The 115,343-nt window shown below is 44.9% G+C and carries 95 protein-coding genes, 5 tRNA genes, 3 rRNA genes, 1 other RNA gene, 2 pseudogenes and 1 other annotated feature (2 of these 107 running past the window's edge); of the genes and pseudogenes, 86 read left to right on the forward strand and 20 right to left on the reverse strand.

The features are described 5' to 3' along the window. Window positions 1–25, forward strand: a binding site (T-box leader); it begins 226 nt to the left of the window's first position. Between the two features lie 92 nt (window positions 26–117). From metG to VIG27_RS00890, 5 genes are all read left to right on the forward strand, one after another. Then, complete coding sequence (gene metG / locus VIG27_RS00870) at window positions 118–2,094, forward strand: methionine--tRNA ligase (RefSeq protein ID WP_394524441.1); 1,977 nt, start codon at window positions 118–120, stop codon at window positions 2,092–2,094. A gap of 89 nt (window positions 2,095–2,183) precedes the next feature. Beyond that, on the forward strand, window positions 2,184–2,912 hold the full coding sequence (locus VIG27_RS00875) for a TraX family protein (protein ID WP_394524444.1): 729 nt from the start codon (window positions 2,184–2,186) through the stop codon (window positions 2,910–2,912). 18 nt (window positions 2,913–2,930) lie between these two features. Further along, on the forward strand, window positions 2,931–3,698 hold the full coding sequence (locus VIG27_RS00880; protein ID WP_394524447.1) for a TatD family hydrolase: 768 nt from the start codon (window positions 2,931–2,933) through the stop codon (window positions 3,696–3,698). A 26-nt stretch (window positions 3,699–3,724) separates the two neighbouring features. Then, window positions 3,725–4,597: a 16S rRNA (adenine(1518)-N(6)/adenine(1519)-N(6))-dimethyltransferase RsmA gene (rsmA, locus tag VIG27_RS00885; protein ID WP_394524450.1), complete on the forward strand. Its 873-nt coding sequence runs from the start codon at window positions 3,725–3,727 to the stop codon at window positions 4,595–4,597. Between the two features lie 204 nt (window positions 4,598–4,801). Next, entirely contained in the window at window positions 4,802–6,472 is a 1,671-nt protein-coding gene (locus tag VIG27_RS00890; protein ID WP_394524452.1) for a peptide ABC transporter substrate-binding protein, read from the forward strand. Between the two features lie 127 nt (window positions 6,473–6,599). Here VIG27_RS00890 and VIG27_RS00895 read toward each other — a convergent pair whose 3' ends face one another. The 7 genes and pseudogenes from VIG27_RS00895 to VIG27_RS00925 all read right to left on the reverse strand — a co-directional run bounded on the left by VIG27_RS00895 (window position 6,600) and on the right by VIG27_RS00925 (window position 11,662). Next, the gene (locus tag VIG27_RS00895; protein ID WP_394524455.1) at window positions 6,600–7,151 is read right to left on the reverse strand and encodes a TIGR01440 family protein; all 552 of its coding nucleotides are present in this window, start codon (window positions 7,149–7,151) and stop codon (window positions 6,600–6,602) included. A gap of 12 nt (window positions 7,152–7,163) precedes the next feature. After that, window positions 7,164–7,583: an HIT family protein gene (locus VIG27_RS00900; protein ID WP_394524458.1), complete on the reverse strand. Its 420-nt coding sequence runs from the start codon at window positions 7,581–7,583 to the stop codon at window positions 7,164–7,166. Window positions 7,584–7,685: 102 nt separating this feature from the next. After that, complete coding sequence (locus VIG27_RS00905) at window positions 7,686–8,090, reverse strand: bacteriohemerythrin (RefSeq protein ID WP_394524462.1); 405 nt, start codon at window positions 8,088–8,090, stop codon at window positions 7,686–7,688. A 64-nt stretch (window positions 8,091–8,154) separates the two neighbouring features. Continuing rightward, window positions 8,155–9,165: an ABC transporter ATP-binding protein gene (locus VIG27_RS00910; protein WP_394524464.1), complete on the reverse strand. Its 1,011-nt coding sequence runs from the start codon at window positions 9,163–9,165 to the stop codon at window positions 8,155–8,157. Continuing rightward, window positions 9,119–9,976, reverse strand: coding sequence for an ABC-2 family transporter protein (locus VIG27_RS00915; RefSeq protein ID WP_394524467.1), 858 nt, complete (start codon window positions 9,974–9,976; stop codon window positions 9,119–9,121). Before VIG27_RS00915 ends, VIG27_RS00910 begins: the two co-directional genes overlap by 47 nt. Beyond that, window positions 9,969–10,745: a hypothetical protein gene (locus VIG27_RS00920; protein ID WP_394524469.1), complete on the reverse strand. Its 777-nt coding sequence runs from the start codon at window positions 10,743–10,745 to the stop codon at window positions 9,969–9,971. The genes VIG27_RS00915 and VIG27_RS00920 overlap by 8 nt, the downstream gene beginning before the upstream one ends. Window positions 10,746–11,133: 388 nt before the next feature. Continuing rightward, a pseudogene (locus VIG27_RS00925) lies at window positions 11,134–11,662 on the reverse strand (glucosamine-6-phosphate deaminase). A gap of 119 nt (window positions 11,663–11,781) precedes the next feature. Here VIG27_RS00925 and VIG27_RS00930 point away from each other — a divergent pair. Then, complete coding sequence (locus VIG27_RS00930) at window positions 11,782–13,863, forward strand: DUF6128 domain-containing protein (RefSeq protein WP_394524471.1); 2,082 nt, start codon at window positions 11,782–11,784, stop codon at window positions 13,861–13,863. Window positions 13,864–13,897: 34 nt separating this feature from the next. Here VIG27_RS00930 and VIG27_RS00935 read toward each other — a convergent pair whose 3' ends face one another. Beyond that, on the reverse strand, window positions 13,898–14,593 hold the full coding sequence (locus VIG27_RS00935) for an anaerobic ribonucleoside-triphosphate reductase activating protein (protein ID WP_394524474.1): 696 nt from the start codon (window positions 14,591–14,593) through the stop codon (window positions 13,898–13,900). 69 nt (window positions 14,594–14,662) lie between these two features. Between VIG27_RS00935 and tadA the strand changes: the two genes are divergently transcribed. From tadA to VIG27_RS01020, 17 genes are all read left to right on the forward strand, one after another. After that, entirely contained in the window at window positions 14,663–15,151 is a 489-nt protein-coding gene (gene tadA, locus VIG27_RS00940) for a tRNA adenosine(34) deaminase TadA (RefSeq protein ID WP_394524476.1), read from the forward strand. 68 nt (window positions 15,152–15,219) lie between these two features. Beyond that, window positions 15,220–15,481: signal recognition particle sRNA large type (gene ffs / locus VIG27_RS00945), an RNA gene on the forward strand. 218 nt (window positions 15,482–15,699) lie between these two features. Continuing rightward, window positions 15,700–16,779, forward strand: coding sequence for a 6-phosphofructokinase (locus VIG27_RS00950; protein WP_394524478.1), 1,080 nt, complete (start codon window positions 15,700–15,702; stop codon window positions 16,777–16,779). A gap of 13 nt (window positions 16,780–16,792) precedes the next feature. Further along, window positions 16,793–18,364: a DNA polymerase III subunit gamma/tau gene (dnaX, locus tag VIG27_RS00955; protein ID WP_394524480.1), complete on the forward strand. Its 1,572-nt coding sequence runs from the start codon at window positions 16,793–16,795 to the stop codon at window positions 18,362–18,364. A 31-nt stretch (window positions 18,365–18,395) separates the two neighbouring features. After that, a complete protein-coding gene (locus VIG27_RS00960; protein WP_394524481.1) occupies window positions 18,396–18,749 on the forward strand; it encodes a YbaB/EbfC family nucleoid-associated protein in 354 nt (117 codons plus the stop codon). A 2-nt stretch (window positions 18,750–18,751) separates the two neighbouring features. After that, window positions 18,752–19,348 carry a recombination mediator RecR gene (recR, locus tag VIG27_RS00965; protein WP_394524482.1) on the forward strand — a complete coding sequence of 199 codons (597 nt, stop codon included), beginning with the start codon at window positions 18,752–18,754 and terminating at the stop codon, window positions 19,346–19,348. 30 nt (window positions 19,349–19,378) lie between these two features. Continuing rightward, window positions 19,379–21,802, forward strand: a complete 2,424-nt coding sequence (locus VIG27_RS00970; protein ID WP_394524483.1) for a tetratricopeptide repeat protein — start codon at window positions 19,379–19,381, stop codon at window positions 21,800–21,802. A 12-nt stretch (window positions 21,803–21,814) separates the two neighbouring features. Continuing rightward, window positions 21,815–22,648 carry a Cof-type HAD-IIB family hydrolase gene (locus VIG27_RS00975; protein WP_394524484.1) on the forward strand — a complete coding sequence of 278 codons (834 nt, stop codon included), beginning with the start codon at window positions 21,815–21,817 and terminating at the stop codon, window positions 22,646–22,648. 11 nt (window positions 22,649–22,659) lie between these two features. Further along, entirely contained in the window at window positions 22,660–23,379 is a 720-nt protein-coding gene (locus VIG27_RS00980) for a CvpA family protein (RefSeq protein WP_394524486.1), read from the forward strand. Between the two features lie 677 nt (window positions 23,380–24,056). Then, window positions 24,057–25,587, forward strand: a 16S ribosomal RNA gene (locus VIG27_RS00985). 192 nt (window positions 25,588–25,779) lie between these two features. Next, window positions 25,780–25,897 (forward strand): 5S ribosomal RNA (gene rrf, locus VIG27_RS00990). Window positions 25,898–25,904: 7 nt separating this feature from the next. Beyond that, window positions 25,905–25,978, forward strand: a tRNA-Ile gene (locus VIG27_RS00995). Window positions 25,979–26,048: 70 nt separating this feature from the next. Beyond that, a tRNA-Ala gene (locus VIG27_RS01000) sits at window positions 26,049–26,121 on the forward strand. 328 nt (window positions 26,122–26,449) lie between these two features. After that, window positions 26,450–29,341 (forward strand): 23S ribosomal RNA (locus VIG27_RS01005). Together the 16S, 23S and 5S rRNA genes with 5 tRNA genes alongside form the textbook arrangement of a ribosomal RNA operon. 92 nt (window positions 29,342–29,433) lie before the next feature. Beyond that, window positions 29,434–29,506 (forward strand) — tRNA-Asn (locus VIG27_RS01010). A 47-nt stretch (window positions 29,507–29,553) separates the two neighbouring features. Then, window positions 29,554–29,625 (forward strand) — tRNA-Glu (locus VIG27_RS01015). A 31-nt stretch (window positions 29,626–29,656) separates the two neighbouring features. Next, window positions 29,657–29,727, forward strand: a tRNA-Cys gene (locus VIG27_RS01020). A gap of 112 nt (window positions 29,728–29,839) precedes the next feature. On the opposite strand, the gene VIG27_RS01025 is transcribed toward VIG27_RS01020, so the two are convergent. Then, window positions 29,840–30,916 (reverse strand): tyrosine-type recombinase/integrase, encoded by a 1,077-nt coding sequence (locus VIG27_RS01025; RefSeq protein WP_394524488.1) that lies wholly within the window; start codon window positions 30,914–30,916, stop codon window positions 29,840–29,842. Between the two features lie 654 nt (window positions 30,917–31,570). On the opposite strand from VIG27_RS01025, the gene VIG27_RS01030 reads away from it, so the two are divergent. After that, a complete protein-coding gene (locus VIG27_RS01030) occupies window positions 31,571–34,135 on the forward strand; it encodes a peptidoglycan-binding protein (protein ID WP_394524489.1) in 2,565 nt (854 codons plus the stop codon). 51 nt (window positions 34,136–34,186) lie between these two features. Here VIG27_RS01030 and VIG27_RS01035 read toward each other — a convergent pair whose 3' ends face one another. The 3 genes from VIG27_RS01035 to VIG27_RS01045 form a co-directional block, all read right to left on the reverse strand. Continuing rightward, a complete protein-coding gene (locus VIG27_RS01035) occupies window positions 34,187–34,714 on the reverse strand; it encodes a YcxB family protein (RefSeq protein ID WP_394524490.1) in 528 nt (175 codons plus the stop codon). Between the two features lie 13 nt (window positions 34,715–34,727). Next, entirely contained in the window at window positions 34,728–35,246 is a 519-nt protein-coding gene (locus tag VIG27_RS01040) for a hypothetical protein (protein WP_394524492.1), read from the reverse strand. Between the two features lie 445 nt (window positions 35,247–35,691). Next, the gene (locus VIG27_RS01045) at window positions 35,692–37,482 is read right to left on the reverse strand and encodes a sigma-54-dependent Fis family transcriptional regulator (RefSeq protein WP_394524494.1); all 1,791 of its coding nucleotides are present in this window, start codon (window positions 37,480–37,482) and stop codon (window positions 35,692–35,694) included. A 218-nt stretch (window positions 37,483–37,700) separates the two neighbouring features. Between VIG27_RS01045 and VIG27_RS01050 the strand changes: the two genes are divergently transcribed. From VIG27_RS01050 to VIG27_RS01090, 9 genes are all read left to right on the forward strand, one after another. Beyond that, window positions 37,701–38,855 (forward strand): iron-containing alcohol dehydrogenase, encoded by a 1,155-nt coding sequence (locus VIG27_RS01050; protein WP_394524495.1) that lies wholly within the window; start codon window positions 37,701–37,703, stop codon window positions 38,853–38,855. A gap of 13 nt (window positions 38,856–38,868) precedes the next feature. Continuing rightward, window positions 38,869–39,909, forward strand: a complete 1,041-nt coding sequence (gene pdxA / locus VIG27_RS01055) for a 4-hydroxythreonine-4-phosphate dehydrogenase PdxA (RefSeq protein ID WP_394524496.1) — start codon at window positions 38,869–38,871, stop codon at window positions 39,907–39,909. An 18-nt stretch (window positions 39,910–39,927) separates the two neighbouring features. Beyond that, the gene (locus tag VIG27_RS01060; RefSeq protein ID WP_394524497.1) at window positions 39,928–41,181 is read left to right on the forward strand and encodes a four-carbon acid sugar kinase family protein; all 1,254 of its coding nucleotides are present in this window, start codon (window positions 39,928–39,930) and stop codon (window positions 41,179–41,181) included. A gap of 19 nt (window positions 41,182–41,200) precedes the next feature. Next, the gene (gene dapA, locus VIG27_RS01065) at window positions 41,201–42,109 is read left to right on the forward strand and encodes a 4-hydroxy-tetrahydrodipicolinate synthase (RefSeq protein ID WP_394524498.1); all 909 of its coding nucleotides are present in this window, start codon (window positions 41,201–41,203) and stop codon (window positions 42,107–42,109) included. Window positions 42,110–42,303: 194 nt separating this feature from the next. After that, window positions 42,304–44,958 (forward strand): cation-translocating P-type ATPase, encoded by a 2,655-nt coding sequence (locus VIG27_RS01070; RefSeq protein WP_394524499.1) that lies wholly within the window; start codon window positions 42,304–42,306, stop codon window positions 44,956–44,958. Between the two features lie 410 nt (window positions 44,959–45,368). Beyond that, entirely contained in the window at window positions 45,369–46,529 is a 1,161-nt protein-coding gene (locus VIG27_RS01075) for a sialidase family protein (protein WP_394524501.1), read from the forward strand. Between the two features lie 128 nt (window positions 46,530–46,657). Beyond that, window positions 46,658–47,935: an SLC13 family permease gene (locus VIG27_RS01080; RefSeq protein WP_394524502.1), complete on the forward strand. Its 1,278-nt coding sequence runs from the start codon at window positions 46,658–46,660 to the stop codon at window positions 47,933–47,935. Between the two features lie 50 nt (window positions 47,936–47,985). Beyond that, entirely contained in the window at window positions 47,986–48,333 is a 348-nt protein-coding gene (locus VIG27_RS01085) for a VOC family protein (protein ID WP_394524503.1), read from the forward strand. 156 nt (window positions 48,334–48,489) lie between these two features. Beyond that, entirely contained in the window at window positions 48,490–49,023 is a 534-nt protein-coding gene (locus VIG27_RS01090; RefSeq protein WP_394524504.1) for a hypothetical protein, read from the forward strand. 63 nt (window positions 49,024–49,086) lie between these two features. Here the strand turns inward: VIG27_RS01090 and VIG27_RS01095 are convergent, their stop codons facing one another. Further along, window positions 49,087–49,665 (reverse strand): dipicolinate synthase subunit B, encoded by a 579-nt coding sequence (locus tag VIG27_RS01095; protein ID WP_394524506.1) that lies wholly within the window; start codon window positions 49,663–49,665, stop codon window positions 49,087–49,089. Between the two features lie 11 nt (window positions 49,666–49,676). After that, window positions 49,677–50,510 (reverse strand): dipicolinate synthase subunit DpsA, encoded by an 834-nt coding sequence (gene dpsA, locus VIG27_RS01100; protein ID WP_394524507.1) that lies wholly within the window; start codon window positions 50,508–50,510, stop codon window positions 49,677–49,679. Between the two features lie 120 nt (window positions 50,511–50,630). Between dpsA and dapA (VIG27_RS01105) the strand changes: the two genes are divergently transcribed. Then, complete coding sequence (gene dapA, locus VIG27_RS01105) at window positions 50,631–51,524, forward strand: 4-hydroxy-tetrahydrodipicolinate synthase (protein ID WP_394524508.1); 894 nt, start codon at window positions 50,631–50,633, stop codon at window positions 51,522–51,524. A 205-nt stretch (window positions 51,525–51,729) separates the two neighbouring features. Continuing rightward, a complete protein-coding gene (locus VIG27_RS01110; protein ID WP_394524509.1) occupies window positions 51,730–53,742 on the forward strand; it encodes a methyl-accepting chemotaxis protein in 2,013 nt (670 codons plus the stop codon). A 61-nt stretch (window positions 53,743–53,803) separates the two neighbouring features. On the opposite strand, the gene VIG27_RS01115 is transcribed toward VIG27_RS01110, so the two are convergent. Next, a complete protein-coding gene (locus tag VIG27_RS01115; protein WP_394524511.1) occupies window positions 53,804–54,046 on the reverse strand; it encodes an HPr family phosphocarrier protein in 243 nt (80 codons plus the stop codon). A gap of 185 nt (window positions 54,047–54,231) precedes the next feature. Between VIG27_RS01115 and VIG27_RS01120 the strand changes: the two genes are divergently transcribed. The 11 genes from VIG27_RS01120 (at window position 54,232) to VIG27_RS01170 (ending at window position 61,890) form a co-directional block, all read left to right on the forward strand. Continuing rightward, window positions 54,232–55,182 (forward strand): AraC family transcriptional regulator, encoded by a 951-nt coding sequence (locus tag VIG27_RS01120; RefSeq protein ID WP_394524512.1) that lies wholly within the window; start codon window positions 54,232–54,234, stop codon window positions 55,180–55,182. 91 nt (window positions 55,183–55,273) lie between these two features. Further along, on the forward strand, window positions 55,274–55,678 hold the full coding sequence (locus VIG27_RS01125; protein WP_394524513.1) for a hypothetical protein: 405 nt from the start codon (window positions 55,274–55,276) through the stop codon (window positions 55,676–55,678). A gap of 24 nt (window positions 55,679–55,702) precedes the next feature. Continuing rightward, entirely contained in the window at window positions 55,703–56,623 is a 921-nt protein-coding gene (locus VIG27_RS01130) for a DUF2156 domain-containing protein (RefSeq protein WP_394524514.1), read from the forward strand. Window positions 56,624–56,625: 2 nt separating this feature from the next. After that, entirely contained in the window at window positions 56,626–57,672 is a 1,047-nt protein-coding gene (locus VIG27_RS01135) for a GNAT family N-acetyltransferase (RefSeq protein ID WP_394524515.1), read from the forward strand. 104 nt (window positions 57,673–57,776) lie between these two features. After that, the gene (locus VIG27_RS01140) at window positions 57,777–58,502 is read left to right on the forward strand and encodes an NAD-dependent protein deacylase (RefSeq protein ID WP_394524516.1); all 726 of its coding nucleotides are present in this window, start codon (window positions 57,777–57,779) and stop codon (window positions 58,500–58,502) included. Window positions 58,503–58,530: 28 nt separating this feature from the next. Next, window positions 58,531–59,520 (forward strand): aldo/keto reductase, encoded by a 990-nt coding sequence (locus tag VIG27_RS01145; RefSeq protein ID WP_394524518.1) that lies wholly within the window; start codon window positions 58,531–58,533, stop codon window positions 59,518–59,520. 42 nt (window positions 59,521–59,562) lie between these two features. Next, the gene (locus tag VIG27_RS01150) at window positions 59,563–59,760 is read left to right on the forward strand and encodes a DUF951 domain-containing protein (RefSeq protein WP_394524519.1); all 198 of its coding nucleotides are present in this window, start codon (window positions 59,563–59,565) and stop codon (window positions 59,758–59,760) included. 150 nt (window positions 59,761–59,910) lie between these two features. Further along, window positions 59,911–60,198, forward strand: a complete 288-nt coding sequence (gene rpsF / locus VIG27_RS01155; protein WP_394524521.1) for a 30S ribosomal protein S6 — start codon at window positions 59,911–59,913, stop codon at window positions 60,196–60,198. A gap of 22 nt (window positions 60,199–60,220) precedes the next feature. Beyond that, window positions 60,221–60,673, forward strand: coding sequence for a single-stranded DNA-binding protein (locus tag VIG27_RS01160; protein WP_394524523.1), 453 nt, complete (start codon window positions 60,221–60,223; stop codon window positions 60,671–60,673). A 21-nt stretch (window positions 60,674–60,694) separates the two neighbouring features. Next, the gene (rpsR, locus tag VIG27_RS01165; RefSeq protein ID WP_143322008.1) at window positions 60,695–60,961 is read left to right on the forward strand and encodes a 30S ribosomal protein S18; all 267 of its coding nucleotides are present in this window, start codon (window positions 60,695–60,697) and stop codon (window positions 60,959–60,961) included. A gap of 593 nt (window positions 60,962–61,554) precedes the next feature. Then, complete coding sequence (locus tag VIG27_RS01170; RefSeq protein ID WP_394524524.1) at window positions 61,555–61,890, forward strand: hypothetical protein; 336 nt, start codon at window positions 61,555–61,557, stop codon at window positions 61,888–61,890. A gap of 580 nt (window positions 61,891–62,470) precedes the next feature. Here the strand turns inward: VIG27_RS01170 and VIG27_RS01175 are convergent. Then, window positions 62,471–63,079, reverse strand: a complete 609-nt coding sequence (locus VIG27_RS01175; protein WP_394524525.1) for a YHYH domain-containing protein — start codon at window positions 63,077–63,079, stop codon at window positions 62,471–62,473. A gap of 458 nt (window positions 63,080–63,537) precedes the next feature. On the opposite strand from VIG27_RS01175, the gene VIG27_RS01180 reads away from it, so the two are divergent. The 17 genes and pseudogenes from VIG27_RS01180 (at window position 63,538) to VIG27_RS01260 (ending at window position 82,277) form a co-directional block, all read left to right on the forward strand. Then, on the forward strand, window positions 63,538–63,888 hold the full coding sequence (locus VIG27_RS01180) for a hypothetical protein (RefSeq protein ID WP_394527638.1): 351 nt from the start codon (window positions 63,538–63,540) through the stop codon (window positions 63,886–63,888). After that, window positions 63,822–64,049, forward strand: a complete 228-nt coding sequence (locus VIG27_RS01185) for a GNAT family N-acetyltransferase (RefSeq protein WP_394524526.1) — start codon at window positions 63,822–63,824, stop codon at window positions 64,047–64,049. The genes VIG27_RS01180 and VIG27_RS01185 overlap by 67 nt, the downstream gene beginning before the upstream one ends. A 259-nt stretch (window positions 64,050–64,308) precedes the next feature. Beyond that, the gene (locus tag VIG27_RS01190; RefSeq protein ID WP_394524528.1) at window positions 64,309–64,737 is read left to right on the forward strand and encodes a PTS sugar transporter subunit IIA; all 429 of its coding nucleotides are present in this window, start codon (window positions 64,309–64,311) and stop codon (window positions 64,735–64,737) included. 393 nt (window positions 64,738–65,130) lie between these two features. After that, a pseudogene (locus tag VIG27_RS01195) lies at window positions 65,131–66,063 on the forward strand (type I phosphomannose isomerase catalytic subunit); the annotation flags it as partial. A gap of 45 nt (window positions 66,064–66,108) precedes the next feature. Then, a complete protein-coding gene (locus VIG27_RS01200; RefSeq protein WP_394527359.1) occupies window positions 66,109–66,897 on the forward strand; it encodes a carbohydrate-binding protein in 789 nt (262 codons plus the stop codon). Between the two features lie 27 nt (window positions 66,898–66,924). Continuing rightward, the gene (locus VIG27_RS01205; protein WP_394524529.1) at window positions 66,925–68,517 is read left to right on the forward strand and encodes a response regulator transcription factor; all 1,593 of its coding nucleotides are present in this window, start codon (window positions 66,925–66,927) and stop codon (window positions 68,515–68,517) included. Beyond that, window positions 68,477–69,769: an ABC transporter substrate-binding protein gene (locus VIG27_RS01210; protein WP_394524530.1), complete on the forward strand. Its 1,293-nt coding sequence runs from the start codon at window positions 68,477–68,479 to the stop codon at window positions 69,767–69,769. The genes VIG27_RS01205 and VIG27_RS01210 overlap by 41 nt, the downstream gene beginning before the upstream one ends. Next, window positions 69,766–71,556, forward strand: a complete 1,791-nt coding sequence (locus VIG27_RS01215) for a sensor histidine kinase (RefSeq protein WP_394524532.1) — start codon at window positions 69,766–69,768, stop codon at window positions 71,554–71,556. Before VIG27_RS01210 ends, VIG27_RS01215 begins: the two co-directional genes overlap by 4 nt. Window positions 71,557–71,707: 151 nt before the next feature. Next, the gene (locus VIG27_RS01220; RefSeq protein ID WP_394524534.1) at window positions 71,708–72,202 is read left to right on the forward strand and encodes a PTS system mannose/fructose/N-acetylgalactosamine-transporter subunit IIB; all 495 of its coding nucleotides are present in this window, start codon (window positions 71,708–71,710) and stop codon (window positions 72,200–72,202) included. 3 nt (window positions 72,203–72,205) lie between these two features. Beyond that, on the forward strand, window positions 72,206–73,075 hold the full coding sequence (locus tag VIG27_RS01225; protein WP_394524536.1) for a PTS mannose/fructose/sorbose/N-acetylgalactosamine transporter subunit IIC: 870 nt from the start codon (window positions 72,206–72,208) through the stop codon (window positions 73,073–73,075). After that, on the forward strand, window positions 73,068–73,937 hold the full coding sequence (locus VIG27_RS01230) for a PTS system mannose/fructose/sorbose family transporter subunit IID (RefSeq protein ID WP_394524538.1): 870 nt from the start codon (window positions 73,068–73,070) through the stop codon (window positions 73,935–73,937). The genes VIG27_RS01225 and VIG27_RS01230 overlap by 8 nt, the downstream gene beginning before the upstream one ends. A 74-nt stretch (window positions 73,938–74,011) precedes the next feature. Further along, window positions 74,012–74,644: a hypothetical protein gene (locus tag VIG27_RS01235; RefSeq protein ID WP_394524542.1), complete on the forward strand. Its 633-nt coding sequence runs from the start codon at window positions 74,012–74,014 to the stop codon at window positions 74,642–74,644. Then, window positions 74,628–76,424, forward strand: coding sequence for a DUF2264 domain-containing protein (locus VIG27_RS01240; protein ID WP_394524544.1), 1,797 nt, complete (start codon window positions 74,628–74,630; stop codon window positions 76,422–76,424). Before VIG27_RS01235 ends, VIG27_RS01240 begins: the two co-directional genes overlap by 17 nt. Before the next feature lie 21 nt (window positions 76,425–76,445). Continuing rightward, complete coding sequence (locus VIG27_RS01245; RefSeq protein WP_394524547.1) at window positions 76,446–77,582, forward strand: glycoside hydrolase family 88 protein; 1,137 nt, start codon at window positions 76,446–76,448, stop codon at window positions 77,580–77,582. Next, window positions 77,576–78,394, forward strand: coding sequence for a Cof-type HAD-IIB family hydrolase (locus VIG27_RS01250; protein WP_394524549.1), 819 nt, complete (start codon window positions 77,576–77,578; stop codon window positions 78,392–78,394). Before VIG27_RS01245 ends, VIG27_RS01250 begins: the two co-directional genes overlap by 7 nt. A gap of 53 nt (window positions 78,395–78,447) precedes the next feature. Next, window positions 78,448–80,061 (forward strand): glycoside hydrolase family 43 protein, encoded by a 1,614-nt coding sequence (locus VIG27_RS01255; protein ID WP_394524550.1) that lies wholly within the window; start codon window positions 78,448–78,450, stop codon window positions 80,059–80,061. Next, complete coding sequence (locus tag VIG27_RS01260) at window positions 80,058–82,277, forward strand: alpha-galactosidase (RefSeq protein ID WP_394524551.1); 2,220 nt, start codon at window positions 80,058–80,060, stop codon at window positions 82,275–82,277. The genes VIG27_RS01255 and VIG27_RS01260 overlap by 4 nt, the downstream gene beginning before the upstream one ends. Before the next feature lie 411 nt (window positions 82,278–82,688). Here the strand turns inward: VIG27_RS01260 and VIG27_RS01265 are convergent, their stop codons facing one another. Both VIG27_RS01265 and VIG27_RS01270 read right to left on the reverse strand, forming a co-directional pair. Then, window positions 82,689–84,029, reverse strand: a complete 1,341-nt coding sequence (locus VIG27_RS01265; protein ID WP_394524552.1) for an MATE family efflux transporter — start codon at window positions 84,027–84,029, stop codon at window positions 82,689–82,691. A gap of 9 nt (window positions 84,030–84,038) precedes the next feature. Next, window positions 84,039–84,380 carry an ArsR/SmtB family transcription factor gene (locus tag VIG27_RS01270; RefSeq protein ID WP_394524555.1) on the reverse strand — a complete coding sequence of 114 codons (342 nt, stop codon included), beginning with the start codon at window positions 84,378–84,380 and terminating at the stop codon, window positions 84,039–84,041. 432 nt (window positions 84,381–84,812) lie between these two features. Here VIG27_RS01270 and licT point away from each other — a divergent pair, with 432 nt between their 5' ends. The 5 genes from licT to VIG27_RS01295 all read left to right on the forward strand — a co-directional run bounded on the left by licT (window position 84,813) and on the right by VIG27_RS01295 (window position 92,675). Further along, window positions 84,813–85,652, forward strand: a complete 840-nt coding sequence (gene licT, locus VIG27_RS01275) for a BglG family transcription antiterminator LicT (protein ID WP_394524556.1) — start codon at window positions 84,813–84,815, stop codon at window positions 85,650–85,652. A 202-nt stretch (window positions 85,653–85,854) separates the two neighbouring features. Then, window positions 85,855–87,729, forward strand: coding sequence for a beta-glucoside-specific PTS transporter subunit IIABC (locus VIG27_RS01280; protein ID WP_394524557.1), 1,875 nt, complete (start codon window positions 85,855–85,857; stop codon window positions 87,727–87,729). A 20-nt stretch (window positions 87,730–87,749) separates the two neighbouring features. Beyond that, on the forward strand, window positions 87,750–89,189 hold the full coding sequence (locus VIG27_RS01285) for a glycoside hydrolase family 1 protein (protein WP_394524560.1): 1,440 nt from the start codon (window positions 87,750–87,752) through the stop codon (window positions 89,187–89,189). Window positions 89,190–89,237: 48 nt separating this feature from the next. Next, window positions 89,238–90,845: a DUF1593 domain-containing protein gene (locus VIG27_RS01290; protein ID WP_394524561.1), complete on the forward strand. Its 1,608-nt coding sequence runs from the start codon at window positions 89,238–89,240 to the stop codon at window positions 90,843–90,845. Window positions 90,846–90,932: 87 nt separating this feature from the next. Then, window positions 90,933–92,675, forward strand: a complete 1,743-nt coding sequence (locus VIG27_RS01295; RefSeq protein WP_394524562.1) for a carboxylesterase family protein — start codon at window positions 90,933–90,935, stop codon at window positions 92,673–92,675. Window positions 92,676–92,746: 71 nt separating this feature from the next. Here the strand turns inward: VIG27_RS01295 and VIG27_RS01300 are convergent, their stop codons facing one another. Beyond that, a complete protein-coding gene (locus VIG27_RS01300; RefSeq protein ID WP_394524563.1) occupies window positions 92,747–93,457 on the reverse strand; it encodes a response regulator in 711 nt (236 codons plus the stop codon). Then, window positions 93,432–95,027: an ATP-binding protein gene (locus VIG27_RS01305; protein ID WP_394524565.1), complete on the reverse strand. Its 1,596-nt coding sequence runs from the start codon at window positions 95,025–95,027 to the stop codon at window positions 93,432–93,434. Before VIG27_RS01305 ends, VIG27_RS01300 begins: the two co-directional genes overlap by 26 nt. A 182-nt stretch (window positions 95,028–95,209) precedes the next feature. Here VIG27_RS01305 and VIG27_RS01310 point away from each other — a divergent pair, with 182 nt between their 5' ends. The 18 genes from VIG27_RS01310 to VIG27_RS01395 all read left to right on the forward strand — a co-directional run. Then, entirely contained in the window at window positions 95,210–96,382 is a 1,173-nt protein-coding gene (locus VIG27_RS01310; protein WP_394527361.1) for an NAD(P)-dependent malic enzyme, read from the forward strand. A gap of 33 nt (window positions 96,383–96,415) precedes the next feature. Next, window positions 96,416–97,732 carry a 2-hydroxycarboxylate transporter family protein gene (locus VIG27_RS01315; RefSeq protein WP_394524567.1) on the forward strand — a complete coding sequence of 439 codons (1,317 nt, stop codon included), beginning with the start codon at window positions 96,416–96,418 and terminating at the stop codon, window positions 97,730–97,732. 421 nt (window positions 97,733–98,153) lie between these two features. Then, window positions 98,154–98,954 carry an alpha/beta hydrolase gene (locus tag VIG27_RS01320; RefSeq protein ID WP_394524568.1) on the forward strand — a complete coding sequence of 267 codons (801 nt, stop codon included), beginning with the start codon at window positions 98,154–98,156 and terminating at the stop codon, window positions 98,952–98,954. 253 nt (window positions 98,955–99,207) lie between these two features. Then, window positions 99,208–100,134 (forward strand): LysR family transcriptional regulator, encoded by a 927-nt coding sequence (locus VIG27_RS01325; protein ID WP_394524569.1) that lies wholly within the window; start codon window positions 99,208–99,210, stop codon window positions 100,132–100,134. Window positions 100,135–100,216: 82 nt separating this feature from the next. Next, the gene (gene nikA, locus VIG27_RS01330; RefSeq protein ID WP_394524570.1) at window positions 100,217–101,854 is read left to right on the forward strand and encodes a nickel ABC transporter substrate-binding protein; all 1,638 of its coding nucleotides are present in this window, start codon (window positions 100,217–100,219) and stop codon (window positions 101,852–101,854) included. Between the two features lie 113 nt (window positions 101,855–101,967). Beyond that, window positions 101,968–102,909, forward strand: coding sequence for a nickel/cobalt ABC transporter permease (opp1B, locus tag VIG27_RS01335; RefSeq protein ID WP_394524573.1), 942 nt, complete (start codon window positions 101,968–101,970; stop codon window positions 102,907–102,909). 1 nt (window position 102,910) lies between these two features. Next, window positions 102,911–103,735: a nickel/cobalt ABC transporter permease gene (gene opp1C / locus VIG27_RS01340; RefSeq protein WP_394524576.1), complete on the forward strand. Its 825-nt coding sequence runs from the start codon at window positions 102,911–102,913 to the stop codon at window positions 103,733–103,735. Next, window positions 103,735–104,565, forward strand: a complete 831-nt coding sequence (locus tag VIG27_RS01345; protein ID WP_394524578.1) for an ABC transporter ATP-binding protein — start codon at window positions 103,735–103,737, stop codon at window positions 104,563–104,565. The genes opp1C and VIG27_RS01345 overlap by 1 nt, the downstream gene beginning before the upstream one ends. Beyond that, the gene (locus tag VIG27_RS01350; protein WP_394524581.1) at window positions 104,562–105,359 is read left to right on the forward strand and encodes an ABC transporter ATP-binding protein; all 798 of its coding nucleotides are present in this window, start codon (window positions 104,562–104,564) and stop codon (window positions 105,357–105,359) included. Before VIG27_RS01345 ends, VIG27_RS01350 begins: the two co-directional genes overlap by 4 nt. 19 nt (window positions 105,360–105,378) lie before the next feature. Then, window positions 105,379–106,323: a M14 family metallopeptidase gene (locus tag VIG27_RS01355; RefSeq protein ID WP_394524585.1), complete on the forward strand. Its 945-nt coding sequence runs from the start codon at window positions 105,379–105,381 to the stop codon at window positions 106,321–106,323. A gap of 92 nt (window positions 106,324–106,415) precedes the next feature. Next, window positions 106,416–108,620 (forward strand): DNA topoisomerase III, encoded by a 2,205-nt coding sequence (locus VIG27_RS01360; protein WP_394524587.1) that lies wholly within the window; start codon window positions 106,416–106,418, stop codon window positions 108,618–108,620. 163 nt (window positions 108,621–108,783) lie between these two features. Next, window positions 108,784–109,758, forward strand: coding sequence for a LacI family DNA-binding transcriptional regulator (locus VIG27_RS01365; RefSeq protein WP_394524592.1), 975 nt, complete (start codon window positions 108,784–108,786; stop codon window positions 109,756–109,758). 49 nt (window positions 109,759–109,807) lie between these two features. Then, entirely contained in the window at window positions 109,808–110,917 is a 1,110-nt protein-coding gene (locus VIG27_RS01370; protein ID WP_394524595.1) for a phosphate/phosphite/phosphonate ABC transporter substrate-binding protein, read from the forward strand. Between the two features lie 82 nt (window positions 110,918–110,999). Next, window positions 111,000–111,755, forward strand: a complete 756-nt coding sequence (phnC, locus tag VIG27_RS01375) for a phosphonate ABC transporter ATP-binding protein (protein ID WP_394524597.1) — start codon at window positions 111,000–111,002, stop codon at window positions 111,753–111,755. Continuing rightward, complete coding sequence (gene phnE, locus VIG27_RS01380) at window positions 111,752–112,573, forward strand: phosphonate ABC transporter, permease protein PhnE (RefSeq protein WP_394524599.1); 822 nt, start codon at window positions 111,752–111,754, stop codon at window positions 112,571–112,573. The genes phnC and phnE (VIG27_RS01380) overlap by 4 nt, the downstream gene beginning before the upstream one ends. A gap of 12 nt (window positions 112,574–112,585) precedes the next feature. After that, window positions 112,586–113,395 (forward strand): phosphonate ABC transporter, permease protein PhnE, encoded by an 810-nt coding sequence (gene phnE / locus VIG27_RS01385; protein WP_394524601.1) that lies wholly within the window; start codon window positions 112,586–112,588, stop codon window positions 113,393–113,395. Between the two features lie 4 nt (window positions 113,396–113,399). Beyond that, window positions 113,400–114,920 (forward strand): bifunctional metallophosphatase/5'-nucleotidase, encoded by a 1,521-nt coding sequence (locus VIG27_RS01390; RefSeq protein WP_394524603.1) that lies wholly within the window; start codon window positions 113,400–113,402, stop codon window positions 114,918–114,920. Between the two features lie 212 nt (window positions 114,921–115,132). Continuing rightward, a protein-coding gene (locus VIG27_RS01395) for an ammonium transporter (RefSeq protein WP_394524605.1) crosses the window boundary here: on the forward strand, window positions 115,133–115,343 show its start. Its footprint extends 1,025 nt past the window's final position; the window shows 211 of its 1,236 coding nt (coding positions 1–211); its start codon is at window positions 115,133–115,135; the stop codon falls past the right edge of the window.

A 115,343-nucleotide genomic window follows, 5' to 3' on the forward strand; every position in this document is an offset into this window, starting at 1 on the left:
CACGGGATATTTCCCCGTCTTTAAATTTCCGAAAGGATCTTTTAAGACGGGTTTTTCTTTTTCGGGGAGAAGGAATGCTTCCAGTCACATCTCATTTTAGAAACAGGAGGAATTAACATGAGCAAAGATTCAAACAAAAAACCTTATTATATTACCACCGCCATCGCCTATGCCTCAGGAAAGCCCCATATCGGCAATACCTATGAGGCAGTTCTGGCTGATGCCATTGCCCGTTACAAAAGGGCAGAGGGCTATGACGTATTTTTCCAGACCGGAACCGATGAACATGGTCAGAAAATTGAAGAAAAAGCAGAAGCAGCAGGTGTGACTCCAAAAGCGTTTGTGGATCAGGCGGCCGGTGAAATTCGTAATATCTGGGATTTGATGCATACCTCTTACGATAAATTTATGCGTACCACCGATCAGGACCATGAAAAACAGGTTCAGAAGATCTTTAAAAAGCTTTACGATCAGGGAGATATTTATAAAGGATACTATGAAGGCTTATACTGCACTCCATGTGAATCCTTTTTCACCGAATCCCAGCTGGTGGATGGGAAATGCCCGGACTGCGGCCGTGAAGTAAAACCGGCCAGGGAGGAGGCATATTTCTTCCGTATGAGCAAATATGCGGACCGTCTCATCAAGCATATCAACGAGAATCCGGAATTTATCCAGCCGGTTTCCAGGAAAAATGAGATGATGAACAATTTTCTTCTTCCGGGTCTTCAGGATCTTTGTGTATCCAGAACCACCTTTACCTGGGGAATTCCCGTGGACTTTGATCCAAAGCATGTGGTCTATGTATGGCTTGACGCTTTGACAAACTATATTACCGGAATCGGCTATGACTGCGACGGCAACAGTACGGACCAGTTTAAAAAATACTGGCCGGCAGACTTACATCTGATCGGGAAAGATATCATCCGCTTCCATACCATTTACTGGCCTATTTTCCTTATGGCATTGGATGTGCCCCTTCCAAAGCAGGTGTTCGGTCATCCCTGGCTGTTACAGGGAGACGGAAAGATGAGCAAGTCCAAGGGAAATGTTCTCTACGCAGATACCCTGGTAGATTTCTTTGGTGTAGATGCGGTCCGTTACTTTGTGCTTCATGAGATGCCCTTTGAAAATGACGGCGTGATTTCATGGGAGTTAATGGTAGAGCGCATGAATTCCGATCTCGCCAACATCCTTGGTAATCTTGTAAACCGTACCATTTCCATGTCCAATAAATACTTTGGAGGCGTGGTCACCGATGGAAAGGATACCGATTCCTTTGATGATGATTTAAAGACCGTAGTTCTGGAAGAAGTGAAAAAGGTTCAGGAGAAGATGGAGAAACTCCGGGTCGCAGATGCCATGACCGCCATCTTTAACATATTCAGAAGAAGCAACAAGTATATTGATGAGACCGCTCCCTGGACGCTTGCAAAGGATGAGACGAAAAAAGCCCGTTTGGAGACGGTTCTTTATAACTTAACGGAAGCCATTACCATCGGAGCTTCCCTGCTTGAATCCTTTATGCCGGACACTTCAAAGAAGATCCTTGCACAGCTTTGCACCACAAAGAGAGAATTGTCTGAGATGGATACTTTTGGCCTTTATCCGTCCGGATGCAAGGTAACAGACAAGCCTGAGATTTTATTTGCACGTATGGATATAAAAGAAGTGATGGAAAAAGTGGAGGCCATGAATGCGGAAGCTTCCGCCGAAACCGGAGAAGCGGAGGAAGAAGCCGCTGAAGTTATCGACATCGAACCAAAGCCGGAGATCGAGTATGAGGATTTTGCAAAGCTGCAGTTCCAGGTAGGAGAGATCATTGCCTGTGAAGCGGTGCCCAAATCCAAAAAACTTCTCTGTTCCCAGGTGCGGATCGGCAGTCAGGTGAAGCAGATCGTCAGCGGAATCAAGGCTCACTACTCACCGGAAGAAATGGTTGGCAAAAAGGTGATGGTTGTGGTAAACTTAAAACCAGCAAAACTGGCTGGTGTCATGTCTGAAGGCATGCTTTTGTGTGCAGAAGATGCGCAAGGCGGCTTATCCCTTATGATTCCGGAAAAACCAATGCCGGCAGGAGCAGAGATCTGCTGATGTAAGGGAGTATCAGAAGATAAGAGATAGATAATCATGGTAGGCCGGATTTATCAAATCCGGTCTATCATTTTGAAAAGGAGAATTCCATGGAGGAAACAATCAGCGCCCGTAGAGAAGGGATCACCGGCAATACCTTAAAGATCATTGCCATGGGAACCATGTTCATTGATCATATCGGTGTGGTTTTTATTGAAAATGGAATATTGAAACATCAGGCAATGGATCAGACCAACCTATGGATGATCATGGATCTGATCCTTCGCACCATAGGACGGATTTCATTTCCCATTTTTTGTTTTCTGCTGGTAGAAGGATTTCTTCATACGAGAGATGTAAAACGATACGGTGCCAGACTTTTTCTCTTTGCACTGATTTCTGAAATTCCATTTGATCTGGCCATGTTCGGAGAATGGTTTCATCCGGAATACCAGAATGTATTTTTCACCCTGTCCCTGGGGCTTTGGGTCTTATCTGCCTATAGAAATGCTTATGGTGACCCGCTCAAGCAGTCCTTTGCCATTGTTGCCGGGTGCGGCGCGTCTGTTTTTCTGAAATGTGATTATAATATTATTGGGATCGTAATGATCCTCATGTTTTACATTTTCCGGGAAAATAAAAAGATGCAGAGCCTTTTTGTGGGAGCCATAGCCATTTTTGAAAGTCTTACCTGTTTTGGTGCGGCAGTTCTGGCCCTGTTTCCCATACGGATGTACAATGGAAAACGAGGAGACAAGAGCTTAAAATACTTTTTCTACGCATTTTACCCCGCACACCTTATTTTGTTCTATTTGCTCTATCAACTGTTTGGAAAATGAAATGAATAGGAGATACCCATGATATTTGATACACACGCCCATTATGATGATGAGGCATTTGAGGAAGACAGAGAGGAATTGCTTACGTCCCTGTCTACGCAGGGAATCGAGGCGGTCACCAATGTAGGTGCCAGCATAAAGACCTCTGAAAATACTTTGAAACTGGTGGATCAGTATTCCAATGTTTACGGTGCCATTGGCGTCCACCCCAATGAAACCGGAGAACTGAATGAAGAAAAATTAAACTGGCTGAGAACCCAGTCAGCCCATAAAAAAATTGTTGCAATCGGAGAGATCGGACTTGATTATCACTGGGATGAGCCGGAGCGTGAGATCCAGAAGACCTGGTTTATCCGTCAGTTATCCCTGGCAAGAGAGGTAAAACTTCCGGTGATTATTCACAGCCGTGATGCGGCAAAGGATACGCTGGATATCATGAAAGCAGAAAAGTCCGAAGAGATCGGTGGAGTCATCCACTGCTTCTCCTATGGAATAGAAATGGCCAGAGAATATCTAAATATGGGGTTCTATCTGGGAATCGGCGGAGTGCTCACTTTTAAGAATGCCAAAAAGCTGAAGGAAGTAGTGGAGTATATGCCCATAGAACAGCTGGTTTTAGAAACCGACTGCCCTTACCTTGCGCCGGTACCCAACCGGGGAACGAGAAATTCCTCTTTAAATCTTCCTTATGTAATAAAGGAAATCAGTGCCATTAAGGGAATCCCCGAGGAAGAAGTCATTGAAAGAACCAATCATAATGCCAAAAAATTGTACCGGCTTAAATAACAGGAACGAGAAAATGGAGGACAAGCATGCCGACACTGGGAAATCCCCAAAAAACGATAGAGATCATTCAAAAATATGAATTCGCATTCCAAAAAAAGTTCGGTCAGAATTTTTTAATAGATCCCCATGTATTGGATAAAATCATTGCAGCAGCAGGGGTGGCAAAGGACGACTGCGTCCTGGAGATCGGTCCGGGAATCGGAACCATGACCCAGTACCTGGCTGAGAGCGCCCGTCATGTGGTTGCCGTGGAAATTGATTCTAACTTGATTCCCATTCTGAATGAAACTCTTTCCGATTATAATAATGTAACGGTGATTCACGGTGATATTTTAAAGGTTGATGTCAATCAGATCATCGAACAGTACAATGAAGGACGCCCCATTAAGGTAGTCGCCAACCTTCCTTATTATATTACCACCCCCATTATCATGGGTCTCTTTGAAAATAAGGTTCCGATTGATAACATTACTGTTATGGTCCAGAAGGAAGTGGCAGACCGTATGCAGGTAGGGCCTGGTTCCAAGGATTACGGTGCTCTGTCTCTGGCGGTTCAGTATTATGCAGAGCCTTACATCGTGGCAAACGTCCCGCCCAACTGCTTTATGCCTCGTCCGGGAGTGGGGTCCGCAGTCATCCGCCTCACAAGGCATAAGACATCGCCGGTAGAAGTAAAAGAACCGGAGCTTATGTTCCGGCTGATCAGGGCTTCCTTTAACCAGAGAAGGAAAACCCTGCAAAATGGACTGAACAACTCCCAGGAAGTAAATTATTCCAAAGAACAGATCATAGAAGCCATTGAAAGCCTTGGTCTTTCTCCCTCTGTGCGGGGAGAAACTTTGACACTGGAACAATTTGCGGCCTTAAGCAACGCTTTTACAAGCCTGAAAAATCGTTAAATAAACATCAGAGTGTCCTTTAGGGCCAGACGTTTTCCACAATGGAACCGTCTGGCTCTTTCACGCGTTATCACGCTAATACTGTACAAAACAAAGGAAAAGAGCGGAAAAACCACGTTGCAAGAACCTATTTTCTGTGGTATGCTAAATCTTGCGTTGTCTGTGAAAGACGGACGAAGAAAAAGAAAATTGGAGGAAGATAATATGAAGAAAATGGCACTCGTATTGGCGGCTGTCCTTGCTTCTGGTGTTGTTTTGACTGCATGCGGCGGTTCCGGAAAATCAGGCACAGAAAATGGCACAGCCCAGAAGACAGAGGCAGCAGGCAGCACATCAGCCGGAGGTCTTGATTTGGCGGTCCAGATCGGACCTGATCCGGAAACCATTGATCCGGCTCTCAACTCTGCAATTGATGCATCTAATATCATTCTGCATGCGTTTGAAACCCTGCTGACTGTTGATGAAAAGAACAGCATTGTTCCCGGACAAGCAGAGAGCTATGATGTCAGTGACGACGGACTTACTTATACCTTTCATTTAAGAGATGGTTTAAAGTGGAGCGATGGTTCTGACTTTACAGCAGATGATTTTGTATATTCCTGGAAGCGTCTGGCAGACCCGATGACCGCGGCTCCTTACTCTGCCGATATGCTTTCCATGATCAAGGGCTATGAAGAAGCAGCAAAAGGAAATCTTGACGCACTGGGAGTGTCAGCACCAGACCCTAAGACATTGGTGGTAGAGCTGGCCTCTCCCTGCGTTTATTTTGATAAAATCGTTACACATGCGAGTATGGCACCTGTAAAAAAAGATGTGATCGAGTCAAACGGTGACCAGTGGACCTTAACTCCTGAGACCTACATTTCCAACGGTCCCTTAAAGATGACCGAATGGGTACCAGGTTCTCATATTACATTTGCAAAGAATGAAAATTACTGGAATGCAGATAAAGTTACTTTAAACTCATTGAAGTTTGTTCTCATGGAAGATTCTAACGCTGCCTACAGCGCATATCAGACCGGAGAAGTCCAGATGATCCGTGACGTACCTACAGAGGAGATTCCAGGACTCAAGGATTCCCCTGATTTCCATTTAGAACCTCGTATGGCAACATCCTATACCATCTTTAACACACAGAAGGCACCATTTGATAATGTTAAGGTCCGCAAAGCATTAAGCCTTGCAGTTGACCGTGATTACATTGCCAACACACTGATGATGCAAACGGCCGTACCGGCTTCCAACTTTGTAGGACCTGGCATCTCTGATTTAGAGGAAGGCTCTTCCTTTGAAGACGTGACCCGCAAAAACAACGGCGGAGATTATTTCAACACCTCCAATTATGAGGAAGATTTAAAGAAAGCCAAAGATCTTCTGGCAGAAGCCGGATATCCCAACGGGGAAGGATTCCCGGTGATTGAATATATGACCAACGACTCAGGCTATAATAAGCCCGTAGCAGAGTATTTACAGAATGCCTGGAGTAAACTTGGCGTGAAGATGGACATTAAGATTGTTGAATGGTCCACCTTTACCCCAACCCGCCGTGCAGGCGATTTCCAGATCTGCCGGGGCGGCTGGGTATACGATTACGATGATCCTATCAATATGCTGACCTTGTTTACTTCAGACAGCGGCAACAACGACGGAAAGTATTCCAATCCGGAAGTAGATGCTTTAATCAATCAGGCCCGCGATACTGCAGATAAGGCAGATCACTATGAGAAACTGCATCAGGCAGAAAAGCTGATTATGGAAGATGCAGCCGTGGCTCCTCTTGTATACTCCAGTGATTATTATATGCAGAATCCGGATATCAAAGGTACCTGGCATTCACCATATGGCTACTGGTTCTTCATGTATGCCACAAAATAATTCTGAACCAAAAGAATAAGTAAAAAAATAATCCTTGCAATGACAGCAACTTCATTGCAAGGATTATTTTTTACCTAAACTTTCATACTTCAATCATTCTTACCTTAGATCATGTCTTTTCAAACAATCACACAATTGAATCATCATAACAGGCACGCGTACCGCCGATGAATTTGGCTCTGGTACGTGCAGCCACTACGTGAGCTGAGCCGATATACTGGGTCTTAATGCGGACAGGAACGGCCACTGCACGCAAATGCATACCGATGAGCGTATCGCCGATATCAATTCCGGCATGTGCTTTTATCCATTCTACAGCTACCGGCTGTGACAGAGTATGATAGGCCGCTGTAGCCAGTGAGCCGCCGGCCTTTAGCTGAGGCACCACGTTGACCGGCTCATAGCCGTATCGCTCTGCCGCCTCCCGTTCCAGAATGAGGGCGCGGTTTAAATGTTCGCAGCACTGGGCAGCCACATAGATCCCTTTTTCGTGAAATACCTCATAGATGGCTGAGAAAACTTCCTGGCCGATTTCCCCGCTGGAATAAGAACCGATGCGGTGATTGGAAATCTCACTGGACGAGCAGCCGATGACCACCAGGTTTCCCTCTTTTAAATGGGCTGTCTCCAATAGCTCTCTGGCTGCTTCGTGCGCCTGCATTCTGATTTCTTCTAGCATGACTAAATCCTCCTATAATGCTTCCCGAAGGGCAGCAGCCATTTCCTCGTATTCCTGATCCGTAAAATAGACCTTATCCGGATTCATGGCAAAGGTACCGCCCCATTCATCGCCGCCGTTATATTTGGGAACGATGTGCATGTGGAGGTGGCATCCGGTGTCTCCGTAGGCACCGTAATTGACTTTGTCCGGTTGGAACACTTTATGAACTGCCTTGGAAACCTTGGAAACATCCGCAAAAAATGCATTTCTTTCTTCATCACTGATATCGACCATTTCGCTTACGTGGTCCTTATAGGCCAGTATTACCCTGCCTTTTTTGCTTTGCTCCTTAAATAAGTATAAAAATCCTGATTCCATCTCACAGACCGGATAGCCGAATTTGGCAACCAAATCTCCCTTCATGCAGTATGCACAGTTTGGATCTTTCATAATCATATACCTTCTTTCAGATCGTGTAATGTCATGTTCCACAAGACGATTCTATTATAAAACGGCGGGAATGAAAAGATAGAATCTTCTCCCATCGGGTACTTAAGCTTTGTTTTTTATATGGTTGGCAACCTTTACGTCTTCTTTTTTGATATGGTTGATCAGCCAGCCTGCAATGGTAGAATTTACCTCACCCACGAGTGCCACGGTTGGACCATCCTTATCCAGCTTACGGCAGATTTCGGCAACCACTTTTTTAAAATCTTCATGGTAGCGTCTGTGGTTTACATAATCAGGGTACTTGCTTTGAACCTGAAGCTTTTCTTCGTCGCTGAAGTGCTTCGCCGTATAATCCTGAAGAAATTTTGTTATGGTTGCCAGTTCGCTGCGTCCCTTACCGGTTGCGCAGGCAGCTAAAAGGTTGTTGACCGCATCTATGAGCTGACGATGCTCCGTGTCGATTAATTGGTTACCTGTCTCCAGGTCTTTTGTAAAAGTATAAGCCATAGTAATTCCCTCCATAATTCGATCTTCATATTCATTTTACATCAAAATTTTCAAATAGCAACCTCTATTTATCTTTCCAGCTTAAATAGAGATTTGCCACGACATCTTCAATGGGAGCTTTTTTAATTTCCACATCCAGGATTTGAGGAAATTCAGACAAATTCCCTAATACTCTATGGATAGGAAATATTTTCCGGTCAAATTCATACTCATGGCTGCCATGTTCCGAACGCAGCAGTTTCATTCCGGGAAGAGAAAGGGGAGCCTCCTTGGGGGACGTTGTGATTTCGATCCGGTAGAAGCCTCCTAAAGCATCCCGAAGCTCATCAAAATTCCCGTCAAAGGCGATGGTTCCTTTATTTAACAGCACCACCCTCTGAGCCATTTCTTCCAGGTCATCCATATCATGACTGGTGACCACTACAGTAGTTTTCTGCTCTTTGTTGATTTTTTTCAGAAAATGTATCATCTGCTGCTTTGCAAGGACATCCAAGCCTAACGTAGGCTCATCAAGAAAAATAAGGTCCGGTCCGTGTAAAAGGAGCATGGCAATGTCCGCCCGCATCCGCTGCCCCAGGCTGAGTTCCCTGGCAAATGTTTTTAAGATATCGGTAAGGTCCAGCAGTTGGGTAACCATTTTAAGATTTCTCTGATATATTTCATCAGGTATGTTCCAGACCTCCTTTTTCCACTCAAAGCTGGTAATAACGGGGTGGTCCCACCATAGCTCCGTCCGCTGTCCGAATAAGATTCCCACACGCCGCATGAGAGGGATACGGTCCCTCAAAGGGTCCATTCCAAGCACCGAGACCCTTCCTTGCGTAGGCAGGAGAATGCCTGAGAGAATTTTAATGGTAGTACTTTTCCCCGCTCCGTTTGCCCCTGCATAGGCTACAAATTCCCCGGGGTTTATGGTAAGGGATACGTGATCCAGTGCGGTTACCACCCGTTTGTCCGGGCGGAACATGTTTTTTATAATATCTTTGGCTTTTCCGCTTCTTTGCCACTGTGTGTATGTTTTTGTTACATTATCGATGGCCAAAGCCGGAGTATCTTGGAGAACCATAGGCTGCATAATGTTTCATTCCTTTCTTAAAAAATGTGAGAGCGGCCAGTAAGAAAACCGCGGTTACTGCGGGCAGAAAAAGAGCCGGCAGAAGGTTTAGGGATGACACTCCCTCCTTTCCCGCCTTTAAAAGTAAAACGGACGGAAACCAGGCACAAAGCCCGATCGGAAGTATGGTGAGGAAGATTCGTTTGACTGCAGGACTGATATTGCCCAGCGGATAAGTTTTTAAGGAAGAGAACATATCCATTCCAACCATGGAGATTTCCTCCGCAGCCGCCGGTGCATAAAAGGCCATGCAGGATAAAAGATAGAGAAACGATACGATCAGCAGGCAGGAACAGACCGCATACAAAAGAAACAGTCCCATCCATAAGGGGGTTATGGCCATGGAAGTCCCGGCAGCCCCGTACCAGGCAAGGCCTGCCCCCAGCAAAAACATGGGAGAGCCGGAAAATGGGCAGAAGCCCTGGGCCAAAAGCTCCGTCCATAAAGGAACCGGCTGGATCATCACGTGGTCAAGCTGTCCCCGCCCAATGATACGGCTGATCATCCCGGAATTGTTTCCAATAAAAAATACCATATAAATTCCGTCGGTAAACACAGAAAAGCCCATCATAAACAAAATGTCATCCCGGCCCATTCCCGCAAAGTTTCCAAAATTTGCAGATAAGAGATAAACGCCTGCAATGGTACAGCCCCCGCTTACCACGTCAGAGATAAGCTGTAAAAAGAAGTAACGGGTATCACGAAGAAACCATAAAAGATCCATTTTTCCGTACTGCCTATACAGCCGGAAAAGAGTTTTTAAATTATCCACCAAAAGAAACCATCCTTTCCTTGCTTTTACGAAAGATATGAATCGCGGCGATCCATAAAATTACATTCCAAAAAATCTGAAGCCCAATGATTGTCTGATAATTCCCGGCAGCACCGGTGTATATGGTCAATGGACCATGGGCAACAGAACCAAGCGGCAGCAGAGAAAATACCGTTCCGATTTCCTTTGGAAATAAAGAAAATGGAATCATTTCCCCCGACAACAGTGCGTATATGGCCTCCCGCACCGCAAGAGCCGCCCAGCACCCATTTTTTAAATGCATGGCAAACGAAGCAAAAAGTAAATCAATGGCAAACCCAAGAGAAGCCGCCAAAATGAGGCTTAAAAAAGCCAGAATGCCATTTGCCGCTGAAACCGGCCAGGGGTTTATGAAAAGGAGCGGAGATAAAAGCCACAGCGGCAGCCCAAAAAACAGAAAATTGGGAATCCAATGCCGCCCGATGATAGAACCTTCCCACAGGGCAGAAGTGGCAGAAGAGATGATATTTAATTCCTGATGGAAAATGGCGGCCATCAGCGTGTAAGTCATCAGCTGGTGCAAAGAGGTTCCCTGGTTCAGGGCACCGCCTTTCTCCAGAGACTTCCAGATAAAAATCAGCATGACAAACTGAACGGCCTGAACAAAATAGCCGCCAGCAACGCATAAAAAACCGCCGTCAAATATTTGTTTTGTACACATAAACATTGTGGAACGTATGGCCCTAGGAAGAGAGCCATAATCGGATCGAATAAATTTTTTCGGATTCATGAATGAAATTCCTCCATTTTGTGCGAGTCGATGGATACAAATATCCTGTTACGTCCGCGCAGAACGCCTGTTATCGAAAAAATGGCACAAAAAATCCCGGCATTCACAGCGGCCGGGCAGAATTTCAGTCATACATCAAAAAAGTTACCGGATGTGAGACATAATCTGAGGTGAGACGCTGCTTTTTTCGTAAAAATGGGCGCACTTATACACGGACAGTCCATAATTACAGAAAATTACGGTAATAAACTTCAGATTTATCCATAATGATGTTGATTTCATTGTAATTGGTTTCATATCGTCTCACCTCCTTATAAAAGAATTTGATTCATCATAGCATCTTACTGAAAAAAAGTCAATTTTAAACAATGTTTAAATTTTAAATTTATCAGAATTTGGATAAGGCTGGTTCATCTGCAACAAGGATCACATCCGGATGAAGCTGCAAAATGGAAGCCGGAACACGTGGAGTACCGGTCCCTTGATGGCTCATTAAACCCGATATGCCCGTTATGACCCAATCCAAGAAGCTGTAAATCAATGCCGCCCAGATTTTGCAGGGTTTCTTCGTATCGGGCCGCTTCTTTTTGCGCATCAGGTTAGGTCCCGTCTGGAATATTAGTTTTTTTATCTTTGATGTTTACGTGACAAAACAGATTTTCATGCATAAAGTGATAATAGCTTTGTTCATTGGTCTTGGGCAATCCTTTATATTCGTCCAGATTCGCCGTTTTCACCTGAGAAAAGTCTAAATCCCCCTTATTGTGCCATTCGATCAGCTGCTGATAGATTCCCACCGGCGTGGACCCGGTTGCCAGACCCAAAACACAGTTTGGTTTCATGATGACCTGTGCGGAGATAATGTTGGCAGCTTTACGACTCATGTCATAATAGTCTTTTGCACGACAAAGCTTCATTTTTTTCATACCTCCGGCAAATGGAAAAAATTTTTATTTTTTTTATTTCAACAGGATAACATTTTTATGTCATAGTTGCAATGGCATTTTGCATAAAATAACTATAAAGGAGTGGTGGCATGTCTAACTATCGAAGACTAATCTCATATATTTATGCCTACGAAGGCGGAATCAAAGGAAAAAACATCGGATTTGCCAAGATAGAGACGAGAGGAATCCAGTGCAAGATTACGGTAAGTGTCAAACGGATTTATGTGGGCGGCAATGACATTGGGGTGTACTTATTAGCCGGAGAGCAGGAGATATACCTTGGAAATATTTTCATCCGGGGAGGTTCAGGTGAATTCAGAACCGTGGTATCGGCTAGTGATATTGAACATTCCGGCATTACTGTGGATCAGTGCTTCGGACTGACCATCCACGACGTAAAGAATACATGGCGTTCCTATACGACCATATGGGAAGACGCGGTTGCCCATGCAGCTGAAGTAGAATTACAGCATAAGTCCCAATCCGAGCAGGATACGGAGCGGCCTGCAATATCGGAAGAGCAGATCAAAAAAGCGGTCCGTGAAATTGAAGAGGAATTTCCTTTGCAGTCAAATGAAGCCACAGAAGATAAGGAACCATCTCCGGTCCAGACCTTAACAAAGGATCAGGAGGAGACACCGATACATACAGAACAAGTAGAGGCGGAACAAATGACAGGCGGCCCCCTGGGAGGAAATACAGGCCCGACCGGAACGCAATCGTCAGGAATGCCGGAAGCTGCAGGCCCGACCGGAACGCAGCGGTCAGCAATGCCGGAAGCTGCAGGCCCGACCGGAACGCAGCGGTCAGCAATGCCGGAAGCTACAGGCCCGACCGGAACGCAGCGGTCAGCAATGCCGGAAGCTACAGGCCCGACCGGAACGCAGCGGTCAACAATGCCGGGAACTACAGGCCCGACCGGAACGCAGCCATCATCAATACCAGGTGTAACAGGCCCGACCGGAACGCAGCCGTCATCAATACCAGGTGTAACAGGCCCAACCGGAACGCAGCCGTCAGGAATGACGGGAGTTACAGGTCCGGCAGGAACTCTTCCCACAGCGTCACCTGGAACAACAGGCCCTATGCGGGATACCACGCCTCAGCCAATGCCAACAATGACAGGCCCGATGCCAATCACTCGTCCGATCCCAACAGGTCCTGTCCCCATTACAAGCCCAACCATGATAGGACCTATACCAGGATTCAATCCGGCCAGGACAGGACCAGTGAACCCAGGCTCAGCGACCCCGGGACCAACAACTCCAGGTTCAACGACCTCAAGCCCAACGACTCCGGGACCTACAATTACCGGCCCTACAGCAGGCTGGGATCGGGGAGCACCGCCCTTTAACACAGGTCCGGTTCCGGGATCAAGGTCAATTAGGAGCGGCCCCATACCCGGCATGCGGGAGACACCAATGCCTTCCACGACAGGTCCGTCCCCAGGCGTACCTCAGATGAACAGACCCATCAGTTCCACCCCGGTTCCTTCCGCGACAGGACCCATGTCTCAGGAGTGGAAAATGCCCGGACAGGAAGACCAGGAAGCAGTCCATCAGCAAAAAGATCATCAGGAAAATGAAGTTCAGGAACATAAATCTGACCAGGTTCGTGCAGAAGCAGTAGCCGCCAAAAAATTATCCGAGGAAGAAGCGGCAGCCCCCAAAAAAACTCTTTTATACCGGGCCGATGCGGTCATCAAAGAAGCACCGGAAACCAAGAAGGAAGAAATAAAGCTGGGAAATCCCGATGAATTAGAGCGCCTTCGTCAGAATGAAGACCAGGAGGAGGAGACCCCCCATAGTGTTGTCTGGGAGAAACTGAGACGGGAACATACAAGGATACTCGCCTTTGATTATGAAGATGGCTGTGAAATACTGACCATTAAACCGCAGGACATTGGCCTTCTTCCAAGAGATACCTGGGTTTACGGCAATAACAGTTTTCTTCTCCACGGATATTATAATTACCGATACTTAATCCTTGCAAAACTTTTTAATCCAAATGGAACACCTCGTTATTTACTGGGAATCCCGGGCCATTATTACAGCAATGAACGTTACATGGCGTCCATGTTCGGCTTCCCCAACTTTGTGCTGTCAAAAGAGCAGCCCGTGGAAGACGGAAGATTTGGTTATTGGTATACGGATATAAAAATAGGGGGCTGATAAAGCCCCCTTGTTTGCAGTAGTGTCCATGCCCTCAACTGTCAACTCCGCGAAGTGCTGAATTGGGAATCCACGGTTTTACAATACCGAGAAATCCCTCTAATTCGCTTTTAGAAAATGACTCGTACCCCGGGCAGAGAACTTCTTCTGATTCCACATAGTTTTGAAGAAAATAGAGAGAAGGGCCTTTCAGCCATTTTCCAATATCCATAAAGTCCTCTTTTCCATGAATCCCCTTTACCACGGTGGTCCGAAATTCCCATGGTACATGTCCTTCCATTAAAAACTCCGCACTTTTTTCCACTTGTTCGATTCTGATGCCGCAAAAGCCCGAAGCCTTTTCGTAATTGCTTCTGCCTCCCTTGATATCCATTGCCACGTAATCAATCAATCCTTTAAAAACCAGATTTTTTAAAACCTCCGGCCGATAGCCGTTGGTATCCAGTTTTATAAGATATCCCAAATCCTTAGCTTTTTTCAAAAATGCTTCCAAATCCTCCTGAAGAGTGGGTTCGCCTCCCGTGACGCAGAGCCCTTCCAAAATCCCTTTTCGTTTCTGCAGAAAACCAAGTATTTCATCTTCCGTAAAAAGCGGTTTTGCATCACTTCCGATCAGCCCGCTGTTATGGCAGAAGGGACACCGGAAATTGCAGCCCCCCAGAAAAACCGTAGCGGCAACGTGGCCTGGATAATCCAGAAGGGTTGTCTTTTGAAGTCCGCAGAGTTTCATACCTTCACCATTCCTTTGTTTCGTGTTATACTATGATTATACCATAATAAAAAGCAAAGAGGAACGAATATGACCACAGATGAGAAGTATATGCGGGCAGCCATTGTTCAGGCGGAAAAAGCCAGAGCCATCGGCGAAGTCCCCATCGGCTGCGTAATCGTTTATGAAGATAAAATTATCGCCCGCGGCTATAACCGCCGCACCATAGATAAAAATGTGCTGTCCCACGCAGAAATTAACGCCATAAAAAAAGCCTGTAAAAGAATCGGGGACTGGAGACTGGAAGGCTGTACCATGTATGTGACGCTGGAGCCATGTCCTATGTGTGCCGGAGCCATCGTTCAGGCCAGGATTCCCAGAGTAGTCATTGGCTGTATGAATCAGAAAGCAGGATGTGCCGGTTCCATCTTGGACATGCTCCATGAAGACCGGTTCAATCATCAGGTAGAGACTGAGACCGGAGTTTTAGGGGAAGAATGTTCCCTTATGATGAAAAACTTTTTTAAAGAATTAAGGGAAAAGAAAAAACAGAAACTGGAAGAGGCAAATACCCCGTAAATCCTTGACAATTTAGGCTTTTCCATGTATACTTAACAGCGATTCAACCAAAACATGTCATAAAGCTTCCGTGCAGCCGGGGAGATAGCGGTGCCCTGTACCTGCAATCCGCTCCAGCAGGGGTGATGTCTCACCCAGGGCCGGCTATTGCAGGGCTGCCCCCGATAAGTGGCGATGACGTTTGGGTCTTACGCAACAGAACTTCGCGAACCGTGTCAGGGCAGGAATGCAGCAGCACTAAGTGAATGATTCTGTGTGCCGTGAGGGAGCCTGGACTGAGTTAACTGTCAGGGTAACGCCTGTGATAGCGGTTCAAAGTGAGACGCACGGATTAAATATAATAATGATCGGACACCGGGAAGCAGAAAGCTGTTTTACGGTGTCTTTTACAATTCCTGAATAGCATTTTTAATATTTTCTTACTTTTCTTATTATAATGAAGTTTTCCCTTGCCCGCCATTCCCCTTTGTATTATAATTGAGAATAAAATGGGTATAATAGTACCTATTTCCGAATGACAAATTGAATCAAAGATGAGGTGCGCTTTCATGATGAGAATTGGAATGCTTACGAGCGGCGGAGACTGTCAGAGCTTAAACGCTACCATGCGTGGCGTGGCAAAAGCGCTGTACCGGATCTTCGGTGACATAGAGATCATAGGATTTGAAGATGGCTACAAAGGTCTTATTTATTCAAAATACCGCATAATGAAACAGGAAGAATTTTCGGGAATCTTAACAAAGGGCGGAACCATCCTTGGCACCTCCAGACAGCCATTCAAACTTATGCGTACCCCGGATGAGAACGGTCTTGATAAGGTGGAAGCCATGAAGAACACCTATAAAAAGCTGAAATTAGAATGCCTGGTTGTTTTAGGCGGCAATGGAAGCCAGAAGACAGCCAATCTTCTTCGGGAGGAGGGCCTTCATGTGGTTTCTCTGCCTAAGACCATTGATAACGATTTGTGGGGAACCGATATGACCTTTGGTTTCCAGAGTGCTGTCAATGTGGCAACCAATGCCATTGACTGCATTCATACCACAGCCGCTTCCCATGGCAGAGTTTTCATTGTAGAAGTTATGGGCCATAAGGTGGGCTGGCTCACTTTATATGCAGGCATTGCAGGAGGAGCAGATATCATACTCCTTCCCGAGATCCCGTATAATCTTGATATCGTGATCAATGCCTTAAAAAACAGAACTAAAAACGGCAAAAGATTTTCCATTATTGCCGTGGCAGAAGGGGCGATCTCAAAAGAAGATGCCTCACTTACAAAAAAAGAACTGAAAGAAAAAAAGAAGAGCGGAGTGATCTATCCCTCCATCGCATATGAGATCGGAGCCATGATCACAGAGCGGACAGGCCAGGAAGTACGGGTCACCGTGCCGGGCCATATGCAAAGAGGCGGGGACCCCTGCCCCTATGACAGGGTCTTATCTACCAGGCTCGGTGCAGAAGCCGCAATGCTCATTAAGAACAAAGATTATGGAAATATGGTAGTGGTTCAGAACAATGAGATTGTGAAGATGCCGCTTGCTGATATTGCCGGCAAATTAAAAACAGTCGATCCCAAGTGCTCCATCGTCAGGGAAGCCAAGATGATTGGAATCAGCTTCGGGGACGAATAAGGAGTTTATAAGCATGTCATATACGGCATTGTATCGGAAATGGCGCCCCTCTTCCTTTGCGGATGTAAAGGGACAGGACCATATCGTACAGACATTGAAAAACCAGATCGTATCCGCGCGTATCGGACATGCGTATCTGTTTTGCGGAACCAGAGGAACCGGTAAGACCAGTATTGCAAAGATTTTTGCAAAAGCGGTCAACTGCGAAGCGCCAAAGGATGGCAGTCCCTGCGGGGAATGTGCGACCTGTAAAAGCATTGCAGCCGGAGCTTCCTTGAATGTGGTTGAGATTGATGCTGCGTCCAATAACGGTGTGGAGAACATCAGAGAGATCAGAGATCAGGTCCAGTATCCTCCAACAGAAGGGAAATACCGGGTTTATATCATTGATGAGGTTCATATGCTTTCTACAGGGGCATTTAATGCACTGCTAAAGACTCTGGAAGAACCGCCGTCCTATGTCATATTCATCCTGGCAACGACGGAAGTTCAGAAGATTCCTGTGACGGTTCTTTCCCGGTGCCAGAGATATGATTTCAAGCGTATTACGGTAGAGACCATTGCAGAACATTTAAAAGGTCTTACAGCCGCAGAACACATACAAGTGGAAGACAGAGCCCTTACTTATATCGCAAAGGCTGCGGACGGTGCCCTTCGTGACGCCCTCAGCCTTTTGGACCAGTGCATCGCCTTTCATTACGGAGAGATCCTTACCTATGATAATGTACTGGATGTGCTTGGAGCCGTGGATATCACCGTATACGGAAAGCTGTTTCGTGCGGTCACAGACAACCGGACCAGGGATTGTATTACCTGCCTGGAAGAACTGGTGATCCAGGGCAGGGAATTGGGCCAGTTTGTGGTGGATTTTATCTGGTATTTAAGAAATCTGCTGATTTTAAAATCCGTTGACGACGGAGACGCACTGCTCGATATGTCAACGGAAAACCAGGCCATTTTAAAAGAATACAGTGCCCGGGCAGACCAGGAGACCCTTCTCCGTTATATCCGGGTGTTCTCCGATTTATCCAACCAGCTTCGCTATGCATCCCAGAAACGGGTTCTCATTGAAGTGGCCCTCATAAAATTGACCCGCCCCCAGATGGAACAGAATTTGGATTCTCTGATCGAACGGATCAAAAGCATTGAAAAGCAGCTGGAGAACGGTGTGGTATCAAAAGCAGCCCCTCAGGCAGCGGCTCCGGCACCGGCCGAGGAACTGACTCCCGCAGAACGGGTCACGCTTCCAAAAGGACAGCTGGAGGATTTGAATCTGATCCGCAGTGAATGGGGAAAGATCATTCGGGAATTAGGCGGTCCTATCCGGGCCAGTTTCCGGGATACCGTAGTCGAGCCCGCAGGCGAAAGCTGCCTGTGCGTGGTATTTTCAGATCAGAGCAACTACATGATCGGAAGCCGGGATACTACTGTTTCAGAGATTGAGCGGTATGTGGAAGACCATTACAAAAAGTCCATTGCCTTTAAGACAAGACTCCGGGGAGGAGGCGAAAGGCTGGACACGATATACGTCAGTGACGAAGAATTAAAAGCGAATATTTTAATGGACATTACAATAGAAGAATAAAAAGAAAAGAAAGATCAGGAGGATATACACCATGGCGAAACGTGGCGGTTTTCCAGGCGCGATGCCTGGTAATATGAACAATTTAATGAAACAGGCGCAGAAGATGCAGCGTCAGATGGAAGAGACAACAAAGGCTCTGGAAGATAAGGAATATACAGCGGCAGCAGGCGGCGGAGCCGTATCTGTTACCGTTTCCGGAAAAAAAGAAGTTACATCCGTAAAGCTGTCCAAAGAAGTTGTAGACCCTGATGACATCGAGATGCTGGAAGACCTTATTATGGCAGCAACCAATGAAGCATTCCGCCAGATGGAAGAGGAAAGCAGCTCTGCCATGGCGAAGCTGACCGGCGGTCTTGGCGGCCTGGGCGGAGGCTTTCCGTTCTAATTATGGATTATTTCAGCAGTCAGATAACCAAATTGATCGAAGAACTGTCAAGGCTTCCGGGCATTGGCAGTAAATCCGCACAGCGTCTGGCGTTTCATATTATCAATATGCCGGAAGAACAAGTGGCAGGCCTTGCTTCATCCATTACAGAAGCAAAACGCAATGTACATTACTGCAAGGAATGCTTTACCCTGACAGATCAGGAACGATGCCCCATTTGCAAAAGCGAAAAACGCAATCACAAGGTAATCATGGTTGTGGAAGATACAAGAGATTTAGCAGCGTATGAAAAAACCGGAAAGTTTGAAGGCGTTTACCATGTTCTCCATGGTGCCATTTCCCCAATGCTGGGAATCGGACCCGGAGATATAAAGCTGAAGGAATTGATGCAGAGACTGCAGGGAGACGTGGAAGAGGTGATCATTGCTACCAATTCCAGCCTTGAAGGCGAGACGACAGCGATGTATATCAGCAAGCTGATCAAACCTACAGGAATCAGAGTTACCCGTATAGCCAGCGGAGTTCCCGTTGGAGGAGACTTAGAGTACATAGATGAGGTGACATTGTTACGGGCCCTGGAAGGAAGGGTCGAGCTGTAACCTATTTGCCTTGTTAGGAGATGCAAAATAATGGATAAGTACGAGTTTAATATAAAGGTTGAACAGATTAAAAAACTGGTTGGCAAAAACGACTATGAGACGGCGATGAAGATCGCCGATACAATAGACTGGAGAAGAGTCCGCAACACCAATCTGCTATCCATGGTTGCCATGGTATATGAGAAGAATGAAGATTATCAGGAAGCCAAGGAGATCTTACTACAGGCGTTTGAACGTGCTCCCATCGGAAAACGCCTGCTGTATAAACTTGCAGAACTGGCAATCAAAGAGGGCAACATTGAAGAAGCAGAAGCATATTATAAGGAATTTGGCGATCTGGCATCGGAAGACCCCAGACAGCAGCTTCTGCGCTATATGATATTAAAATCCAAAGGAGCACCCGCCCAGCAGCTCATTCATTCCCTTGAGTCCTACACAAGTGTGGAACTTGACGAGAAATGGCTGTATGAACTGGCTGAATTATATAGTCTTGCAGGTATGCCCGACCGCTGTGTGGAAACCTGCGACCGGATCATGCTGATGTTTGGCCTCGGAAAGTATGTAGACAAGGCCATGGATTTAAAGATACAGTATGCACCGCTTACCAGTTATCAGATGGATCTTGTAGAGAACCGGGACAAATACGAAGCAAAGCTGCGCGCCGTAGAACAGGAATACCGTTCAGGAATACCGCTTGAAGAAGAACCCGCTTCCCGTGAAGCTGAAATGATGTATCAGGAAGATCCCATGACTTCCGACATCGAAGCCTCCATGCAGGTAGCGGATGTCCAGGAAACTCTTGCAAGAGAGATGTCCAGGATCTCTTACGACGAACCCGTCATGCAGGAAGAAAGCAGAATGGAACACACCAGAGTGTTGGAGGACATTCGGAGAGTAGGCCGTCCGATGACCTCCGTAAAAAGGCCAAGAGGAGCTTATGAATCCTATTCAGAACCTGTAATCGAAGAAGAGGAACTGGAATCCCCCGGTCTCAACGAATCGGAATTGGACCGTTACAATGAACTAAAGCCTGAATACGACAGCTGCGCAGAAAATAATTTATATCCGGAAAATAATGCCTATTTGGAAGATGATAATAATGAAGAAAGTAATGACCAGACGGCAAGCGACTTTTATGCAGAAGATAGTTTCTATGCAGAGCATAATGCTCATTTAGAAGATAACGCTTATGCAGTTGATGATTCCGGCGAGTTTTTCGATGATTCCCTTAATCAGGATAACGCTGCCCGCCAGGCAGCCATAACCGCCGAGGAATCAGAAGAATATTCCGCTCAAGCTGAAGTTCCATATCAACCGAATGATTCTTCGGCTGAAGTTTTACCGGATTCTGTGGATTATCATACTTCAAATTTCAGCCAACAGGACGACATGGAATTTGAAGAACTATATGAGGAAGAAGATGAGCCGGAGGAACTTCCGGTTCGCAACCACTTGATGATTGAAGCAAGAACTCCTGAGAAAGGACTTCAAATAGCAGTGGAAGCGTTAAAGCAGATCCATAAAGAAAGCGGTGTAAAGAATCCGGTAGCTAAAATTACCGGTTCCAAGTTATCCAAACGTGGAATTATGTCATGTGCGGACAAGCTTGCAGGAAAAGATCTTATAATTGAAGAAGCCGGAGATCTTACGCCCGCTGTACTGAATGAACTGAATACACTAATGGAGCATGATGAAAGCGGAATGATCGTTGTTCTCATTGACAATCCCAAACAGATGGAGACTCTTCACCGGGAACATCCGATTCTTGCCAGTAAATTTGAATGTATCGGAAGCGGAGAACCGAACCCCGCTCCTGATTCTGCGATGCATCCATCCCCTTCCTGCAAAAACCAGCCTTTAAGAGAAGAACCATACAATGGTTTTGAAAACTCTTCCTCCTATCAAGGGGAAACATTCGCAGAGGACACTTACAGCGACACCACTTCCTACAGCCAGGAAGACAGTTATATCCCGGAAAATGGTTACAATCAGGAAGCTATTCATGATCAAAATAGTGCAAGTCGGAAAAAAGCAGCACCTAAGCGTAATAAATTCTTTCAGGCAAACCGCAAAATTCAGCAGGAGGACTCTTTCCAGCCCGGAAATGATTATCCTCAGAATGATCCTTATGAGTCAGGAAATGAATATGCACCTCCAGTCGGCCTTCATGAAGAAGAGATGGACATTGACGAGTTTGCACAATACGCCTGCCGTTATGCCAATGAAATTGATTGCAGTATAACAGGGAAAAGTATGCTGGCTTTATACGAAAGAATCGAAATCATGGAAGAAGATGGAACTCCTCTGAACAAAGCCAATGCAGAACGTCTGATCGAAGAAGCAGCAGACCGTGCGGAAAAACCATCCATTGGAAAACGGATCAAAAATTTGTTTTCAACGAAATATGATAAAGATGGACTGCTGGTCTTAAAAGAAGAACATTTCATATATTAATGGAGTATAAAATTGGATATTAAACTAATTGCACTGGATTTGGACGGAACCCTTCTGGACAGCCGAAAGCGTCTGTCCGAAGCGAACCGTCAGGCGCTGTCCCGTTGCGTTGAGAACGGTATATGGGTTGTTCCCTGCACCGGCCGGGCAGTAGATGGAATTCCGCCGGAAATAAAAAACATTCCCGGTGTTCGTTATGCAATCACTACCAATGGTGCGGTCATATACGATTTGAAAGAAGAGGCAGTGATAGATTCCTGTATGCTGCCATGGGAGCTTGCACTGGAGATTCTGTATTTATTAGATTCCCGCCATGTTATGTACGATCCGTACATTGAGCGCCGCGGAATCACGGAGCCCCGTTTTTTTGAAAACTTATCTGACTATGGTCTGTCTCCGGAATTACAAAAGATGGTGAAAATGACCCGGGACATTCATCCAAATATCATTGAGTATGTAAAGCAGTCTCATAAGCCCGTGGAAAAAATCAATCTTTTTTTCTCTGATATGGAAGAGCGGACCAGGCTGAGAGCGGAATTAGAACAAAGAGATGATATTCTTGTCACCTCATCCATGCCCAATAACCTGGAGATCAATGCCCCCGGGGCGACCAAAGGAGAAGCACTTCACCGACTGGCTGCCCATCTGGGAATTGGTGCAGAACAGACCATGGCGGTAGGAGACGGAGAAAATGATTTTACGATGATCCGTATGGCAGGAGTTGGTGTTGCTATGAAAAATGGAAGCACTGAATTGCAGGCAGAGGCAGATTATATCACAGATACCAACGATGAAAACGGAGTAGCTTCCGCGATTACCCGGTTGATATTTGGTGCAGAACTATGACGAGGCTATATATGGAAAATTGGTTATCAGTAATTGTTGGTGCTTATCTTATAGGAATGGTTTTATACGGTCATCACAGAGGCTTTATCCGGTTGGTTGTATCCATGCTGGCCCTGGTCCTGTCATTGACCATTGTACGAGCCGCATTGCCGGTTGTAACAGAGTATTTAAAGGAAAATACCGGTCTGCAGCAGACGATATCTGAAAGCATGAAAAAGTCCGTTGGACTGCAGGCGGAAGAAGGCTCCGATGAAGCTTCCTCTGAAATGCCGTCTGTGCAGCGGACAGTCATTGAAAAACTGAACTTACCTCAAACAATGAAAAATGCACTGATTGAAAATAATAACAGTGAAATGTATCAAATGCTGGGGGTTCAGGCATTTACCGATTATATTGGAAACTACCTTGCCAATAAGATTTTAAATTCCGTAGGCTTTGTGATACTGTTTGCAGCGGTATACGTGGCTATGAAATTGATCGTGCGCTGGCTGGATCTCATCTCCCGTCTGCCGATCCTTTCGGGAATCAACAAAATCGCCGGTGCACTGCTGGGCGGAATCCAGGGACTTGTGTTTGTATGGCTGGCCTGTATTCTCATCACGGCCTTCTCTGGTACCTCGTGGGGACTTTTGCTTTCCCAGCAGATTGAAGCCAGCAAATGGCTTTCCTATTTATATAGCCATAATCTTTTGAATCTTATGGTTTTAGGGGTTCTCCAGGGGTTCCGATGAGAAAGAAATTGTATTTATCATATATGCAATTAAAACAAATCTACAAATGAAGGTGGAAAAAGCCTAGTTTGTAGATTTTTCTATTTCCGGTTCCAGGCGGAAAAATACGCATTATCTCCTTATAGATAGGAGGAAACGTGAACTTATAAAAATTGTTTGAACAAATGGAACAAATTCCCTTGACAATCTCTTTGCGGCATGATATATTATAGTTCCGATGCGGGATATCCCACATCAGCAATCAAATCAAACGATTGAAAAAAATGAAAAAAGTTGTTGACAAGAGAACGGCTGCATGATATACTACATGAGTTGCTGATCGACAGGACAACAACGAAAGCACTTTGAAAACAGAAGATTGAACAGTATGTAAAACCCTGAAAATTCTAATAAATAAGCTGTGTTTGAACAGCTTTGAATGAGAAATTCAGAACGAATACAAGCAATTGTATACGAACCAAACAACAAGTAAAACGGGAAATAAATTAGCTAGTTAGTTGATTTTGACCGTGGATTGAACAGAATGGCAGGTCCAAGCGGTACGCTCATGAAGCTTTGCTTCATTCGCTACCATTTGCTTCGCAAATGTTCAGCTATTCACCCGAAAGCCCTTATGGAAGCAAGCTTCCAACAGACTTCCTGGTAAATATCTGACCGCTTTCAAAGACTATTTGCTTAAATTTGAGAGTTCGATCCTGGCTCAGGATGAACGCTGGCGGCGTGCTTAACACATGCAAGTCGAGCGAAGCAATTTTAAGGAAGCCTTCGGGTGGAATTAGGATTGACTGAGCGGCGGACGGGTGAGTAACGCGTGGGTAACCTGCCTCATACAGGGGGATAACAGTTAGAAATGACTGCTAATACCGCATAAGCGCACAGTGCCGCATGGCACGGTGTGAAAAACTCCGGTGGTATGAGATGGACCCGCGTCTGATTAGGTAGTTGGTGAGGTAACGGCTCACCAAGCCGACGATCAGTAGCCGACCTGAGAGGGTGACCGGCCACATTGGGACTGAGACACGGCCCAAACTCCTACGGGAGGCAGCAGTGGGGAATATTGGACAATGGGGGAAACCCTGATCCAGCGACGCCGCGTGACTGAAGAAGTATTTCGGTATGTAAAGGTCTATCAGCAGGGAAGAAAATGACGGTACCTGACTAAGAAGCCCCGGCTAACTACGTGCCAGCAGCCGCGGTAATACGTAGGGGGCAAGCGTTATCCGGATTTACTGGGTGTAAAGGGAGCGTAGACGGCGATGCAAGTCTGGAGTGAAAGCCCGGGGCTCAACCCCGGGACTGCTTTGGAAACTGTGTTGCTAGAGTGCAGGAGAGGTAAGTGGAATTCCTAGTGTAGCGGTGAAATGCGTAGATATTAGGAGGAACACCAGTGGCGAAGGCGGCTTACTGGACTGTAACTGACGTTGAGGCTCGAAAGCGTGGGGAGCAAACAGGATTAGATACCCTGGTAGTCCACGCCGTAAACGATGAATACTAGGTGTTGGGGAGCAAAGCTCTTCGGTGCCGCCGCTAACGCAATAAGTATTCCACCTGGGGAGTACGTTCGCAAGAATGAAACTCAAAGGAATTGACGGGGACCCGCACAAGCGGTGGAGCATGTGGTTTAATTCGAAGCAACGCGAAGAACCTTACCAAGTCTTGACATCGGAATGACCGGTCCGTAACGGGGCCTTCCCTACGGGGCATTCCAGACAGGTGGTGCATGGTTGTCGTCAGCTCGTGTCGTGAGATGTTGGGTTAAGTCCCGCAACGAGCGCAACCCTTATCCTTAGTAGCCAGCAGTACGGCTGGGCACTCTGGGGAGACTGCCAGGGATAACCTGGAGGAAGGTGGGGATGACGTCAAATCATCATGCCCCTTATGATTTGGGCTACACACGTGCTACAATGGCGTAAACAAAGGGAAGCAAAGGAGCGATCTGGAGCAAATCCCAAAAATAACGTCTCAGTTCGGATTGTAGTCTGCAACTCGACTACATGAAGCTGGAATCGCTAGTAATCGCAGATCAGAATGCTGCGGTGAATACGTTCCCGGGTCTTGTACACACCGCCCGTCACACCATGGGAGTTGGTAACGCCCGAAGTCAGTGACCCAACCGTAAGGAGGGAGCTGCCGAAGGCGGGACTGATAACTGGGGTGAAGTCGTAACAAGGTAGCCGTATCGGAAGGTGCGGCTGGATCACCTCCTTTCTAAGGAAGAAGAAGTAGGCATTGAGTACTTAATGAGGCATAGCCGAGTTTAGTACGAAAGCCCACCCCGAACACTTAATGAAACGAAGCGAAGCGAGTTGAATTTAGTGAGAGTGGTGAGGGTTTTATATACTGTTGAGTCTTAGGTTTTCAAAGAAGTAAATAAGGAAACACCAAGAAAGACAAAAGATTTCTGGTGCCGATGCGCTTAGGGGAAACACCCGTTCCCATCTCGAACACGATGGTTAAGACTTAAGCGGCCGATGGTACTATGCTGGAAACGGCATGGGAGAGCAGGTGGGTGCCAGATTATTTATGGGCTTATAGCTCAGCTGGTTAGAGCGCACGCCTGATAAGCGTGAGGTCGGTGGTTCGAGTCCACTTAAGCCCATTGGTTAAAAAACCAGAGAAGAAAGAATATAGGGATTGCCTTTACAGGGTAGACCCACATCCAGTATCATGGGGGTGTAGCTCAGTTGGGAGAGCACCTGCCTTGCAAGCAGGGGGTCAAGAGTTCGAATCTCTCCATCTCCATTGGCCGAAAGCCACTTTATCAAGACGAGCCGAAAGGCGAAGGCTGAATTGAGTGCGAGGCCGTTCAGGAAGCTTAACAAACGAAAGTGAGTTTTGCTGAATGAACAATCATTAGTATGTACCTTGAAAACCACATATTGAAATATATCTAGATAGAGTCTTTGCAAAAAGACAATATCAAGACATCCGAGGTGTTACATCGAACGATGTAACCAAACAAAACTCGTTCAATTATCGTGACGTACGATAAACGAACAAACCTAAGACCAGAGATACAACGCTATGTATCTTAGATTAGTAGCCCGCACCCGCAGGTGAACATCGAATTGGTTAAGCTAATAAGAGCGCAGGGTGGATGCCTTGGCACTAAGAGCCGATGAAAGACGTGATAAGCTGCGAAAAGCTTCGGGGAGGAGCAAATATCCTTTGATCCGGAGATGTCTGAATGGGGAAACCCAGCTGAGCAAACCTCAGTTGTCGTATGGTGAATCCATAGCCATACGTCGGGAACCCGGGGAACTGAAACATCTAAGTACCCGGAGGAAAAGAAAGAAAACTCGATTTCCAAAGTAGCGGCGAGCGAAATGGAAGGAGCCTAAACCGTCATGCGTGCATGGCGGGGTTATGGACTGCAGGAAGTGAGACGATTTGTTACCAGAACGGTCCTGGAAAGACCGGCCATAGAAAGTGAAAGCCTTGTATGGGAAAGCAATAGTCAGCGAGCAGGATCCAAAGTACCACGAGACACGAGAAACCTTGTGGGAATTCGGGGGGACCACCCCCCAAGGCTAAATACTCCTTAGTGACCGATAGCGCATAGTACTGTGAAGGAAAGGTGAAAAGGACCCCGGGAGGGGAGTGAAAAAGAACCTGAAACCCTGTGTTTACAAGCTGTGGAACCACGTTAAAGGTGGAACCGCGTACTTTTTGTAGAACGGTCCGGCGAGTTACCGTTACTGGCAAGGTTAAGCACTGAAGGTGTGGAGCCGAAGGGAAACCAAGTCTTAATAGGGCGTTGAGTCAGTAAAGGTAGACCCGAAACCGGGTGATCTACCCATGTCCAGGTTGAAGCTGCCGTAAAAGGCGGTGGAGGACCGAACGCACATCCGTTGAAAAGGGTGGCGATGAGGTGTGGGTAGGGGAGAAATTCCAATCGAACCCGGAGATAGCTGGTTCTCCTCGAAATAGCTTTAGGGCTAGCCTCGTATTAGTCTGCCGGAGGTAGAGCACTGAATTTCCTAGGGGGCGTCAAAGCTTACCAAAGAATATCAAACTCCGAATGCCGGTCAGATGATGTACGGGAGTCAGACTGCACGAGATAAGTTGGGCAGTCAAAAGGGAAAGAGCCCAGACCACCAGCTAAGGTCCCAAAGTGCGTGTTAAGTGGAAAAGGATGTGAGATTTCAGAGACAACTAGGATGTTGGCTTAGAAGCAGCCACCCATTCAAAGAGTGCGTAATAGCTCACTAGTCGAGAGGTCTTGCGCCGAAAATGTCCGGGGCTAAAACACGACACCGAAGCTGTGGAATGTGCATTTATGTACATTGGTAGAGGAGCATTCTTAATGCATCGAAGCATTACCGTAAGGAGATGTGGAGTGTTAAGAAGAGAGAATGCCGGAATGAGTAGCGAGATGGAGGTGAGAATCCTCCAGGCCGAATATCTAAGGTTTCCAGAGTAAAGCTGATCTGCTCTGGGTAAGTCGGGGCCTAAGGCGAGGTCGAAAGACGTAGTCGATGGACAACAGGTTGAAATTCCTGTACCGCATATTATCAGAACTGTGGGGACACAGAACCGAGAGAGAACCCGGGAATGAAAAGACCGGGGCAAGCATTGGACTGGTTAAGCTGGCAAATCCGCTTAACAACAGGAAGGTGTGACGCGTACCGAACAAAAGTAGGGAAGTCTCTGTAGGGGCTGTCAAGAAAAGCCGCTATTGTGTAATATGTGCCCGTACCGTAAACCGACACAGGTGGATGAGGAGAGAATCCTAAGGCCGGCGGGAGAAGCATTGTTAAGGAACTCGGCAAAATGACCCCGTAACTTCGGGATAAGGGGTGCCTGAGAAATCAGGCCGCAGAGAATAGGCTCAAGCAACTGTTTAGCAAAAACACAGGTCTATGCAAAACCGAAAGGTGAGGTATATGGGCTGACGCCTGCCCGGTGCTGGAAGGTTACGAGGAGGGGTTAGCGGAAACGCGAAGCTCTGAATTTAAGCCCCAGTAAACGGCGGCCGTAACTATAACGGTCCTAAGGTAGCGAAATTCCTTGTCGGGTAAGTTCCGACCCGCACGAAAGGCGTAATGATTTGAGCGCTGTCTCAACAATGCACCCGGTGAAATTGAAATACCAGTGAAGATGCTGGTTACCTGCGCCAGGACGGAAAGACCCCATGGAGCTTTACTCTAGTTTGATACTGGGATTCGGTATTGCATGTACAGGATAGGTGGGAGGCAGAGAATCAAGGACGCCAGTCTTTGAGGAGCCGATGTTGGGATACCACCCTTGCGATACTGGGTTTCTAACCTGCAGCCATGACCTGGCTGGGGGACAATGTCAGGCGGGGAGTTTGACTGGGGCGGTCGCCTCCGAAAGAGTATCGGAGGCGCTCAAAGGTTCCCTCAGAATGGACGGAAACCATTCGAAGAGTGCAAAGGCATAAGGGAGCTTGACTGCGACACCGACGGGTGGAGCAGGTAGGAAACTAGGACTTAGTGATCCGGTGGTATAAAGTGGGATTGCCATCGCTCAACGGATAAAAGCTACCCTGGGGATAACAGGCTTATCACTCCCAAGAGTTCACATCGACGGAGTGGTTTGGCACCTCGATGTCGGCTCATCGCATCCTGGGGCTGTAGTAGGTCCCAAGGGTTGGGCTGTTCGCCCATTAAAGCGGTACGCGAGCTGGGTTCAGAACGTCGTGAGACAGTTCGGTCCCTATCCGGCGTGGGCGTAGGATATTTGAGAGGAGCTGTCCTTAGTACGAGAGGACCGGGATGGACTGACCTCTGGTGTATCTGTTGGTGATCAAGACCATGGCAGAGTAGCCAAGTCGGGAAGGGATAAACGCTGAAGGCATCTAAGCGTGAAGCCCCCCTCAAGATGAGATATCCCATCGCAAGAGTAAGACCCCTTGAAGACGACGAGGTAGATAGGGCAGAGGTGGAAGCATGGTAACATGTGTAGCTGACTGTCACTAATAGGTCGAGGGCTTAACCAGGTTGGTTTAGGTAAGAGGAAGAACGGATGAAAGATATAAGACAATGTGTGGTTTTGAGGGTATATGCCTCAGTAATTTCAGCAATGCAATAATCCTCGATAGCTCAGTCGGTAGAGCAAACGGCTGTTAACCGTTGGGTCGTAGGTTCAAGTCCTACTCGGGGAGTTCGTGATACTCAAGCAAAGACTGTGAGGACAACGAAATAGAAGTACGGCCCCATGGTCAAGCGGTTAAGACATCGCCCTTTCACGGCGGTAACACGAGTTCGAATCTCGTTGGGGTCACTGAATTTAGGAAAAAAGTTTTATAATTTATGGCGACATAGCCAAGTGGTAAGGCGTGGGTCTGCAACACCCTGATCACCAGTTCAAATCTGGTTGTCGCCTCTATAATTAAAGCCTCAGAAACCTGATAAAATAAGGGTTTCTGGGGTTTTTGCTTTGTGTATTTGGTGTTTGCGCTTGTTTGCGTGGGCATTTTTGGTGTTTTTGAGGGCTGTTAATCCAGGATAGCTCTCATTTTTGATGCTGTTTCTTCCTGGGAAGTGATGTTGCGGAGATAGTGGTGGGTCATGTTAAGACTAGTTTGGCCCAGGAGCTTTTGGAGTTCAGTATCTTCCATTCCGTTCTTGTACATGATAGAGGCAGTGGAAAAGCGGAGCTTGTGGGAGGAGCGGTATTCAATGCCTAATTCCTCACAGCATTTCTTTAAGCGGCGGTTAAATGTTACGGTTGCCAGGGGCTGGCCGTTACGGATGAAGATGTATTTGCTGTCTGGATTCAACGCTCGAATTTGTAAAAGTATTTCCTTGGCCTTTGGTGTTAATGGCATGTAACGCTTCCCTTCGCCAGCATGGCCTTTTATATCCTCGATTATCTCATTTCTGTCATCCACAAAGTGTTGGACATGTAGGAAATCCCCAGAAATATTATCCCATCTTAAACCTTTTAATTCACCTATACGCAGAATTAAATAGAAATCCAGCTTTATTGCTAGTGAGTAGAAATCGTTTCCCAATTGATTTATAATTTTCAGACGTTCTTCTTCGGTGTATGGGGTGATCCTGGTATTTTCTGCTTTATAGCTGAACTGCTTGTAGTTGATATCTCGAAGGCAGTTTCGTTCTATGATATTATTTTCTACTGCAAGATATAGAATTCCATTCATAATGCTTTTTAGGTCGTTAAAACGCTTTCTTGTAATTTGTCGACCTTTTGTTATGTTCCGAAAATAGATAATCAGATCCTTTGCTGACAGATCCTTTAAGGGAATCAAAGTGATATCCTGATCCTTCAGTAAAGAACTCCACATGAATTGGTTTTCTTTGATTGTCTTTTTACTTACACTTGTCTCCTTTTCTCTCCACTCCATCCAGGTTTCAAAGTATGTGTCCATGGTGGCAGCATTATCCCCAAAGAAATAATCATATAGCTTATCAATTAATCCTTCGTAGGTGCTGCTACTTATTGATTTTCTTTGGATAATAAGGTATTTCCTTCCATCATCTGGTCTGGCTTTTATTTTTGTTAAATCCCAGACTGTTTTTAATTGTTTTTCTTTTGACTTTATGTTCATGGTGTTAATGCATACCGGTGAAGCTAACATAACACTTATTTTTTTATAGGCAATTGGAAATATAAATGTAATATAAAATAATAGCTGAAAACGGGATAGTGAACTTAAATTTGTTATTAGATAACTATAATTTATTAAAACACCATTTTGTTTTGGCCTGCATAATTGAATAGTTATGATGTAGACAAATATTATACTAAATATTACTTATCTGTTGACAAATAGGAAACATAAGTGTATTATAGTTAGAGTAGACAAAATATCTACAAACGAAAGGAAAGAGATGCATATATCGTCTGCTAGTTTCTACTATTAAAAAAAATAGAAGGGGGAGATATCGAGTAAAAACTATATCTTTTGAATGGAATGGATCCATTAAATTATTTTTAATGGGTTGACTATATGAATACACTAGATACAAAAAATTATAAATATTTTTTATTAAAGATGTAGACAAATAGACTACAAAATATAAAAGTGAAGTGATTAAAGAAAAGTTATATAACGTTATAATTATTAAATAAAAAAAGGAATTAATATAAGACGTAATATTAATAGACGATGCAATTATCTTACCTGGCATAAGCACTACTACGTTATTAATTTTAGAACGATTAAAGCTTACTTAAAATTAAAATATTTGGAGGAATACATATGTTATTAAAAAGTGGAAATAAAGGTATTGAAGTAAAATATCTTCAGCAGGCATTAAAAATTATGTGCTGCAACCCCGGTTCAATTGACTCTGTTTATGGACCAGGCACACAGGCAGCTGTGGAAAAGTTTCAACAAGAGTGGGGATTAGGGATTGATGGAATTGTAGGTGATAAGACCTGGAACTGTCTTTCGGATGAAATTAAGCCGATTCAGCGGGCATTGAAGGTTAAAGGTTTTTTTAGTGAAGCAATTACGGGAATTGCTAAAGAAAGTACTTATAATGCAGTCATTTCCTTTCAGAAAAGCCGGGGGTTAGCATATGATGGCATGGTGGGAAATTCTACTCGAGCAAGGTTATTTAATGATGAAAACGGTGGAGATGATTTGATGCTCCCACTTAGTACCGGAGATAGGGGCGATTATGTTTTATTTTTACAACATGGGTTGCGTATTATGTGCTGTAGTCCGGGCAGTATTGATGGTGTGTATGGTTCGGGTACTACAGCGGCCGTGTCTAATTTCCAAAGCAAATATGGAATATCTCAAACGGGAGTATGTGATACTACCACATGGAATAAATTAAAGCAGTTAATTAAAGAGATCCAGAAGCATCTTCAAAGCAGAAATTATAATGTTCCATTAGTAGATGGTATTGCAACCTCTGCTTTGGCAGAAGCTGTTAAACAGTTCCAGGAAGCAAATTATTTAATTGCTGACGGTCAGGTTGGCCCTTCTACCTATGATATTCTTATGAGTGACATTCCAGATGGAGCTACTGATGCCTTACCGCTTAAACTAAAATCACGTGGTCCAAGAGTTCGCTATTTCCAGTATGCACTTCGGATTAATTGTATTAATCCAAATGGAACAGATGGTATTTTCGGAACTGGGACTGAAACTGCCGTGAAACGTTATCAAACTAAAGTTGGAATTTCTTCAGATGGAATTGTTGGCACAGCCACCTGGGAAAAAATGCGTAAGGATATTACGCCAATACAGACTGCGTTACATAATAAGGGATATGATGTAGGTGTTGTTGATGGAATAGCCACTGATAAAGTTTATAACGCAGTCCTAAAGTATCAAATTGACAATGGTTTAGCTGCAGATGGTATGGTAGGAACAAAAACAAAGACTATGCTTTTAGGAGGGACTTCTGGAAGTGGTACAATATCTTCAACGTTAAAGGCTGGTTCCAACGGTTCTTTGACTTTATACCTACAAAGATTACTCAAAGAGTTAGGTTATCAGGTGACGTTGAACGGAATTTTTGATAATCAGACTAGTGATGCTGCAATTGCGTTTCAGAGAGCAAATGATTTGACAGCGGATGGCGTCGTAGGCGGTGGTACATGGAAAAAACTTTTTGAGAAATATCATGTAAATGTATCTGGAAACGGTATTGAAAAGCTGATTAATGTGGCCAAGCATGAATTAGAGTGGGGATTTAAAGAAGATAATGCTAACAATATCACTCCTTACGGCCAGTGGTATGGAATGAATGGAAGCTCTTGGTGTGCAATGTTTGTTTCTTATTGTGCTTATCAGGCTGGTGTTATCGGTGACTTGGTTCCACAGTATGCATGGTGTCCATCAGGAATGACGTGGTACAAAGAAAGAAACAAATATCATAAACGTAATAGTGGATATAATCCAAAACGTGGAGATATCATTTTCTTCTACAATAATGAATTGGGGAGAGTAGCACATACAGGCATCGTAATTGATGGTGACGACAAGTATGTCACAACTATTGAAGGAAATACCAGCCTGGATCGTGTACAGAAATGCACGTATAATCTCAATCATTCAACAATAGATGGATATGGCGATAATGGAGGGGGAGCGATTGTAGTTCCAAAACCACCTACTGCAAAAGAAGTAGAGAACGTACTGTTAGATTATTATAGGGAATTTTTAGAAGTGTGTTATGTCGTACTTCCTTCTGATAAAATTAATTTAAATAAGGCAGTTGAAATTCCTGTTTTGCCAAATGGCAAGATTATTGTTGAGGCAAGTGGGGAGACAACCCTTTTCGATAATAGTGCTAATAATCCCGGTTCTATTGTATGCGATATCAGCAATGGGCGGGCAATGTCAGGCCAGATAGATCTTAATGATAAAATTTCTATTTCATTAGAGGGATTTGAAGAAGCTCAAAGTATTCTTGACATTGTATTTGATATCAATTCTTCTGTGGAAATAGGCGCTTCTGTACTTGAATCAGGGCTAAGAAGTGACGATACAGGAAATTGGGTGTATGTAGCATATACAATTAAAAAGGAAGTACAGGTTAAGGATGGTTTTCCACCAGTTGAATTTTCATTTAAATACACATATTGTATAAAGGTTGATAATGGCGGAGGGACTTCCGTATTCGAACCATTATTTGCATTTGCTGAAGAATATAAATGGGAAATTGCAAAGGTTGGTGCTGCAATATTAGTAGTTGTTGTAGTTATTATTGCAGTTGAGGCAGGTGTAATAGTAATAGGTACAGGAGAGGTAGCAGCGCTTATTGCAAGTATATTAGGTAAGCTCGGACAAGTTGTTTTTGCTTAAATTAAGAAAGAAAGGTTGCTTCTGTATTCTAGGGTAACCTTTCTTATCCTCTTATTTTCTAAATTTTATGCATTTAGCAGTAGTGCATTTTTTTCTTAAAAAGTTTTTCCAATCATCAGCTAATATATTTTTGAGTGAATCTTTTGTTATGAAAACGTGTTTGCCTGATCTGGTTTTCAAGAGGTATAGATTTTTTGATTCAATTATTTCGGTAAAATTAGAGTAAGGGATTTGAGTACACTTGCTTGTAGTACTATTGCTTAAGTAGAGGTGATCTTCACCAAATCTAAGCTGATAAATCATATCTTCAGTATGCATGTAACCTTTTATAATTTGCATATGTCGATTAACAACGGAAATTAGACTGTAGCGATATATTATATTAACAATAATGGCTAAAAATAAAAAAAAGAACGACATGAATGGTGATGCATGGATGAGTTCATATATAGCTTGACACAAAAATACAATGCATACTACCGTGGTCAAGGGTCGGACATAACCAGGAAGCAGGTACTTTCTAGTCTCCATTAATGTTTCTTTATTTGATACACCTACCGCTTCAATTGAATATTCCATATGAGAAATCTCCTCACTGTATATTGTATAGCTTGATTTTTTTGTTTTTCTCTACTATATAATCCAACCATTCATATTTTTCATTATTATCTGAAAAAGATATATTGATAGGAAAACACATATTTTCACGAGTAAATAATGCAATATTCTCTTTTGTTTCAGTAATCCGGCTGATATTCGAGTAATTGATATCAAAACCAGACTCATTTAATTCATCTGACAGAGTCATGTGGCTATTATAAAAATTTAGTTTATAATTAAAGCTGGACTGTCCAGGACCTATTATGTTGAGTATTTTTTTAATAAGTATTCTTCTTGAAAGCAATTTTTCGACATAAATGACTAAGGCACCTATTAAAAAAATGATTGTAAGTAAATTGATTTTTAGAAGAAAAAAGAAAAATGCCAGCGCTCCAGATATGAATATAGTAATATTGATAAAACGTGTAAATGAAGGTGGGTATAAGTGTTTTTTTATACTGTTTAGTATTTTTTTGTTTATTGATCCGTTTACAACAAAATAAGATTCCATATTATCTCCTTGATTTTGTTAAATATTATATACAAACTACTATTCTAAAAAAGTAACAGATATTGCAATAAATGTTGGTGTATAATGATTTTTTTTAATTTTAACAGGTGATTCTTATATCATTTTGCCATAGCCTTATTGACAGATAATTTTATAAAAGTGTATTGTTTCTTACTTTTTGCAGTGATCATATGTTCTGATGTAATTATCATAGCATCGGATTAAAAAATATGCAAACTGGTATTTATTATGTGGTTAATTATATCGTAGTAAAAGTTCAAGTAAAAAGTGAATATTCTTGAATCAATTATCCCATTATAATTAGATGTAGTAGTGGGAAAAGTCATATTCTATAACGACCTGACGAGGATGAAGAATATATAGCATTTCTTCATAATGGCTTATTATTTTGTAGTAAGAGTTCAAGTAAGAAGTAACTATTATATTACACTCCATTATGAGTTTTCAAAATTCTCCATAAAGTGCTTCTGCTTATTCCCAGCCTGCTTGCAGTTTTTTCCTTATTCTCATGTTCTTCCGACAAGACATTTAGTATAATTTGATAGTTTATTTCATCCAGCGTCTGAGTTAAATCCAAATCAACCGAAGGCGGTGAGGGTACGTTTGGGGTCTCCTGATCGAGGAAATATTTTACATCATTATATTTGATATAAGGAGTTTTAGTGACTACGGCAAGTTCTTTCAGCACATGCTGCAGCTGATCTAAATTGTGGGGCCAGGGAAATGCGGTGAAAACTTCCATTGCTTCGGCTTCCAGACCAATAATCTGTTTTCCAAGTGATACATTTAGTTTGTGGAGATATAAAGCGGTAATACTGGGGATATCGTCACTTCTTTCTCTTAGAGGCAGCAAATTTAAGGTTAAACATGAAAGCCGCTTTTCTAAGTAATTTTTCATTGTTGTAGATTCTGGTGACATCTCATTGGTAATTAAAAGAGAAAAAATCAGGCGGTTTCGTTTTGCAAGGTCTGTGTGGTCAATATAGTTGAATAATTTTTCAGTCTGCGAGTGAGAGAGCATGCAGATGTTTTTAAAATATATAGTTGAATGTACATCTGCAAGTGGTGAATTCTCATTATTTATGATATAGTTCCATTTCCGTTCGCTGATAAATTTGCAGTCTATGACGTAAAACGGTGATGTACTATATGGACCGTTTTCGTACATAAGAGATGCCACCTTATCTTTGCCAGTGCCGTCTTCTCCGGTAATTAGTACGGGAAGGTAGCTCTTGCTGTATTCTTCTATGATATGGGCCGTGTTACCGATTTTATTGGAGCTTCCAAAGAAGCTTGAAAAATTTGTGGAGTCGGAATCGGGCTTGTTATATATGGTGATTCCGATGTCATCCTCATTAAAAAGTGCGGGCTTTTGGTTTATTATGATGGCAGTGTATTTTTGCTCTTCTATATAGAGATGCCGGCATGTAAACGTGTATATTTTGTCACGTATCTGTCTGGAAACGCTTTGGTTTGGTACCTTTAAAAACGCTTTCAGGTATGTTTGGACCACATTCATCAGCGATACATTCATTCCGTCAATGGAAAAACTGGAAAACCATAGGGAACCTGCGGGATCATAAATGAGAAACTCTCTGTCCTCATCGGTGAGCAGGCTCTGAAACAGTTTCTTTTGCTTGTGCACATGCTTGGAGGAATGGACTAATTTCTTTGCTTCATTGATTGCGTCATTAATGCTTTCCGTACCTGAAGTTATGAGAATCGAGTTCATATTTAATATTTTAGCGTAATTTGCTCCAGTCATATCACAGAGAACAAGCGATGCTCCGTCGTTTTTTGCTGCACGGAGAGCGGCTAGAGCACCATCTTCGCTTGTAAATGTAATAATATTAATATCATATTGCAGCAAATCACAGAGCACCCGTGCATGCTTGGTGATTCCGGAAAATCCCGCAATTACAAGCTTGCCGGAGTAACTTTCCGCTAATTTAATGCTGCGTAGAATGTCATAGCCAGAGATTGATATATCTACAACTGGTATTTCAACGGAAGAGCGGATTAACTCAGCCGTACCGCCTCTTGATATAATCACATCGTAGTTTTGGTGAGCCAGGTTTTCAACAATCTTTCGCCCGGTATTCAAATCCCCGGTTTGTATCGTCAATTCAATATCATCACGGTTTTTAGAAATGTTCTCAAAAATTTCTGTCATTCCCTCGTATGGGGCAACGGCAAGTATCTTAACCTTCTGCATATATTCTCCTATTGGTTCTAAACTTTTTTAATCGTTGTTTTATGATACTATTATAATATCATATGTCGCAAAAAGCAACGATTCAATCATGATATGTATTAATATAAGACGTAAATTAAAAAGTAATTCGCTTGAATCGGCGGATTTTGATAGTATAATATTGGTATATAGATTAAATGTTTTATATTGAGACGAGAAAAAATCTAGGAGGAACTGATATGAGCTATCAAATTAAAATTCCATCTTGCGTATATGGCGGAGAAGGATGTATCGAAAACGTAAATGCAATTATTAAAAAAGAAGATTCAAAGAAAATAATTATATTTACAGATAAAGGGATACGGGAGCATGGACTCCTTGATATCCTGACAAAACTTTTGGATGAAAATAATACGGAATACAAAGTATATGATAGTTTGACTCCTGAGCCGGCATACCAGGATGCGGAACGAGTGATAAAAGAAGCAGAGGACTATGATGGGGATCTGATTATTGCCATTGGCGGCGGCAGCGTTATGGATGTTGCTAAACTTTGTTCTGTTTTAAAAGGTGCTTCATACTCCGTAAAAGATTTATTGGATGATCCGTCACAGGCGAGAAAGCAGTTGAAAACAATTATGATTCCAACTACCTGCGGCACTGGCTCAGAAGCTACTTGCAATGCAATTGTTGCAATTCCGGAAGAGCAATCGAAAAAAGGGATTGTAAATGACAACATGATACCGGATTATGTAATTCTTGATGCAAATTTCATTAAGAAGCTTCCAAAATCATTGGTTGCAGCTACTGGAGTCGATGCATTGGCTCACGTAGTGGAGTGTTTTACATCAAAAAAAGCAACTCCGCTTTCTGACACATATGCACTTGCTGGAGCAAAATTGATTTTTAATAATATTAGAGAAGCATATAACGATGCGGATAATTTGGAAGCAAAGAATAATCTGCTTTTAGGTGCCTTTTATGGTGGAGTAGCTATTACTGGAAGTGGTACAACAGCAGTTCATGCGCTATCCTATCCTCTTGGAGGTAAATATCATATTGCTCATGGTGTATCCAATGCAATTTTGTTTGCACATGTTATGGAATTTAATAAAGATGCATGCGAAGACAGACTTGCAGAGTTATATGATGCGGTATTCCAAGGTCTATCGGCAAAAACTGCGTCTGAAAAGGCACAGTATGTCATTGACCAGATTGCAGACATTGTGAAGTCCACTAATATTCCTACGGATTTAAATGAGTTTGGCGTTAAGAAAGAAGACTTGGAAATTTTAGTGGATGCAGGAAGCAAACAGCAGAGATTACTTGTTAATAATAGAAAGGAATTAAGCCTTGAAGATATAAGAAATATTTATTTAAAGGTTCTTAAATAAGGAAGGTGAGACAATGAAGAAAAGACCGGTTATCGGAATAACTATGGGTGATCCTGCGGGAAATGGGTCTGAGTTATCAGTAAAGGTATTGCTTAACAAAGAGATATATGAAAAGTGTCGTCCAATCATAATCGGTGATGCTAATTGCATGGAAGATATTGTAAAAATACTGAAAAAGGAAGATGAAATAAAAATCCATGCGGTTAAGAACGTGGAAGATGCAGTCTTTGAATATGGAACCATTGATGTGTATGACATGGGTATGGTTAATATGGAAAAACATATTTATGGAAAAGTATCTAAGATGTGCGGAGAGGCGGCATTTCAGTATGTTGTCAAAGTAATTGAACTGGCAATGAATGGGTCCGTTGATGCGACGGTAACCAATGCATTAAATAAAGAAGCAATCAATATGGCGGGACATCATTATTCCGGTCATACAGAAATTTATGCAGAATACACTCACACAGATAAGTATACTATGATGCTGGCCCATGAAGATTTAAGGGTAGTGCACGTATCCACTCATGTTTCCCTTCGTCAGGCCTGTGATCTGGTAAAAAAAGCCAGAGTGCTGGAAGTTATCAGAATAGCAAATGAAGGATGTAAAGCAATAGGCATTGAGAAACCCAGGATCGGAGTAGCTGGACTGAATCCCCATAGCGGCGAAAATGGGTTGTTTGGTACGGAGGAGATAGAAGAGATCCAACCGGCAATTAATGAGGCGATTGCAGAAGGAATCTGCATTCCGGAAGGAATACCCACGCCTCCTGATACGATTTTTTCAAAAGCTTTGGGTGGCTGGTATGACATTGTTGTTGCAATGTATCATGATCAGGGACATATCCCCTTAAAGGTGAAAGGCTTCAATTATAATAAAGAACTTAAAAAATGGGATGCGGTATCAGGTGTAAATATAACACTTGGTATTCCGATTGTAAGAGTATCTGTCGATCATGGAACGGGCTTTGACTTGGCTGGAAAAGGAATCTCCAGCGAGTTAAGCCTTGCTCATTCAATAGACTATGCGATTCGCCTGGCATCAAATAAGTAGTACACGGAGGGGGATCGTATGGTAAAGATGTTGATCATAGCAGATGATATTACTGGGGCATTGGATACGGGGATACAATTTGCAAAACGTGGTATCCGTACTCAGGTTTTCACGGAAGGGAAGCTGGATGAGAGTGATGTAAAAGCGGACACTGAAGTTATAGTTGTAGATTCAGAGTCCAGACCTATGTCGGCAAATGAGTCTTATCAAGTGGTAAAAAACATTGCTGATTGGGCACACAAAAAAGGCGTTGGAATTATATTTAAGAAAACGGATTCAGCTTTACGTGGGAATATCGGTTCGGAGCTCCAGGCAGTAGCTGATGCGGTGAAAGATTTTCCGATATATTTCCTCCCAGGGCACCCTGAAATCGGAAGAATTACAAAGGGCGGAGTACACTATATTTCCGGGGATTTACTGGAAAACAGTGTATTTGGAAAAGATCCATTTGAACCTGTTACAAGATCGTATATCCCAGACATTATAAGGGATCAAAGTGACATACCTGTCATTTGCAAAAGTGCGGAAGAACCGATTGCGGATAAGTCTAATTCCAGATCGGAAATTATTGTATGTGACACGGAAACGGTGAAAAATATAGATGATATTTTGGACAAATTGGTTAAAGCGGATGGATTGCAGCTTATCGCAGGCTGCGCGGTGCTTGGAGAGCGATTGGCGGAAAAAATCCCATTTGACTACGGAGAAGTATCATCCTATGAAAAGACGGATGGATTATATGTGGCATGCGGCAGTTTAAATAAGATTACCCTTAGACAATTGGAATATGCAGAGCAAAATGACAGTTTTATCAGGAAGAAACTTACCATGAAGCAGAAATTCTCTGCCGGTTATTATGAGACTCCGGAAGGAAAAAAATTTCTGGAGGAAATGATAGACCTATGCAGAACCAATCAAAAGGTAATTGTGGATTCTTTTGATACGGAAGAAAATATTGCTGATTTTATGGCTGACAAAGGCAAGGAACTGGATAATTTAAGAACTCTGATTCCACAGGCTCATGGCCGCATCGTAAAAGCTCTTGCAGAGGAGCCGATTGATTTAACGTTCCTTTTGACGGGAGGAGATACACTTATGGGGTATTTAAAACTGGTTGGGTGTAGGCACATAGAACCAGTGTGTGAGATAGAACCAGGATTGGTAGTTTGCAAACTTTTATGGGAAGGACATTGCCAACAGATAATCTCTAAGTCCGGAGGCTTTGGAACAGAGGATATACTGTGCAGAATTGCACTAAAAATAATTGAATAAACTTTGGAGGGTAACAATCATGAAGAAAGTAGAATTAAAAGGTATTATTACACCAATCTTAACACCAATGAATGCAGATGAATCTGTAAATCTTACCGAGCTGCGGAATCAGGTGGAACGTCTTATCAGCGGCGGCGTACATGGGATTTTTCCATTTGGAACAAATGGAGAAGGCTATATCTTAAGCGAGAAAGAAAAAATTGAAGTTCTGGAAGCGACTATTGACCAGGTTAAGGGGAGAGTCCCTGTATATGCTGGTTCGGGGTTAATATCCACACAAGATACCATTCGTATGAGTAAGAAAGCGGAAGAACTGGGGGCAGATGTTTTGTCAATTATTACCCCAAGCTTTGCCGTTGCTTCACAAAAAGAATTATATGATCACTATGTTGAGATCGCAAAGCATGTGGACACTCCAATCGTCCTTTATAACATTCCGGCCCGTACCGGCAATAAGCTGCTTCCTGAAACCGTTGCAAAGCTTGCAAAAGACGTAGACATCATTATTGGTGCTAAGGATTCAAGCGGTGACTGGGAGAATCTGAAAGCTTATATTACAGAGACCCGTGAGCTTGAAAAAGATTTCTATGTTCTTTCCGGAAATGATTCCCTCATACTTCCCAGCCTGAAAGAAGGCGGCTTTGGCGGTATTGCAGGCTGCTCCAACGTATATCCACAGGTATTGTCATCCATTTACAACTTATTCATTGAGGGGAAATTGGAAGAGGCGGAAGTGGTTCAGGAATCCATTGCAAGCTTTAGAGCTGTATTTAAATATGGAAACCCCAATACGGTTGTGAAGAAAGCGGTGGCTATGTTAGGTTATCCGGTAGGAGACTGCAGAAGACCATTTAACTATCTCTGCGAGGAAGGCATCGAAGCTCTCACAAAAGTGCTTAAGGAAAATGCAGATAAGGGTATGAAATAAAATTTATGAAAAATTTATATATCAATGAAACAGTAAAATAATCTGCTCAGACTTATGTCTGCTCTTTCGTAATGTAGAATATGTCACTTTTACGTTGCTGCAGGGCAGACTTTTTTTAGAACATATAGCAAAACCACCTTGTTAAAAATTTTCTGGATATGGAATCTTTCATAAAAAAATGCGGGAGAAGAAAAATGCAAAAAGAGTATTTAATGGAGTCCTCTGAGGTACTTAAAAAACTTGAAACATCGGCCCACGGCCTTACAAGCGCTCAGGTTGAGGAACGAAAATTAAAATATGGTTTGAATAGATTAAAAGAAGGTGTGAAACCCAGCCTGATTCAAAAGTTTTTTAACGAACTGATTAATTTTATGAATGTTGTACTTATTGCTGCAGCAGTTATTTCGGGAATTACTTCACTCTATGAGGGTGAAAGCATGATAGATACTTTGATCATTCTTCTTGTTGTTACAATCAATGCAGCACTTGGGGTATATCAGGAATCAAAGGCAGAGGCAGCCATAGAAGCACTGCAGGATATGGCTGCCGCGACTTCAAATGTAATAAGAAATGATAAAATCGAAAGTGTCCGCTCAGAAGAACTTGTTCCGGGAGATATTATTCTTTTAGAAGCAGGGGATGCAGTACCTGCGGATTCAAGATTAATTGAATGTGCCAGCATAAAAGTGGAAGAGGCTGCGCTGACTGGAGAATCCACCTCTGTAACAAAGACGGAAAAGGTAATAGGAACCGGTTTAAAAGAGGTTGCTCTTGGTGATAGAAAGAACATGGTTTATACAGGCTCTACCATTGTTTACGGCCGCGGAAAGGCGGTTGTCTGCTACACCGGAATGAATACGGAGATTGGACGTATTGCGGACGCGATCAATACGGCTAAGGATGAAGAAACTCCGTTGCAGATAAAGCTGAATCAGCTTTCAAAGGCACTATCAATTATGGTTCTGGCAATTTGTGCCTTTATGTTTGCTGTTGATATTTTCCGAATAATGATGGCTGGAGGTGAGATTCATCTTGACGCTCTCATTGATACATTTATGATTGCAGTTTCTCTTGCAGTAGCTGCCATTCCGGAAGGTCTTGCAGCAGTTGTCACCATACTTCTCTCCATTGGCGTTACAAAGATGTCAAAAGAACATGCAATCATAAGAAAGCTTACGGCAGTAGAAACTCTTGGATGTACACAAATTATCTGTTCTGACAAAACCGGAACCCTGACCCAGAATAAGATGACTGTTGTAGAACATTCCTGTTCCGATGAGAAACTTCTTATGACGGCAATGTCTCTTTGCTCTGATGCGGAAATGGATTTGGATACCTTTCAGGCGGTTGGAGAGCCTACAGAATGTGCGCTTGTCAATGATGCATTTAAGAATGGCTTGTCCAAGCCGGAACTTGCCAGGGAATATGTCAGAGTAGCGGAAGCACCGTTTGATTCTGTTAGAAAAATGATGTCAACTCTTCATAAAAAGTCTGACGGTACCGTCCTTCAGTTTACCAAGGGGGCACCGGATGAGGTGCTTAAGAGGTGCAGCAGGGCTTATATTGATGGCAATATAGTAGAAATGACAGAAAAACTCCGGTCGGAAATCATTGCGTCCAATAAGAAAATGGCAGATAGAGCCCTTAGGGTTTTATGCGCTTCTATGAGAGAATGGTCTGAATTGCCTTCTTCCGCACAGCCTGCAGATATCGAAAATGATTTAATCTATGTTGGCCTATCCGGCATGATTGATCCGGTAAGACCCGAGGTAAAACCTGCAATCAAGGAATGCAAGGAAGCTGGAATCCGGGCAATTATGATTACCGGAGATCATAAGGATACTGCAGTTGCAATTGCAAAAGAACTTGGTATCCTTGAAGATGAGGGTATGGCCATTACTGGAGCCGAATTAAATAAACTATCTGATGAGGAGCTTGAGAAAGACATCCATGAGTATTCCGTGTATGCCAGGGTTCAGCCGGAGCATAAGACGCGTATTGTAAAAACATGGAAAAAATTATCCAGAGTTACAGCCATGACCGGAGATGGTGTTAATGATGCCCCCTCCATTAAGGAAGCTGATATCGGCGTTGGTATGGGAATTACCGGAACGGATGTTACAAAGGACGTTGCAGACATGGTTCTGGCAGACGATAATTTTGCAACAATTGTCAGTGCGGTTGCTGAGGGAAGACGAATCTATGACAACATAAGAAAAGCTATACAGTTTCTCTTATCCTCAAACCTTGCAGAAGTTATTTCGGTATTCATTGCCAGTTTACTCGGCTTTACCATATTAAAACCGGTTCATCTGTTATGGATAAACTTGATTACGGACTGTTTCCCAGCCATAGGAATCGGTATGGAGGAACAGGAGGCCGATATTATGAAACGGAATCCAAGAAATGCAAAAGATGGGATTTTTGCCGATGGTGTGGCTGGTGAAACATTATTCCAGGGAGCCGTAATCGGTGGTCTTACTCTTTTGGCGTATTTTGTAGGTCATTATATGGAAAGCGGATTGTGGGAAATTGCGGAAAGTGCTGACGGTATGACAATGGCCTTCTTATCCCTGTCCCTCCTTGAAATGTTTCACTCCTTTAATATGCGTTCAAGGCATGAGTCAATCTTTCGGTTGAAGACAAGCAATAAGTTTTTATTCGCCTCACTTCTGGCGTCTTTCTTATTGACAACGGCAGTTATCTATGTGCCATTTTTAAATAATGCATTTGAGTTTGAACATATTTCATTGACGGAGTATTTTACAGCGGTTCTGATTGCTGTTTCTATCATTCCAATAATGGAAGTAATGAAGTTTATAAGACGAATTCAGCTGAAAAATAAGTAAAAATGGGACAATGTACTTTAATAACAGCAGCAATCCATGGTTATCATATTGATACGGTTAATAATAAAACGGAAACAGATGTTTATCTGGTTTCCGTTTTTTTGTGCTTATCCGATAAAAAATAAAACTTTCAATAAAAAATTATGATTATATTATGGTTATATTTCAATTTTAAACGCAGTTACCCTGGCAATTGTTCTAAAATGCAACATATTTGTACTTTTTTTTAATGTAAATTTACAATTGATATGTCATAATGTCATCAAGAATAAAACAGTTCTTCTCAAACAGCTTTCTGACTGGAAGTAGAAGAAGAGGGGAGGGGGATTACAACAACTTGCTGACCTATCTGAAGGTATACGGTGTAATCGCTAATTATTTTATATTTACCAGTAATAAGGAGGAAAATTATGCAATATCCAAAACTTCCAGGTCTCACCTGGGATGGAACTATTTACGAAAATGAAGAAATGAACGTATATGAAGCATTGCTGCCAAATGGCGGCTATCCGACTGCACACGCTCCGGCAATGCTGGAGCTTCCGAATGGTGATCTGCTTTGCTGCTGGTTTGCCGGAAGCTATGAAGGCAGTGCTGATGTTCATATTGTCTGCTCAATCCTTCCAAAGGGAAGCACAAAATGGCTGCCTCCAGAAGATATTTCTAACGATCCGGCACGCAGTGAGCAGAATCCTTCGCTGTTCTATGGTCCTGATAATAAAGTATGGGCAATGTACACGGCTCAGCTTGACCGTCAGGAGGGGAAAGATAATATGCAGTATACCGCTGTAGTCCGATGCCAGAAGAGCAGTGACGGAGGAAAAACCTGGGGACCATATGAAACATACTTCCCGGAGGAGGGAACCTTCTGCCGCCAGCCGATTCAGGTTCTTTCAAACGGTGTATGGATATTTTCAAACTGGATTTGTACCGATTCTTCAGAAGGTCTGTCTGGTGATCCAACGGTTTTTCGCATCTCCTATGATCAGGGAAAGAGCTGGAAAAAGGTAATGATGCCTAAGAGCAACGGGCATGTCCATGCCAATGTGGTTGAGCTTGATTCCGGACATTTGGTAGCTTTTATGCGAAATCGTGAAGCCTATCGTATACATCGAAGCGAATCCTTTGACTGGGGAGAGACCTGGAGCGAGCCGGAACCAACGCCTTTGCCAAACAATAACTCCAGCATAAGCGCCATAAGGCTTCAGAGCGGACGTATTGCTATCGCATACAATCCGACCTGCACACCTTTTCCCAAGCCTGGAAAGGCTTCCTGGCCAGGGCTGCGCTGTCCGGTAGCAGTAGCCCTGTCAGAAGATGGCGGCCAGACGTTTCCAATCATCCGCTGGCTGGAGCGGGGCGAAGGCTTTATGGGGGATGAGAATAAGACAAACAATCTGCAGTATGAGTATCCGTATATCATGCAAAGCAAAGATGGAATGTTACACCTTGCATATGCTGCACGCACCCGCAAAGGAGTAAAGTATATAAAGTTCAGTGAAAAAGATATTCTTGGGGAGAAACGTGAGCAGGTTGGTCTCTACAATCCCACGGCGGCGAAAAGCCACTGATAATTTATAAATCCTTTCGTTTTACACTTTGAAATAATACAAAAAATATAACGAAATGTGTCATACATGTACCTGACACGGAGTTGAACGTGCACTATGACACCGAGAAAGGCTAGAGGGAAAATACTATGACACCTCAAATGATTATTGCTTTAGCAATCACAGTATTCATGATTATACTGATTATGGCAGACAAACTACCATTTGGCGCCCCGCCATTACTGGCGTGTCTATTGCTTGTCATTTTTGGAATCACTGATATTAAAGGCGCATTTGCCGGATTTTCTAATTCTACAATTATTATGCTTGCTGAATTTATGGCAATTATTGCTGCACTTCAAAAAACAAGCTTTATTACGGCTTTTAAAAATGCCATGTTTCACATAGCAAACAAAGGAAAGTTCAAGGCATTTTTGTTTATCATTTTAATTGTTATGCTGGGCTGCAGCTTGTTTGGAACTGGTTCAACGGCATACTACGTTCTGACCCTAGGGTTACTTTCCGCCTTGCCGGAAAACAAACAGCTGCCTCCATCAAAAGTTATTATGACTGCGGGCTTTGCAGCGAACCACCCATTGCTGCCATTTAACACTGCACTGCAGTATGGTATCGTAATTGCTGTTCTCAACAGTGCTGGTGTTCTTGCACAGGTTTCTGTGGTTAAGTTTGCAATCATTAACTTAATACTGTCACTTGGTTTCCTGCTTAATTGTGTGATTCAGTACAAATTCCTTCCAAACCACCCAATTGCTGCAGTTACAGATGCAGCAAAAGCGCAGGGAGAAGCTGTCAGTACTCTGCCTAAGTGGAAAGAGCAGGTAACATATGTTGCTTTCGTAGCTGCAGTAATAGGTATGATACTTCAGAGTTTTATTGGCGATGCAGGCTATGCAATTCCTGGTCTGTCGGTAGCAGTAATCCTTGTCATTGGCGTAATGGATTTCAAAGAAATACGTGATGCCATATGTGCACCTATCATACTTATGTCAGCTGGGGTTATCGGGATTGCTGATGCACTTGGGAGCACCGGATTAACCAATCTGGTTGGTTCAACCGTAGCAGGTATGCTTGGAACAAACATCAATCCTTTCCTTATGATTCTTGTATTCTGTATCCTTACAAGCGTGCTGGCAACAATGACTGGCTCCACCATTGGAACCGTTTATGTATTTACCCCTCTTGCCATTGCCACATGTACCAGTCTTGGACTTGATCCTACTGCAGCCGCATGTGCAATCGTAATATCTGGCTGGTGTGGACATTTCCTTCCTATTGATGGTATGCCTGCAATGATAATGGGGGTTGGAAATTATAAAATATCGGAATTCTGGAAATTTACGATTCCACAATACTTTATTCGTTTGATTGCTTTGACCGCTGGCTCACTCTTAATGTTCCCTATGTAGGGGCAAAGAAGGGACCTTGAAAGAACTTAAAGATAGAAAGAGGGATAATTGTGACAAATAAGTTTGAATTAGAACATGTTGGCATCAATACACCTGATGCAGAAGAGGCGGAGAAGCTTGCACAGCTTTTAGGAATGATGTTTAACCTTGAACCCCGCCATGGACAGAAATCAGAATTTGCGGGTCCATACTTTGAATGTATGAAAAATCCGTTCCTGGGTTCCAATGGCCATATTGCCATGCGTACCCCTGATTTAACGGCAGCAGTAGAGGAATTGAAAGAAAAGGGATTCTCCTTCAATATGGAAACGGCTGCTTATACAGAGGAAGGCGCATTAAAAAATATTTATTTAGACGGAGAATATGGCGGCTTTGCCATTCATATTATGCAAAAATAATGTGAGGCTCTATGCGGAATGTTGGAGTGTGCTTGAAAACATATTCCCAACATTCCGCATAGAGCCTGTTTTTATTTGCTGCACCAGGTGTTATCTCATGGTTTATGGAATATAATGAAAGTATTAAGAGTGGATGTATGACAGTCAGGAGGAAATATGATATTACCAGACGAATTCATAAATCGGGGCTTCTCCATACAAGAAGCCGGTACAGATGATTTGGGAATATACATAGATATTAGAAGAGCCTGCTGTAAGAACGATGCAGATCAATATTATGGCGGCTGGAATGATGAAATTCAGACCATTATAAGTACGGACAGCTTTCACCGCATGCTGCAGGTGAAAAGCATTTATAAGATATTGCAGGAGGACCGGATCATTGGCTTTTTTTCTTTCACAGAGCAAAAGGACAGGATCGGAGACGTTTCCATATATCTATTGCCCCATGCCTGTGAAACGGAGCTGGAGGTTTTCTTTATTCACCAACTGACATCCCGTTCGGAGGAAACCGGCAAGCCGGTGATTATCACTGTTTTGCGCTCCAGTCCGTTGAAAGAGCTGTTTGAACGTGCTGGTTTTGAAATTTACGACAAATCAAAAACTCACTACTTAATGAGCTATAATCAAAAAGATCCAAAGGAAACAAACAGTTACATGAACCGGATTTATATAAAATCACAACAATAAGGAGAACCTCAGAAGCAGCATCTGCTATTTCTGAGGTTCTTTTTGCGTTAAAATAATTCTTTTTTAAAAAATCACCGGCTGAATCTGTTTTCCTTCCAGTGCCAGTTCCAGAGTATCCCGGATCAGCTCCGTATGTGCGATGAGAGAGGTTGGTTTTTTGACCGGGTCATCCTGCCCGAAGGGAACAAAATAAATATTTTTTACATTGAATAATGTTCCTACATTTTTAAAATTGATTCCCATGGCATCGTTGGTGGAAATGGAGATGACCAGGGGCTTTGCGTTCCTTAGATGGGCTTTGGCAGCCATCAGCACCGGGGAGTCGGTAATGCCGTTAGCCAGCTTTGCTAAGGTATTGCCGGTGCAGGGGGCGATGAGGAGCACATCCAAATACCCTTTGGGTCCGATCGGCTCCGCCTCCTCTACAGTCAGGATCGGTTTGTTGCCGGTCATGCCGGCGATCCGTTTCATGTATTCTCCCGTATCTCCAAATCGGGAGTCGGTATTTTGAACATTGGTGGAAAAAATGGGATAAACATTGGCCCCCTCATCCACCAGAACCTTTACCGCTTCTTCGATTTTATCAAACGTACAAAAAGAGCCGGTAACAGCCAGGCCCACCTTCAACCCTTTCAGTTTCATATGCCACTCCTTTACGCCAGATATTTTACAATTGCTTCAAATAAGATTTTACCGGAGGTTTCCGGTGCGTAGATTCCGGGAAGACCGGGGCATAATTTGGCCCGGATCTTCTGTTTTTTGCAGAAATCAAAATCTACACCGCCGGGAGCGGAGGCGATATCAATGATGGTTACGTCCGGATCCATGAGACCAATCAAAGTTTCATTTAAAACCAGTGCAGGGATGGTATTGAAAATAAACGGATACTCCCCTATCTTCTGGGACAGATCAGAAAGAGCAATGGTATCAAAGCCCATGGAAGAAGCCAAAGTGAGCTTTTCTTCCTTCCTGTCTGCAATGGTGACGGCTCCGTCTAATCCTTTCAGTTTTAATGCAAGCGTTTTTGCACATCTTCCAAAGCCGGTTACCAGACACTTGGTTTTGTGAAGGCAACCGGGGCTTATGCGCAGAGCTTCGGCAATGGCTCCTTCTGCTGTTGCAATGGTGTTTTTTACTGTGATTTCCTCGATCTCCATGTAATCAAAGCATTTGATGCCGTTGTCTTTTGTGTAATCCTTTACGTAATCCGGGATATTTCCCCCGAAAAGGATATGGTCAGAATTTAAAAGGCTTAAAAGATTGCCAATGCCTAAATCGTCCATCTTGTTGACGGAGTGCAGATTTAAATTGTCCCTTGTAAATGGGATGGGACCGAGTATGACCTGATTGGTTTTTATGGCCTGGTCAATGGAAAATAAGGGATCTTCCATATCATAATGAACCGTTACCGGAAAGCCATGACCGGTTAAAAACCGGCTTAAATAAAGCTGTCTTGAATCGCCGCCTAAAAGAAGAAAATTGTACATACGTGAATCACTCCTTATACTGGTTTATATGATGGAAAATTTGATTTGTGTATGGTACCAACGGGGGATGTTTGTCATACTTTTGTTAGTATGAACCTCTAATTTTGGGAATGATTGTCTATGAAAAATGCGATTTTTAAAGGCTCTGCAGCAGCCGTCGTTACACCAATGGATGAGCACGGGAACCTGGATATGAAGGCAATGGAAAATTTGCTGAAATTCCAGCTGGAACACGGGACCGATGCCATCGTAGTCAATGGGACTACAGGAGAATCTTCCACGCTTGAGGAAAAAGAAAAGCTGGAATTGATTGAATTTGTGGTGCATTATGTCAACCACAGGGTGCCGGTCATCATGGGCACCGGAAGCAATTGTACGGCTCATGCGGTCCGTATGTCGCGTAAGGCCCAGTCTCTTGGAGCATCAGGACTTTTGGTGGTGACTCCCTATTATAATAAGGCGTCTCAGCAAGGGCTTGTGGAGCATTTTCAAGCAGTTGCAGACAGTGTGGAAATACCGATTATCCTTTATAATGTACCGACCCGGACGGGAGTCAATGTAGAGCCGGAAACGTATTTAAAGCTTTCCAAACACCCCAATATCCAAGCGGTCAAGGAAGCCAACGCAAGCATCTCCCATGTTGCCAGGGTTGCGGCCCTTTGCGGAGACTGCCTGGATATTTATTCGGGAAATGATGATTTGACGGTGCCCATCATGGCACTGGGCGGAAAAGGTGTCATTTCAGTTCTGGCCAATATCATGCCGTTTGAGATGCATATGATGTGCCGGCATTTTTTGGATGGAGAAATCGAAAAAAGTAAAAATATGCAGCTGGAACTGTTAAAGATCATGAATGCCATGTTTATGGATGTGAATCCCTTGCCCGTAAAAGCAGCCATGGCAATGCTGGGCCTTTGCGGAGAACATTACAGACTGCCCATGACCCGGTTGGATGAAGCAAAGAGGGAAAAGCTCAGAGAAATCATGGAATCTTATTTTGTCCAGCTGCAATAAAAGCGTCTGGTACCATATGCCCGGCCGGATTGCGGGAAAAGAGTTAATCCGGCACATCCGGTCCGGGCTGGTACGGTAAATAAGATAAGTTGCTTAATATTATGTATTTTTTTGGTAAATATTGAGTAATATCTTTGTCTTGCGGTCCTTTTTTTCTCATGATATATTTATAAATGATTTTAGGGGATTAGGGAGGAAACCAAAGATGAAAAAAACAAAAAAACAGATTCTCACAAAAATGCTTCTGGGAATTTCGATCCCCGTGGTGCTGACATTTATTGTGTCAGGAATAATGATTTCAAAGCGTGTAGGGGAGAGTATGAAGGCTCAGTCGACCCAGACTCTGGACGCTGCCTCTCTGGCAGCAGCAAATCAGGTGGATTCATTCCTCAGTTACTATCTGGCGGAGATGAAAAGTGCGGCTGCCAGTCAGCAGGCAGAAGAATTCTTAGCCAGTTCCACAGGAACTAAGCGGCTGACCGACAGTGAATACTATCAGGGAATCAAGACCACTCTTAGTAAGCTCCAGGACACAGACAAGGAAAACATTCTGTCTTCCTGGATTGCCGATATTGATTTAAGCCAGGCAGTTATGTCCGATGGCTATATCACAGAACCGGGCTGGGATGTCCGGACCAGGCCCTGGTACCGTGCCACACAGGCAGACCAGCCCATTCTTACAGAGCCGTATGTGGATACCAACACAGGCCAGATCGTCATAACGGCAGCCTGCGGCGTATTTGAAAGCGGTACGGGCAAACCGCTGGGCGTAGTAGGGATCGACATTCAGCTTACCCAGCTGAGTGACATCATGAGCACTTATAAGGTCGGAACCTCCGGATCGGTGATTCTTGCCACGGACAGCGGCCAGATCGTGTATCATCGAAATAAGGATATGATGCAGAAGAATATCTCAGATATTGATATTTCCCAAAATATCAAGGATGCATTTGCCTCCCAGAAAACCGGAAACTTTGATTATACCTTGGATCATGTGGAGTACTCCGGTTCCATTAAAAAGGCAGGCAATACCGGCTGGCTGGTTCTGTCAAACATTCCCCGGTCAGAGATGCTTATGGAACGCAATCAGGTCGTATCGACGGTTACTGCTATTTTTGTATTCGCCACCGTCATATTAGTCATTCTTATCTATCTGGTGGCAAAGAGCATATCAAAGCCATTAAGGAAGCTGTCTGTGATTGCGGAGCGGATCGGCAGCGGTGAGCTTGATGTGGAGGTCGATGTATCCAGCAACGATGAAATCGGAATGGTGGCACAATCTCTGGGAAATACGGTTACTCGCCTGAGAGATTATGTAAACTATATTGATGAAATTGCAGCGGTATTGGATCAGATCGCGGATAAAAATCTGGTGTTCCAGCTAAAGTATGATTACATAGGAGATTTTGAAAAGATCAAAAAGTCCATGTTAAAGATCAGAAGCACTCTGACGGCTACCATGGAACAGATCACTTCCACGGCGGACCAGGTGGCTTATGGATCTCAGAATATTTCTGAAAGTTCAAAGTCACTGGCAGACGGCGCCTCCGAGCAGGCCGCTTCTGTGCAGGAACTGGCATCGACCATCAATGAGATTTCCCAGAAGATCGAGGAGAATGCAAAGGATTCCGGCGAAGCAAGCAAAAAGGCAAAGGAAGCGGAAGCAGAGCTGGAGACCGGAAGCCGTCATATGGAAGAACTGGTTTCCGCCATGAGGGAAATCAACGAAAGTTCCGGGGAAATCGGCAAGATCATTAAGGCGATTGAAGGAATCGCATTCCAGACCAATATTCTGGCGTTAAATGCGGCTGTGGAAGCTGCCCGTGCAGGAGAAGCGGGAAAAGGCTTTGCCGTTGTAGCAGATGAAGTGAGAAGTCTGGCTTCCAGAAGTGCGGAAGCGGCAAAAGGAACGACCGCTCTGATCGAAGGGTCTGTAAACGCTGTGGCAAACGGCACAAGGCTGGCTGATGAGGCCGCAAGATCGGTTGCAAGCGCAGTAAACAGCACCCGTATGGTAACTGATATGATCGGCAGGATCTCCGAGGCCTCCAATCGTCAGTCTGAGGCCATCCGTCAGGTGACCATTGGAGTGGACCAGATCTCCGGAGTGGTACAGATGAACTCCGCCAATGCAGAAGAAGGTGCTGCATCAAGCGAGGAACTATACGAGCACGCCTCCCAGTTAAAGAATCTGGTAAATGAATTTAAAGTAGATTAAAGCAAAAAAGATGTCCGGTAAGCGTTTGTTTACCGGACATCTTTTCGTATGTATGTATCTGTTAGGCAGTCTTTTCTTCCCGCAGAAAGTCTGACAAGGATTCCAGAATATCGTCATGTTCATTGCTGTAAATAATCATCTCCAGCTCCGGATTCGGACAGATCGTCATAATACCCAGGATGGACTTGGCATCAATGACAACGTTTCCTTTGCATAAATCCACATCATAATTATACTTTGTAACGGTTCTGACAAATTTTGTAATGTCTTCAATGTTGTTGATTTGAATAGGATATTTTTTCATATGCTCACCTCATATAAATACTTCTGGTTACATTTGTGTGTCGTTTCGACCTGATTATATGACAAATTGTGACAATTTGTTATGTCCAAATTTGTATAAAAACCGTCTTTTCTTGCAAAGGGCTGGATGAGGATGGTATAATGGCTTGGGGGAAGGGCATGGGAACCGGTTGTTTGGAGGGGAAAATGAAGAAAGAACTTCTGAAGCTTTTAAGAAATTCATCGTATGCAGCTTCAATTTTGCAGTATTATGATAAAGCATGTGGTGAGGAAGCGGTCGAAAATAATATTGTGATGAGACCGGGAAAATTAATGGATATGTATTGTCAGCCCTGTCACATTGCAATACCGGAACACAGCCACAATTATGTGGAACTGGTATATATGTACAGCGGGACAACGGTCCATGTTATAGGCGGAACCAGAAAGCTGAAGCTGGAGACCAATGATTTACTGATTTTAAGAGAAGAAACCAGGCATGCCATCAATCCGGCAGGAGAAGAAGATATTGCCTTCCATTTTTTCTTAATGCCTGAATTTTTCAGTCACCCTGCTTTTATGGGGGGAAACGGAAATATGCTCAGGCAGTTTATATCGGCATCCTTAAAAGGAAATACAACTGTGGCGGAATACCTGCATTTCCATTTACGGGAAATTCTGCCTGCCAGAAACCTGCTTGAGAACATGATCTGGTCTTACGTGGAAGAAAAAGAGGACAGGCAGGAAATCAATCAGGCAACAATGGGAATACTGTTTATGGAACTGCTTCATGATGTGGATAAGGTGGAATATCACGATATGCTCCAGTATGAGGAACAGATCGTGCTGACCGCATACCAGTATCTGGAAAAAAATTATTCCAGTGCGACCTTAGAGGAATTTTCCGGCATATCCATGCAGCCGCCGTATTATATCAGCCGTCTGTTCAAACGGTATTATAAGATGACATTTACCGAATGCCTGCAGCTTATAAGACTTGGCAGGGCGGCCAATGATCTGTCGTCAACCACCAAGCCTGTGGAAGAGATTATCGCAGAGGTGGGCTATGAGAACAGCAGTTATTTCCACCGTCTGTTTAAGCAGAGGTACGGATTGACACCAAAGCAGTTCCGGGATAAATCCAGAAGCAAATTCTGAAAAGATTATGAAATATGCTTCGGGAACATTGACTTTCCTATCACAGGTTATTATAGTTAAGTCAAAATGAAAAGGGGCGAGGAACACAAAAATGAGCCGGTTTAGGGAACGTTTTGCGCGGTTTATGGCCGGAAGATATGGTGCCGATAAGCTGTGCCGGTATTTGATTGGAATTTCTCTTGTATTGATGTTTGCAGGTGTGTTTGTCTGGAATACGTGGTTAGATGTCCTGGCAATTATTTTTCTGGCTATATGCTATTTCCGTATGTTTTCAAAGAATATTGGAAAACGATTTGAGGAAAACCAGAAATTTGAACGTCTCTTATTCCGTATAACGGAAGTTTTCAAAAAGTGGCGTTATAAGATTCAGCAGATGAGGCAATACCATATCTATCATTGTCCCAATTGCAGTCAGAAAATCAGGATTCCAAGAGGCAAGGGAAAGGTGAGTATTCATTGTCCTAAGTGCAATACTGATTTTATAAAGAAAAGTTAGTGATATATTTAGAAGGGAACAATTATGAATTTACAATTTAAGCCGCTTGAGGCAACGGATGTTGACAAAATTTCTCCATTCTATGCCTTACGGCCCAATCGAACCTGTGACAGCGTATATTTAGACAGTTTTATCTGGAGAGAATACTATCAGGTAAAATACGCGGTCTGTGATGAAAAGGCAGTGTTGTTTTTGATGGAGAAAGACGGAGAACCATTCTCCGCAATGCCGGTTTGCAAGGAAGAATATCTGCCTTATTATTTTCAGAAATTGGTGGATTATTTTAATCAGGTCTTAAAAAAACCGTTAAAGATTTTCCTTGCAGATGAGGAAGCCATCAATTATCTGAAACTGGACCCGGAAAAGTTTCTGATAAAGGAAGAGGAGGATTTAAAGGATTATCTTTACGATGCCGAATCTTTAAAGACTCTGGCAGGAAAGAAGCTGCACAAAAAGAAGAATCATTTAAACTCCTTTTTAAGGGAATACGAGGGCCGTTACGAATTCAGGACTCTTACCTGTTCTGACCGGGCCGATGTGCTTTCCTTCCTTGACGAATGGTGGGAGAATAAGGTGGAAGCCGCTGAATTCGTGCGTCAGCTGGATTATGAAGTCATGGGAATCCATGATATTTTGAAAAACTGTCACCTCCTTAATGTGAGAATGGCAGGAGTGTACATCGACGGGCAGTTAAAAGCGTTTACCATCGGCACTTACAACCCTTACGAAAAGATGGCGGTGATCCACATTGAAAAGGCTGATCCCGGCATTAAGGGACTTTATCAGTTTATCAACCAGCAGTTTTTGATTCATGGATTTCCGGAGGAGCTAAAACTTGTCAACCGGGAAGACGATGTGGGGATGGAAGGATTGAGAAAAGCAAAGATGTCCTACTATCCCATTGATTTTGCAAGAAAATACGGAGTAATTCAGAAGGGTTTTTAACGATGATACGGTATTTGAAGCAGGAAGAAAAAAAGGAAAGCAGAAAGCTGTGGGAAAAGGTCTTTTCAGAAGACTCGGAGAGCTTTCTGGATTATTACTATTCGGACAGGGTACAAAAAAGCAAGGTTCTGACCGCATGGAAGGAAGGATCTATGGCTGCGATGCTTCATCGCAATCCTTATCAAGTGGTGGTGAAAGACCGCTTATGGAAGATTGATTACGTTGCCGGGGTTGCAACTCATCCGGACTGCCGTCATCAGGGCTTCATGAGCCGGCTTTTAAGCCGCTGTTTTATGGATATGTATTTGGAAAAAATGGAATTTTGCTTTCTGGTTCCTGTAGATCCTGCCATTTATCAGCCGTTTGGTTTTACCTACATCAGTGATCTGCCGGCAAAGGAATTGAACGCAAAGGGACAGCAGTTAAGCCGGCGTGCCTTTTTGGAAGGTTCGGAGGAATGCAGGGAGACGGCCAGGTTCGTCGGCAGGCAGCTGGAGGATCAATATGAAGTCTATGCGTTGAGAAACGAAGAATACTACCGGGATTTAAGCAGGGAAGTACGGAGTGACCGGGGGGATCTGCTTCTTCTGTCTACCAGAGAGAAAGAAGAACGCCTGGCAGGTGTATGGGCCTATTACGGTGAGACGGCAGCGAATGTAAGAGAACTGATCTGTCTGCCGGAATATTTAAAGGAAGGCGGCTCCTCAAAGCCTTATGCAATGGGGAGGATCATTCATTTGCAACAGTTTGTTTCCGTCATATGCTTAAACGAGGATAGTCCGGTCAGTGAGATGAAACTGGTCATTGAGGTAAAAGATTCATTGATTCATCAAAACAACGGCATATTTAAGTGGAGGCTTGACCGGAAGGGATCGGCCTTAACCCCCGTTTTGGAGGAGGAAGGACGGAAACCCCAGATATCCCTTGGGATCAATGATCTGACATCCTGGCTGTTTGGATACAGCCGTCCTTCTGTCTCTGGCGAAGGGAAAGAATTGGTGGACAGGGTCCGGCCGTTAAAGGGAGTATTTTTTGATGAAGTAACTTAAATATGTCCGCCGGCATCGGAGTTGGACTGGTGATTACGGGCGGATTCTTATGAATCCGCCCTCCATGTTTTAGATAGTCTTTTTAAACAGGAAAGGGTAGGGATATGGAAGGCATAAGTCAGTTAAAAGAATGGATCGGAAAAAGTGAAAACATCGTTTTTTTCGGAGGTGCGGGAGTATCGACGGAAAGTGATATCCCGGATTTCAGAGGGGTGGATGGGCTTTACCATGAACAATATAAGTATCCTCCGGAAACCATCATCAGCCATAGCTTCTACAGAAAGAACCCCGAGGAGTTTTACCGGTTTTACTGCAATAAGATGTTATTCCCCCATGCAAAGCCCAATAAAGCCCATAAGGCACTGGCAAAGCTTGAAGCCATGGGGAAATTAAAAGCGGTCATTACCCAGAACATTGACGGCCTCCATCAGGCAGCAGGAAGCCGGAATGTATTGGAACTCCATGGTTCCGTAAAGAGAAATTACTGTACAAAATGTATGAAATTTTATAACCTGGAGGAAATGCTTGCCGCCAAGGGGGAGGGAGAGGTTCCGCGATGCAGCTGCGGGGGAATCATAAAGCCGGATGTGGTGCTTTATGAGGAAAGCCTTAACGATAGCGTCATGAGACGGGCGTTGTCATTTATTTCCGGTGCTGATTTGCTGATCGTGGGAGGTACCTCCTTAACGGTTTATCCGGCAGCAGGACTCATTGATTATTACAATGGAAATCAGATGGTTTTGATCAACAAGACGGTAACGCCCATGGATGAACGGGCGGATCTGGTCATCAGCGGCAGCATTGGAGAAGTGCTTCACGACGCAGTTTAACTGGATTTGGAGAAGGGAGAACAAACATATGTATGAGGCAGCAAAAGAACGATATGGGACAATGGTATATAAACGCTGTGGAAGAAGCGGGGTCCTGCTTCCCAGGGTGTCTTTGGGGCTATGGCAGAATTTCGGGCTGGAAAAACCTCTTTCTCACCAAAGAGAGATCCTTTTAAGTGCTTTTGATATGGGAATTACCCATTTCGACCTGGCAAATAATTACGGAGCTCCGGTGGTGGGAAAAGCAGAGGAGAATTTCGGAAGCGTGTTAAAGAGTGATTTGGGCAGATACCGGGATGAGCTGATAATTTCCACCAAGGCCGGATTTGAAATGTGGCCGGGACCTTACGGAAACTGGGGCTCAAGAAAGTATTTGATGGCCAGCTTAGACCAGAGCTTAAAACGCATGGGACTGGAATATGTGGATATATTTTATCATCACAGACCGGACCCGGATACCCCGCTTGAGGAGACCATGGGAGCACTTGCCGATATGGTAAAGCAGGGAAAGGCGCTTTATGTGGGAATCTCTAATTACGGTGACAAAGAAGCAAAAGAAGCCATCTTGATGTTAAAGGCCAAAAATGTCCCATGTCTGATTGGACAGCCCAGGTACAACATGTTTGAGCGTGTGGCGGAGGAAGGGCTTTTTGACACTCTGTCGGAACATGGTGCAGGCTGTATCTGCTACAGTCCTTTGGCACAGGGCATGCTGACAGACCGCTATTTAAATGGGATTCCGGAGAACTCCAGGGCAGCAAGACCCGGCAGCACTTTAAGCGGCCGTTACCTCACTGAGGAGAATCTCTCCAGTGTCCGCCGGCTAAATGACCTTGCAGCAGGGAGAGGCCAGACACTTGCCCAGATGGCACTTGCCTGGGTCCTTCGGGAGGAGGCGGTCACGTCGGTTCTGGTCGGAGCCAGCAGTGTGAAACAGTTGAAGGAAAATGCAGCTTGTCTGAAGAATACGGAATTTACCCCGGAAGAACTGGCTGAGATCGACAGAATTTTAAAATAATCGGATATAAGGGCAGCCCGTGATGGGAAGGCAGGTATGTTTATGACTTACGAAGTTGGAGATATTGTAAAACTGAAAAAAAAACACCCCTGCGGAAGTCAGGAGTGGGAGATATTAAGAGTTGGTGCAGATTTTCGTTTAAAATGTATGGGCTGCGGCCACCAAATTATGGTGCCAAGAAAGCTGGTGGAAAAAAACACCAGAGGTTTAAAAGGAAACGATGGAACTCCAAAGGTATAAAGCTAAGAAAAACGCAGTAAAATGTGCAGGAAATTAAGAAAAGGACTTGCTTTTATCAAATGTTTCCGGTATAATGTTATTTCGTGACATATAGAATCCTTGCTCCTGAAACTGAAAGCAGGGGCCAGAGACCACAAGGAGGTAAAAAGCATGAACAAATATGAGTTAGCCGTTGTTATTAACGCAAAGCTCGAAGATGAAGAGAGAGCAGCAGCGATTGAAAAAGTTACGGGTTATATCACTCGTTTCGGCGGAGCTGTTACTGGCATTGATGAATGGGGTAAGAAAAGATTGGCTTACGAAATTCAGAAAATGAAAGAAGGATACTACTACTTCATCAAATTTGATGGCGAATCCAGAACTCCGAACGAGTTAGAAGAGCACGTTCGTATCATGGAGCCGGTTATCAGATACTTATGCGTAAGACAAGAGGCATAATAGATAAAGAAAGCGTGATCGTATGAACAAAGTAATCCTTATGGGCCGATTGACCCGTGATCCAGAAGTAAGATATTCCCAAGGTGAGCGTTCTATGGCAATCGCAAGGTACACCCTTGCTGTTGACCGCAGAGGCCGGAGAAACCAGGACGGCAATGAGCAGACTGCAGATTTTATCAACTGTGTTGCATTTGACAAGGCAGGGGAGTTTGCAGAGAAGTATTTCCGTCAGGGCATGAGAGTATTGATTTCCGGAAGGATCCAAACTGGAAGTTATACGAATAAAGACGGCATTAAGGTTTATACAACAGATATTATTGTAGATGATCAGGAATTCGCTGACAGCAAGGGCGGAGCTTCAGGAGAAGGCGGCGGTTATCAGCCAACTTCCAGACCGGCACCTTCCAGTGCAATCGGCGATGGATTCATGAATATCCCGGATGGAGTCGAAGACGAAGGACTTCCATTCAACTAAAACGAATAGGAGGTAGCACCAATGGCATTTAATAAGAATGATAAAGCTGATGGCGCTAAGTTCAGAAGAGGCGGCATGCGCAGAAGAAAAAAAGTTTGCGTATTCTGTGGAGAGAAGAACGGCGTTATTGATTTTAAAGATGCAAATAAGTTAAAGAGATATGTATCTGAGAGAGGAAAAATCCTTCCCAGACGTATCACAGGCAACTGCGCAAAGCACCAGAGAGCGCTTACTGTTGCGATTAAGAGAGCAAGACACATCGCTCTTATGCCTTATACAATGGAGTAAATCCTTATTTTGTAAGGGTTTTTGAATTGGGTATTGGATATGGAAAGACTTCACATGAGAGTGTGGGGTCTTTTTTTGTGGAAATTAATAATAGTAGTTTTTTTAATCATTCTGTAATGATTAATATTTATAATTACTTAAAGTATTACCAAAGGAAAAAAACACATAGAGAGAAAAGCAAATTTTGGAATCTAACGTGTATAATATTGGCACATTAATTGACAATAAGCTGGGTATCAAATACACTGAAAAATAAGCTTTTAATTATTTGACACGACTTATTTAAAGCATATTCATCCATGTTTTCACAGTAATATTATGTAAAGGGGTGGTTCCATTGGGATAATTACAATTCGGAACAAATAGTAGTCGGGTATTGGCATGGATGGAAGAGCTAGAAATCAAAGGAACACATATAACGTTGGTATTACTAACCGAAACTTTGATATTACTCCACCAAGTAATTGGGCACCAGTTGCAGCGGAATCTAATGTAACGACTGTTGGAGCCAATTATACAATTACATTAAAAAGAGGAAATAATTCATGGAAATGTTTTATCACAAATAATTTATCTCTCTAAAAGGAGTAATTATGAGTAAAAAAAAATATTTGCTTCTGTGTCTTCTCCAGACTTTAATAGCAGCTATATATCCATTTGTTTACATGGTTACTTGGAAATATAAGAACTATTCATATGATTCGATGCCATATTTAGTGCTTACTTGTCTTTTTCCTTTGATTATGGGAGCAATTTTATATTTAAATAAAATTGTTTCTATTGATAAGACAGTAAGTGCCATATTTCTTGTGTTAAATCTATTTATGGTTATAATTACATGGGAAGTAATTCCAGGAACGGTTGCTATATATAATTTATTAATTTGTGGAGTTTTACTCATATCAATTTTTGATACGGATAAAAGATAAATGTGTCTTAAGAAAGAAAAAATTATTTAAAAATGGCTTTTCTATAGAATGATAAAAAATGTTAGTTATTGTGAGCAAATTTATTGTGCTCTTATTGATCATTATAGTTATTGAGGATTTTGTTATTAACATATATGATAAGTGAAAAACGGTTTCCCATCGAATCATTCTAAGTAATTAAATGGTTAATGGGGGCCGCTTTTCAATGTAAGAAAAAATTATATACTGACGAAAACAAGACTATACAACGTTTAATAATCAGCCTATTTATGGGGTTAGGTTTTATGTCTTATAGTGCGTAATATTTTATGTAAAAGGTGTTGAGTGGTTTTATGCATTGGTTATTTATAGAACGGGCTTGTTTGAACTAGGATTAAAATGCACATATATAGAGCGATATAAAGGGGATTTAAATAAGGGCAAGAAAATCAGTAAGACTAAGAGAATTTTTAGTTTATATTTTCAACTCCAAAATAGGCTCTGTATGATATGATTCAACCATATCATACAGAGCCTATGAACATACTATTAAGAACTGATTTTCCCTTTGCTATTTCATATCATTAAAAGCTGATTTCCATTAATTATGAATACGATTTTCGTTATACCCGGTACTCATATAATGTTCATAGTATTTTTTCAAGTCATTTCCATAGGCGGTTGCCAAGTCTGGATTATTGTCCTTGTATTTCGTCACGTCGAAAGTGCTGCATCCCTTGCGCCCTTCTGCCATTCCATTTGAAACAAAGTGTTCCAGTAGTTTTTGCTCATTATTTCCTATGATAGTCTGCAGGTCAGGGTTATTATTATAATAGAAGGTTGAGTCAAATACCAGCTTATAATCCGCGGCATTCAGAACGGGTTGTGTCTTGGTTTCTGGTGCGGGGCTGGAGTTTTCATTGGCGGCAGGTGCCGTATTGGCATTATCATATGGGCAGACGCCGTTTGGATGCAGATGGGCTGGATAGCCGTGGTGATAATGATAGCTTCCCAAACCACTTTTGTTCTTATAATCATGATGCCCGCCCCGGGAGTCTGTGCGTCCAGAATGGGCCTGCGCAATTATGATGCCATCTGCATACCTTGCATCTGCATATCCGATTGTCAGAATCGCAGCCAGTAATAAAATGACTTTTTTGAAATTTTTTCCAAACCTCTTTTGTTTTTTCGTAGTTACTTCCATTTTCATATACAATTTCCCCCTATATTAATTTTTATTAATCATATCATATGGAGATTTGTATATCAATTTAAATTAATGAAGATTTGTGTTTCAACATTGCACATGCATTGGATAAAGGGTACTATATAAGAAAGGTATCAGAATTCGTCAGACTTTAATGTGGGGAAATTATGAATAAAATTTAAATAATACTTTAGTTTTGTTTATCCGTATTCATTAGAAATTCTGGTGAAGATTATTGAGTTGATATAGTATAAATGTACTTTTATAGTATTCTTGTAATAATGATACTGTTTTTAAGCTGTATTTTTGTTAGAATAGATTTACAGTGGTTTGTGGAAAAATTACTTTGAGTGTCACTTTAAACAAAAATTTTGGAAACTATAATGAAGAACCTATGCTGCAGGGGACAGGCTTATGAGGAGGTTAAAAGTGAAACGTGCTTTATAAAGACGGGGGAAAAAATGGCAAAAAAATTAAATATAAGATACCTCAACCCGGATCCTGGAGAAATAAATAAAGTCAGTGAGCAAATAATGGTCAGTTATACTTCTGCATATAGAGGGCTTATGGATCATGAGTATTTGTCTTCTTTGGTAGGTAATCATTGGGTTTCGATCTTACAGGAAAGAGTACGGTTGGGAGATATTTGTCTCGTAGCAGAAATTGATGGAAAGATCATTGGAAGTGCTGTGTTCAGCGTAGTTAATCATTTAAAAAAACTTATGCAGAATGGCACGCTTTTTATTTGCTGCCGGAATATACAGGAAAGGGTTTTGGACATTTATTTTATCAAAAGATTGAACAAGATATGATAGCTCGTGGCTGTGGATATTGTATACTGGAGGTTTTATCAACAAATGAGCGGGCAAAAAAATTTTATGTTTCACATGGATTTTTTAGAATCGAAACCTTTAAGGTTGAAGAAAATGGAATGATACTTTTATGTGATCAAATGAAGAAAGCGTTCATTTAAGCTAAATAGTAAAGCTATATAACAAAGCAATATATCAAAGCAGCAGATGTTAGTAAAAAATACGATTGACGGGTTATGAATGAATTTATGTAACATTCCAGATGATAGAGTCAAAGTTAAAAGGGATTCATAGAGATTTTTTCAGAAAAAAAGGGGGATTTTTAAGAAATGTCCGGTGTGTTCTTGCCGTCTTGTCTGGGGCTGTGTTACATTAAAACAGATAGTGGAAACATCAAAATGAAAGGAAAGGATTTGCATAATGGATAAAAAGAAGGTCATTTTAGTATCACACGGAAAATTGTCAGCTGGTATGCTTCATTCCATACAGATGATTATAGGAGAAAATGAAGATGTATCCTCAATGGGAATGATGCCGGGAGAGCATTATCAGCCGATGGTGGATGCGTTGGAACAAAAACTGAAAGAGAATCCGGATACCCAGTATGTGGTAGTGGCTGATCTTATGGGGGGCAGTGTATGCAATGGTATGACAACCTTGCTGCAATATCCTAATATAAAGCTGGTGGCAGGTATGAATATGGGACTGGTCATCAATCTTGTACTTTCACCAGGCGTTTTGACGGATGAGGAAATAGATGCAAAGGTCGCAGAGGCCAATGCAGTAAACAAGAGGATTCAACCGGAGCTGCTGACAAATGGAGAAAGCGGCGAGGATGACTTTTTCTAAATAATTATTTGGTTTTTTATTTCGACGCTGAGTATGGAACGGCATTTCTCTGAAAGAGGGAGACAAAGAAATGTTAAAAAATAGTCAATAAAAAGACCGCAATCTAAAGTGCCGTCGGTACAATAAGGCGGCAGTCCAGAAAGCCGGCAGTCCAGAAAGCCGTCGGTCCAGAAAGTCGGCAGTCCAGAAAGCCGGCAGTCCAGAAAGCCGTCGGTCCAGAAAGTCGGCAGTCCAGAAAGTCGGCAGTCCACAAAGCCGGCGATATAAAAAGATAACAATATACAGGTGAAAAAACAGGGAGTATTACAGATAAATTCAGAAGCAATTGTATTTACCAAATGTTGACCGAGGCAAACGCAGGAATGAAAAATTTGAGGGAGGTGCATATACATTATGGCTGAACTGTTGTTTTTACAGCCGGTATTTAAGGAGGCTGTATGGGGAGGAAGGAAACTGAAGGAACGCTTTGGATATGACATACCCAGTCCGTCCACAGGAGAGTGCTGGGCGGTTAGTGCTCATCCCAATGGAGACTGTATTGTAAATGGCGGCACTTACGGAGGAGAATCCTTATCCGGTCTTTGGAGCAGCCATCCGGAGCTTTTCGGTAATGAGGATGGAAGACTGGGAAATCAGTTTCCTCTACTTGTAAAGCTGATAGATGCTCAGGAAGATTTAAGCATACAGGTGCACCCCGGCGATGCTTATGCAAAGGAACATGAGAATGGTTCTCTGGGAAAAACCGAATGCTGGTATGTTCTGGACTGTACGCCCGATGCCACGATTGTTATCGGTCATCATGCAAAGAGCCGGGAAGAATTCAGGCAGATGACAGAGGAAAAACGCTGGAATGATCTGATACGGGAAGTGCCTGTGAAAAAGGGAGACTTTTTTCAGATCCCTCCGGGGTGTGTCCATGCCATAAAAGGCGGCACACTGATCCTGGAAACCCAGCAGTCCAGTGATATTACCTACCGGATGTATGATTATGACAGAAGGTGGAATGGTAAGCTGAGAGACCTTCATACAAAACAGTGTATGGAGGTGGTCAGTGTTCCTTTTGTTCCCGTAAAAGACCAGAGAAAGAGGCTTGAAACGGGAGCGGTGGATAAGGAACATCTGGTGACCTGCGACGAATATACGGTGGAAAAATACGAGATTCATGGTACCTGGAACCACAAATTCCAGGGGGCATTTACCAATGTAAGCGTGCTGGAAGGGGAAGGGACCATAGATGGTATTCCGCTGAAAAAGGGAGACCATTTTATTATTCCTTACGGATATAAAATTTGCGAAATAGAAGGGCAGCTTTCCCTGATCTGTTCCTGGGTGCCGGATAAGGCTCCGGTTTGCGAACATTTAGAAGATTCCATGAGTCTTGGGGTTTATGACTGGATGGGACGGTTAAAAGCCAGAGATGAAGATGCAGAACAGGTTGTTCTGGCGTTTGAAGATGTTTATGAGGAAGGGGATATGATCAAGCTGAGAGTTCCCCGGACAGAAGCTCATTATGTGGTAAGAATGGATGATACCATGGATGAAGCTCTGGTATATATGACAAAGAATGAGCTGGACTTTGAGATCCCATTTGAGGAGCGGAAAAAGTCTTATAATCCCAAGTCGTTTACCGGAAAACGTCATTATCTGACCTGCCGCCCGGCAGAAGATTATGAGATTTACGGTTACAGGAATCTTGCAAAAAATGGAATGGACCAGCACGGGGACAGGGGGTGCTATCCTCATGCCTCCGCCAATGTGGAGACGCGGGGAGAGTCTGTATTTGCGGCCAGAAATGCCATAGACGGTGTGGTTGCCAACCGTTCCCACGGGTCCTGGCCTTATGAATCCTGGGGAATCAACAAAAGACAGGACGCACAGATGCTTCTGGAGTTTGGACGCCCGGTGGACTTTGATCAGATCGTACTCTGGACCAGGGCAGATTTTCCTCATGACAATTGGTGGGTGGAAGCAGAACTTTCATTTTCAGACGGTACCAGGGAAATTGTAAAGATGGAAAAGAGCAGGAAACCTCACCGGTTCCAGATCAAACGGAAAAACATAACCTGGATCAGACTGGGAAATTTAGTTCAATCCGATGATCCGTCTCCGTTCCCTGCTTTGACACAGATTGAAGTATATGGAAGGGAGCCGCGGCTCTAAAGAAGATCGGGGAAAGGGGAACGGGGGATGCTGCGTGCAATTATTGCTGACGATGAAGCGGTCATTTTAAAAGGTCTCAGAAAACTGATTGACTGGAATAAAATGGGGATAGAGATCGTAGGGGAAGCCGGAAACGGCAGAGAAGCGCTGGAACTGATTCGTAACAAAAAGCCGGACCTGGCGGTATCGGATATTGCCATGCCGGAACTGGATGGGCTGGAGCTGCTGAAACGAATCAATGAACTGGGGCTTGAAACAAAGGTGATCTTCATCAGCGGATATCAGGAGTTCTCCTATGCAAAAAAGGCGGTAAAGTATGGGGCAGTGGATTATATTTTAAAGCCAATCGAACAGGATGAGATGGAAGCGGCTATTAAAAAAGCGGTGAACCTGGTGGGAGAGCAGAGCAGTTTAAAGCTGCTTAGTTTGGAGCAGGATGAGAATGAACTGTCCCGTATTTTTCATAAAATCAACGGCAATCAGGAATATGCAAGGCAGGATCTGTATGAACAGTTTGAGGCCCTTCATATTGATGTGGCCTGTAAGGAATTTATTGGGGTTGCATTCCGGCTTTATTTTACCAAAGCAGCGCCGGACAATATCAAGATGCAGGAGCTGGAGAAATTTTCTGCTTATAACCGGCTTCAGAAAAAACTGGAGGAGGAGAAGTGGGGATTTGTCATTAAAAAGGATTTGAATAACTGCTATGTTATATTTACCCTTTTGCCTTCTGAGGATGACCATACCATCCTTTTCCGCACCCGCAAGCTGGCAGAGGTGATGACAAGCGGTCAGCCCATTATGGTAAAGACCGGAATCGGAGAACGGATCAAGGAGATCGGTACCCTCCAGCTTGCCTATAAGACCAGCCGGTTTGCTCTGGAGCTGTATTATTTTACGGAAGAGGATGAGATATGGTATGCCAATGTGAAGCGGCAGTTCCGGGATTCCTTTGATGATTATCAGGCCTGTTTTAAGAGGCTGATGCAGGGGTTTCTGTCCAGAAAGTCCACCATTGATCCGGAAATATGGGAGATCCTTTTAATCATCCGCAATCTTCATTTTGGGAACCGTTTTGCAGCCATAAACCGGTGTATCCTTCTGGTGACGGATGTTACCAAGGAGCTGATGGACAACTATCTGGTGGATGAATCTTACCGGGAAAAAGGAGAACGGGCAGCAGAAGAAATCCGTACCAAGCCGTTGTACAGGCAGGCCTGTGAGGTGATTTCCAATTATCTGGAGGACCTGTTTGAAATCATAAAGGATGGAACCGGGAACAGCGGACGAAACGAGATTGCCAGGATTAAGCGCTACATCGGGGAGCATTACCGGGAGAATCTGACTTTGGAGTCCATGGCTTCTTTTGCCAATATGAATCTTTATTATTTCAGCAGTTATTTTAAAAAGAATACCGGCCAGAATTTTAAAAACTATCTGACGGATATCCGTATGGAGGAGGCCAGAAGGCTTTTGGCAAATACGGATTATAAAGCCTATGAGGTTGCAAAAGCGGTAGGTTACCGGAATGTCCGCCAGTTCAATGAAAATTTCAAAGGGAAGTATGGGAAGAGTCCGAATGAATACAGAAAAGATTATAAGTCAGAGGGACATGTATAAAAAACGGGTAAAAATCTTCATGAAAACAGCGGGAACAAGGGTGCTGGCTGGCATCCTTGTTCCTGCTGTTTTCCTTATGGGGTGTTCCTTTGATCCTCCCGCTCCCGAAGAAGGACCGGTTTCCATACGAGTGGCCTGTTCCGCCGGAGACATCAAATGGAAAAGCGGGATGGAGGATGTGGCAGAGAAATTCATGGAACAAAATAAGAATATTAAAGTGGAGCTTTATTTTGTGCCTGAGGTCAAGAAGCAGACTTATATAGAACGGCTGAAGGTGCTGGCGGCACAAGAGGAGTTTTCCGATATTGTGGAACTGCGTGAGACAGGTGCACTTGTGCAGGCGGGACTTCTTGCTCCCATGCCCCGGGAGGTATATTCTCTGGTAGCCAGTCCGCGGCTTTATGATGGTGTGTGTTACGGGGTACCGCGGTATACGACCACACTGGGAATAATTTATAACCGTGATATTTTTGAAGAGATGGGACTTTCCGAACCGGAGACTTATGATGATTTTTTGAACATCTGCCAGAAGTTATTGACAGCCAGGTATGATGCCCTGGCTTTGGGGGCTGCAGATATCTGGCATATGAAGTTTTGGGGCAATTACCTGTTTCGCAATTATATGGCCACAGAGGACGGTAAGGTCCGGATGACAAAGGAAAATCTGACCAGGATGCTGGGGGATTTCCGGGATCTGGCGGATAAAGGGTATATCAACTCCCGTTACCGGGATATGTTGGACAGCCAGACCGCACAGGCGCTCTCTTCCGGGCAGGCGGCCATGGTCTATACAGGACCGTGGATGCTTTCACAGATTGAGAATTTAAATCCTCAGATCCGGCTGGGCTTCTTTTTCCTTCCCGATAAAAATGGTGTTGCCTACGCAATGGATGACAGCAATGTGGAATGGGGCATTTCTGCAGAAACAGCCAGGGATAAGAAAAAGATGGATGCATCGGTGAAGTTTCTTCAGTTCTATTATTCAGAGGGGGTTTATGAAACCATATTGGAACTGATGAATGCAGATTCGGTGACGGTCCGTAAGGTCCGTATGCCTGACACCAGGAATCAAAGGATCATGAAGGCGGCCTATGAAAGGGGACCTGTGCATACAAAGCTTTTGATGGAGGATGCCAATTCGCCTGACGGATTCATTGCCTATTATGACCAGGTGCTGATCCAGGCACTATGGGGAGACGAACCGGTTTCTTCCCTGGCTGACAGCCTGCTCAAACGATGGGAGATGCCATGACACAGAAAAGAAAGAGCATTTTTTTCAATCTGACCATATCTTTTATCGTTCTTGGAGCGGCCCCTTTGCTCATTGCAGGGAGTCTGCTGTTTATCCAGTTCCGTAACAATATGGAACGGGTGGTTCTCGATGATATGACCCGGATGGTCCGCTACTCCGGCAACAACGTGCAGGAAATGGTAGATGAGTGCAGTGAACTGACCAAGCGCATTTATGATATTTCCACGGATGACGGACTGCTGCTGTATCAGGTTTTAAATAACAGAAGCCTTCGCCAGGAGGTGAGGGAAATGAAGGTCATGGTGATTCTCAATGAAATGCTTGATGGGGACACCCGGATCAGGACCGCTTATTTTGAGGATAACCAGGGGAGGGTTTATTATGCCACTAAAAATACCCAGAAGGTACTTGACAAAAAGGCTTTTTTGAAATTCATTGCCCAGGAAGATGATACGGCCAATTTTTCCGTCCTTTATACCCATGTGGACAGTTATTTCCCGGATTCCAGGAATCAGGTAGTCACCTTTCGCCGCAGCTATCAGGATATAACCTCCTTTAAAACCATAAAAAACAGTTTGGGAAACTTATATCTGGACATGGATATAAGTAAGCTGTCTTCCATGCTGTCGGATGTGAGTATGGATATCAACGAATCCTTCCGGATTGTCGATGAACGGGGAAGGTGTATTTACAGCATGGAGCCGTCGGAGACCGGAAGCGTTTTGGAGGAGATGCTGCCCCTTTATCCGGTGATGTCAGAAAATGAGGGGATGATGCTGAAAGGGAACCGGTATCTGGTATACGACCGGCTGGAAAATTGCGGCTGGACTGTGGTTGCCCAGGCCGGAAGAGACCGGGTTCTGCAAAATCTGGAAAGCACAAAACAGTATATTTTGGCGTTTTTAGGGGGAACCTTTTTCTTGTTATTATGTTTATATTTCTATTTTCTAAAGGAAATCAGAAAGCCGGTGAAGCTTTTAGAGAGAGGCATGGCTGAGATACAGAAAGGAAATTTAGAGACCAGGATTGATGTGGGCGGCAGAGAGGATGAAATCGGAGTTCTGGCATCGGGCTTAAATTCCATGGCTAAGGATCTGAACGAATACATCAAAAAGGTCTATGTGGCGGAAATCGGACAGCGGGAAGCGGAATTAAATGCCCTCAAGTCCCAGATTAAGCCACATTACCTTTATAACACACTGGAGGTAATCCGGATGACGGCTCTGGAACAGGAGGACAGGGAAACGGCAAGAATGGTGGAGAGTCTGTCCAGACAGCTTAAATACCTGATGGGTCACAGCGGAGATATGGTGCCTCTTCGGATGGAGATCGAAAATATCCGGGAATATTTTTACATCATGCGCATCCGGTATGAGAACCGCATCCAGCTGGAAGTCAGCGTGGATGAGGAGGTAATGGAAACGCCCATTATTAAGCTGAGTCTTCAGCCCATTGTGGAAAATGCCGTAAAACATGGTCTGCGCCCCAAAAAGGGGAAGGGGACTGTACGGATCGAGGCCCACAAAAGAAGGGACTGCCTTGAGGTGACCGTAATGGATGACGGGGTCGGTATGAATGAGGAGATTTTAAAGGCCCTTCAGGAAGAACTGATGCAGGAGGAAGTTGGAGTCAAAACCAGAGAGGGCTTAAACCATGTGGGGATCAAAAATGTGTATGACAGGATTCAGAAAAATTTCGGACCGGAATACGGACTGGAGATCATCAGTACGGAGGGAACCGGAACCATTGTTGTGTACACGTTACCGGTAAACGCAGAGGAAAGCTAGAGGTTTTTTTGGGAAAACAGGAGAGGTTTTTGGATCGTCGGACCAAAGGGTTGAGACGGACAAACGCATATGATACCATAGGCTTATCTTGAAGAGGGACATGAAAGATGGACCTGTTTCACGTATGTAAGATCGTTCAGGAGGTAGAGAGATGATTAAAATGATGCGGGTGGATGACCGCCTGATCCATGGCCAGGTGGCGGTCATGTGGTCAAAAGAGTTGGGAATACAAAGAATCATTGTAGCGAGCGACACCATTGCTGCCAATGACATTCAGGTCAGTGCGCTTAAAATGGCAGCACCGGCAGGCGTTAAGGCAGCCGTACTGCCCATTGATAAGGCGGTCGGAATTCTCAATGATCCCCGGGCACAGCAGATGAAGATCCTGGTGATCTCCAACAATCCGGAGGATTTATTAAAGGTAGCGGAAAAACTGGATGAAAAGCCGGTCCTCAATGTGGCCAATTACGGAAGAATCGGAGGAGGTTCCCTTTCCTCCAAAACCAAAATTTCCGAATCCGTTTATGTGACTGATCATGACCGGGAAGTTTTGGAAAAAATCCATGGGCTTGGAATTGAAATCATTCATCAGCCCCTTCCCAGTGATGGAAGGCAGGACTTTATGAAGCTGTTAGGAGGAAAATAAGCCATGATCATGAACGCTTTCATTGTGGGACTTGTACTCATGTTTACGAAATTTTTTGACTGGTGGGGCAACACCATGTTTCAGAGGCCCATATTCTGTGTGGCAATTTTAGGCGCCCTGCTTGGACATCCGAAGGAAGGCATTATTTTAGCGGCACAGCTGGAACTGGTATTCCTTGGAAATGTAAGTCTGGGCGGTGTTATGCCTTCTGACTTTACTCTGGGTTCTATTTTCGGCGCGGCATTTGCACTTTTACTGGGCAAAGACTTAGCGACCGCGGTTACGCTGGCTCTTCCGCTGGCAGCACTTGGAACACTTCTTTATTCCTCTATGAAAATCGTGGTAACTTCTCTGGTGCCAAGATTTGAAAAACTTCTGGAGGAACGCAACATTAAGGGATTTAAAAAGCTGTGGATTCTCCAGTTTGCCGGATTCCACCTTTGCTATTTCCTTCTTGGTTTTATCTGTATCTGGGTAGGTACAGACGCAGTAAAGGCATTTGTTGACATCATTCCGGACTGGGTACAGAAATCCATGACCGTGGCCTCCACCATGCTCCCTGCACTTGGTATGGCGCTTCTTTTAAAGTCCTTATGGACCAAAGAAATCTGCCCTTATTATTTCCTGGGATTTGGTTTAGGAGCATTCTTCTTTTACAACAACGTAACAGGAGCAGCCCTGGCAGACAATGCGGTAAAGCTGACCAGCGCTCCAACTAAAATGTTGTCCCTGGTGCAGATTTCCTTTATCGGAGCAGCCATTGCGGCCCTCATTATTTTCCAGGAACTGCAGAAGATCAAGGACGGACAGAGATTTAAAAGCGTGTCCTCCAGCACAATAATTGATGAAAGTGAGGATTTCTTCAATGACTAATACCAACACAGGCACTGATGCAGCCGTTACAATGAAGACTAAACTGAATCCTCAGCAGAAAAAGCTGGTAAGCTCCGTGTTCTGGAGATCCATGTGGCTGATGTTCTGTACCTCTTATACCAAACAGCAGGGGACCACCTTTGGCTGGACCATGATTCCTTATCTGGAGGATATCTACGGCAAAGAGACCGATGAATTTTATGAAGCAATGTCCAGACATCAGGACTTTTTCAATACCACACCCGGTATGTCACCTTTTATCTTTTCTCTGGTTATTTCCATGGAGCAGGAAAGAAAATCCGCAATGGACACAGGAAGAGAATTTGATGATTCCTCCATTGAGGCGCTGAAGGTTGCTCTTATGGGACCGTTTGCAGGAATCGGTGATTCCGTTTATTCAGGAGCGCTGCGTATCATCGCAACAGGAATCGCCCTGGGATTTTCCCAGATGGGCTCCTGGATGGGACCGATCTTATTTGCACTGCTTTATAACATTCCCAATGTGCTGATCCGGTACTTTGGAGCCAGCTATGGTTTGAAGCTTGGCAGTACATACATTGCCAATGCATTGGCTTCAGGTGCACTGAAGGCATTTACCAAAGGATTTGCTGTTTTGGGACTTATTATGACAGGTGCCATGACGGCACAGTATGTAAGCTTTAAGACCACTTATGTGGCTGATTTTGGCGGAGCGACCTTTAATTTACAGGGGGTGCTGGACCAGATCATGCCCGGGCTTCTTCCGCTTGCGATCACCATGGCCTCCTTCTTCTATTTAAGAAAGAAGAATAAGCCGGTCACCGTGCTGCTGGTTATGTTTGCGGCCGCTGTGGTGCTTACTGTGCTGGGGATATGCGGTTAGTTGTTATGGCTTTAAGGGCTGGCAGACATCGGTTTGCCGGCCTTTGAGTGGTTTAAAAAAAGGAGAGGGAAAAGATGAACGGGTTGGGAATGCTGGCTGTGATCATAGGAATCATGGCGGTTTCAACTGTTGCAATGGGACTTATAAAAAAACGTGTATTTACCGGCATTTATACCGCACTCCAAACCAGGAATTACACTTCTTTTTTCCAGCAGGTGGATGGAAGGCTGGCCCGCGGGGTTCTGCCTGTGTATACCAGGGAAAACATGAAGCTGAGTGCTTATATGAGCCTTGATGATGCAGATAAGGTAAAGGGGCAGTTTAATGCCATGATGAAGCAGTCCATGAATTCCTTTCAGCTTACGGGACTTTTGGTCCGCGGATATGAGTATTTTTCCCGCAGGCAGGAGAGGGAGAGGTGTGAAAAAATTCTGGAAAAGATGAAGGAGGTCCTTCCTCCCGACCGTCTGGAAAAGTACCAGATGCACTATGACATTGTTTTTGGCGGTTCCATAGCCTATGCGGACCGGCTGGCAGCTGAGGCAAAAGCCCACAGGGGGAAAAAGAAGGGCTATCTGGAATATTTGCTTGCCAGATCCTATGAATCCATGGGCAAAAAGGAGGAAGGAAGACGTTACCGGCAGCGGGCGGCAAAGGAATTTAAAACAGGAGCAGAGGATATTGAGAGATATGTTGAAATCATGTAAAGACCTTAAAAGCCGCAGGGATCTGGTGGAATGGCTTTCTGATATGCTTCCCGATCCTTTTTTGTACAAGGGGTCCACCGGTGCGGCTTACGATGCAGGAATCAGGGAGTTTGAATATTGCTCCCGGCCTTTGTGGGCAATCTTTTCCCTGATCGCCAGCGGTGATTATGAGGAGGAGATGGCGGCTCCTTTTATAAAAAGGATCAAAGCCGGACTAAAGCCCGGGACTCCTCTGACATTTCCAGAGCCGTCTACGGCAAGGAGGCAGACGGCAGTGGAAATGGCAGTTTATGGCTATGGACTGCTGTGCTGCAAAGAGCGGCTGCTGAATTATCTGGATGAGGAAGAAAGAAACCGGTTGGCTGTCTGGCTGAACCAGGTAAATGAAATTGAATTTCCAAGAGGAAACTGGTACTTTTTCCTCTTAATCATCAATTACGGACTGAAGGAAAACGGCTTTCCCTACAGCAGGGAAAACATTGATTTTGCCTGCAGGGAGATCGAGAGTCTCTATATTGGCGGCGGGTGGTACAAAGACGGGCATGACTGCCAGAGGGATTATTATATCCCCTTTGCTTTTCAGTTTTACAGCCTGCTGCTTGACCGGTACTGCCCGGAACACAAGCTGTCCGGTGTCAGGGAAAGAAGTCTTGAGTTTGAACCGGATTTTCTGTACTGGCTGGACTCCCAGGGACGGAGCCTGCCCTTTGGAAGAAGCCTGACCTACCGCTTCGCCCATGTATGCTATTGGTGTGCCTGTGCTGTAAGCGGCGTTCATGGAATTTCCACCGGAGAAGTAAAGGATATGATTTTCCGGAATTTCAATTTCTGGGCAGGTCAGGACATCCTTTCCGAAGGAATGCTCTCCATTGGCTACGGATATCCCAACCTGGTTTTGAGTGAGGATTATAATGCGCCGGGTTCGCCTATGTGGGCATTTAAGGCCTTTGTTATTTTGTCTCTTCCCCAGGAACATGATTTTTGGAAAGAGGACAGAAAGAAGGTGGTTTTAAAGGAACCCATCAGAGAAGAACGGGGACCGGGGTTTTTGGCGGTGGCGGGGAAAAAGCATCATTATGCACTTTCAGTCTGTCAGTACAGCCATGCTTCCATTTTCCAGCATATGTCCAAGTATGGAAAGTTTTGTTATTCCACTGCCTTTGGGTTTAACTGTTCCAGGGATGTGCAGGGAATCAGCCAGTTTGCCGTTGACAATACTCTGGCTCTGTCCGTAAAGGGGACGGGGCAGTTTGCAGGACGGGGAAGGATTGTGGAATGGGACTTGTTTAAGGAATACGGATACAGCCGGTGGGTATATGGTGAGATTGCAGAGATTGAGAGCTGGCTGGTTCCTGTGGATGAGCAGTTCCATATAAGGGTCCACCGGATTCACACCAGTCTGGAACTGGAGACATATGAAGGCGCATTTCCGGTTTTTGGCTGGAGCCCCAAGTTTTGTTCTCCTGTGATGGAAACGGACGGCATAATCCTTCACCGTGGTCACATGTCAAGCGGAATTTGGGATCTTTGCCATGACCGCCAGCCGGAGGTGGTTCTTCAGGGACCAAACACGAACATTTATGATTGTGAAAGAAATGGAGTTCCGGCACTGAAAAGGGAAATCCCTCCGTCAGAAGGGGGCTGGATCGCAGCGTGTCTGGTCTATGGCGATCCGGAATTGGATCAAGGTGAAACAGGACCAAGACAAAAGCCGGTTGCCAGCCTTAAAGGAAATTGTCTTATGGTAAACGGTAAAAATATAATTTTAAATAAAAAATAAAAAAAGCCAGGGAGGATCAAGATGAAATATCAATTATCAGATGCAGACCGCGTATGGGCGGAAGAGACTTATGAAAAGATACGGGAAAAGATTTCAGCAGAATGTGACCGGGTGGGAGACCGGATTCCCTATATTGCAGAAGACGGAGTTTATAAAGAAGACAAAGCCGAGACGGATATTGTCTGGTGGACCAACGGCTTCTGGCCGGGGATTCTCTGGCAGATGTATCACGCAGAGGGAAAGGAGACTTTCCGCAAGGCGGCAGAGGGAGTGGAGGAAAAGCTGGATAAGGCATTTGAAACTTATACCGGGCTTCATCATGACGTAGGATTTATGTGGCTTCATTCTGCGGCAGCCAGCTACCGGATCACCAAAAACGAACGCTCCAGGGCAAGAGCGCTTCATGCCGCTCATCTGCTGGCAGGAAGGTATAATCCAAGAGGAAAGTTTCTCCGCTCCTGGAACCGGGACCGTTCCGGCTGGGTGATCGTGGACAGTATGATGAACATTCCTCTGCTTTACTGGGCGAGAGATGAGATTCAAGATCCCAGGTTTGAGTTTGTGGCCATGGACCATGCAGATACGCTGATGAAGTATACAGTGCGGGAAGATGGCTCCTGCAATCATATCATTGTCCTTGATCCTGTGACCGGAGAACTTTTAGAAACACCTGGGGGACAGGGTTATGAGTCCGGCTCCTCCTGGTCCAGAGGCCAGGCATGGGCCATATATGGATTTGCCCTCAGCTTTCTGCACACCGGCAAAAAGGAATATCTGGACACGGCAAAAAAGGTGGCCCATTATTTCATCGCCCAGACCGATCTGACCGGAGGCGTCGCTTTGGTGGACTTCCGGGCACCCAAGGAGCCGGTATACTGGGACAGCACGGCCGGGGTCTGTGCTGCCTGCGGACTGCTTGAGATCGCTTCTCACGTGCCGGAAGTGGAAAAGGAATTTTATACCAATGCCGCATTGCGGATCCTGAAAGCAACCGATGAAAGGTTCTGCAACTGGGATCCGGCATATGATTCCATCGTACAGATGGGCTCCGGCTCTTATGGAACCGAGCATGACAGGCATGTACCCATTATTTATGGAGACTACTTCTTTATTGAAGCAGTTTTACGACTTTTAGACAAGGACATACTGATATGGTAGATAAGAAAATAATTGGTTTGCTATGCCTTGATATCGACGGAACGCTCCTTGACAGCCGCAAGGAGCTGCCTCCGGAAAATGTGGAGGCAGTTCACTATGCTCTTGAAAAGGGCGTGACTGTGGCAATCGCCTCCGGCCGCTCTGTGGAGGGGATCGAGCCGCTTTTTTCCCAGCTTGGGATTGGAAGGAATGCAGTCTGCTTAAACGGCGGACTGATCCTGTCTGAGGGGATCGTACAGAAAACCATTATGGAAGAGGAAATGGTGATGAAAATTATCAGTCAGGCAGAGCGCTTTGACAGCCAGATATTCCTCTCTACAGCAGAATGGAACATTACAAACAGAGAGATGACAGGGCAGGTAAAGGAGCTGGTTGAGAATGGAAGCCTTCGTTCGGATTACCTGTATTGTCAAGATTTTAACGAACTGCGGACCCAAGCGCACCGTTACAGGGATGAGATTATCAAGATAGCTATTAAGGAAATTGATGAAGCCAATTTCGGGTTATTAAAACAGTCCCTGATCGAGATGGATTTGTTCCATGTGGCAAAATCAGATACATTTTTTGTGGATATTACCCCAAAGGGAGAACATAAAGGAAAAGGGGTGGCCGCTCTTGCCAGACACCTTGCCATTCCCATGGAACAGGTCATGTGCATCGGAGATAACGAAAATGACTTAGAGATGATTACACTTGCAGGTGTAGGCGTTGCAATGGGTAATGCGGTGGAACAAGTGAAAAATGCGGCTGTATATGTAACCGCCGATCATGACCACGCAGGAGTGGCAGAGGCAATCTACCGGTTTATATGACAATGCACCAGGAGCTCCGCCTGAAGGCAAGTCAAAATACAAGGAGGCACATCATGAATCAAGAGACCCCACATACCAATCTTTCCGAAAGAGCCATGATCCGCAATCCGGTTTTAAGAGGATTTCATCCCGACCCCTGCATTTGCAGAGCAAGGGGAAGGTACTATATGATTACATCGACCTTTGAATGGCTCCCGGGCATATCCCTCTATGAATCGGAGGACCTTTTAAACTGGACTTCCAAGGGAGGGCTTTTAAAGGACCTGGATTTAAGCGGCATTCCCGATTCCGCCGGGATCTGGGCACCTGCCATTTCCTATGATAACGGGATTTTCTATCTTATATATACCATCAGCAGACAGATTGACGGCTACTTTAAGGACGTGGAAAATTATGTTACCACCGCTCCGTCCATCGAGGGGCCGTGGAGCACACCTGTTTTTATCAATGCTTCCGGTTTTGATCCCTCTATGTTTCATGAAAATGGGAAACACTATATTCTCAACCCCCAGTGGGACCCCAGACCTTTAAAAGGCCATCAGAAGTTCAACGGACTGATCCTTCAGGAATTTGATATGGAAAAAGGAATGGTAGGGCAGTCAAAGGTGGTGTTCCGTGGAAGCGGCACAGGAGGAACGGAAGGCCCTCATCTGATGAAGAAGGACCAATATTACTACATCCTTGCCGCCGAGGGAGGAACCGGACGTCACCATTCCATCTGCGTGGCCCGGTCGGAAAATCTATGGGGACCTTATGAGGTATCCCCTTACCATCCGCTGATTACATCCTGGGAAAAGGATACGGTTTTAAAAAAGTCCGGTCATGGGAATTTTGTGGAGACCCCGGACGGAAGCTGGTACATGACCCACCTGTGTGCCCGGTATTTAAATGAGGAGCCGGTCTGCGTTCTGGGCAGGGAAGCGGCGCTCCAGAAACTGGAATGGATCGACGGCTGGCCCAGAATGGTGCAGGGGGATTGTGTTCCTCTTGTAGAAGTGGAAGCACCTGCGGGAGCGGTCAAAAAGGAAACTTCCAAAGAATACAGGACCTCCTTTCAACCGGGCACTGATCTGGAACAGGAGGAGTGGCTGTCCCTTCGCCGTCCGTTCCGTCATAAGACCCTGCTTACCGATCAGGGGCTTGTTTTAAAGGGGGGTGATTCCCTTACTTCTCTGTTTGAACAGTCTCTGATTGCCCGAAGATGGGAGAGCTTCTGTTTCACAGCAGGAACCACGGTGAAATTCAGCCCTTATCACTATTCCCAGACGGCAGGGCTGGTGTGCTATTACAATACAAAGGTGTTTTATTACCTTTATGTGGGATATGATGAGAAGAAACAGTGTTCCATGGTCAATATTCTGACCAACGATAATTTTCATTTCCAGGAACCGTTAGAAGGAAGGTATGAATATCTGCCGGAATCTGCGGATATGGTTCGCTTACAGGTCCGTGTGGACCAGAGAAGCCTGCAGTTTTATTATGCAGCAGGAGAGGAAGGTTTTCAAAAGATTGGACCGGTTTTAGATGCTTCTATATTAAGTGATGAACATGCAGACGGCTGGGCTTATACAGGAGCGGTGGTAGGAATTACCGCCGTTGATACCTTTAATAAGGATACTTCGGCTCTGTTTACAGAGTTTTACCAGATAGAGGAGGAAACATTGTGATTCGTGTATTGGAGCAGGAAAGGACATTTCATCTCGTTACGGCCCATACCTCCATGGTTCTTCATGCCATGCCAAGCGGTCATCTGGTGAGCCTTTACTGGGGCGGAAGAATAGAGGATGATGCATTCAGCCGTATTGCAAAGGATATGAAAAAAGCCAGCTATTTATCCGGGACAGACGGAATTCGGGATTTCAGACTGGAACAGTATCCGGTGCTCTATCCCTCCTGGGGCAATCCGGATTTAAGAAAGCCGGCATTTCAATTTTCCTACGAGGACGGGTCCCAAATGACGGACCTCCGTTTTTTCGGATACCGCCAGTATCAGGGGAAAAAGAAACTGGAAGGGCTTCCTACGGTCTTACATGATAATGCCGAATGTCTGGAACTGATATTGAAAGACAGCTTAACCGGCGTAAAAGTGACCCTGACATTCGGAGTTTTTGAAGCCTGGGATGCCATAACCCAAAGCGTAAGGGTAACCAATGGAAATCATGGAGACATTCAGATCCAACGGCTCATGTCGGGCTGCTTTTCCTTTCTGGACGACCAGTTTGATGCCATCAGCCTAAACGGAGCCTGGGCCAGGGAATGTCATGAGAACAGGCAGAAAATCCGGCAGGGAAGTTTCTGTGTGGAAAGCTTGAGAGGAGCCAGCGGTCATGGGCAGAACCCGTTTCTGGCTCTGGCAGAGCCGGGAGCGGAGGAAGACAAAGGCAATGTATGGGCCATGAATCTGGTCTACAGCGGAAGTTTTGAAGCCAGTGTTGAAGTGGACATGCACCAGAATACCCGGTTTATGATGGGAATCCAGTCCTTTTCCTTCTCATGGGGCCTTAAAAAGGGAGAATCCTTTGTAAGTCCTGAGGTGGTAATGATCCATTCCGGTGAGGGGCTTGGAGCCATGTCAAGGAGCTTTCACCGGCTGTACCGGGATTGTCTGCTTCAGGGAGCCTATGCAGGCCGGACCGGCAGAAAAAGACCCATTCTCATCAATAACTGGGAAGCCACTTATTTTGATTTTGATAAGAAAAAACTTCTGGAGCTGGCAGATGAGGCAGTCAAGCTGGGAATGGAATGCTTTGTACTGGATGACGGCTGGTTCGGAAAACGCAACAGCGATGAAAATTCTCTGGGAGACTGGACGGAAAACCGGGAAAAGCTGGGGGGAAGCCTTCTGGAGCTGGCAGAAGAGATCAGAAGACGGGGACTTTCATTTGGTCTGTGGTTTGAACCGGAGATGGTGTCGCCGGACAGTGACTTATATAGAAGCCATCCGGAGTGGGCCATACAGGTACCCGGACGTTCCCCCCAGCTTGCCAGAAACCAGCTGGTATTAGATATAAGCTGCAAAGAGGTGCAGGATTATATCATTGAATCCGTTGACCGGATTCTTAAAACGGTTCCCGTATCCTATGTGAAATGGGATATGAACCGGAATATAACGGAATGGAATTCCTGTTTTCTTCAAAGAGACCAGCAAAAAGAACTGGGGCACCGGTATATTCTGGGACTTTACCGGATTTTAGAGGAACTGACCGGGCGTTATAAGGATGTGCTGTTTGAAGGCTGTGCCGGAGGCGGAGGACGTTTTGATCCGGGAATGCTTTTCTACATGCCCCAAATCTGGACCAGCGATGATACGGATGCCGTGGAGCGGCTGGACATTCAGTTTGGCACCTCCTATGTCTATCCTCCGGTGGCAATGGGCTGCCATGTATCCGCCTGCCCCAATCATATGACAGAAAGGCTCACCCCGCTCTTCACCAGAGGCCTGGTTGCCATGCAGGGCAATTTAGGGTATGAACTGGACTTGACGTCACTGGGAGAAGAGGAAAAGAAGGAGATCCACAGGCAGACGGAATTTTACAAACAGATTCGGGAAATCATCTGGTACGGGGAATTGTACCGGCTGAAAAAGGAAGGAAATGAACGGGCTTTTCTGTATCTCTCAGAGGATGGCAGCAGAGGGGTAGTCAGCTTTGTCCAGATTCTTGCAAAGGCCAATACCGTTCCCAAAAGGCTGAAGCTGAAAGGACTGGACCCGAAAGCCTTTTACCGTGTAGAACGGGTGGGAGAAGACAAAAGTATGGTGGTGCATGGAAGTTTTCTCATGAACCTTGGGCTGGATTTAGACCGGCCGAAAGGAGATTTCCAGGGGCAGCAGTGGCTCCTTTCCAGAGAGGAGAAGCCCTATGCTTGTCATACCGGAGAATAGAAAAGTCCGTGTCATTTTATGCAGCGATGCAAAGAATGAGGCGGATGACCAGTACGCATTGTCCATGCGCTTTTAACCAGAAGCTTTGACATAAAGGGAATGGTTGCAGTTCATTTCCGGGAAAATGGCACCAACAGACGTTCCTATGAGGAGATGGAGAAGCTGGCCCAGCTGTCAAAAACCATGGGGCAGTACCCCATTTTACTGGGCGCAGACAAAAAGCTTGAGAGTTTGGAAGCCTATGAATACAGTGAGGGAGCGCAGTTTCTTGCTGCGGAGGCATTGAAAGAGGATGTACGTCCGCTTTATGTACTGTGCACAGGGGCCTTAACGGATATGGCCGCTGCAATACTGAAACACCCGGAGATTCAGGACCGGCTGACGGTTGTCTGGGTGGGAGGCGGACGCTATTTATCTGCTGGTGCGGATTGTTTTCCATTTCCCGGTAAGGTACTGCAGGTAAGAGATCAACAGGTTCACAAACCATCCCATGGGAACGGCATACCATACCATGGCAACTCCAAAGCGTGGTGCCATAGTCAGGGCAAAGATGACTCTCAGTGACAGGTTTGCAAGGTTTGCAATGGTAAACATCTTCATGTCGGCAGCACCTCTTAGCAGTCCGTCGGTACTCATCTTAAGTCCGATCAGAATGAAAAAGAAGCCCATAAACCGTAAGTATCCGGTTCCGGTCTGATATGCCAGCTCGGTTCCGCCTCCGCCCAGGAACAAGCCTACGATTGGCGTGTGGAAGAATTCCAGTATGATGCAGGTAATGACTGCAAAGAATAGAATATATCCGTTTGCCGCCCGGAAGCCTTTCTGCACCCGGTCCTGTTTTCCTGCCCCCAGATTCTGTGCGGTGTAGGAGGACATGGCATTGCCGATGGCAGCCATGGGGACGATGAAAAGACTTTCCACCCGCATGGCAGAGGAAAATCCTGCCAGCACCTCGCTTCCGAAGCTGTTTACCACAGACTGGACCAAAAGCATGCCGATGGCCACGGTGGACTGCTGGAGAATGGAGGGCAGCGCCACCTTTGACATCTCGGTAAAGGCGGAAGTATCAAACGCCGTATCCAAATAGGAGTAATATTTTTTAAATTCCCGAACCAGCAAAAGAAAGGAAAGTACCACAGACACGCCCTGTGCCAGAAAGGTGGCCCATGCCGCCCCTTTTACCCCCAGTCCCAGGCTGTATACCATAAAAACAGCCAAAGCGATGTTTAACAGGGAGGAAAAAATCAAAAGATATAAAGGTATCCGGGATTTTCCGATGGCATTAAAAATAGCGGAAATGATATTATACATAAATAAAAACGGAAGTCCCCAGAAGTAAATCTCAAGGTAGTCCGAAGCCATCGTAAGGATGTTTGCCGGGGTATTTAAATATATCATAAAGGTCCGGCCAAAGACCAGCCCCACCACGGCCAAAACAATGCTTAATATAAGAAAGGATATAAGAGCCGTACCGGTGGACTGTATCATTTTCTTATAATTGCGGGCCCCTAAATAATGGCTGGTGATAACGGTTGCTCCCACACCGCCTCCGATGGCAATGCAGATAAAAACGTTGGTAAAGGAATAAGATGCCCCGATCGCCGCAAGTGCATCTTCACTTACAAAACGGCCCACGATGACAGAATCAGCCATGGTATAAAACTGTTGAAACAAATTGCCTATGATCATAGGAAAGGTAAAAAAAGCCAGTGCTCTGGCCGGTTTATCATTGATTAGATACTCCTTGTCCATTTCAGACTCCTATCTTTGGTTATATTCATGTTTTCTTCCGCATTCGTATTCGCAGAAGCATTCCGTTGTCAGGGTTTCTTCTGTTTTCTCGGAAGTGATCCCTTCTGCAAATTGTTCAAAGATTTGTTTCACGTAATTCACATTTACAAGATAATGCATATGATATCCCATTTTGGTGCCTGTTATAATGCCGGCTTTTTTTAGGATGTTCATCTGCTGGGACACTGCCGGTTCACTGATTCCGATTTTTTGGGAAATGGCCCTGACGCAGTAATGACGTTCCATCAGCAGACGAAGGATCTGGTACCTGGTAGAATCTGTGATCACATGCAGCGCCTGAATAAAATCCATAAAACGGTCCTCCTTTTTTTCTATTGCCTTTATTTAATTAAGTAAACACTTAATCAGAATAGCCCCGTCATTATCATTTGTCAAGAATAATTTTGCAAATTCCCCATGTTGCGGATTCCAACCAAAAAAAATTAAATCAGGATACTAATATTTAAAATAAGAGCTAGACTTGTAATAATTAATATGATAAGCTAAGTAATGGAGTACGGATAAAAATAATGCATAAAATTTGTAAATTTTGCACAAAAATAATTGGAGATATTGAACATAATCGCAATAGACTTCTTTTTTTATTCATGTTATACTTCAATTACAAAATAGATATGTAGTTTGTGACTGGTCAGGCAGGCAAGATCTACAGAGTTGTTATCACGTATCCGCTTTTATGTGATGTCCTCTGTGCTTGTCTTTTTTATTTACTTGAAGGGGACTATGAAGATTGAGAAGATACTGAATAATAATATGGTATTATCATATAATACTGAGGGAAAAGAAGTAATTTTAAAAGGAAAATCCATCGGCTTTGGTAAGAAAAAGGGCGATGAGGTGGACCGAAAGCTGGTGGAGCGGATATTTGTTCAGAATGACAAAAAAGATGCCCGCCACTTTGAAGAATATTTCGCAAAGCTTCCTCAGAAATATTGGGAAATCAGTGAACAGACAGTGGATTATGCCAAAAGTGAGTTTGGAATGCAGTTGAATGAGCGGACCATACTGACGGTGTGTGACCACATTGCAGGAGCTGCAGACCGGTACCGGAATGGAATTATTCTCCGCAATGCCATGATTTGGGAAGGAAAAAGGTTTTATCCCAATGAGTTTAAGGTCGGTCAGTATGCCCTTGATTTAATAAAAAGAAGGCTGAAGCTGACGATGGAAGAAGATGAAGCTATGTTTTTAGCCTTTCATTTCGTCTATGGGCAGCTGAACAGAAAAGAGCCTGAAGATCTTGAACTGATTACGAAGATTATCAAAGATATTGTGGATATTGTGGAAGCCTCTTATCAGGTAAAGTTAAATACCGAATCCTGGGATTACAGGCGGTTTGTCACCCACATTCGGTTCTTTGCCCAGCGGATGCTGCAGAATAAACAGTACGATAACACCGATGAGGAATGGTTTCATCTGCTGAAGGATAAATACCGGAAGTCTTATAACTGCATAGTAAAAATAGCCGATTACATCCATGACCAGTACTACTATGAAGTGGACCGGGAAGAGATGATGTACTTAATGATTCACATAGAAAAAGTAACAAGAGATTTGAATTAAAACAGAGAGATATGGGATTGTTACCGGACCGTATGATGGTCTGGGCAGGACCCTGCACATAAAGTAGGCTGCTGAGAGTTTTTGCAGGCTGCTTGTTGCAGGGTCCTTTTTTTCCTTTGAATGTGAAGGCTTCCCAAAACAGCGGGAACCGCCTTTTCAGATAGATAACAATAAATTAACCTTATAGAAGGGGGAAATAATTATGGCATTAGATTATGGGAAGACAGCCCAAACCGTCCTTGAAAAAGTGGGCGGAGAGAAAAATGTGGCAGGGCTTACACACTGTATCACCCGCCTGCGCTTTGTCTTAAAAGACAATGACATTCCTAAAGATAGTGAGATCGAGAAAATACCCGGTGTTCTCAGAGTCGTCCGTCAGGGCGGACAGTACCAGGTGGTCATTGGAAACGAGGTTGCCAAAGTATACAATGAACTGATGAAGCTGGGCAATTTTGAGGAAACAACAGGCTCAAAGGACGAAGAAAAATCCAAAGAGAATCTGTTCTCCCGTCTGTCAGGCTTTGTGGCTGGCTGTATGACTCCTCTGCTTCCGGCCATGCTTGGCTGTGGTATGATCAAGGTGGTTTTAACGCTTCTTACCACGTTTAACTTAATCAACACAACTGGAAGTACGTATATTATTTTAAATGCGGTAGGAGACACTTTCTTCTACTTTATGCCGGTTTTGTTAGCAATGACGACTGCCAAGCGTCTTGGCTCCAATATTTATCTTGCGATGGTCGTTGCAGCGTTTTTGATCCATCCAAATTTAAATGCCTTGCTGGCAGCAGGTAATACAACTTATTTCGGTCTGCCTGTAACTGCGGCTACTTATTCTTCCTCCGTACTGCCTGTATTATTGATGGTACCGCTTATGGGTTATATTGAGCGGTTTGCGGATAAAGTTTGTCCGGATCTTGTAAAAATATTTTTAAAGCCATTGCTTGTCATTTTTATATCTGTTCCGATTGCGCTGGTGGTTGTAGGACCGATCGGCAGCATACTTGGTAATTATCTGGCTATGGGAATTAATCTTTTATACAGCAAAGCAGGCTGGCTGGCTATTATGGTCCTTTCCGCTGCAATGCCATTTATCATTATGACTGGAATGCATTATGCGCTTCTTCCAATCAGTACCATCGGACTCACAAGTCTGGGCTTCGATGCGGTCGTAATTATTACCATGTTCTGCTCCAATCTGGCACAGGGTGCTGCATCTCTTGCCGTTGCAGCCAAGACAAAGGATAAAGATTTGAAATCGACTGCGACTGCAGCTGGTATCTCAGCGGTCGTTGCGGGAGTTACAGAACCTGCCATGTATGGTGTTACATTAAAGTACAAGACACCTATGTTGGCATCAGCAATTGGTGCAGGAATTGCAGGCTTGTATGCGGGAATTACTCATTTGGTTGCTTACTCTATGGGAGGTTCTCCTTCTGTATTATCTCTGATCCAGATGATTGGCGGAGAAGGATTCGGCAATATGATGAACGGTGTGGTTACTTTAATCATTGCAGTTGCGGCAAGTTTTATCGCCACCATGATTCTCTATAAACCGGAAGTAAAAGAAGAGGAGCCGGTTTCTCCTTCTGAAGCTGATAAGGAAGCAGAAAGAACATTAGTAGAGACCATTGAACTTTCCAGCCCGCTTACCGGAGAAGTGATTCCTTTGGCACAGGTAGAGGATGCCGTATTCTCAGGAGGAGTCCTTGGGGAAGGCGTTGCAATCATTCCTTCAGAAGGAAAAGTGTTTGCTCCGGCCGACGGAACCATCAGTGCAGTCACCGATACAAAGCATGCCATAGGCATTACAACAGATCACGGTGTGGAAATGCTTATCCATGTAGGTCTTGACACGGTACAGTTAGGCGGAGAAGGCTTTACGCTTCACTGCAATATGGGAGATAAAGTAAAGAAGGGAACCTTGCTGCTGGAGTTTGATATGGATAAAATTAAAGAAGCAGGATTTCCGCTTACCACTCCTGTCCTTGTATCCAACATGACGAATTTTGTCAGTTTGAAAGCAAGTGAGGATAAACAGGTGAAATCCGGAGATACTCTGCTGACAATTGTTTAATAAAATGAAAGAGGTGTAATATGTCTGTATTTAAAGAAAATTTTCTATGGGGCGGCGCTGTAGCAGCCAATCAGTGTGAAGGTGCCTGGAATGAGGCAGGAAAGGGAATTTCCGCTTCCGACGTATGTACCGGAGGTTCTCACAAAAGGTCCAAGCGGATTACCAGGACCATAGAACCAGACACGTTCTATCCAAGCCACGAGGCCATTGATTTCTATCATCATTACAAGGAAGACATTGCTTTATTTGCAGAAATGGGCTTTAAGGTATTCCGTTTTTCCATCGCATGGACCAGGATTTTCCCCACCGGAATGGAAAACGAGCCAAACGAAGCCGGACTGGAATTTTATGACCGTGTGATTGATGAGTGTTTGAGCCATAATATCGAACCTCTGATTACCATTTCCCACTATGAGATGCCTTTCGCTCTTACGGAAAAATACAACGGCTGGTCTTCCAGAGAATGTATTGATCTCTATGTGAGATATGCAAAGACGTTATTCACCCGTTACAAAGGAAAGGTGAAGTACTGGCTGACCTTCAATGAGATCAACTCAGGAACCATGCCGATGGGCAACTTCCTGTCACTGGGTATTTTAAATGAAGGCACAACCGAGTTTAACAATCAGGTGGATATTCCTCAGCTTCGTTTTCAGGGGCTTCATCATCAGTTTGTTGCCAGTGCATTGGCAGTAAAGGCAGGCCATGAGATTGATCCGGACTGTAAGATCGGCTGTATGATTGTTCAGATCACCACCTATCCGCTGACCTGTAACCCGGATGATATTCTGGAGGCACAGCACCAGAATCAGATATTGAACCAGTTCTGCGGAGACGTTCAGGTCCGTGGAGAATATCCTTATTTCATGAAACGTTACTTTAAGGAGCATAATATAGAAGTGGCCATGGAGCCGGGCGATGCGGATATTTTAAAAGAGGGCTGTGTGGATTACTACACCTTCAGCTACTATATGTCCAACTGTGCCACAACGTCAAAGAATGAGGCTCAGACTTCCGGTAATATCATGGGTGGAGCAAAGAATCCATACCTGGAGGCAAGTGACTGGGGCTGGCAGATTGATCCCAAGGGACTTCGCTATACGTTAAACGAACTTTACGGACGTTACCGCATTCCTCTTATGGTTGTGGAAAATGGTCTTGGGGCTTACGATAAGATTGAAGAGGATGGAACCATTCAGGATGATTACCGCATCGACTATTTAAGAAAGCATATCGAACAGATGAGAGAAGCAGTGGAAGATGGTGTGGATTTAATGGGATATACGCCATGGGGCTGTATTGATCTTGTAAGTGCTTCTACCGGAGAGATGGCAAAACGTTACGGGTTCATCTATGTTGAAAAATACGATGACGGCAGCGGAGATTTATCCAGAAGAAAAAAGAAATCCTTTGACTGGTATAAGAAAGTAATTGAAACCAACGGAGAGGTTTTAGCGTAACAACGGTGTAGCGCATAACGGAACATGATATTAGAGAGGAACGGAAAGATGGCTTCTAAAACTACGAAAAGGTGCTTATCAGCAATTTTGCCGGGGATGCTATGTCTGAGTCTTTTGATATCTGGCTGCGGACGGAAACAGGAACCTAACATACCGCCGGTTCCTGATCCGCCGGTCAGTAAGACCGAAAAAGCAAGAACGGTTATCACGACGGACGGTGAAGTCGATGATATGAACTCTGTCATCCGTTTCCTTTTATATTCCAATGAAATGGACTTATCTGGTATTGTATTGACAAGCTCTATGTATCACTATGCAGGGAATAAAGAAAAGGGGATCGAACCTCTGCGATGGACAGGGACCAAGTGGCTCTATGATATGCTTGATGCGTATGAAGAAATTTATCCGAATCTGGTCAAGCATGCAGACGGGTATCCGAAACCTGAATTGATCCGAAGTGTGACAAAGATCGGAAATATTTCCAATAAGGGCGAAATGGAAGAAGAAACAGATGGCTCCAGGTTTTTGGAGGATTTGTTCTTAGACGACGACCCCAGGGATCTTTATGTACAGACCTGGGGCGGCACCAATACGACTGCCAGGGCGCTGAAATCCATTGAGGAGAAGTATAAGGGAACGGACCAATGGGAAACCATTAGAAAAAAGGTGAGCGATAAGCTGATATTGTATATTATCCTTGACCAGGACGAAAGCTATAATGACTATATTGCAAAAAGCTGGCCGGATATCCGTATTTTAAATGACCAGTCTAACTTCTGGCATTTTGCTTATGCGTGGAAATTCCACACCGATGAGGTGAACAGCCGGCTCCAGGGAGAATGGAACTATAAAAACATTTTAACAGGCCATGGGAAGCTGCTGGAAATGTATGCCTTAATAGGAGACGGAAAAATGATTGAGGGTGAGCTTCCGGAGGAACAGAGAGGAAGCGAGGAGTATTTGAAAAATAATCCTCAGTATCACCGGTATGACTTTATTTCAGAAGGTGATTCCCCCTCCTTTATGTACCTGATAGACAATGGTATGCGCAGCATGGAGAATCCGTCTTACGGAGGCTGGGGAGGACGATTCGGTGCTGTAAGTGACAAGCTGTACCGCAATACGGAGCTGGATTTCAATCCATATACCGGCCGGTATGAAGCGGAATATTCTCTGATGAGATGGTTTGATGATATTCAGGACGATTTTGCGGCACGTGCAGATTGGGCGGTGGCAGAAACGTATGCGGATGCAAACCATAATCCTACTTTGAAGATTAAGGAAGGAATTGACATTACGGCAGCGCCGGGAGAAACGGTCACTTTAACGGCTGAGGGCAAAGACCCGGATGGGGATAAACTGACGTATCATTGGTGGAGATATTTTGAAGCCGACACCTATCGGGAGGCTAAAACCGAGGTACCCAAGGTAGAACCGGAAATCTCTGGAGATATGCAGCTTGGTCTGCATCGGGAGCTGGCTGAGGGTGAGAAGACGGATTCCATCGAATTAAATGGCAAGGATACCCCAACGGTAAGTTTTACGGTCCCTGAAGATGCCGGAACTGGAGATACGATTCATATGATCGCTGAGGTACAGGATGATGGGGAGCATAATCTGAAACGTTACCAGCGGGTGATTTTAACGGTTGAATAAGAAAACCGGCCTTCAATCAATGGATTAAATTAATAAGTGCAGGGAATGATCTTCTGCATCAAATATTCAAACAGGGGAGTTTGTTATATGAAAAAATATGGTATAGCAGCCGGACTTATCCTATTTGCTGCGGTAATGGCGGCAGGCTGTGGAAGATCCGGGACAGCAAAAGAAATGGAGTCAGGGAGTAAGGAGACCGGACCGGCAGCGGAGACCTCTTCCCTGGCAGAGGAGAAAGAGGAAGACGAAACCGTAGTTACCACCACCTATGGTCCGGTAAAAGGGATAAAAGAAGGGGAACTATTGACCTGGTACGGGATTCCATATGGAAAGGAACCCTCCGGGGAGCTGCGGTGGCATAGCCCGGTAAGTCCTGATCCATGGACCGATGTCCTGGACTGCAAAGCGGCTTCCAAGCCGGCCCTCCAGCTTTCCGGAACAGAGGTCACCGGCAGTGAAGACAGCTTGAGACTCAATGTTTTTGCAAAGGAAGGAAGCGAAAATCTTCCGGTTATGGTCTACATCCATGGAGGAAACAACCAGACGGGAAGTGCTGGAGAGATTCCGGGTACGGACATTGTGAAGAATGCAAACTGCGTGTATGTATCCGTGGATTACCGTCTGGGACTTTTGGGCTTTAATTCTCTGCCGGCCCTTCAGACGGAAGAAAACAGCACAGGAAATTATGCAATGCTGGATATTGCATCTGCGTTGGACTGGGTGAAAGACAATATCAAAGCCTTTGGCGGAGACCCGGAGAATGTGACCATATCCGGTTTTTCAGCCGGCGGCCGGGATGTGATGGCAATGCTGATCAGTCCCGTATTTAAAGGCAAGTTCCAAAAGGCCATCGCGTTCAGCGGCGGCATGACAACGGCGGATGAAACGTTAAGTGCAGAAAAGATTTCAAAAGCCCTTGCCCCGCTTGCGGTGGAGGATAAGAAAGCCGCCAACGAGGAAGAGGCGGCAAAGTGGCTGATGACGGATGGAGCAGATGTAAAAGAGTATTTGTATTCGATCTCTTCCGAGCGTCTTGTTCCGTTAATGGGCAATGCCATGATACGAATGAGTGTATTTCCTCATCTTTACCGGGATGGGGCAGTGATTCCGGAAAACGGGTTTGATACGGAGGAATATAACCAGGTTCCTCTGATGATGCTTACTGGAAGCTCTGAGTTTTCCATGTTTTGTTTAGGAGATCCTTACTTTGAAAGTGAGGACATGAAAGGCTACTCCGAAGAAGAGATAAAGAACGCCAAAGCCTTTGCAAGCAAATACGGCAGTGAGATGTACCGTATTTTTAATGCACAGGCCAGTGCGGAGAAGATGGCAGACCGTTATCAATCCGATATCTATATCTGTCAGGTTGATTACGGCAGTACTGGTGCGGCAAAGAAGGATCTGGGGGATTATGGGGCATTCCACGGAATCTTCGTTCCTATGCTTACAACCAAAAACAATTATACAGACATTTTCAAAGGGGCTTTTGAAAAACCAGGCTATAGGGCTATGGCTAAGGAATATAACCAGTATTTGGCGAATTTCCTGGCCTCCGGAGATCCCAATGGGGAGGGACTCGCAACCTGGAGCAAATGGTCACCGGATAAAAAGGTTTCCATGGTCTTTGATGGGACGGAAAGCGATGCGGTGGTTGAAGAAAAAGACGTCAGCACCACATATGATGACATCATCAAGGCAATGGAAGCGGATACCAGCGTTTCGGCAGAGATCAAGGATAAGCTGATCAGAAATGTATTGAACGGGCGTTGGTTCAGCAGTGCTCTGGATAAAAAGTATCAAAATAAAGACCTATGGCAAACCACGGAATAATAAAATGAATCAAGCGTCTGAAACTCTTTTTAACGGGGAGTTTCAGACGCTTTTTTTAAGGGAAAAATCTCCTAATCCTCATACGAATTACTGGAATACTCTACCCTTGGCCTGCCTCCGGTGGAATAATCCACCCGGCTGCGGACCTCATTGTTTTCGATGAGATAGTTCATATATCTACGGACGGTGACCTTGGAAAGTCCGGTTTCGGCAGAAATCTGTTCGCTGGTAAGGTATTCCCCCTGATAGGACTGAAGGCAGAAATGGATTCGGTTGAGAGTCTGGCGCTGGACGCCTTTTTGCAGTTCCATTTCCCTGCTTTGGGGAGACGGGCGCCGGACACTGATCAACTGGTCGATATCCTCTTGTGTAAACTCCATGCCGGTTTCCATCACCGTCCGTTTCAGTAAATATTTATCCATGGCCTGTGCAAACCGCTCATAGCGGAAGGGCTTGATTAAATAGTCCACGATCCCCAGCCGGAGTGCCTCTTTGATATGAGGGGCATCGTTGGCGGCGGTGATCATGATCACATCAGCCTCGTTGTTCTGTCTGCGAAGTGCTTCTAAAAGCTCCAGCCCTGAAAATTCCGGCATGTAAAGGTCTAAAAGGAGCAGATCCACCTTTGTTTTTTCCAGAAATTCCAATGCGTTCTTTCCATTATAAAAAGTGGCAATTACCTGAATCCCAGGCGTTTTCGCCGCAAATTGGTTGTTAATGGAGGCCACCATGCGGTCATCCTCCACGATAACAGTTTTAATCATCCCTGTTTCCTTTCTCATGTTGAGCCTTCTTTTTGTTGATAATAATGGTAAAAGAGGTTCCCTCTCCCGGTTCCGATTCGATGTCCAGATATCCCTCATGCTTCTGCACGATCTCCCGGACCAGGTGCAGTCCGATGCCATGTCCTTGTTCCTTGGTGGTATACTGACGGTCAAACACCAAACCGATCTGGTCCTTTGTCATCCCGCATCCGGTGTCATCGACCACAATGGTAAGCCCTTTTTCGTCAGAAGCGATAAACAGTTCCGTCTGCTTCATATCCTGCTTTTCTTTGACCGCTTCAAATGCGTTTTCCAGCAGATTTCCGATAATGGTGACCAGTTCTCCGGTGGAAAGATAATCCGTGTGTTCGCTTAGACAGCTGTCCTTGCGGAGTATGAAATGGATATCCAGTTCTTTTGCCCGGCTCTGTTTTCCGAAAAGCAAGGCGGCCACTGTCCGGTTCTTTATCTGATGAATGATGGTGTGGTAGCCATTTTCCGTTTCAGAGGCTTCTCCGGTGATGAATTTGACGGCTTCCCGGACCTCTCCAATCTGGAGAAGGCCGGAAATGACGTGCAGCTTATTTAGATATTCGTGGGTATTGGCTCTTAAGGCTTCCACGATGTGGTTCATGCCGGTCAGCTGTTCCGCCATCTCAACAACTTCAGTCCTGTCCCTGGTAATGAGCAGGATGCCTTTGGTTCTGTCATCTTTCACAAGGGGGATCAAATTTACCAGAAGCATATTTCCGTTGATTTCAAACAGGATACCTGTCCGGGTACGGCCGGAATGAAAGCATTGCTGAATCAGCGGATACACAGGAAGCTTGGCCGACATCCGTTCTTCCGGAAAAAATGCTTTGGCGGACTGGTTCCGGTATAGGAATTCTCCGTCCTTTCCCACAGCCGCAATCCCTTCATTTAATCTGTCCAGAATTTCTTCTCTCTGTAAATACATTCTCACAAAGGTTCCGGGTTCAAATCCCAGAAGGGACTTTCGGATGCTTCGGGAAATGATGTATGCAAAGAAAATACCAAACCCCAGTATGGCTGAAAAGATCAGAATGAAGTGAAGGATGGCGGACCGCTGTGCCCGGTGGATGGTTTCAAGACTGGCACTTACCATGGTAAAGCCCACAAGCGTACCTTCTTTATTATAAATGGCGTGAAACGCCCGTTTCTGGACGTCTGAACTTCCCTGGGTTTGCGTGATATAAGGCTTGGACCCTTTCAAAACCGCCTCCTCATCGCCGCCTGCAAAAATCCCTCCAATGCGGCTGTGTATGGGATGGTAAAGGCGGATGCGGTTGGTTCCTGTGATTACAATGTAATCAATATCCGGCGATTCCTTTACCAGAAGATCAAGCTTCTTTCTCTTGTCCATGGGAAACTCTTTTTGTTCCACTGCCTTTATGATACCGTCATCCTCAGAGATCAGCTTGGCAGTCCAGGAGATCTTATCCTCCAGATTTAAGTCCATATATTTTAATTGAAGCGGAAGAATATAAATGCCCATCAGAACCATAAGCCCTAAGATCAGCAGACTGTATCCCAACAGCAATTTTTTCATCACAGACAACCGGTTCATTCCTGTTCCTCCTTACGGCTTGTAAACCATGGGGTATTTTCTCCATTATATAAAAGAAACATTTGTATTTCCACTTTTTTTACTTTCTAAAGTCTTTCTTTATTTATTAAAACTTTTCATTGTTCCGGATTGTGATAAAGTGAAATCAGAAGCAAAAAGAATGTTAGAAAGGGGAACAAATGATGGATTATAATGAGCTGGCACTTAAAATGCACGAGGAACACAAGGGGAAAATCGAGGTGGTCTCAAAGGTTAAGGTAGAGGACCGGGACGATCTAAGCACTGCCTATACGCCGGGGGTTGCAGAGCCATGCCGGAAGATTCGGGATAACAGGGAGGAGGTCTACCGTTATACGGCAAAAGGGAATTTAGTTGCGGTTGTATCGGACGGTACCGCAGTTCTGGGGTTAGGAGATATCGGTCCGGAGGCAGCCATGCCGGTCATGGAAGGAAAGTCCATACTCTTTAAAGCCTTTGCAGGCATTGATGCTTTTCCAATCTGTCTTGATACAAAGGACACGGAAGAAATCATTGAAACGGTAAAACGGATTGCGCCTACCTTTGGAGGAATCAATCTGGAGGATATTTCGGCTCCCCGCTGTTTTGAGATTGAAAGGCGTTTAAAAGAGGAACTGGATATTCCGGTATTTCATGATGACCAGCATGGAACTGCCATTGTGGTTTCTGCAGGGCTGGTAGGTGCCTTAAAGTTTGTGAAAAAGGATATTCATAAGGTAAAGGCCGTCATCAATGGAGCTGGTTCCGCCGGAATCTCCATCTGCAAGCTGCTATTGGAAATCGGCATAGGAGATGTAATTTTAGTAGATAAGAATGGAATCCTGGCGCCGGGAGAGGAATGGATGAATCCGGCCCAAAAGGAGATGGCGGAGAAAACCAACCGGGAAAGGCTGCATGGAAACTTAACGGATGCCATGAAGGGCAGGGATATATTCATCGGTGTATCCGCACCCGGAGTGGTTACGGCAAAGATGGTTTCCACAATGGCAAAGGATTCCATCGTATTTGCAATGGCAAATCCGGTGCCGGAGATCACCCCGGACGAAGCCAAGAGGGGAGGCGCCCGGATCGTTGCCACAGGCCGTTCTGATTTTCCAAACCAGATCAACAACGTTCTTGTTTTTCCCGGCATATTCCGGGGGGCACTTGATGCAAGAGCAAAGGATATTACGGAGAAGATGAAAATTGCTGCGGTTTACGCCATTGCCGATATTATTCCGGAGGAAGAACTGATCGAAGAGTATATTATTCCAGGCGCCTTTGATAAGAGGGTGGCAGAACGGGTGGCAAAAGCAGTTGCAGAGACGGCAGTGGAAGAGGGCATAACCAGATCATAAAAAGAATACGCTGCGCAAACAGGAGGGAAAAGAATGATAGATGCACAAGCAATAAAAAAGCCGGCTTCCGGGACCAGAGTTTTTGAGGGCATTCAAATTATGGGGATGTCACTTCCGGTCTATTTTCTGGTCAGTTTTCTGATCTTATTTGCTTCCATAACGGAGATACTGCCTCAAAATATGGTAGGCGCTTTGGCGGTCATGATGGTGCTTGGAAGCCTGTTTCATCGGATGGGAAGCCGGATTCCCATCATACGTTCTTATCTTGGGGGAGGAGCTGTATTCTGTATTTTTGCCTCCTCAGCCCTGGCAACCTTTGGTCTTCTGCCTGCCAGCGTTGTACAAAACTGTAAGAACTTTATGAATGAAGTGGGATTTTTGGATTTTTATATTTCAGCTTTGATAACGGGAAGCATTCTGGGAATGAACCGTGATCTGTTAAAAAAAGCTGCCATACGGTTTCTGCCGGTATCGTTCCTCTCTATGGCATGCGCCTTACTTATAGCCGGAATCATGGGGATAATTACCGGTTATGGATTTGGTGAAACCATTCTCTACATCGCCATGCCGATGATGAGCGGGGGAATGGGAGCAGGGGTGATTCCTCTGTCGGGCATTTATGCAAATGCCACCGGACTTGACAGTGCCGTTATTGTATCAAGGATGATTCCGGCTTCCACCATAGGCAATGTTCTTGCCATAATCTGTGCGGCACTGATTGCCAGGCTTGGTGCCGGGTTTCCGTCTCTCAATGGCAATGGCAGGCTTATGGAGGTTGGGGAGGAACCGGCAGAGGAACAGAAAAAACCGGCCCTCACCGTGGAGGCAATGGGAACGGGACTTGTTTTTTCCCTTGCGTTTTTTACGGCGGGTGCAGTGATCAACCGGATTTTTCCCAATATCCATGCCTATGCATTCATGATCATTCTCGTGGTCATCTGTAAAATATGCGGTTTCATTCCTTCAAAGTATGAGGAAGCCGCCGTATCCTGGAGCAAGTTTGTCATGCAGAACTTAACCAATGCTCTTTTGGCAGGAATCGGGATTGCACTATTGAATTTAAAGGTGCTGGCGGCGGCCCTGTCTCCGGTGTACTTACTGATCTGCGTGGCAATCATCCTGACGGTATCGGTCTGTTCCGGGATTCTTGGAAAGCTGGTAGGCTTTTATCCCGTGGAGGCTTCCATTACCGCAGGACTTTGCACCAACAGCATGGGCGGCACAGGAAATATTGCAGTGCTGTCTGCGGCTGATCGAATGGAACTCATTCCCTTTGCCCAGATGGCCACCAGGCTGGGAGGCGCCATGATCCTGATCTCAGCCAGTTTTTTGGTCCGCTTGCTGACCTAGGGTACTGCAAAACTGTTTTTAGCAGAATATTTTGTAAATTAAAGGAGTTATTGAGAAATGGTTTCAATAAAACCTCTTGATTTTTTGATTGTCCCATGATACTATATGGGTAGTTAGCTAACACTAACTACGTGTGAATATTCTATACATCAGACTAACCCTCTGAGATTCTCCTTCATTGACCCGTGAAGGATCATGACTCCTACGAAAAGGCCGTCCCTGTAACCGCATGACAGGGCCGGCCTTTTCGATTTTGCTGTGGAAAACCAGACGAACATTGGGAGATTACCGGGAAAACTATACATTTCTTGCGTATTAAAAAAAAAAAATGTTTCACCTGGTTTTCCTGGTTCGTTCTTTGTATAATAAGAAAAAATGGAAATTTTAAGATTTCTGATAACAAGTGTTAGGAGGACCAATCATGGCCAGTATGAATTGTCATTATTACAGTTTTTCTCTGATGCGTTCCGTGGATATCAATGTGATTATCCCAACTCCGGAGAGCGATGAACAAATCACCAACGAGGAAACAAAGAAGGCGTACCATTATGAAACCGGACTTCCGGTTCTCTATCTGCTTCATGGTGCGTTCGGGGATTACAGCTCCTGGGTTCGTTATTCCAACATTGAGCGGTATGCCCAAAAGCATTGTGTGGCAGTGGTTATGGCCTCTGCAGCAAATAGCTTTTACCAGGACATGTACCGGGGAGATGCCTATTTTACATTTTTTACAGAGGAGCTTCCGGCGTTTATCGGAAGTGTTTTCCCCATTTCCAAAAAGCGGGAGGATACCTTTGTGGCAGGTCTTTCCATGGGAGGATACGGCGCCTGGTTTATGGCGCTTTCTAAACCGGAGCAGTATGCGAAGGCAGCCAGCCTGTCCGGGGCGCTTGACCTTGCCATGACTTATGAGGGGACGAAACAAGGGGATATGAAAGGACCGTTTTTCTGGGAGCAGATCTTTGAAAATCCGGAGTTGATTTCAGGAAGTGATGCAGATCTTCTCACTCTTTATGACCGCTGTGAGGCCGCGGGAACGATCCCGGAGCTTTACTATGCCTGCGGAACGGAAGACTTTGTATATGAGATGAATCTGTCCGTGAAAAGAGGGCTGGAGGAACGGGGAGCCAATGCCGTTTACGAAGAAGGTCCGGGCGGTCATACCTGGGATTTTTGGGACACGTATATCCAAAAAGTTTTACAGTGGATGCTTCCGGTATAAATGAAAAACCTTTTCATTATTACTGCTTGCATTTTCCGGGTATCTATGATACTATACTGATAGTTAGTTTTAGCTAACTGCGTGTGAATATTCTAATCAGACTAACCCTCTGATCCATCCTTCATTTGACCCATGAAGGATCATGACTCCTGCGAAAGAGCCGCCCCTGTTACCGCATGACAGGAGCGGCTTTTTTGCAGCGTTTTTTACATAGAAAAAAGCGGATATCCAGGATAAGAAAGGGGAATTACCATTGGAAATCAAGCAATTGGAATACTTTGTGGCGACCGCAGACCACGGCAGTCTGAATAAGGCGGCGGAGCAGCTCTATACCTCCCAGCCCAATGTCAGCAAGGTGATCGCCAATTTGGAAAAGGAACTGGGCGTTGCATTATTTGAACGCAACAGCAGAGGGATGAAAATTACGGAGCAGGGGAATCTGCTTTATGGCTATGCCCGTTCCATTTTAAAAAGCTCCAATATGATCCACGCTCTGGTTCAGAAGAAGACCGGCAGTTATTTCTGTGTTTCCGGCTATCAGAGCAGTATTCTCACCAGACTGGTGGCGGATATTTATGAAAAATATAAAGGCAAAGGCATCAAATTCGGTTACCGGGAGGGAACGGTGGAGGAAATCACCGATGATGTATCCGAACACGTATCGGAAATAGGCATCGTTTACCTGGCTCACTCCCAGCTTCCCTGTTTCCGCCATATCATGTGGCATAAGAAACTGGAATACCACCCCCTGGCTGACCGGGGCATCTGCATCTATATGGGGAGAAACCACCCCTGGTATCATAGAAAATTTCTGGAATTTGATGAATTAAAGGAACTGAAATTCATTGAGGGGACCGAAGATTTTTTTGCCATGGAACACCACATTGAACGGATCAGTGTGGGTGCGGTTCAGATGGAAAATTTGGATAATGCGGTCTATACCAACAGCGATTATATGATTCATAATATGCTAAAGCATACCGATGTCTGCTGCATGGGAATTGATTTTGTTTCCAGACATTATGAAGCCCAGGAAATTAAGGCGTTGAAGGTGAAAAACTGTGAGAAGTTTTTAACCCTTGGATACGTCAAGCAAAAGAAAAAGGAGCTGTCCCCGGAAGCCCGGTTTTATATCAGCCAGCTGGAAATGAGGCTGAAAGGCTATAACGAATCGTTATAACAACGCCTCCCTGTTTTGATATTGGTAAGTTATGACTAACTATGCTATAGTAGATACCGTAATTAAAACAGGAGGTACCATTATGAAAAAAACGTTATTATATACGTGTCTTGCAGGTGTTTTGACTGCAGCAGTTTTAGCCGGCTGTTCCAAATCCGCAGCAGGAGGGAAAGAAGCAGCGGATGGTTCGGTAAAGGCGGAGGAAAGCCGGGCAGAAGGCGGGGGAAGCGAAGGAAAAGAGGAACTGGTATTTGTAAACTACCGTGATATCAGAGACTTAAACCCTCATCTGTATGCCGGTGAAATGTACGCTCAGGAAATGCTCTATGAGACTTTGGTGACCATTACGGAAGACGGATATGCGCCTTGTCTGGCAGAGAGCTGGACCATCAGCGAGGACGGCAGGACCTATACCTTTAAAATCCGCAAGGGAGTGACCTTCTCCGACGGTGAGGTTTGCGATGCCAATGCCATCAAAGCCAATTTTGACGCCATCATTGAGAATAAGGACCGCCATACCTGGCTTGAGATGATGAATCTGTTGGTAGGGGTTTCCGCTCCGGATGCAGAGACCTTTGTGATCGAGCTTTCAAAGCCTTATTACCCAATGCTTACAGAGCTTGGAGTCACCAGACCGTTCGCCATGATTTCCCCGAAAGCCATGAAGGACGGAAGCACCAAGGACGGGGTAAATGGATACATCGGAACCGGACAGTATGTGCTGAAGGAATCCGTAACCGATGAATATGCAGTTTTTGAGGCCAATGAGAATTACTGGGGAGAAAAGCCAAAGGTGAAAAAGATCACCGTAAAGGTGATTCCGGACAACCAGACCCGGATTCTGGCACTTGAAAAGGGAGAGATCGACTTGATCTTCGGCAAAAACATGATTGATGCCGATGCAGTAAATAAATATAAAGAAAGCAGTGATTTTGAAGTTGCTTTATCCAACCCGACTTCCACAAGACAGATCGTTCTGAATACGACCAATGAGATTTTAAAGGATACGGCTGTACGTCAGGCCCTGCAGCACGCCACCAACCGCCAGGCCATTTCCGACGGCATCTTTTACGGTTTGGAGGCTCCTGCAGATACGCTGTTTGCAAGCTCCATTCCTTATTGCAACATCGGGTTAAAGGCCTATGCATACGATGAGAAGCTGGCAGGAGAAATGCTTGATGAAGCCGGCTGGGTGATGGGAAGCGGCGGTGTCCGGGAAAAAGACGGAAAGGCCTTAAAGCTCAGCCTTTTATACAACAGTGACAGTGTAACGGAAAAGACCATTGCAGAATATTTACAGTCTGAATATGGCAAGCTTGGGATCGGCCTGGAAATCAAGGGCGAGGAGGAGCAGTCTTACCGGGATAACATGAAGGCAGGACATTTTGACATGGTGTTCAATATCTGCTGGGGAACCCCTTACGATCCCCAGTCCTCCCTGGCAGCCATGAGACAGCCGGTATACGGTGACTTTGCAGCGCAGCAGGGACTGGCGGACAAAGCGGAGATTGATGAGGCCATTACAGAAATTCTTGTTTCCACCGACGAGACAAAGCGTCAGGAGCTTTATACCTTTGTACTGACCAGACTTCATGAGGATGCAGTATACATTCCTCTGACTTATGAATGCAACAAGGCGATCTATACGTCTGACTTAAAAGGGGTCGGTTTCACCCAGACCCAGTATGAAGTTCCGTTTGGACAGATGTATTTTGAATAATGACAAAAGAGAAATGACTTTTGCCGGAATCCGAAGGGAAAACCGCAGAGGGGGGACCAGAGGCTGGTCCCCCCTTTTTAACCCTTCCCCTCATTGATTTTGGAGGTAATGAGATGAAATCTTATATTGTTAAGCGAACGCTGTCGGCCATACCGCTGCTGCTGCTTATATCGTTTTTATGTTTTGTATTTATCAATTTGATCCCGTCAGACCCGGCGGAGGTGGCCTTACGGGTCCGCCAGACTCCGGTCATCACCCAGGAGGCCATTGAACAGGTAAGAGAAGAAATGGGACTCAATGATCCCTATCTGGTCCGGTACTTCCGGTGGGTGGCAGATTGCCTGCAGCTGGATTTCGGAGTCAGCTATACCAATCCGTCAAGAACCGTACTGGGAGAGATCACCCGGTGTCTGCCGGCTACCTTTACCCTTTCCATGGCGTCTCTGGTGTTTGTGATTTTTTTAAGTCTTCCCATCGGTTTTTTGTGTGCAGTATACAAGGACAGCTTATTTGACCGGGTGGTGAGAGGAATCGTCTTTATGACCACGGCCATGCCTGCCTACTGGATCGGGCTTCTGCTCATATGGCTGGTCAGCATCAAATGGGATCTTCTGCCCACCAGCGGGAGCGGAAGCATTAAGCATCTGATTTTGCCTGCATTTACGGTCTCCCTCACTTATATTTCCACCTACATCCGCCTGATCCGCAATAACATGCTGGAAAATATGAAGGAGGATTACGTGCTGTATGCCAACGCCAGAGGATTGAAGCAGCGGACCATTCTGGTAAAGCATATCCTTAAAAACTCCTTACATACCTGCATCGTGGCCATCGGTATGAGCGTTCCCCAGCTTATGGCAGGAACCATTGTCGTGGAAAATGTATTTGCGTGGCCGGGACTTGGAAAGCTTTGCATTGCGTCCATTTTCAACCGGGATTATCCGGTCATCCAGACCTATGTGCTGCTGATCGGAACCCTGTTCGTTGTATTCAATCTTTTGTTTGATATTATCCAGAGCATCGCCGATCCGAGACTTAGAAGGGAGGTATCTTGACATGTGGAAACGGCTGTTTAAAAATAAAATGGCAGTGATCATGATGAGCCTGATCGTTGTGGTGGCGGTTCTTGGGATATTTGCCCCTTTGTTCGCACCCAATGATCCGTATGAAAACAATATTTTAAATAAATTTGCGGGCTTCAGCTTCCAGTATCCCTTAGGAACCGACCAGCTGGGACGCTGCATTCTTTCCAGAATGATCTATGGAATCCGTCCCACCCTGTTTTTATCCCTGATCACCATGGCGGGAACCATTGGACTGGGCTGCATTATGGGGCTGCTGGCCGGATATTTCCGGGGACCCGTTGATGAGATCATCATGCGCGCGGTGGATGTGATGATGTCGTTTCCCAGCCAGATCATGGTATTTGCTGTGGTCGCCCTATTGGGAATTGATGTGAGAAATGTGATCCTTGCAAACGTGCTGATCAAATGGGCCTGGTATGCCCGTATGATCCGTACCAATGTGATGAAATACAGGGATAAAAATTTTGTCCTCTTTTCCAGATGCATCGGAAGCGGAGAACGCTTTATCATGCTCCGCCATCTGCTTCCCAGTGTAGCGGCGGAGATGGCAGTCCTTGCCACTCTGGACATCGGCTGGGCCATTTTAAATATCTCCACCCTTTCCTTCCTGGGACTCGGGGTACAGGCGCCTACGCCGGAGTGGGGAGCCATGCTCAATGAAGCCAAGAATGTAATGACCACCAATCCGGTGCAGATGATTGCACCCGGACTTGCAATTGTGATCCTTGTGGCGGCCTTTAATCTTTTGGGAGATGCTTTGAGAGATGCCCTGGACCCAAAGGAGGTGCAGGAATAATGGAAGCAGTATTGAAGGTAACCCATCTTGAGGTGGAACACCGCACAAAAAAGAAGTCCACCCCCATTGTCCACGGAATTGATTTTGAGGTGATGCCGGGACAGTGCCTTGGGATTCTGGGAGAGAGCGGAAGCGGAAAAAGCATGAGCTTAAAAGGGGTCATGGGACTTTTGGGCGCTGATTTTACGGTAAAAGGAGAAGCCATGTTCCAGGGAGAGAACTTGATTGGAAAATCCAAAGAACAGCTTCGCCGGATACGGGGAAAGAAGATCGGCATGATTTTGCAAAATCCCATGACCTGCTTTGATCCCCTTTACCGGATCGGGGAACAGCTGGCAGAAACATACCGGGAGCATACGGACTTTAAAAAAGCGGAGATTTTAGAAAAATCGGTGAAAATTCTGGAATCCATGAGAATCAACAATCCGCTGGAGGTCTTAAAAAAATATCCCCACCAGTTAAGCGGCGGCATGCTGCAGAGAATTATGATCGGTCTTGCCATGTCCATGGAGCCGGAGTTATTGATTGCCGACGAGCCGACCACAGCCATTGATGCCATTACCCAGTATGAGATCATGAAGGAATTTGTGAGAATCAAAAAGGAATCCCAAACTGCCATGATCTTTATCAGCCATGATCTGGGAGTCATATCGGCCATTTCCGACCAGGTGCTGGTCATGAACCGGGGATACGCCGCAGATAAAGGGACCTTTGCACAGATTTATGAAAATCCCCAGGATGCCTATACCAGACTTTTGGTGGAAAAGAAAAAGGCGGTCATGAATAAATACCATCAGGCCATTCATAGAAAGGGGGAGGTTTTTGTATGATTCGGGCAGAGCATATCAATGTCAGCTTCAAAAAAGAAAATCAGACAAAGCTGTTTGGCACCGAGCGGCAGCAGGTCCTTCATGACGTATCCTTTCATGTGAAAGAGGGAGAGTGTCTCGGCATTCTGGGAGAGAGCGGAAGCGGAAAAAGCACGCTGGGCCGTGTATTATGCGGACTTTTAAAGCCCGATTGCGGGAATGTATATCTGGCAGGTGAGCCTTGCTATAAAGGGAGAAGAAAGCGAAAAACGGTTTTAAGCGTGGTGTTCCAGGATTATACCACCTCTGCGAACCCCAGATTCACCGTCCGTGGCCTGATCGCAGAAGGACTTCGGGCAAGGGAGAAGCGGGAGGGTCTCTCTCTTGACAGAGAAAAGGAAACCGATGATCTTCTTTGTCTGGTGGGCTTAGACGGCTCTTATAAGGACCGTCTGCCCCATGAACTGAGCGGAGGCCAGCTGCAGCGCGTCTGCATCGCCCGTGCCCTTGCCGTAAACCCTTCCGTAATCCTGTTTGACGAGGCCATCAGTTCCTTAGATGCCCATACCCAGGTGCAGATTATGGATTTATTAAAGAAGGTGCAGAAAGAAAAGAAACTGACTTATATCTTCATCACCCATGACCTTACCTCCGTCACCTATCTTTGCAGCCATGTCCTGTTTCTGTATCAAGGCCAGGCCGCAGAGATCCGGAGCGTGGATACCATCGGAGAAGCGGTCCATCCATACGCCAGAAAGCTGCTGCATGCCATATTTGATGTGGAGTCTATGGGACAGGAAGAAATGAGCAACTAAAAAGGAAGGAGGAAGTGCAATGCTTCAGATAGGGATGCAACAATTGAAAGAGGGAACCAGACTTGAGGGAATGCTTCCGGTCGTAAATCATGAACTAAAACTACCCTTTTGCGTCGTAAGCGGAGTTAAGGAAGGCCCGGTAGTTCTCATAACAGCAGGGATTCACGGGGCCGAATACATTGGAATCCGGACCGCCATGGAGCTGTCTGCAGAGATTCAGCCGTCACAGGTAAACGGGACCATCGTCTTTCTTCTGGTGGCCAACCCCCAGGCCGCCTATTCCTATACCCGGCTTTTCGTGCCTGAGGATGGGAAAAACCTAAACCGGATGTTTCCGGGGAAAAAGGATGGAAGTCTTTCGGAAAAAATCGCTTACACCATAGAAAAGGAACTACACAACCAGGCCGACTATTACATAGACTTACACGCCGGAGACAGTCATGAAAATGTCATGCCCTTTGTATATTTTGCAGGAGCGGCAAAGGAAGAGGTCAGCGAGACTTCCAAAAGGATGGCAGAAGCCACCGGGATGTCCGTAAGGGTCAAATCCTCTGCCACCACAGGCTCTTATAACTATGCCGCCATACAGGGAGTGCCCTCTATTTTGATGGAGCGGGGCGGAGGCGGTGTCTTTTCGCCGGAAGAACTGGACAGCTATAAGCAGGAAGTGAAAAATGTGCTGGCTCATTTAGGCGTTATGAAAGGGACTTGCGAACCTGAAAAGGTCCCACAAACCGAAGTGCTTACGGCAACTTACATAGATTCGGACCATCAGGGCTTTTGGTATCCTGCCAAAAAGCCGGGAGAATCCTTTCAAAAGGGAGAGCTTTTAGGGACCGTTGAAGATGTGTGGGGGAAAAAACTGCAGTCCTGTTATGCAGAATATGACGGCATCGTCCTTTATGAAACCGTAATCATGGGAGTGAGAGAGGGAGATTCCCTGATCGCATACGGGAAGGGGTAAGCCATAACCGTCTTTTGCCTGTCCCTTTCCGGTTGTAATAAACCGGGCAATGGGCTATAATTGGGAAAGAATTTCAAGTTTGGAGGAATTGCATGAAATCATTAATTATAGCAGAAAAACCATCGGTAGCCAGGGACATTGCCCGGGTCCTTCATTGCACCAGAAGCCAGAATGGGGTGATTGAAGGAGATAACTATGCCGTAACCTGGGGCCTTGGCCATCTGGTGACCTTGGCAGACCCGGAGGATTACGATGCCAAATATAAGGAATGGAAGCTGGAAGACCTTCCCATGATGCCGGAGCGGTTTCGGTTAGAGGTCATTAAGCAGACCGGAAAACAGTACCGCGTGGTGAAAACCCAGATTCACAGAACGGATGTGGGAGAGATCATCATTGCCACCGATGCCGGACGGGAAGGGGAGCTTGTGGCAAGGCTTATTCTGGAAAAGGCAGGGAATAAAAAGCCCATCAAACGGCTTTGGATCTCTTCTGTTACGGATAAAGCCATAAAAGAAGGGTTTGCCAGATTAAAAGACGGGCATGAGTACGATTCTCTATACGATGCGGCCATGTGCCGTGCCGAAGCCGACTGGCTGGTGGGGATCAATGCCACCCGTGCCCTTACCTGCAAATACAATGCCCAGTTAAGCTGCGGCCGGGTACAGACCCCCACCATCGCCATTATTGCAGCAAGAGAAGAGGAGATCCGGAGCTTTGTTCCCAAAGCCTACTACGGCATCAGCGCGAAGAGCTTAAATCCAGCCCTCACCTTTACCTGGCGGGATGAAAAATCAAAAAGCTACCGCTCCTTTGACAAAGACCGGGTGGAAGCCCTCATTAAAAAGATGAAAGAAGAAAAGGAGGGGGTAGTGACCGAAGTGAAAAGCGTTCCAAAGAAAACCTATTCCCCTCAGCTTTACGATTTGACAGAACTTCAGAGAGAGGCAAACCGCCGTTTCAACTATTCCGCCAAGGAAACCTTGAATATCATGCAGAGACTTTATGAAAACCATAAAGTCCTCACCTATCCAAGAACGGATTCCAGGTATTTAAGCTCCGATATCGTCCCCTCCATCAAGGAGAGGCTGGAAGCGTGCAGCGTGGGCCCTTACCGGAAGCTGGCAGGAAGGCTGATCAATCAGAAAATCGTGGCAAAGCCCTCCTTTGTGGACGATAAGAAAGTATCCGACCACCACGCCATCATACCAACCGAGCAGTTTGTCCAGATGGATCATATGACCTTTGAGGAGCGGAGGATCTACGATCTTGTGGTCCGCAGGTTCCTTGCAGTCCTTTATCCCCCCTTTGAATATGAGCAAACGGAGCTGACTGTGGATTTAGGGGGAGAAATCCTGGTGGCACGTGGAAAAACGGTCAAAGCGTCCGGCTGGAAGGAAGTTTATGAAAGTCAGGAGGAAGAGGACGAGGAACAGGATTTAAAGGAACAGAACCTTCCTCTTATGAAAAAGGGAGACCGGCTGTCAGAGCTTACCGTCTTTATGACCGAAGGAAAGACCAAACCGCCGGCACCGTTTAATGAAGCTACTCTTCTTTCTGCCATGGAAAACCCCGTTTCCTATATGGAGACAAAGGACCGGGAGCTGGCAAAGACTCTGGGGGAGACCGGAGGACTTGGAACGGTGGCCACAAGAGCGGATATTATTGAAAAATTGTTTTCCAGCTTTTTGCTGGAGAAAAAAGGGAAAGACATCTTTATCACCTCCAAGGCAAAGCAGCTTTTGAATCTGGTGCCTGAGGATTTAAAGAAGCCGGAACTGACGGCGGAGTGGGAGATGAAGCTTTCCGAGATCGCAGCAGGAAAGAGAAAGCGGGCCGCATTTATGAAGGACATCCGGCTGTATTCGGAGGACCTGGTCCGTCAGATCAAAGCGGGGGAGGGCCATTTCACCCATGACAATCTGACCAATACCAAATGTCCGGTCTGCGGAAAACGAATGCTCTCCGTCAAGGGAAAGAACAGCGAAATGTTAGTCTGCCAGGACCGGGAATGCGGTCACCGGGAGGTCTTGTCAAGAACCAGCAACGCCAGATGCCCGGTCTGCCATAAGAAGATGGAGCTTAGGGGCAAAGGAGACGGCCAGATCTTTGTCTGTAGGTGCGGGTACAAGGAAAAGCTTTCCAATTTCAAGGAACGGCGCGCAAAGGAAGGGGCCGGAGTATCCAAAAAGGATGTGGCAAACTATTTGAAAAAGCACAGCAAGGAAGCAAGTGAGCCCATCAATTCCCCGTTTGCCGATGCATTCGCAAAGCTTCAGATCAACAAAGAGGATTCGTGATAGAATCAAATACCGGGAAGAAGAGACGGTTTCTTCCCGGTATTTCCATTTATAAAACCCATCAATTGAAGTCCAGGTAAAACTTTAGTAAAATTTTACTTTGGTTATTGACGGTACAGGAGTGTACAATTATAATGAAACCTGAAAGGTGAGGATATAGGTTATGGCTACAATTAAAGAGATTTCACAGCTTGCGGATGTCTCCATCACTACAGTATCCCGGGTGCTGAACCAGGATGATACCATTGTGGTAAGTCCGGAAGTGAAAAAGAGGATATTTAAAATTGCCCACGAGTTAAAATATGTCCCACCCAGGATGCGTCATACGCAGAAAAAGAGAGAGATTGTCATAGGAGTGGCTGACTGGCATATTATCCGTAAGGACAGGACCAACATCAGACTGTCCTCCCTGGACTTGATCGTTAAGTCCATGTCCGGGAACAGCGATGTGAGGTTTGAACGGATGGATAAGGGAATGCCGGGGCAGTACGACGGAATCATGGCGTTCGGTGTCTTCAGCCAGGAGGAGATGGAATTTCTCCGGATGCAGAGCTACGCCATCGTATTTATTAATTCCGATCCAAAGGATTATGAATATGACAGCATTGTAATGGACTTTAACAAAGGAATTCATGAGATGCTGTCCTATCTGGTGGACCAGAAGAAATACCGGAGTGTTGGCTATATAGGCGGTCTTTATGACGAAGGTCAGGTTAAGATCGGTTACCGGAGACTTGAGGGAATCCGGGCTGCCTTTACCCAGAGAGGCTTCTATGAGGAGTCCTGTTTCTTCATAGGGGATATCAGTAAGGAAAGCGGTTATGAGCTTGCAAAAAAGGCGATGGAATCCGGCTGTCTGCCGGAGGCAGTGCTGTTAGGCAGCGAAGAAGTGGCCGAAGGTGCCCTGGAGGCGTTTTGTGATGCTGGTCTTCGGATTCCAAAGGATATTGCAGTGGTGATCTATAAGGATATAGAGACCCTGGAATCCAAATGGCCCTCCTATACCAAAGTCCGCATGTTTCCGGATATTGTCTGGCAGACTGCCATAAAGCTTTTGCTGGAGCAGATCAGGGAAGGCCGCAAGGACAATATGACGATCTTTCTTCCGACCAAACTAGAGGTCGGTGACAGTGCGTAATGATTCATGAACAAGAGAACCGATGAGTCACACGAAAAAGGAGAGCAGTATGAGAAAAACAGTTTCTGTATTAATGGCAGCAGCACTCTGTGCAGCAATGATCGGCGGTTGTTCCGGCAGCAGCAAACAGGCAGGTGCAACAACCGCAGCTTCTTCCGCAGCAGGATCAGAAAGTGCATCATCTGCAGCAGAACAAACCACAAAAGCAGAGAACAAAAAGATTGAAAAGCTCAATGTATACTTTGTACCTTCCAGAGAGCCGCAGGAGATCGTAACCGCTACCGAGCCGTTGAAGGACATGCTTAAGACGGAACTTTCAAAACAGGGTTATGATATCGGTGAAGTAGTGATCACCGTTGGAACCAACTACGAAGCAGTTGGGGAAGCTCTTTCCGCAGGAACTGCAGATATCGGTCTTATTCCTGGAGGAACCTATGTCCTTTACGATGACGGAGCAGATGTGATTCTTACCGCAACCAGAGACGGGTTAAGCAAGAATTCCGATTCTGCAAAAGACTGGAATGATGGAAAGCCAACAGACCCGACCACAGACCAGGCAACTTTTTACCGTGCACTGATCATTGCAGGTCCTTCCGAAAAGGGAAAGGAACTGGCAGCGAAGGTAAACAGCGGCGAAGCACTGACTTTTGAAGATTTAGACGGAGCAAACTGGAGCGTCATGTCCTCCTCCTCCCCGGCAGGATACATTTACCCATCCTTATGGCTTCAGGATAACTTCCAGAAGAATATATTAAATCTCTCTCATGCAGTTCAGTCCGACTCCTACGGCAGCGCATTTGCAAGACTTGCTTCCGGTCAGGTAGATGTTCTTTGTACTTATGCAGATGCCCGCAGAGACTATGTGGACAAATGGAACTCCGAATACGGCAGAACCGGTTCTATTTGGGAAGAGACTAATGTTATTGGCGTTACACCTCCGATCTTTAATGATACAGTAAGCGTAAGCAAGACTTCCAAAATCATGGATGATGATTTCAAAAAGGCTGTTCAGAGCGCATTTATCAATATCGGCAATACCGAAGAGGGCCAGAAGGTCATCGCCATCTACAGCCACAAAGGATATCAGGCGGCAAAGAGTGCGGATTACGATAATGAGCGCAAAGCCCAGGAGATGATTAAGGAATTAAATGCGAAATAAATAATACAACAGGCTGCGGAGGCGTCGTAAGGGAAATCTATTTGCGGCGCCTCCGCTCTTTGTGCATGGAATCGAGGAAAATATGATTGAATTTAATCAGGTAAGCAAAAAGTACCCCAATGGCTTTGAAGCGTTGAAAGAGATAAATTTAAAAATAGAGCAGGGAGAATTTGTGGCTATCATCGGCTTATCCGGTGCAGGAAAGTCCACCCTTCTGCGCACCATCAACCGGATGCATGATATTACGGAAGGCAGTCTTACGGTAGACGGAACCGATGTGATGCAGTTAAAGGGCTATGAGCTTCGCCGCTTCCGCCGGAAGATCGGCATGATTTTCCAGTCCTTTAATCTGGTGACCAGAACCAGAGTCATCAATAACGTACTGATGTCAAAGGTACCGGAGCTGCCGTTTTTTAAGGCATTATTTGGCATATATCCAATGAAAGACAAGCTGGAAGCGCTGGAAGCTCTTGATAAGGTGGGAATTCTTGACAAGGCTTATGTCCGGGCAGACCAGCTTTCCGGCGGCCAGCAGCAGAGAGTTGCCCTGGCAAGAACCCTGGCTCAAAATCCCCAGATCATTCTGGCGGATGAACCGGTGGCTTCCCTTGACCCGGTAACCGCAAAACAGGTCATGGGAGATTTCTTAAAAATCAACAAGGAGATGAACATTACCATTCTCCTTAACATCCACCACGTGGATTTAGCGCTCCAGTATGCCAGCCGGGTGGTGGGCATCCGTGCAGGTGCCATCGTATACGACGGCCCGGCGGCCAATGTAACAGAAGAAATTTTAAATGAGATTTATGAAGGAAAGCAGAAGGAGGCAGATGGATGAGCATATATGACAAGATATTTCCCCCCAGGAAAATGGAATTGTCAAATGGGAAAACCGTCTATAAGCCGGCTTCCAGACTTCCCTTGATTGCTTTGATCATAGTGCTTTTTACGGCACTTTCGGTGAAGATCACTGGGTTTGATATGAAAGTTTTGGCCGAAAGAGGGAACCAGTTTTTCATTATTCTGGGAATGATGGTGCCCCCTGCATTTTCTTACAGCGCTCAGGTGTGGGAGCCTTTGTTTGATACCGTAAAGATGTCCCTTTTGGGAACGGTCATCGGAGCGGTTTTAGTGATCCCTTTTGCCATGGCAGCGTCCACCAATATTATTAAGAACTCTTTTGTAGTCAGCGGCATGAGACTGTTTTTAAGCATTGTGAGGACCCTTCCCACTCTGGTTACGGCTCTGATCGCCACCTATGTATTCGGCCTTGGTACCCTTGCGGGAACCACCGCCATTGCGGTGTTCACCTTTGCCTATATGGGGAAAATCCTTTACGAAGAGATTGAGACGGCCGATATGGGAGCCTTTGAGGCCATGGAAGCCATCGGAGCCACCAAGGTCCGGGCATTTATAAGTGCCATCATCCCCCAGGTCCTTCCGTCCTATATTTCCAATGGCTTGTTCTGCTTTGAAGGAAATGTCCGTTACGCGGCCATACTTGGGTATGTAGGGGCAGGAGGTCTGGGACTGATCCTGAATGAAAAGCTTGGCTGGAGAGAATACCCAAGCGTCGGCATGATCTTAATCATGCTGTTTGTTGCCGTATTTTTCATTGAATCGGTGAGCCGTTACTGCCGCCGCAAACTGGTATAGGAGGGCCTTTAGATGAATAAGCAAATTGAAAAAGCATATGCCGAACGGCCGAAAAACACGGTTTACCAGATCGCGGTTTCCGTCATTGTTGTGGCATGTATTCTATGGTCCGGTTCTGCCATAGAAATAACAAAAGGAGGCACCGGCGGCCTTAAAATTGCAGGAAATATCTTAAGCGGTATTTTCCATCCCGATACAAAGCTGTTGTTTAACTTAACGGCTCAGGGTGTTCCTTATCTGCTTCTTGAGACGGTCTGCATTGCATTTTTGGGTACTTTGGTGGGGGCGTTTCTTGCCATTCCCTTATCCTTTTTATCCGCGTCCAACTTAATGCCTGCGCCGGTGGCGTATGTAAGCCGTCTGGTGATTATGGCAGTGCGGACCATCCCTGCCTTTGTTTACGGCCTGATGTTTATCCGTGTCAGCGGACCGGGGGCATTTACCGGACTTTTGACCATGTCTGTCTGCTCCGTTGGTATGGTCTCAAAAATGTACATTGAAGCCATTGAAGACTTAGACACCAGGATTTTAGAATCTCTTGATGCCTGCGGCTGTACCACGTTTCAGAAGATCCGTTACGGAATTCTTCCCCAGCTGATCCCCAATTTTGCCTCCACGGTGATTTACCGGTTTGATATCAATTTAAGGGATGCGACCGTTCTTGGTTTAGTAGGGGCCGGCGGAATCGGTGCGCCTTTAATTTTTGCCATGAACGCTTACCGCTGGAATGAAGCGGGAGCCATCTTAGTCGGTCTGATCGTTTTGGTTCTGTTTGTGGAATACATTTCCACCCGAATCCGCGTGAAGCTGGCAAGGGGGTGATGGATTGGAAAAACGAGCAACCATTTATTATACGTCTGATGTTCACGGATATTTATTCCCCACCTCATACGGAGATAAGAGTGAAAAGGCCATGGGACTTTTAAACTGTATCTCCAACTTTAAAAAGGATGGGAACACTTTGATTTTTGACGGGGGAGACACGCTGCAGGGTTCTCCCATGGCTTCCTACATCACGGCACAAGGAGGAGAATTACTGGAATCCGAGCCATTCGCCCGTGTGTATAATGACGCGGGCTATGACGCCGTAGTTCCCGGCAACCATGACTTTAACTTTGGATATGAACGCCTTTCCCATTATTACAATGCCCTTAACGGAGTCTGTCTCTGTGCCAATGCAGAGGATCTGGAGGGAAAGGCAAAGCTTCAAAACAGCCATATTTTTTTGCTGGAAAATGGACTCCGCATCGGAGTGACCGGAATTGTCACAGATTATGTAAATGTATGGGAACAGCCGGAGCATTTGGAAAAAATTAAAATCACCGATGCATTTGCGGCAGCAAAAGAGGAGCTTGACAGACTTAAAAAGAATTCCGATGTTACCGTGTGTATCTATCACGGCGGCTATGAATGTGACCTGGAAACCGGTGAGGTGTTAAGCACCAGCAGAGAAAATGTAGGCTTTCGCATTTTAAAGGAGCTGGAATACGATATCCTTTTGACCGCTCATCAGCATATGCCAGTCTCAGGCAGAGATCTTTATGGAACTCATACCTTACAGGTCATGGCCAATGCAGTGCAGTACGCAAGGATAGAATTAAGTGTGGAAAACGGAGCAGTCCATGCAGAGTCCGCCATCTGTCCCGCAGGAGACTTCCATGAGGAAGAACCGTACCGTTTTCTGCTCCCCTTAGAAGAAGAAGTTCAGAAATGGCTTGATGTGGGAATCGGACAGATTAAAGAACCCATCCCAGAGCAGAGCAAGTTAGATATGGCCATGAATGGTTCGGGAGTGGCCGATTTCTTCAATCAGGTGCAGCTTGCCTATTCCGGAGCAGATATTTCCTGCGTGGGCCTGGGAAATACTCCCATGAGCCTTCCGGAGCACATCACCATGAGGGATTTGGTCCGGGTCTACCCCTTTTCCAATACGCTTGTGGTTCTTTCGGTAAACGAGGATACTCTTAAAAAAGCGCTTGAACGGTGTGCGGAGTATTTTACCCTTAGAGATGGTAACATAGAGATATCAGAGGTATTTTTAAATCCCAAGGTGGAGCATTATAATTACGATTACTTTGCGGGAATCCGCTATGAGATAGACTTACAGATGCCTGTGGGAAGCCGTGTAAAGGAGATTTTGTACAAGGGAGAACCTTTAAACGGACGGACTTTAAGCCTTTGTATGAGTGATTACAGAGCCAGCGGGACCGGGGGATATGAAGTATATAAAAAATGTCCGGTATTAAAGCGGATCGGTGCGGAAGTACCGGAACTGGCCCTGGATTATTTAAAAAAGCACCCGGTCTTGGAGATCCAAAAAAGCGGGAGCATTGTCATCCGCCGGTAAATAGTGTTTTTCATGTAAATACCAAAAAATTACCAGTGGGACTTTAAATTTTTTACTTGACAAAATCAGTTTCATGCTTTAGTCTAGCAATATACTTTTTTTAAAAAAGTTAAAGTAATATTTAAAGGCAAAGAAGCCATAACTACGTGCAATGCCGCACGAGGTTATGGCTTAATTTTTTTTACCAAAAACGAAAGAAAGAGGTGCTTTTTATGGATCACGGAGATTTTTCATGGATGCTTATTTGTTCTGCTCTTGTATTTATTATGACCCCAGGGCTTGCATTTTTTTATGGAGGTCTGGTAAAACGGAAAAATGTGATTAATACCATAATGTCGTCAGCCATTATGATGGGAATCGGATCAATTCTTTGGGTTCTGATCGGTTTTTCTCTCTCCTTCAGCGGAGATATTGGAGGAATTA

This window comes from Lacrimispora sinapis, assembly GCF_043633585.1.
In the GTDB taxonomy this organism is placed as follows: domain Bacteria; phylum Bacillota; class Clostridia; order Lachnospirales; family Lachnospiraceae; genus Lacrimispora; species Lacrimispora sinapis.

Excerpts from the sequence above, each read along its gene's own strand:
- VIG27_RS01175 (WP_394524525.1), bottom strand. The coding sequence starts at position 63,079 with ATGAAAATGGAAGTAACTACGAAAAAACAAAAGAGGTTTGGAAAAAAT.
- VIG27_RS01145 (WP_394524518.1), top strand. The coding sequence starts at position 58,531 with ATGTATGAGGCAGCAAAAGAACGATATGGGACAATGGTATATAAACGC.
- VIG27_RS01035 (WP_394524490.1), bottom strand. The coding sequence starts at position 34,714 with ATGGAATATTCAATTGAAGCGGTAGGTGTATCAAATAAAGAAACATTA.
- phnC (WP_394524597.1), top strand. The coding sequence starts at position 111,000 with ATGATTGAATTTAATCAGGTAAGCAAAAAGTACCCCAATGGCTTTGAA.
- VIG27_RS00910 (WP_394524464.1), bottom strand. The coding sequence starts at position 9,165 with ATGCAGCCTATGGTTCTCCAAGATACTCCGGCTTTGGCCATCGATAAT.
- VIG27_RS01090 (WP_394524504.1), top strand. The coding sequence starts at position 48,490 with ATGATATTACCAGACGAATTCATAAATCGGGGCTTCTCCATACAAGAA.
- VIG27_RS00960 (WP_394524481.1), top strand. The coding sequence starts at position 18,396 with ATGGCGAAACGTGGCGGTTTTCCAGGCGCGATGCCTGGTAATATGAAC.
- VIG27_RS01315 (WP_394524567.1), top strand. The coding sequence starts at position 96,416 with ATGATAGATGCACAAGCAATAAAAAAGCCGGCTTCCGGGACCAGAGTT.
- VIG27_RS00950 (WP_394524478.1), top strand. The coding sequence starts at position 15,700 with ATGATGAGAATTGGAATGCTTACGAGCGGCGGAGACTGTCAGAGCTTA.
- dapA (WP_394524508.1), top strand. The coding sequence starts at position 50,631 with ATGAAAAATGCGATTTTTAAAGGCTCTGCAGCAGCCGTCGTTACACCA.
- VIG27_RS01080 (WP_394524502.1), top strand. The coding sequence starts at position 46,658 with ATGACACCTCAAATGATTATTGCTTTAGCAATCACAGTATTCATGATT.
- VIG27_RS00875 (WP_394524444.1), top strand. The coding sequence starts at position 2,184 with ATGGAGGAAACAATCAGCGCCCGTAGAGAAGGGATCACCGGCAATACC.
- VIG27_RS01250 (WP_394524549.1), top strand. The coding sequence starts at position 77,576 with ATGGTAGATAAGAAAATAATTGGTTTGCTATGCCTTGATATCGACGGA.
- VIG27_RS01235 (WP_394524542.1), top strand. The coding sequence starts at position 74,012 with ATGAACGGGTTGGGAATGCTGGCTGTGATCATAGGAATCATGGCGGTT.
- VIG27_RS01190 (WP_394524528.1), top strand. The coding sequence starts at position 64,309 with ATGGATAAAAAGAAGGTCATTTTAGTATCACACGGAAAATTGTCAGCT.
- VIG27_RS01220 (WP_394524534.1), top strand. The coding sequence starts at position 71,708 with ATGATTAAAATGATGCGGGTGGATGACCGCCTGATCCATGGCCAGGTG.
- tadA (WP_394524476.1), top strand. The coding sequence starts at position 14,663 with ATGACCACAGATGAGAAGTATATGCGGGCAGCCATTGTTCAGGCGGAA.
- VIG27_RS01030 (WP_394524489.1), top strand. The coding sequence starts at position 31,571 with ATGTTATTAAAAAGTGGAAATAAAGGTATTGAAGTAAAATATCTTCAG.
- licT (WP_394524556.1), top strand. The coding sequence starts at position 84,813 with ATGAAGATTGAGAAGATACTGAATAATAATATGGTATTATCATATAAT.
- VIG27_RS01040 (WP_394524492.1), bottom strand. The coding sequence starts at position 35,246 with ATGGAATCTTATTTTGTTGTAAACGGATCAATAAACAAAAAAATACTA.
- VIG27_RS01295 (WP_394524562.1), top strand. The coding sequence starts at position 90,933 with ATGAAAAAATATGGTATAGCAGCCGGACTTATCCTATTTGCTGCGGTA.
- VIG27_RS01120 (WP_394524512.1), top strand. The coding sequence starts at position 54,232 with ATGAAGAAAGAACTTCTGAAGCTTTTAAGAAATTCATCGTATGCAGCT.
- VIG27_RS01355 (WP_394524585.1), top strand. The coding sequence starts at position 105,379 with ATGCTTCAGATAGGGATGCAACAATTGAAAGAGGGAACCAGACTTGAG.
- metG (WP_394524441.1), top strand. The coding sequence starts at position 118 with ATGAGCAAAGATTCAAACAAAAAACCTTATTATATTACCACCGCCATC.
- VIG27_RS01360 (WP_394524587.1), top strand. The coding sequence starts at position 106,416 with ATGAAATCATTAATTATAGCAGAAAAACCATCGGTAGCCAGGGACATT.
- VIG27_RS00895 (WP_394524455.1), bottom strand. The coding sequence starts at position 7,151 with ATGCTAGAAGAAATCAGAATGCAGGCGCACGAAGCAGCCAGAGAGCTA.
- dapA (WP_394524498.1), top strand. The coding sequence starts at position 41,201 with ATGAAGAAAGTAGAATTAAAAGGTATTATTACACCAATCTTAACACCA.
- VIG27_RS01045 (WP_394524494.1), bottom strand. The coding sequence starts at position 37,482 with ATGCAGAAGGTTAAGATACTTGCCGTTGCCCCATACGAGGGAATGACA.
- VIG27_RS01110 (WP_394524509.1), top strand. The coding sequence starts at position 51,730 with ATGAAAAAAACAAAAAAACAGATTCTCACAAAAATGCTTCTGGGAATT.
- VIG27_RS01095 (WP_394524506.1), bottom strand. The coding sequence starts at position 49,665 with ATGAAACTGAAAGGGTTGAAGGTGGGCCTGGCTGTTACCGGCTCTTTT.
- VIG27_RS01240 (WP_394524544.1), top strand. The coding sequence starts at position 74,628 with ATGTTGAAATCATGTAAAGACCTTAAAAGCCGCAGGGATCTGGTGGAA.
- VIG27_RS01170 (WP_394524524.1), top strand. The coding sequence starts at position 61,555 with ATGAGTAAAAAAAAATATTTGCTTCTGTGTCTTCTCCAGACTTTAATA.
- pdxA (WP_394524496.1), top strand. The coding sequence starts at position 38,869 with ATGAAGAAAAGACCGGTTATCGGAATAACTATGGGTGATCCTGCGGGA.
- VIG27_RS01370 (WP_394524595.1), top strand. The coding sequence starts at position 109,808 with ATGAGAAAAACAGTTTCTGTATTAATGGCAGCAGCACTCTGTGCAGCA.
- VIG27_RS00890 (WP_394524452.1), top strand. The coding sequence starts at position 4,802 with ATGAAGAAAATGGCACTCGTATTGGCGGCTGTCCTTGCTTCTGGTGTT.
- dnaX (WP_394524480.1), top strand. The coding sequence starts at position 16,793 with ATGTCATATACGGCATTGTATCGGAAATGGCGCCCCTCTTCCTTTGCG.
- VIG27_RS01205 (WP_394524529.1), top strand. The coding sequence starts at position 66,925 with ATGCTGCGTGCAATTATTGCTGACGATGAAGCGGTCATTTTAAAAGGT.
- VIG27_RS00935 (WP_394524474.1), bottom strand. The coding sequence starts at position 14,593 with ATGAAACTCTGCGGACTTCAAAAGACAACCCTTCTGGATTATCCAGGC.
- VIG27_RS01245 (WP_394524547.1), top strand. The coding sequence starts at position 76,446 with ATGAAATATCAATTATCAGATGCAGACCGCGTATGGGCGGAAGAGACT.
- VIG27_RS00880 (WP_394524447.1), top strand. The coding sequence starts at position 2,931 with ATGATATTTGATACACACGCCCATTATGATGATGAGGCATTTGAGGAA.
- VIG27_RS01125 (WP_394524513.1), top strand. The coding sequence starts at position 55,274 with ATGAGCCGGTTTAGGGAACGTTTTGCGCGGTTTATGGCCGGAAGATAT.
- VIG27_RS01285 (WP_394524560.1), top strand. The coding sequence starts at position 87,750 with ATGTCTGTATTTAAAGAAAATTTTCTATGGGGCGGCGCTGTAGCAGCC.
- VIG27_RS00905 (WP_394524462.1), bottom strand. The coding sequence starts at position 8,090 with ATGGCTTATACTTTTACAAAAGACCTGGAGACAGGTAACCAATTAATC.
- VIG27_RS01160 (WP_394524523.1), top strand. The coding sequence starts at position 60,221 with ATGAACAAAGTAATCCTTATGGGCCGATTGACCCGTGATCCAGAAGTA.
- recR (WP_394524482.1), top strand. The coding sequence starts at position 18,752 with ATGGATTATTTCAGCAGTCAGATAACCAAATTGATCGAAGAACTGTCA.
- VIG27_RS01290 (WP_394524561.1), top strand. The coding sequence starts at position 89,238 with ATGGCTTCTAAAACTACGAAAAGGTGCTTATCAGCAATTTTGCCGGGG.
- VIG27_RS01300 (WP_394524563.1), bottom strand. The coding sequence starts at position 93,457 with ATGAGAAAGGAAACAGGGATGATTAAAACTGTTATCGTGGAGGATGAC.
- phnE (WP_394524601.1), top strand. The coding sequence starts at position 112,586 with ATGAATAAGCAAATTGAAAAAGCATATGCCGAACGGCCGAAAAACACG.
- VIG27_RS01025 (WP_394524488.1), bottom strand. The coding sequence starts at position 30,916 with ATGAACATAAAGTCAAAAGAAAAACAATTAAAAACAGTCTGGGATTTA.
- VIG27_RS00920 (WP_394524469.1), bottom strand. The coding sequence starts at position 10,745 with ATGAATCCGAAAAAATTTATTCGATCCGATTATGGCTCTCTTCCTAGG.
- VIG27_RS01135 (WP_394524515.1), top strand. The coding sequence starts at position 56,626 with ATGATACGGTATTTGAAGCAGGAAGAAAAAAAGGAAAGCAGAAAGCTG.
- VIG27_RS01210 (WP_394524530.1), top strand. The coding sequence starts at position 68,477 with ATGAATACAGAAAAGATTATAAGTCAGAGGGACATGTATAAAAAACGG.
- VIG27_RS01280 (WP_394524557.1), top strand. The coding sequence starts at position 85,855 with ATGGCATTAGATTATGGGAAGACAGCCCAAACCGTCCTTGAAAAAGTG.
- VIG27_RS01215 (WP_394524532.1), top strand. The coding sequence starts at position 69,766 with ATGACACAGAAAAGAAAGAGCATTTTTTTCAATCTGACCATATCTTTT.
- VIG27_RS01180 (WP_394527638.1), top strand. The coding sequence starts at position 63,538 with ATGGCAAAAAAATTAAATATAAGATACCTCAACCCGGATCCTGGAGAA.
- nikA (WP_394524570.1), top strand. The coding sequence starts at position 100,217 with ATGAAAAAAACGTTATTATATACGTGTCTTGCAGGTGTTTTGACTGCA.
- opp1C (WP_394524576.1), top strand. The coding sequence starts at position 102,911 with ATGTGGAAACGGCTGTTTAAAAATAAAATGGCAGTGATCATGATGAGC.
- VIG27_RS00930 (WP_394524471.1), top strand. The coding sequence starts at position 11,782 with ATGTCTAACTATCGAAGACTAATCTCATATATTTATGCCTACGAAGGC.
- VIG27_RS01050 (WP_394524495.1), top strand. The coding sequence starts at position 37,701 with ATGAGCTATCAAATTAAAATTCCATCTTGCGTATATGGCGGAGAAGGA.
- VIG27_RS01150 (WP_394524519.1), top strand. The coding sequence starts at position 59,563 with ATGACTTACGAAGTTGGAGATATTGTAAAACTGAAAAAAAAACACCCC.
- VIG27_RS01060 (WP_394524497.1), top strand. The coding sequence starts at position 39,928 with ATGGTAAAGATGTTGATCATAGCAGATGATATTACTGGGGCATTGGAT.
- VIG27_RS01200 (WP_394527359.1), top strand. The coding sequence starts at position 66,109 with ATGAGTCTTGGGGTTTATGACTGGATGGGACGGTTAAAAGCCAGAGAT.
- VIG27_RS01070 (WP_394524499.1), top strand. The coding sequence starts at position 42,304 with ATGCAAAAAGAGTATTTAATGGAGTCCTCTGAGGTACTTAAAAAACTT.
- VIG27_RS01345 (WP_394524578.1), top strand. The coding sequence starts at position 103,735 with ATGGAAGCAGTATTGAAGGTAACCCATCTTGAGGTGGAACACCGCACA.
- VIG27_RS01310 (WP_394527361.1), top strand. The coding sequence starts at position 95,210 with ATGGATTATAATGAGCTGGCACTTAAAATGCACGAGGAACACAAGGGG.
- VIG27_RS01115 (WP_394524511.1), bottom strand. The coding sequence starts at position 54,046 with ATGAAAAAATATCCTATTCAAATCAACAACATTGAAGACATTACAAAA.
- VIG27_RS00980 (WP_394524486.1), top strand. The coding sequence starts at position 22,660 with ATGGAAAATTGGTTATCAGTAATTGTTGGTGCTTATCTTATAGGAATG.
- VIG27_RS01320 (WP_394524568.1), top strand. The coding sequence starts at position 98,154 with ATGGCCAGTATGAATTGTCATTATTACAGTTTTTCTCTGATGCGTTCC.
- VIG27_RS01255 (WP_394524550.1), top strand. The coding sequence starts at position 78,448 with ATGAATCAAGAGACCCCACATACCAATCTTTCCGAAAGAGCCATGATC.
- VIG27_RS01365 (WP_394524592.1), top strand. The coding sequence starts at position 108,784 with ATGGCTACAATTAAAGAGATTTCACAGCTTGCGGATGTCTCCATCACT.
- VIG27_RS01225 (WP_394524536.1), top strand. The coding sequence starts at position 72,206 with ATGATCATGAACGCTTTCATTGTGGGACTTGTACTCATGTTTACGAAA.
- VIG27_RS01305 (WP_394524565.1), bottom strand. The coding sequence starts at position 95,027 with ATGAACCGGTTGTCTGTGATGAAAAAATTGCTGTTGGGATACAGTCTG.
- rsmA (WP_394524450.1), top strand. The coding sequence starts at position 3,725 with ATGCCGACACTGGGAAATCCCCAAAAAACGATAGAGATCATTCAAAAA.
- VIG27_RS01140 (WP_394524516.1), top strand. The coding sequence starts at position 57,777 with ATGGAAGGCATAAGTCAGTTAAAAGAATGGATCGGAAAAAGTGAAAAC.
- VIG27_RS00970 (WP_394524483.1), top strand. The coding sequence starts at position 19,379 with ATGGATAAGTACGAGTTTAATATAAAGGTTGAACAGATTAAAAAACTG.
- opp1B (WP_394524573.1), top strand. The coding sequence starts at position 101,968 with ATGAAATCTTATATTGTTAAGCGAACGCTGTCGGCCATACCGCTGCTG.
- phnE (WP_394524599.1), top strand. The coding sequence starts at position 111,752 with ATGAGCATATATGACAAGATATTTCCCCCCAGGAAAATGGAATTGTCA.
- rpsF (WP_394524521.1), top strand. The coding sequence starts at position 59,911 with ATGAACAAATATGAGTTAGCCGTTGTTATTAACGCAAAGCTCGAAGAT.
- VIG27_RS01270 (WP_394524555.1), bottom strand. The coding sequence starts at position 84,380 with ATGGATTTTATTCAGGCGCTGCATGTGATCACAGATTCTACCAGGTAC.
- VIG27_RS01230 (WP_394524538.1), top strand. The coding sequence starts at position 73,068 with ATGACTAATACCAACACAGGCACTGATGCAGCCGTTACAATGAAGACT.
- VIG27_RS01350 (WP_394524581.1), top strand. The coding sequence starts at position 104,562 with ATGATTCGGGCAGAGCATATCAATGTCAGCTTCAAAAAAGAAAATCAG.
- VIG27_RS01130 (WP_394524514.1), top strand. The coding sequence starts at position 55,703 with ATGAATTTACAATTTAAGCCGCTTGAGGCAACGGATGTTGACAAAATT.
- dpsA (WP_394524507.1), bottom strand. The coding sequence starts at position 50,510 with ATGTACAATTTTCTTCTTTTAGGCGGCGATTCAAGACAGCTTTATTTA.
- VIG27_RS01265 (WP_394524552.1), bottom strand. The coding sequence starts at position 84,029 with ATGGACAAGGAGTATCTAATCAATGATAAACCGGCCAGAGCACTGGCT.
- rpsR (WP_143322008.1), top strand. The coding sequence starts at position 60,695 with ATGGCATTTAATAAGAATGATAAAGCTGATGGCGCTAAGTTCAGAAGA.
- VIG27_RS01075 (WP_394524501.1), top strand. The coding sequence starts at position 45,369 with ATGCAATATCCAAAACTTCCAGGTCTCACCTGGGATGGAACTATTTAC.
- VIG27_RS00900 (WP_394524458.1), bottom strand. The coding sequence starts at position 7,583 with ATGAAAGATCCAAACTGTGCATACTGCATGAAGGGAGATTTGGTTGCC.